The organism is Kocuria cellulosilytica, assembly GCF_040981245.1.
Classification (GTDB): domain Bacteria; phylum Actinomycetota; class Actinomycetes; order Actinomycetales; family Micrococcaceae; genus Kocuria; species Kocuria cellulosilytica.
On the sequence record NZ_JAVFWZ010000004.1, the window covers coordinates 55,911 to 169,202 of the forward strand.

101 protein-coding genes, 1 tRNA gene and 1 pseudogene (2 of these 103 running past the window's edge) are annotated in these 113,292 nt (G+C 74.9%); 68 read left to right on the plus strand and 35 right to left on the minus strand.

Features of this window, described 5'->3' with window-relative positions:
• Positions 1 to 402 carry the 3' portion of a mismatch-specific DNA-glycosylase gene (locus tag RCG67_RS07830; RefSeq protein WP_058872603.1) on the plus strand. The gene continues 207 nt to the left of window position 1, outside the view, so only the last 402 of its 609 coding nucleotides appear in the window; its start codon lies off the left edge, out of view; the stop codon is at positions 400 to 402.
• A gap of 18 nt (positions 403 to 420) precedes the next feature.
• Here RCG67_RS07830 and zupT read toward each other — a convergent pair whose 3' ends face one another.
• Positions 421 to 1,206 (minus strand): zinc transporter ZupT, encoded by a 786-nt coding sequence (gene zupT / locus RCG67_RS07835; RefSeq protein ID WP_368825611.1) that lies wholly within the window; start codon positions 1,204 to 1,206, stop codon positions 421 to 423.
• A 101-nt stretch (positions 1,207 to 1,307) separates the two neighbouring features.
• On the opposite strand from zupT, the gene RCG67_RS07840 reads away from it, so the two are divergent.
• A complete protein-coding gene (locus RCG67_RS07840; RefSeq protein WP_368825612.1) occupies positions 1,308 to 2,186 on the plus strand; it encodes an aminoglycoside phosphotransferase family protein in 879 nt (292 codons plus the stop codon).
• 25 nt (positions 2,187 to 2,211) lie between these two features.
• Here the strand turns inward: RCG67_RS07840 and RCG67_RS07845 are convergent, their stop codons facing one another.
• Both RCG67_RS07845 and RCG67_RS07850 read right to left on the minus strand, forming a co-directional pair.
• Positions 2,212 to 2,964 carry a YoaK family protein gene (locus RCG67_RS07845; RefSeq protein ID WP_368825613.1) on the minus strand — a complete coding sequence of 251 codons (753 nt, stop codon included), beginning with the start codon at positions 2,962 to 2,964 and terminating at the stop codon, positions 2,212 to 2,214.
• A 78-nt stretch (positions 2,965 to 3,042) separates the two neighbouring features.
• Positions 3,043 to 4,626 (minus strand): cation:proton antiporter domain-containing protein, encoded by a 1,584-nt coding sequence (locus RCG67_RS07850; protein WP_368825614.1) that lies wholly within the window; start codon positions 4,624 to 4,626, stop codon positions 3,043 to 3,045.
• A 179-nt stretch (positions 4,627 to 4,805) separates the two neighbouring features.
• On the opposite strand from RCG67_RS07850, the gene RCG67_RS07855 reads away from it, so the two are divergent.
• The 6 genes from RCG67_RS07855 to RCG67_RS07880 all read left to right on the plus strand — a co-directional run bounded on the left by RCG67_RS07855 (position 4,806) and on the right by RCG67_RS07880 (position 12,027).
• A complete protein-coding gene (locus RCG67_RS07855; RefSeq protein WP_368825615.1) occupies positions 4,806 to 6,197 on the plus strand; it encodes an MFS transporter in 1,392 nt (463 codons plus the stop codon).
• Complete coding sequence (locus RCG67_RS07860) at positions 6,194 to 7,300, plus strand: winged helix DNA-binding domain-containing protein (RefSeq protein ID WP_368825616.1); 1,107 nt, start codon at positions 6,194 to 6,196, stop codon at positions 7,298 to 7,300. The genes RCG67_RS07855 and RCG67_RS07860 overlap by 4 nt, the downstream gene beginning before the upstream one ends.
• 75 nt (positions 7,301 to 7,375) lie before the next feature.
• Complete coding sequence (locus RCG67_RS07865; protein WP_368825617.1) at positions 7,376 to 8,074, plus strand: maleylpyruvate isomerase family mycothiol-dependent enzyme; 699 nt, start codon at positions 7,376 to 7,378, stop codon at positions 8,072 to 8,074.
• Between the two features lie 11 nt (positions 8,075 to 8,085).
• Positions 8,086 to 8,493 (plus strand): glutaredoxin domain-containing protein, encoded by a 408-nt coding sequence (locus RCG67_RS07870; RefSeq protein WP_368825618.1) that lies wholly within the window; start codon positions 8,086 to 8,088, stop codon positions 8,491 to 8,493.
• 221 nt (positions 8,494 to 8,714) lie between these two features.
• Positions 8,715 to 10,628 carry a translational GTPase TypA gene (typA, locus tag RCG67_RS07875; protein WP_368825619.1) on the plus strand — a complete coding sequence of 638 codons (1,914 nt, stop codon included), beginning with the start codon at positions 8,715 to 8,717 and terminating at the stop codon, positions 10,626 to 10,628.
• Positions 10,629 to 10,665: 37 nt separating this feature from the next.
• On the plus strand, positions 10,666 to 12,027 hold the full coding sequence (locus RCG67_RS07880; protein WP_368825620.1) for a PIG-L family deacetylase: 1,362 nt from the start codon (positions 10,666 to 10,668) through the stop codon (positions 12,025 to 12,027).
• Positions 12,028 to 12,040: 13 nt separating this feature from the next.
• On the opposite strand, the gene RCG67_RS07885 is transcribed toward RCG67_RS07880, so the two are convergent.
• Positions 12,041 to 12,331, minus strand: a complete 291-nt coding sequence (locus RCG67_RS07885; protein ID WP_231738237.1) for a putative acetyltransferase — start codon at positions 12,329 to 12,331, stop codon at positions 12,041 to 12,043.
• Between the two features lie 70 nt (positions 12,332 to 12,401).
• On the opposite strand from RCG67_RS07885, the gene fdxA reads away from it, so the two are divergent.
• From fdxA to RCG67_RS07905, 4 genes are all read left to right on the plus strand, one after another.
• A complete protein-coding gene (fdxA, locus tag RCG67_RS07890) occupies positions 12,402 to 12,734 on the plus strand; it encodes a ferredoxin (protein ID WP_058872613.1) in 333 nt (110 codons plus the stop codon).
• Entirely contained in the window at positions 12,731 to 13,876 is a 1,146-nt protein-coding gene (gene dapC, locus RCG67_RS07895) for a succinyldiaminopimelate transaminase (protein ID WP_368825621.1), read from the plus strand. Before fdxA ends, dapC begins: the two co-directional genes overlap by 4 nt.
• A 164-nt stretch (positions 13,877 to 14,040) precedes the next feature.
• On the plus strand, positions 14,041 to 15,339 hold the full coding sequence (locus RCG67_RS07900; protein WP_058872614.1) for a citrate synthase: 1,299 nt from the start codon (positions 14,041 to 14,043) through the stop codon (positions 15,337 to 15,339).
• A gap of 97 nt (positions 15,340 to 15,436) precedes the next feature.
• Positions 15,437 to 15,802: an A1S_2505 family phage non-structural protein gene (locus RCG67_RS07905; RefSeq protein ID WP_368825622.1), complete on the plus strand. Its 366-nt coding sequence runs from the start codon at positions 15,437 to 15,439 to the stop codon at positions 15,800 to 15,802.
• 18 nt (positions 15,803 to 15,820) lie between these two features.
• Here RCG67_RS07905 and galE read toward each other — a convergent pair whose 3' ends face one another.
• The 3 genes from galE to dapD all read right to left on the minus strand — a co-directional run bounded on the left by galE (position 15,821) and on the right by dapD (position 18,903).
• On the minus strand, positions 15,821 to 16,843 hold the full coding sequence (gene galE, locus RCG67_RS07910; protein ID WP_368825623.1) for a UDP-glucose 4-epimerase GalE: 1,023 nt from the start codon (positions 16,841 to 16,843) through the stop codon (positions 15,821 to 15,823).
• Between the two features lie 35 nt (positions 16,844 to 16,878).
• On the minus strand, positions 16,879 to 17,802 hold the full coding sequence (locus tag RCG67_RS07915; RefSeq protein ID WP_368825624.1) for a hypothetical protein: 924 nt from the start codon (positions 17,800 to 17,802) through the stop codon (positions 16,879 to 16,881).
• A 135-nt stretch (positions 17,803 to 17,937) separates the two neighbouring features.
• Positions 17,938 to 18,903, minus strand: a complete 966-nt coding sequence (gene dapD / locus RCG67_RS07920) for a 2,3,4,5-tetrahydropyridine-2,6-dicarboxylate N-succinyltransferase (RefSeq protein WP_368825625.1) — start codon at positions 18,901 to 18,903, stop codon at positions 17,938 to 17,940.
• A 51-nt stretch (positions 18,904 to 18,954) separates the two neighbouring features.
• Here dapD and dapE point away from each other — a divergent pair, with 51 nt between their 5' ends.
• Complete coding sequence (gene dapE, locus RCG67_RS07925; RefSeq protein WP_368825626.1) at positions 18,955 to 20,064, plus strand: succinyl-diaminopimelate desuccinylase; 1,110 nt, start codon at positions 18,955 to 18,957, stop codon at positions 20,062 to 20,064.
• A 6-nt stretch (positions 20,065 to 20,070) separates the two neighbouring features.
• Here dapE and RCG67_RS07930 read toward each other — a convergent pair whose 3' ends face one another.
• From RCG67_RS07930 to RCG67_RS07945, 4 genes are all read right to left on the minus strand, one after another.
• Complete coding sequence (locus RCG67_RS07930; RefSeq protein WP_368825627.1) at positions 20,071 to 20,943, minus strand: amino acid ABC transporter permease; 873 nt, start codon at positions 20,941 to 20,943, stop codon at positions 20,071 to 20,073.
• Positions 20,943 to 21,629: an amino acid ABC transporter permease gene (locus RCG67_RS07935; protein ID WP_368825628.1), complete on the minus strand. Its 687-nt coding sequence runs from the start codon at positions 21,627 to 21,629 to the stop codon at positions 20,943 to 20,945. The genes RCG67_RS07930 and RCG67_RS07935 overlap by 1 nt, the downstream gene beginning before the upstream one ends.
• 134 nt (positions 21,630 to 21,763) lie before the next feature.
• Positions 21,764 to 22,618, minus strand: coding sequence for a glutamate ABC transporter substrate-binding protein (locus tag RCG67_RS07940; RefSeq protein ID WP_368825629.1), 855 nt, complete (start codon positions 22,616 to 22,618; stop codon positions 21,764 to 21,766).
• 55 nt (positions 22,619 to 22,673) lie between these two features.
• Positions 22,674 to 23,393, minus strand: coding sequence for an amino acid ABC transporter ATP-binding protein (locus tag RCG67_RS07945; RefSeq protein ID WP_438612655.1), 720 nt, complete (start codon positions 23,391 to 23,393; stop codon positions 22,674 to 22,676).
• A 218-nt stretch (positions 23,394 to 23,611) separates the two neighbouring features.
• On the opposite strand from RCG67_RS07945, the gene RCG67_RS07950 reads away from it, so the two are divergent.
• The 3 genes from RCG67_RS07950 (at position 23,612) to RCG67_RS07960 (ending at position 25,377) form a co-directional block, all read left to right on the plus strand.
• Positions 23,612 to 23,917: a DivIVA domain-containing protein gene (locus RCG67_RS07950; RefSeq protein ID WP_368825630.1), complete on the plus strand. Its 306-nt coding sequence runs from the start codon at positions 23,612 to 23,614 to the stop codon at positions 23,915 to 23,917.
• Positions 23,914 to 25,098, plus strand: a complete 1,185-nt coding sequence (locus RCG67_RS07955) for a putative hexosyltransferase (protein ID WP_368825631.1) — start codon at positions 23,914 to 23,916, stop codon at positions 25,096 to 25,098. Before RCG67_RS07950 ends, RCG67_RS07955 begins: the two co-directional genes overlap by 4 nt.
• 111 nt (positions 25,099 to 25,209) lie before the next feature.
• Positions 25,210 to 25,377 carry a DUF3117 domain-containing protein gene (locus RCG67_RS07960; protein WP_075872508.1) on the plus strand — a complete coding sequence of 56 codons (168 nt, stop codon included), beginning with the start codon at positions 25,210 to 25,212 and terminating at the stop codon, positions 25,375 to 25,377.
• 85 nt (positions 25,378 to 25,462) lie between these two features.
• Here RCG67_RS07960 and RCG67_RS07965 read toward each other — a convergent pair whose 3' ends face one another.
• Entirely contained in the window at positions 25,463 to 26,095 is a 633-nt protein-coding gene (locus tag RCG67_RS07965; protein ID WP_058874848.1) for an O-methyltransferase, read from the minus strand.
• 225 nt (positions 26,096 to 26,320) lie between these two features.
• On the opposite strand from RCG67_RS07965, the gene RCG67_RS07970 reads away from it, so the two are divergent.
• A complete protein-coding gene (locus RCG67_RS07970) occupies positions 26,321 to 26,992 on the plus strand; it encodes a hypothetical protein (RefSeq protein WP_368825632.1) in 672 nt (223 codons plus the stop codon).
• Between the two features lie 37 nt (positions 26,993 to 27,029).
• Entirely contained in the window at positions 27,030 to 27,383 is a 354-nt protein-coding gene (locus RCG67_RS07975; protein ID WP_368825633.1) for a twin-arginine translocase TatA/TatE family subunit, read from the plus strand.
• Between the two features lie 42 nt (positions 27,384 to 27,425).
• On the opposite strand, the gene RCG67_RS07980 is transcribed toward RCG67_RS07975, so the two are convergent.
• From RCG67_RS07980 to RCG67_RS07990, 3 genes are read right to left on the minus strand one after another with little or no spacing between them, the layout of a single operon-like run.
• A complete protein-coding gene (locus RCG67_RS07980; protein WP_368825634.1) occupies positions 27,426 to 28,613 on the minus strand; it encodes an Mrp/NBP35 family ATP-binding protein in 1,188 nt (395 codons plus the stop codon).
• On the minus strand, positions 28,606 to 29,247 hold the full coding sequence (locus RCG67_RS07985) for a DUF1003 domain-containing protein (RefSeq protein ID WP_368825635.1): 642 nt from the start codon (positions 29,245 to 29,247) through the stop codon (positions 28,606 to 28,608). Before RCG67_RS07985 ends, RCG67_RS07980 begins: the two co-directional genes overlap by 8 nt.
• Complete coding sequence (locus RCG67_RS07990; RefSeq protein ID WP_368825636.1) at positions 29,240 to 30,541, minus strand: magnesium transporter MgtE N-terminal domain-containing protein; 1,302 nt, start codon at positions 30,539 to 30,541, stop codon at positions 29,240 to 29,242. The genes RCG67_RS07985 and RCG67_RS07990 overlap by 8 nt, the downstream gene beginning before the upstream one ends.
• A gap of 94 nt (positions 30,542 to 30,635) precedes the next feature.
• On the opposite strand from RCG67_RS07990, the gene RCG67_RS07995 reads away from it, so the two are divergent.
• Positions 30,636 to 31,733, plus strand: a complete 1,098-nt coding sequence (locus RCG67_RS07995) for a general stress protein (protein ID WP_368825637.1) — start codon at positions 30,636 to 30,638, stop codon at positions 31,731 to 31,733.
• An 18-nt stretch (positions 31,734 to 31,751) separates the two neighbouring features.
• Here RCG67_RS07995 and RCG67_RS08000 read toward each other — a convergent pair whose 3' ends face one another.
• Positions 31,752 to 33,326 (minus strand): aminopeptidase P family protein, encoded by a 1,575-nt coding sequence (locus tag RCG67_RS08000; protein WP_368825638.1) that lies wholly within the window; start codon positions 33,324 to 33,326, stop codon positions 31,752 to 31,754.
• A gap of 82 nt (positions 33,327 to 33,408) precedes the next feature.
• On the opposite strand from RCG67_RS08000, the gene RCG67_RS08005 reads away from it, so the two are divergent.
• The 3 genes from RCG67_RS08005 to RCG67_RS08015 all read left to right on the plus strand — a co-directional run bounded on the left by RCG67_RS08005 (position 33,409) and on the right by RCG67_RS08015 (position 36,439).
• On the plus strand, positions 33,409 to 34,260 hold the full coding sequence (locus RCG67_RS08005) for a PHP domain-containing protein (RefSeq protein ID WP_368825639.1): 852 nt from the start codon (positions 33,409 to 33,411) through the stop codon (positions 34,258 to 34,260).
• A gap of 304 nt (positions 34,261 to 34,564) precedes the next feature.
• The gene (locus RCG67_RS08010) at positions 34,565 to 36,280 is read left to right on the plus strand and encodes a sodium:solute symporter family protein (RefSeq protein WP_368825640.1); all 1,716 of its coding nucleotides are present in this window, start codon (positions 34,565 to 34,567) and stop codon (positions 36,278 to 36,280) included.
• Positions 36,281 to 36,307: 27 nt separating this feature from the next.
• On the plus strand, positions 36,308 to 36,439 hold the full coding sequence (locus RCG67_RS08015; protein ID WP_368825641.1) for a putative transporter small subunit: 132 nt from the start codon (positions 36,308 to 36,310) through the stop codon (positions 36,437 to 36,439).
• Positions 36,440 to 36,521: 82 nt separating this feature from the next.
• Here RCG67_RS08015 and RCG67_RS08020 read toward each other — a convergent pair whose 3' ends face one another.
• The 5 genes from RCG67_RS08020 to RCG67_RS08040 all read right to left on the minus strand — a co-directional run bounded on the left by RCG67_RS08020 (position 36,522) and on the right by RCG67_RS08040 (position 41,770).
• Positions 36,522 to 37,379: a DNA-methyltransferase gene (locus RCG67_RS08020; protein ID WP_368825642.1), complete on the minus strand. Its 858-nt coding sequence runs from the start codon at positions 37,377 to 37,379 to the stop codon at positions 36,522 to 36,524.
• Positions 37,376 to 39,142 (minus strand): DEAD/DEAH box helicase, encoded by a 1,767-nt coding sequence (locus RCG67_RS08025; protein ID WP_438612650.1) that lies wholly within the window; start codon positions 39,140 to 39,142, stop codon positions 37,376 to 37,378. The genes RCG67_RS08020 and RCG67_RS08025 overlap by 4 nt, the downstream gene beginning before the upstream one ends.
• Before the next feature lie 345 nt (positions 39,143 to 39,487).
• Entirely contained in the window at positions 39,488 to 39,724 is a 237-nt protein-coding gene (locus RCG67_RS08030; protein ID WP_058874809.1) for a DUF3107 domain-containing protein, read from the minus strand.
• 52 nt (positions 39,725 to 39,776) lie between these two features.
• Positions 39,777 to 40,394 carry a TetR/AcrR family transcriptional regulator gene (locus RCG67_RS08035; protein WP_368825643.1) on the minus strand — a complete coding sequence of 206 codons (618 nt, stop codon included), beginning with the start codon at positions 40,392 to 40,394 and terminating at the stop codon, positions 39,777 to 39,779.
• Between the two features lie 50 nt (positions 40,395 to 40,444).
• Complete coding sequence (locus RCG67_RS08040) at positions 40,445 to 41,770, minus strand: glutamyl-tRNA reductase (RefSeq protein ID WP_368825644.1); 1,326 nt, start codon at positions 41,768 to 41,770, stop codon at positions 40,445 to 40,447.
• A gap of 148 nt (positions 41,771 to 41,918) precedes the next feature.
• Here RCG67_RS08040 and hemE point away from each other — a divergent pair, with 148 nt between their 5' ends.
• The 8 genes and pseudogenes from hemE (at position 41,919) to hemL (ending at position 50,976) form a co-directional block, all read left to right on the plus strand.
• On the plus strand, positions 41,919 to 43,124 hold the full coding sequence (gene hemE, locus RCG67_RS08045; protein ID WP_368825645.1) for a uroporphyrinogen decarboxylase: 1,206 nt from the start codon (positions 41,919 to 41,921) through the stop codon (positions 43,122 to 43,124).
• Complete coding sequence (gene hemG / locus RCG67_RS08050; protein WP_368825646.1) at positions 43,121 to 44,659, plus strand: protoporphyrinogen oxidase; 1,539 nt, start codon at positions 43,121 to 43,123, stop codon at positions 44,657 to 44,659. Before hemE ends, hemG begins: the two co-directional genes overlap by 4 nt.
• Before the next feature lie 3 nt (positions 44,660 to 44,662).
• On the plus strand, positions 44,663 to 45,415 hold the full coding sequence (gene hemQ, locus RCG67_RS08055) for a hydrogen peroxide-dependent heme synthase (RefSeq protein ID WP_368825647.1): 753 nt from the start codon (positions 44,663 to 44,665) through the stop codon (positions 45,413 to 45,415).
• The gene (locus RCG67_RS08060) at positions 45,412 to 46,620 is read left to right on the plus strand and encodes a ferrochelatase (RefSeq protein ID WP_368825648.1); all 1,209 of its coding nucleotides are present in this window, start codon (positions 45,412 to 45,414) and stop codon (positions 46,618 to 46,620) included. The genes hemQ and RCG67_RS08060 overlap by 4 nt, the downstream gene beginning before the upstream one ends.
• A complete protein-coding gene (gene hemC, locus RCG67_RS08065) occupies positions 46,617 to 47,570 on the plus strand; it encodes a hydroxymethylbilane synthase (protein ID WP_368825649.1) in 954 nt (317 codons plus the stop codon). Before RCG67_RS08060 ends, hemC begins: the two co-directional genes overlap by 4 nt.
• Before the next feature lie 104 nt (positions 47,571 to 47,674).
• A pseudogene (locus RCG67_RS08070) lies at positions 47,675 to 48,409 on the plus strand (uroporphyrinogen-III synthase); the annotation flags it as partial.
• A gap of 186 nt (positions 48,410 to 48,595) precedes the next feature.
• Positions 48,596 to 49,606: a porphobilinogen synthase gene (gene hemB, locus RCG67_RS08075; protein ID WP_368825836.1), complete on the plus strand. Its 1,011-nt coding sequence runs from the start codon at positions 48,596 to 48,598 to the stop codon at positions 49,604 to 49,606.
• 53 nt (positions 49,607 to 49,659) lie between these two features.
• Positions 49,660 to 50,976: a glutamate-1-semialdehyde 2,1-aminomutase gene (gene hemL / locus RCG67_RS08080; protein WP_368825650.1), complete on the plus strand. Its 1,317-nt coding sequence runs from the start codon at positions 49,660 to 49,662 to the stop codon at positions 50,974 to 50,976.
• A 30-nt stretch (positions 50,977 to 51,006) separates the two neighbouring features.
• Here the strand turns inward: hemL and RCG67_RS08085 are convergent, their stop codons facing one another.
• A complete protein-coding gene (locus RCG67_RS08085; RefSeq protein WP_082697153.1) occupies positions 51,007 to 51,861 on the minus strand; it encodes a 3'-5' exonuclease in 855 nt (284 codons plus the stop codon).
• A gap of 142 nt (positions 51,862 to 52,003) precedes the next feature.
• On the opposite strand from RCG67_RS08085, the gene RCG67_RS08090 reads away from it, so the two are divergent.
• Together RCG67_RS08090 and RCG67_RS08095 are read left to right on the plus strand one after the other, a co-directional pair.
• Positions 52,004 to 55,501: an ATP-dependent helicase gene (locus RCG67_RS08090; RefSeq protein ID WP_368825651.1), complete on the plus strand. Its 3,498-nt coding sequence runs from the start codon at positions 52,004 to 52,006 to the stop codon at positions 55,499 to 55,501.
• 50 nt (positions 55,502 to 55,551) lie between these two features.
• The gene (locus tag RCG67_RS08095) at positions 55,552 to 59,040 is read left to right on the plus strand and encodes an ATP-dependent helicase (protein WP_368825652.1); all 3,489 of its coding nucleotides are present in this window, start codon (positions 55,552 to 55,554) and stop codon (positions 59,038 to 59,040) included.
• Here the strand turns inward: RCG67_RS08095 and RCG67_RS08100 are convergent.
• Positions 59,016 to 60,356 (minus strand): phosphotransferase, encoded by a 1,341-nt coding sequence (locus tag RCG67_RS08100; RefSeq protein ID WP_368825653.1) that lies wholly within the window; start codon positions 60,354 to 60,356, stop codon positions 59,016 to 59,018. The two genes, RCG67_RS08095 and RCG67_RS08100, sit on opposite strands and share 25 nt — an antisense overlap.
• Before the next feature lie 105 nt (positions 60,357 to 60,461).
• On the opposite strand from RCG67_RS08100, the gene nudC reads away from it, so the two are divergent.
• Complete coding sequence (nudC, locus tag RCG67_RS08105) at positions 60,462 to 61,547, plus strand: NAD(+) diphosphatase (RefSeq protein WP_368825654.1); 1,086 nt, start codon at positions 60,462 to 60,464, stop codon at positions 61,545 to 61,547.
• Complete coding sequence (locus tag RCG67_RS08110) at positions 61,544 to 63,373, plus strand: ATP-dependent helicase (RefSeq protein WP_438612651.1); 1,830 nt, start codon at positions 61,544 to 61,546, stop codon at positions 63,371 to 63,373. Before nudC ends, RCG67_RS08110 begins: the two co-directional genes overlap by 4 nt.
• Here RCG67_RS08110 and RCG67_RS08115 read toward each other — a convergent pair.
• Positions 63,364 to 64,191, minus strand: a complete 828-nt coding sequence (locus tag RCG67_RS08115; protein ID WP_368825656.1) for a hypothetical protein — start codon at positions 64,189 to 64,191, stop codon at positions 63,364 to 63,366. The two genes, RCG67_RS08110 and RCG67_RS08115, sit on opposite strands and share 10 nt — an antisense overlap.
• Positions 64,192 to 64,352: 161 nt before the next feature.
• Between RCG67_RS08115 and RCG67_RS08120 the strand changes: the two genes are divergently transcribed.
• Positions 64,353 to 64,946, plus strand: a complete 594-nt coding sequence (locus RCG67_RS08120) for a M48 metallopeptidase family protein (RefSeq protein ID WP_368825657.1) — start codon at positions 64,353 to 64,355, stop codon at positions 64,944 to 64,946.
• Here RCG67_RS08120 and RCG67_RS08125 read toward each other — a convergent pair.
• A complete protein-coding gene (locus RCG67_RS08125; protein WP_368825658.1) occupies positions 64,922 to 66,364 on the minus strand; it encodes a zinc-dependent metalloprotease in 1,443 nt (480 codons plus the stop codon). The genes RCG67_RS08120 and RCG67_RS08125 overlap by 25 nt on opposite strands.
• Before the next feature lie 216 nt (positions 66,365 to 66,580).
• On the opposite strand from RCG67_RS08125, the gene RCG67_RS08130 reads away from it, so the two are divergent.
• The 3 genes from RCG67_RS08130 (at position 66,581) to RCG67_RS08140 (ending at position 70,940) form a co-directional block, all read left to right on the plus strand.
• Positions 66,581 to 67,660, plus strand: a complete 1,080-nt coding sequence (locus RCG67_RS08130) for a YlbL family protein (protein ID WP_368825659.1) — start codon at positions 66,581 to 66,583, stop codon at positions 67,658 to 67,660.
• Between the two features lie 157 nt (positions 67,661 to 67,817).
• Positions 67,818 to 70,817, plus strand: a complete 3,000-nt coding sequence (locus RCG67_RS08135) for a UPF0182 family membrane protein (protein ID WP_368825660.1) — start codon at positions 67,818 to 67,820, stop codon at positions 70,815 to 70,817.
• Positions 70,818 to 70,863: 46 nt separating this feature from the next.
• A tRNA-Met gene (locus tag RCG67_RS08140) sits at positions 70,864 to 70,940 on the plus strand.
• Between the two features lie 122 nt (positions 70,941 to 71,062).
• Here the strand turns inward: RCG67_RS08140 and RCG67_RS08145 are convergent.
• Positions 71,063 to 71,806 (minus strand): PspA/IM30 family protein, encoded by a 744-nt coding sequence (locus tag RCG67_RS08145; protein WP_368825661.1) that lies wholly within the window; start codon positions 71,804 to 71,806, stop codon positions 71,063 to 71,065.
• A gap of 142 nt (positions 71,807 to 71,948) precedes the next feature.
• Positions 71,949 to 74,018 (minus strand): TPM domain-containing protein, encoded by a 2,070-nt coding sequence (locus RCG67_RS08150; RefSeq protein ID WP_368825662.1) that lies wholly within the window; start codon positions 74,016 to 74,018, stop codon positions 71,949 to 71,951.
• Positions 74,019 to 74,288: 270 nt separating this feature from the next.
• Between RCG67_RS08150 and RCG67_RS08155 the strand changes: the two genes are divergently transcribed.
• Positions 74,289 to 75,752: a S1C family serine protease gene (locus tag RCG67_RS08155; protein ID WP_368825663.1), complete on the plus strand. Its 1,464-nt coding sequence runs from the start codon at positions 74,289 to 74,291 to the stop codon at positions 75,750 to 75,752.
• Between the two features lie 31 nt (positions 75,753 to 75,783).
• Here the strand turns inward: RCG67_RS08155 and RCG67_RS08160 are convergent, their stop codons facing one another.
• On the minus strand, positions 75,784 to 76,251 hold the full coding sequence (locus RCG67_RS08160) for a tRNA (cytidine(34)-2'-O)-methyltransferase (protein WP_368825664.1): 468 nt from the start codon (positions 76,249 to 76,251) through the stop codon (positions 75,784 to 75,786).
• 58 nt (positions 76,252 to 76,309) lie between these two features.
• Here RCG67_RS08160 and RCG67_RS08165 point away from each other — a divergent pair, with 58 nt between their 5' ends.
• The 10 genes from RCG67_RS08165 to secA all read left to right on the plus strand — a co-directional run bounded on the left by RCG67_RS08165 (position 76,310) and on the right by secA (position 89,141).
• Complete coding sequence (locus RCG67_RS08165) at positions 76,310 to 77,515, plus strand: cysteine desulfurase family protein (protein WP_368825665.1); 1,206 nt, start codon at positions 76,310 to 76,312, stop codon at positions 77,513 to 77,515.
• Positions 77,516 to 77,628: 113 nt separating this feature from the next.
• The gene (gene mnmA / locus RCG67_RS08170) at positions 77,629 to 78,825 is read left to right on the plus strand and encodes a tRNA 2-thiouridine(34) synthase MnmA (protein WP_368825666.1); all 1,197 of its coding nucleotides are present in this window, start codon (positions 77,629 to 77,631) and stop codon (positions 78,823 to 78,825) included.
• Positions 78,826 to 78,835: 10 nt separating this feature from the next.
• Positions 78,836 to 79,237 (plus strand): chorismate mutase, encoded by a 402-nt coding sequence (locus RCG67_RS08175; protein WP_058874791.1) that lies wholly within the window; start codon positions 78,836 to 78,838, stop codon positions 79,235 to 79,237.
• Positions 79,234 to 80,292 carry a uroporphyrinogen decarboxylase/cobalamine-independent methonine synthase family protein gene (locus RCG67_RS08180; protein WP_368825667.1) on the plus strand — a complete coding sequence of 353 codons (1,059 nt, stop codon included), beginning with the start codon at positions 79,234 to 79,236 and terminating at the stop codon, positions 80,290 to 80,292. The genes RCG67_RS08175 and RCG67_RS08180 overlap by 4 nt, the downstream gene beginning before the upstream one ends.
• Positions 80,293 to 80,452: 160 nt before the next feature.
• Positions 80,453 to 81,136 carry an MtrAB system response regulator MtrA gene (gene mtrA / locus RCG67_RS08185; RefSeq protein ID WP_058874789.1) on the plus strand — a complete coding sequence of 228 codons (684 nt, stop codon included), beginning with the start codon at positions 80,453 to 80,455 and terminating at the stop codon, positions 81,134 to 81,136.
• Positions 81,133 to 82,887: an MtrAB system histidine kinase MtrB gene (gene mtrB / locus RCG67_RS08190; protein ID WP_368825668.1), complete on the plus strand. Its 1,755-nt coding sequence runs from the start codon at positions 81,133 to 81,135 to the stop codon at positions 82,885 to 82,887. Before mtrA ends, mtrB begins: the two co-directional genes overlap by 4 nt.
• A complete protein-coding gene (locus RCG67_RS08195) occupies positions 82,884 to 84,578 on the plus strand; it encodes an LpqB family beta-propeller domain-containing protein (protein ID WP_368825669.1) in 1,695 nt (564 codons plus the stop codon). The genes mtrB and RCG67_RS08195 overlap by 4 nt, the downstream gene beginning before the upstream one ends.
• 96 nt (positions 84,579 to 84,674) lie before the next feature.
• Positions 84,675 to 85,457 carry a ComF family protein gene (locus RCG67_RS08200; protein WP_368825670.1) on the plus strand — a complete coding sequence of 261 codons (783 nt, stop codon included), beginning with the start codon at positions 84,675 to 84,677 and terminating at the stop codon, positions 85,455 to 85,457.
• Positions 85,458 to 85,559: 102 nt separating this feature from the next.
• Positions 85,560 to 86,246, plus strand: coding sequence for a ribosome hibernation-promoting factor, HPF/YfiA family (gene hpf / locus RCG67_RS08205; RefSeq protein ID WP_368825671.1), 687 nt, complete (start codon positions 85,560 to 85,562; stop codon positions 86,244 to 86,246).
• Positions 86,247 to 86,435: 189 nt separating this feature from the next.
• Positions 86,436 to 89,141, plus strand: coding sequence for a preprotein translocase subunit SecA (gene secA / locus RCG67_RS08210; protein ID WP_368825672.1), 2,706 nt, complete (start codon positions 86,436 to 86,438; stop codon positions 89,139 to 89,141).
• A 21-nt stretch (positions 89,142 to 89,162) separates the two neighbouring features.
• On the opposite strand, the gene RCG67_RS08215 is transcribed toward secA, so the two are convergent.
• Together RCG67_RS08215 and RCG67_RS08220 are read right to left on the minus strand one after the other, a co-directional pair.
• A complete protein-coding gene (locus RCG67_RS08215; protein ID WP_368825673.1) occupies positions 89,163 to 89,684 on the minus strand; it encodes an Rv3235 family protein in 522 nt (173 codons plus the stop codon).
• Positions 89,685 to 89,788: 104 nt separating this feature from the next.
• The gene (locus RCG67_RS08220; RefSeq protein WP_368825674.1) at positions 89,789 to 90,529 is read right to left on the minus strand and encodes a LysM peptidoglycan-binding domain-containing protein; all 741 of its coding nucleotides are present in this window, start codon (positions 90,527 to 90,529) and stop codon (positions 89,789 to 89,791) included.
• Positions 90,530 to 90,736: 207 nt separating this feature from the next.
• On the opposite strand from RCG67_RS08220, the gene RCG67_RS08225 reads away from it, so the two are divergent.
• Positions 90,737 to 91,300: a hypothetical protein gene (locus RCG67_RS08225; RefSeq protein WP_368825675.1), complete on the plus strand. Its 564-nt coding sequence runs from the start codon at positions 90,737 to 90,739 to the stop codon at positions 91,298 to 91,300.
• 27 nt (positions 91,301 to 91,327) lie between these two features.
• On the opposite strand, the gene RCG67_RS08230 is transcribed toward RCG67_RS08225, so the two are convergent.
• Positions 91,328 to 91,543, minus strand: a complete 216-nt coding sequence (locus tag RCG67_RS08230) for a helix-turn-helix domain-containing protein (protein WP_058874782.1) — start codon at positions 91,541 to 91,543, stop codon at positions 91,328 to 91,330.
• Positions 91,544 to 91,779: 236 nt separating this feature from the next.
• On the opposite strand from RCG67_RS08230, the gene RCG67_RS08235 reads away from it, so the two are divergent.
• The 3 genes from RCG67_RS08235 to RCG67_RS08245 all read left to right on the plus strand — a co-directional run bounded on the left by RCG67_RS08235 (position 91,780) and on the right by RCG67_RS08245 (position 95,388).
• On the plus strand, positions 91,780 to 92,433 hold the full coding sequence (locus tag RCG67_RS08235) for an SAF domain-containing protein (protein ID WP_368825676.1): 654 nt from the start codon (positions 91,780 to 91,782) through the stop codon (positions 92,431 to 92,433).
• A gap of 482 nt (positions 92,434 to 92,915) precedes the next feature.
• A complete protein-coding gene (locus RCG67_RS17630; RefSeq protein ID WP_438612656.1) occupies positions 92,916 to 93,785 on the plus strand; it encodes a CpaE/TadZ family protein in 870 nt (289 codons plus the stop codon).
• A 49-nt stretch (positions 93,786 to 93,834) separates the two neighbouring features.
• Entirely contained in the window at positions 93,835 to 95,388 is a 1,554-nt protein-coding gene (locus RCG67_RS08245) for a sensor histidine kinase (RefSeq protein ID WP_368825678.1), read from the plus strand.
• A gap of 66 nt (positions 95,389 to 95,454) precedes the next feature.
• On the opposite strand, the gene RCG67_RS08250 is transcribed toward RCG67_RS08245, so the two are convergent.
• Positions 95,455 to 95,703, minus strand: coding sequence for a WhiB family transcriptional regulator (locus RCG67_RS08250; protein ID WP_017833636.1), 249 nt, complete (start codon positions 95,701 to 95,703; stop codon positions 95,455 to 95,457).
• A gap of 317 nt (positions 95,704 to 96,020) precedes the next feature.
• Here RCG67_RS08250 and RCG67_RS08255 point away from each other — a divergent pair, with 317 nt between their 5' ends.
• From RCG67_RS08255 to RCG67_RS08280, 6 genes are all read left to right on the plus strand, one after another.
• Positions 96,021 to 96,419: a hypothetical protein gene (locus RCG67_RS08255; protein WP_368825679.1), complete on the plus strand. Its 399-nt coding sequence runs from the start codon at positions 96,021 to 96,023 to the stop codon at positions 96,417 to 96,419.
• Positions 96,420 to 96,566: 147 nt separating this feature from the next.
• Positions 96,567 to 97,745 carry a glycosyltransferase family 4 protein gene (locus RCG67_RS08260; RefSeq protein WP_368825680.1) on the plus strand — a complete coding sequence of 393 codons (1,179 nt, stop codon included), beginning with the start codon at positions 96,567 to 96,569 and terminating at the stop codon, positions 97,743 to 97,745.
• A gap of 103 nt (positions 97,746 to 97,848) precedes the next feature.
• Positions 97,849 to 99,036 carry a UDP-galactopyranose mutase gene (gene glf, locus RCG67_RS08265; protein WP_058874776.1) on the plus strand — a complete coding sequence of 396 codons (1,188 nt, stop codon included), beginning with the start codon at positions 97,849 to 97,851 and terminating at the stop codon, positions 99,034 to 99,036.
• Complete coding sequence (locus RCG67_RS08270) at positions 99,033 to 101,036, plus strand: glycosyltransferase (protein WP_368825681.1); 2,004 nt, start codon at positions 99,033 to 99,035, stop codon at positions 101,034 to 101,036. Before glf ends, RCG67_RS08270 begins: the two co-directional genes overlap by 4 nt.
• Complete coding sequence (locus tag RCG67_RS08275) at positions 101,036 to 101,896, plus strand: ABC transporter permease (RefSeq protein WP_298583652.1); 861 nt, start codon at positions 101,036 to 101,038, stop codon at positions 101,894 to 101,896. The genes RCG67_RS08270 and RCG67_RS08275 overlap by 1 nt, the downstream gene beginning before the upstream one ends.
• A gap of 2 nt (positions 101,897 to 101,898) precedes the next feature.
• Positions 101,899 to 102,660, plus strand: a complete 762-nt coding sequence (locus tag RCG67_RS08280) for an ABC transporter ATP-binding protein (protein ID WP_058874773.1) — start codon at positions 101,899 to 101,901, stop codon at positions 102,658 to 102,660.
• Positions 102,661 to 102,806: 146 nt separating this feature from the next.
• Here the strand turns inward: RCG67_RS08280 and RCG67_RS08285 are convergent, their stop codons facing one another.
• Positions 102,807 to 104,879 carry a DUF6541 family protein gene (locus RCG67_RS08285; RefSeq protein WP_368825682.1) on the minus strand — a complete coding sequence of 691 codons (2,073 nt, stop codon included), beginning with the start codon at positions 104,877 to 104,879 and terminating at the stop codon, positions 102,807 to 102,809.
• A gap of 145 nt (positions 104,880 to 105,024) precedes the next feature.
• Here RCG67_RS08285 and RCG67_RS08290 point away from each other — a divergent pair, with 145 nt between their 5' ends.
• Both RCG67_RS08290 and RCG67_RS08295 read left to right on the plus strand, forming a co-directional pair.
• Complete coding sequence (locus RCG67_RS08290; protein ID WP_368825683.1) at positions 105,025 to 105,690, plus strand: glycosyltransferase family 2 protein; 666 nt, start codon at positions 105,025 to 105,027, stop codon at positions 105,688 to 105,690.
• Between the two features lie 51 nt (positions 105,691 to 105,741).
• Positions 105,742 to 106,158 (plus strand): DUF2304 domain-containing protein, encoded by a 417-nt coding sequence (locus RCG67_RS08295; RefSeq protein ID WP_368825684.1) that lies wholly within the window; start codon positions 105,742 to 105,744, stop codon positions 106,156 to 106,158.
• Between the two features lie 16 nt (positions 106,159 to 106,174).
• Here RCG67_RS08295 and RCG67_RS08300 read toward each other — a convergent pair whose 3' ends face one another.
• The gene (locus RCG67_RS08300; RefSeq protein WP_368825685.1) at positions 106,175 to 107,155 is read right to left on the minus strand and encodes a glycerophosphodiester phosphodiesterase family protein; all 981 of its coding nucleotides are present in this window, start codon (positions 107,153 to 107,155) and stop codon (positions 106,175 to 106,177) included.
• Positions 107,156 to 107,531: 376 nt separating this feature from the next.
• On the opposite strand from RCG67_RS08300, the gene RCG67_RS08305 reads away from it, so the two are divergent.
• The 7 genes from RCG67_RS08305 to RCG67_RS08335 all read left to right on the plus strand — a co-directional run bounded on the left by RCG67_RS08305 (position 107,532) and on the right by RCG67_RS08335 (position 112,259).
• Entirely contained in the window at positions 107,532 to 108,794 is a 1,263-nt protein-coding gene (locus RCG67_RS08305) for a TadA family conjugal transfer-associated ATPase (RefSeq protein ID WP_368825686.1), read from the plus strand.
• Positions 108,791 to 109,648, plus strand: coding sequence for a type II secretion system F family protein (locus tag RCG67_RS08310; protein WP_368825687.1), 858 nt, complete (start codon positions 108,791 to 108,793; stop codon positions 109,646 to 109,648). Before RCG67_RS08305 ends, RCG67_RS08310 begins: the two co-directional genes overlap by 4 nt.
• A complete protein-coding gene (locus RCG67_RS08315) occupies positions 109,645 to 110,589 on the plus strand; it encodes a type II secretion system F family protein (protein ID WP_368825688.1) in 945 nt (314 codons plus the stop codon). The genes RCG67_RS08310 and RCG67_RS08315 overlap by 4 nt, the downstream gene beginning before the upstream one ends.
• 51 nt (positions 110,590 to 110,640) lie before the next feature.
• Positions 110,641 to 110,865 carry a hypothetical protein gene (locus RCG67_RS08320; RefSeq protein WP_368825689.1) on the plus strand — a complete coding sequence of 75 codons (225 nt, stop codon included), beginning with the start codon at positions 110,641 to 110,643 and terminating at the stop codon, positions 110,863 to 110,865.
• A 2-nt stretch (positions 110,866 to 110,867) separates the two neighbouring features.
• Positions 110,868 to 111,275 (plus strand): TadE family protein, encoded by a 408-nt coding sequence (locus RCG67_RS08325; RefSeq protein WP_058874765.1) that lies wholly within the window; start codon positions 110,868 to 110,870, stop codon positions 111,273 to 111,275.
• 133 nt (positions 111,276 to 111,408) lie between these two features.
• Positions 111,409 to 111,792 carry a hypothetical protein gene (locus RCG67_RS08330; RefSeq protein WP_368825690.1) on the plus strand — a complete coding sequence of 128 codons (384 nt, stop codon included), beginning with the start codon at positions 111,409 to 111,411 and terminating at the stop codon, positions 111,790 to 111,792.
• A complete protein-coding gene (locus RCG67_RS08335; RefSeq protein ID WP_368825691.1) occupies positions 111,789 to 112,259 on the plus strand; it encodes a pilus assembly protein TadG-related protein in 471 nt (156 codons plus the stop codon). The genes RCG67_RS08330 and RCG67_RS08335 overlap by 4 nt, the downstream gene beginning before the upstream one ends.
• Before the next feature lie 104 nt (positions 112,260 to 112,363).
• Here RCG67_RS08335 and RCG67_RS08340 read toward each other — a convergent pair whose 3' ends face one another.
• A protein-coding gene (locus RCG67_RS08340) for a glucose-1-phosphate adenylyltransferase family protein (protein WP_368825692.1) crosses the window boundary here: on the minus strand, positions 112,364 to 113,292 show its 3' portion. The gene runs 235 nt beyond the window's last position; 929 of the gene's 1,164 nt are visible here — the last part of the coding sequence; its start codon lies beyond the right edge, outside the window; it ends in the stop codon at positions 112,364 to 112,366.

Consider the following 113,292-nt stretch of genomic DNA (forward strand, 5'->3'; position numbering starts at 1 on the left):
ACCGGCCGGCTCGTGGACTGCTCGGCCGGGATGCGCGCGGAGGACCGGCAGCACGTGCTGGACCGGGGCCTCGGCATCACGAACCTGGTGCGCCGGGCCACGGCCCGGGCCGACGAGCTGGACCCCGCCGAGTTCGTGGCCGGCCGGCAGCGGCTGGCCGAGCTGGTGGCCGAGCTGCGCCCCGCCGTCGTCGCGGTCGCCGGCGTCACCGCCTACCGGCACGCCTTCGCGGAGCCGAGGGCCGCGCTCGGGCGCCAGGACCGGGACCTGGCGGGGGCGCAGCTCTGGGCGCTGCCGAGCCCCAGCGGGCTCAACGCCCACGCGTCCCGGGCGGGCCTGGCCGCCGCGTTCGCCGAGGCGGGACGGGCGGCGGGCCTCCTGCCCGCCCGGCCGCTCCCGTGACCGGCCGCGGCGGGCGCCTCAGACGAAGAGGAGCAGGCTCACGGCCATGACCGCCATCCCGGCCACCAGCCCGTAGACCGACAGGTGGTGCTCGCCGTACTCCTGGGCCGTGGGCAGCAGCTTGTCCAGGGAGATGAAGACCATGATCCCGGCCACGCCCGCGAACACGACGCCGAAGACGACGTCGTCGAGGAACGGCCGCAGGACGAGGTACCCGAGCACCCCGCCGACCGGTTCCGCGAGGCCCGAGAGGAACGCCCAGCGGAACGCCCTCCGGCGGCTGCCCGTGGCGTGGTAGATCGGCACCGCCACGGAGATCCCCTCGGGGATGTTGTGCAGGGCGATGGCCACCACCACCGGGATCGCCACGGACGGCTCCTGCATGGCCACCACGAAGGTCGCGAAGCCCTCGGGGAAGTTGTGGATCGCGATCGCCACCGCGGTCATCGTGCCCATCCGCATGAGCCGGCGCTGTCGTCCGGCGTCGTCGTGCGGGTACTCGTGCGGATTGGCCCGGGCGGGCACGAGCCGGTCGATCACCGCGATCAGGGCGATGCCCCCGAAGAACCCGCCCGCCGTGGCCCACGCCCCGGAGCGCTCCCCGAGCTCCGCGACCAGGGCGACCTGGGCCTTGACGAAGATCTCGATCATGGACACGTAGATCATCACGCCGGCCGAGAAGCCGAGGCTCACCGCCAGGAACTTCGCGTCCGTGCGCCGGGTGACCAGGGACAGGAAGGCGCCCGCCCCGGTGGCCAGACCCGCGAACAGCGTCAGGCCGAAGGCGAACAGCAGCGCGTTCACGGGCGGGTCGACTCCGTTCCTGACCGGGGTGGGGCGCTCGCAGTCTAGCGAACGGGACGGGCGCCCCCGGCCGCGGCCCGGCGGTGGGCCAGAATGGCCGGATGACGACCTCCACGGGAAGCGCCGCGGGAGCGCAGGGCCGCCCGCCGGCCCTCCTCGCCGACCGGTACACGGCCGCGTGGGAGCTGGTCCCCGACGGGCCCGCGCGGGACGACGACGGGGCCCTGGCCCTGCCGGTGCGCACCCGCGCCGGGGAACCGGCCGTGCTGCGGCTCGCCCCGCCGCGGCCCGGCGCCGAGCACGAGCACCTGGCCCTGCGGGTGTGGGCCGGCCGCGGGGCCGTGCGGCTGCTCCGGGCGGAGCCGGCGGACCGGGCGCTGCTGCTCGAGCGCACCGCCGACCGGGACCTGCACGCGCTGCCGGTCCTGGAGGCCTGCCGCGTGCTCGGCGAGCTGACCCGCGTCCTCGCCCGGCCGCCGCGGCCCCCGTTCCCGCGCCTGTCGGGGACGGCCCGGCGGTGGCAGGCGGAGCTGGCGGAGGCGGCGGAGCTGGACGCCCGGTTCCCGCGCCGCTTCCGCCTGCAGGCCGTCAAGAGCCTCGAGCGGCTCCGGCGCGACGACCTGGACGCGGCGCTCGTGCACCAGGACCTGCACTACGGGACCGTGCGGGCGTCGGCGCGCGCCCCGTGGCTGGCCACCGGGGCCGACGCGGTGGTCGGGACCCCGGAGTTCGCGCTGGTCCCCGCGCTGTGGCACCGCGCGGAGGAGGCCGGCCACGGCGGGGCGCTGGCCGCGGCCCTGGCGGACCGGATGGAGGCCCTCGTCCTGGCGGCCGGCGCCGACGAGGAGCGGCTCCGGGCGTGGACGCTCGTCCGGTGCACGGTGGCGGCCCGGGACGAGGTCCTCCGCCCCACCGGCGCCGCGCACCGGGAGATCAGCCGGCTGGTCCAGCTGTGCAAGGCCGTGCAGCGGGGCGCGTGAGCCGACCGATCCCCGGCCCGGCGGCTCAGGCGGCGGGGGAGCGGCGGAAGCCCAGGTCCGCGGCGAGCGGGCGCCATGCCGCCAGGAGCAGGGCGAGCGCGGTGGGCACGAGGACCGGGAAGCCCATCGCCAGGTAGCCCAGGGCCCCGAGCACCCCGCCGGCGAAGAAGAGCCCCACGAGCGCGGCCAGCAGCCTGAGCTTCCCGGCGTCGCCCGTCACCGGGTCCGCGCCCTCGAGCCGGTTGCGGTAGAGGAACTTGCCGAGCTCGATGCCGATGTCCGTGACCATGCCCGTCACGTGGGTGGTGCGGATCGTGGCGCCCGAGATCTTGGTGATCACCGCGTTCTGCAGCCCCATGGTGAAGGCGAGCACCGGGACGAACAGCAGGTCCCGGTGCTCCCAGGTCAGGCTCTCCGCCAGCAGGCCGAAGCCGAGCATGAGCAGGCCCTCCAGCAGCAGGACGTTGGCGTAGCGGCTGTGCAGCCCGCGGCGCCGCGCCCAGTTGAACATCAGAGCGCAGCACGCGGCCCCGCCCGTGAACGCGGCCACGGCCAGCGCGCCGAGCGCCACGAGCCGCAGGTCGCCCAGCACGAGGTGGTCGGCCACCATCGCGGTGAGCCCCGTCATGTGGGAGGTGTACACGGCCACGGCCACGAAGCCCACGGAGTTGAGCACCCCGGCCACCAGCGCGAGCAGGTAGGCGAGGTGCCGGTTGAGGGCGGGGGTGCGGCGGGGTCCCGCGACGTTGAGCAGATAGCGGTCGATCCGGGCCCTCATGCCGCGAGCCTAGCCCGCCGCACCGGGGGCGGGCCGCCGCACGGGCCGGGTCACGGGGCGGGCCCGGGCGCCCGGCGGTCAGTCGGAGCGGTTGCCGAGCGCCTCGACGGTCTCCGCGGCCAGGGCGAGGCCGGCACCGCTGTAGAGGTTGAAGACCGTGCGGACCCCGTGCCCGCGCAGCTCCTGCACCTCGTCGTCGTACTGCGCCACGGCGGCCACGGCCCCCGCGAAACCGGACTCCGTGAGCTGGCGCAGGGCCACGAGGTTGGAGCCGTGGAAGGGCATGGCCAGCACCGCGATCCGCACGTGGCCGGTCGCGATCACCCGCTCCCAGAACTCCTGGTCGGTCGCGTCGGCCTCCTGGACGTCGAAGCCCTGCGCCTGCAGCCGCGCCACGCGGTCCGTGGCGTTCTCGATGCCCACCACGGCGAATCCGTGCTCGTCGGCGAGCTCCCGGTAGGCCGCCTGCCCCACCCGGCCCATGCCGAGCACCAGGACCTCGGCGTGGCCGATGTCGATGGGGCGGTCCTCCGGGTGCAGCTTCTCGTCGGGGTGCTCCGGCAGCCGCCGGGCGAGGACGCTGGTCAGGGAGGAGCCGCGCCGGTTGACCAGGGCCGAGACCACGAAGCTCAGGGCGACCGCCACGGAGAGCATCACCAGCCAGTCCTCGTCGAACATCCCGGCCGAGACCCCGATGGCCCCCACGATCAGGGCGAACTCGGAGTGGTTGCCCAGGGCCAGGCCCGTCCGCAGCGACGTGCGACGGCGCAGCCCGAACCCCCAGAGCAGGAGCACGAACAGCATCGCCTGGACCGGGAGGAGGCCCAGCAGCAGCGCGCCCATGGTGACCATCTCCAGGGTCGGCATCCCGTGGAAGCCGATCGAGACGAAGAAGGCGACCAGCAGGAGGTCCTTGAGGGTGAACAGGGTGCGGGACAGCTCCCCGGCGTTGGCGTGGGAGGCCAGGAGCATGCCGACCAGCAGCGCCCCGAGATCTCCCTTGAGGCCCACCGAGGAGAAGGCGATGTAGCCGGGCACCAGGGCCATGACGATCCCGAACAGGGCCTGCAGCTCCCCGTGCCCGATCCGGTCCCAGATCCGGCGGAACAGCCACGCCGCCGGGAGCAGCAGCAGCAGGGCCGCGGCCCACGGGCTCGGCGGGTGCTCGCTCGTGACCGTGATGAACGCGACGGCGGCGATGTCCTGGATGATGAGGATGCCGATCGCCACGCGCCCGTAGAGGGACGTGGTCTCGCTGCGCTCCTCGAGCACCTTGAACACCAGCACGGTGCTGGAGAAGGACAGGGCGAACCCGGCCAGCAGCAGCGCGCGGAGGTTCTCGCCCGGCAGCTGCAGTCCCACCAGCATGAGCACGCCCAGGAACCCCGCTCCGAGGGCCGTGCTGAGGACCATGTGGATCCCGGCGGTCCCCCAGATCTCCTTGCGCAGCAGCGACCGGGCGTCGAGCTTGAGCCCGATGCCGAACAGCATGAGGGTCACCCCGACGTCGGCCAGCTGGTCGAGCTCGGGGAGCCGCTCCACGCCCAGGCCGTTGAGCACGAAGCCCGCGGCCAGGAAGCCCACCAGGGGCGGCAGCCGGACCAGGACCGCCAGGGCGCCGGCGCCGAAGGCGACGACCAGGTACACGGCGACCGTTGTCACAGCAGGCTCCCTCGCCGGGCCGGTGGGTGGGGACCTCTCCAGTCTAGGGGCGCGCAGTCCAGGGGCGCGGCGGAGCCCGGGCGGGGCCGGGACGGCATGCGCCGGTCCGCCCCGCGCCGCCCGGTCCGCGGAGCGCCTACAGTGGTCGCAGCACGGGGCGGCGAGGGAAGGACCGGAGCATGCAGGAGAGCGAGCGGACCGGCGACGCCGGGTCCGTGCTGACGCGGTCCCAGCGGCTGGACCGGCTGCCCTTCACCACCGAGCACCGGAAGCTGCTCGTGGGCTCCGGCGTCGGCTGGGCCCTGGACGCCATGGACGTGGGCCTCATCTCGTTCGTGATGGCCGCGCTCGCCCAGGAGTGGGGCCTGGGCTCCGGGGAGCTGTCCCTGCTCGCCTCGATCGGCTTCGTGGGCATGGCCGTGGGCGCCAGCCTCGGCGGGCTGCTGGCCGACCGGCTCGGCCGGCGCCAGGTCTTCGCCCTGACCCTGCTGGTCTACGGCCTGGCCACCGGCGCCTCCGCGCTCGTCGGCTCCCTCGCCGCGCTCGTGGTCCTGCGCTTCGTGGTGGGCCTCGGCCTCGGCGCCGAGCTGCCCGTCGCCTCGACCCTCGTCTCCGAGTACGCCCCCCGCCGGATCCGCGGCCGCGTGGTGGTGGTCCTCGAGTCCTTCTGGGCCGTCGGCTGGGTCCTCGCCGCGCTCGTCGGCTACTTCGTGGTGCCCTCCTCCCCGGACGGCTGGCGCTGGGCGCTGGTCGTGGGCCTCGTCCCGGCCCTCTACGCCGTGGTCGTGCGCCGGGCCCTGCCGGAGTCCGTGCGCTTCCTCGAGCACCGGGGCCGGACGGACGAGGCGGAGGCCGCGGTGCGCGCGTTCGAGGGCGCCCGGCCCCTGGGCCGCTCCCGGGCCGAGACCGCGGAGCAGGCCCGGGCCGCCGAGCAGTCCCCGCCGGTCCGCGTCACGGGGCGGGCCGGGATCTGGAGCCGGGCGCTGCGGAGGCGAACGGCGGCGCTGTGGACCGTCTGGTTCTGCATCAACTTCGCCTACTACGGGGCGTTCACCTGGCTGCCCACGCTCCTGCTCCAGCAGGGCCTCACCCTGACGACGTCCTTCGGCTACGTCCTGGTCATCACCCTCGCCCAGCTCCCCGGCTACGCCGCGGCCGCCTGGCTCATCGAGGTCTGGGGCCGGCGGATCACCCTGGCCGTGTTCCTCGGGGGCTCCGCGCTGAGCGCCGTGCTGTTCGGGATCGTGTCGATGGGCAGCATCGTGCTCCCGTGGCAGGTGGTCGGCTCCGGCATGGCCCTGTCCTTCTTCAACCTGGGCGCGTGGGGCGCGCTCTACGCGATCGGCCCGGAGCTCTACCCCACCGCGCTGCGCGGGACGGGGACCGGGGCGGCGGCCGCCTTCGGCCGGATCGCCTCGATCCTGGCGCCTCTGGCCGTGCCGGTGCTCCTCGCGCTGGGCGGGGAGGACTACGACGTGGTCACCGTCTTCGCCGTGTTCGGCGCCGCCTTCCTCGTGGCCGCGCTCTCCGCGTTCGCGCTGCCCGAGCAGCGGGGACGGGCCCTGCAGTGACCGCCCCGGCCGTCCTGACCGACCGCGAGATCGGCCTCGCGCGGCTCGCGGCCCACGGGCTCGTGCGGCCCGAGGACCTGGCGCCCGAGGACGTGGTGCGCGCCCTCGGGGCTGTCCAGGCGCAGGACCTGCCCGGCGCCCTGATCTCGGTCGGCCTGCGGCGGGCCGGCGGGTCCGCCGGCCTGCGCCAGGCCTTCGACGACGGCCGGATCGTGCGCACCTGGCCGATGCGCGGGACCCTGCACCTGGTGCCCGCCGAGGAGCTGCGGGACTGGCTGGCGGTGCTGGGTCCCCGCACCGTCGCCTCGACGGCCGCCCGCCGCCGCGCCCTGGGCATCGACGAGCGGCTGGACGCGGCCCGGGAGGCCGCGCTCGCCGCGCTGCGCCACGGCCCGCAGCCCCGCGAGCGCCTGCACGCCGCGTGGGAGGAGGCCGGGCTGCTGGGGGAGCCGGGCCGGGGCTACCACCTGATGCTCGCCCTGCACCTGGACGCGACCCTGTGCATGGGCCCGCTGGGCGCGGACGCGCGGGACCAGCTCGTGGTCCCCGTGGCGGACTGGATCCCGGCGGCGGGGGAGGGGACGGCCGGGCCCGGGGCGGGCGCCGGCGGCACCCCGCCCGTCGTCGCGCGCTGGGTCCGCCGGTACCTGCGCGGCCACGGCCCGGCCTCCGTGGCGGACGCCGCCCGGTGGGCGGCCCTGCCGCGCTCCGCGGTGCGCGAGGCGCTGGCCGGCCTGGACGGCGTCGTGGCCGTGCACGACCGCGCCGGGCGCGAGCTGTGGTGCGCCCCCGAGGTGCTGGACGGACCCGCCCCCGGCGACCGGCGGGCCGCCGGGGTCTTCCTGCTGCCGCCCTTCGACGAGTTCGTCCTGGGCTACGGGGACCGGTCCCACGTGCTGGCCCCGGACCGGGCGAGCAGCATCGTCCCCGGCGGCAACGGCGTCTTCAAGCCCACCGTCGTGGCCGGCGGGCGGATCGTGGGGACCTGGGGGCGCGCCCGCCGCGCCGGGGGGCCCGCGCTCGTGCTCGACCCGTTCGAGGAGCTCTCGCCCGCGCGCCGCCGGGCCGCCGAACGGGCCTTCGCACGGCTGCCGGCGCTCTGAGCCGAGACGAACCCGGTATGGGTCCTGCGGGCCGGGAGGTGGTCCGGCTCACCCGGCCCTCGGTAGGGTGAGGCCATGATCAATCCCGCCCGCCTGCACTCGGACCTCTCCCGCCTCGGCCGCGAGACCGAGATGTTCCTGGCCACCGCCGCGTCCCTGTCCGACGACGAGCTGGCAGCCCCCTCGCTGTGCGACGGGTGGCGCCGCGCCGACGTCGTCGCCCACCTCGCCTCCAACGGGCGCGCGCTCGTCAACCTCGTCGACTGGGCCGTCACCGGACAGGAGCAGGCCCCCTACGCGTCCACGGAGGCCCGCAACCAGGAGATCGCCGAGCTGGCGGACCTGCCCCGGGAGGAGCTGCTCGAGCGGGCGCGCGAGTCCGCGGCCTACTTCGCCGAGCAGTCCCAGCGGCTGGCGGGGGAGCTCGCGGTCGAGGAGGTGCACCTGCACGGCAAGCAGATCCCCGCGACCTCCATCGTGGCGCTGCGCATCGCCGAGGTCGTCGTCCACCACCACGACCTCGACACCGCCTGGACCATCGAGGAGGCCGATCCCGACTCGCTGCTCAACGCCCTCGAGGCGGCGGTGCGCACCATGCGGGCCAAGGGGGCTCCCGGCATGACGCTGGTGACCGAGGAGCGCGACGAGTGGGTGATCGGCGACGGCGCCCTGCGCGTGGAGTCCGACCGGGAGGGCCTGCTCGGGTGGCTGGCCCGCGGCGACGACGAGAACGTCGAGGCCGACGGCCCGCTGCCGGTGCTGCCCTCCTGGTGAGCGGAGGCTCCGTGCGCAGCTGGTGGCTCGCGGTGCTGGTCCTGCTGGTGACCGGCGCCGCCGTGGCCGTCCGGCTCGGGCGCGGAGAACCGGGCGAGGCGGGGATCGTCCTGCTCGCCGGGGCCGCGGGCGTGGCGGTGTGCTCCCCGCTGGTGTTCCCGCGCCGGGGCGACGCCCCGGACGCCGTGACCGTGTACTACCGTCCCGGCTGCGGGTACTGCCTGCGCCTGCGCGCCTCGCTCGGCTCCCTCGCCCGGCGCGCGCGCTGGGTCGACATCTGGGCGGACCCGGACGCCGCCGCCTACGTCCGCTCCGTCAACGGGGGCGACGCCACCGTGCCGACCGTCGTGCTCGACGGCGTCCCGCACACCAATCCGTCCCCCGCGACGGTCCGGGCGGCGCTGGAGCGCCGGGCCTGAGCGCGCCGCCGGGCGCCGCACCGCACCGGGGGACGGCGGGTCGGCGGGGTCACAGCCGCCCGGGGTGCCGCCCGGGCGGTCCCGCGGGGTAGAATGGTCGACGGCCCGCTGTGCGGGCGCTCCCGCCCGGGTCCCTCCGGGTGCGCGGCGGCGCCCCGGCCGCACCCATCGGGAGGGCTGCACCTCCCCCCGCATCTCCACCCGAAGAGAGACCCACGCGTATGCCTGTCACCTCCACCACCGCCCAGCGCGCCGACCTCCGCAACGTGGCCATCGTGGCCCACGTCGACCACGGCAAGACCACCATCGTGGACGCGATGCTCCAGCAGACGCACGCGTTCTCCTCCCACGGTGAGGTCGAGGAGCGCGTGATGGACTCCGGTGACCTGGAGCGCGAGAAGGGGATCACGATCCTCGCCAAGAACACCACGGTGTTCTACGACGGTCCCTCCGCCGAGGGGGAGACCATCACCATCAACGTCATCGACACCCCCGGCCACGCCGACTTCGGCGGCGAGGTCGAGCGCGGGCTGTCCATGGTCGACGGCGTCGTGCTGCTCGTGGACGCCTCCGAGGGCCCGCTGCCGCAGACCCGCTTCGTGCTGCGCAAGGCCCTCGAGGCCAAGCTGCCCGTGATCCTCGTGGTCAACAAGGTCGACCGCCCGGACGCCCGGATCGAGGAGGTCGTGCACGAGTCCATGGACCTGCTGCTGGGCCTGGCCTCGGACATCTCCGAGGACGAGCCGGACCTCGACCTGGACGCCGTCCTGGACGTGCCCGTGGTCTACGCCGCGGGTCGTGACGGCCGGGCCTCCCTCACGCAGCCCGAGAACGGCGGCCTGCCGGACAACGAGGACCTCGAGCCGCTGTTCGCGACGATCATCAAGCACGTCCCCGCGCCCTCCTACGACCCCGAGGGCGTGCTCCAGGCGCACGTCACCAACCTGGACGCCTCCCCGTTCCTGGGCCGCCTCGCCCTGCTGCGCATCTTCAACGGCACCCTCCGGAAGGGCCAGACCGTGGCCTGGGCGCGGGCGACCGGCGAGCTCAAGAACGTGCGGATCTCCGAGCTGCTGGCCACCAAGGGCCTGGACCGCGTCCCCGCCGAGTCCGCCGGCCCCGGTGAGATCGTGGCCGTGGCCGGGATCGAGGACATCACCATCGGCGAGACCCTCACCGACCCGGAGAACCCGCAGCCCCTGCCCCTGATCACCGTGGACGACCCGGCGATCTCCATGACCATCGGGATCAACACCTCCCCGCTGGCCGGCCGCGCCAAGGGCACCAAGGTCACCGCCCGCCAGGTCAAGGACCGCCTCGACAAGGAGCTCGTCGGCAACGTCTCGCTCAAGGTGCTCCCCACCCAGCGCCCCGACGCCTGGGAGGTGCAGGGCCGCGGCGAGCTGGCCCTGGCGATCCTCGTGGAGCAGATGCGCCGCGAGGGCTTCGAGCTGACCGCCGGCAAGCCCCAGGTCGTGACGAAGACCGTCGACGGCAAGGTGCACGAGCCCTACGAGCACATGACCATCGACGTGCCGGACGAGTTCCTCGGCGCCGTGACCCAGCTGATGGCCGGGCGCAAGGGCCGCATGGAGGCCATGGCCAACCACGGCACCGGCTGGGTGCGGATGGAGTTCAAGGTCCCCGCCCGCGGCCTCATCGGCTTCCGCACCAGGTTCCTCACGGAGACCCGCGGCGCCGGCATCGCGTCCTCCTACGCCGACGGCTACGAGCCGTGGGCCGGGGACATCGAGTACCGCACCAACGGCTCGATGATCGCCGACCGCGCCGGCGTGGTCACCCCGTTCGCCATGATCAACCTGCAGGAGCGCGGCTCCTTCTTCGTGGAGCCCACCTCCGAGGTCTACGAGGGCATGATCGTGGGCGAGAACTCCCGCGCCGACGACATGGACGTGAACATCACGAAGGAGAAGAAGCTCACCAACATGCGGGCGGCCTCCTCCGACACCTTCGAGAACCTCACACCCCCGCGCAAGCTGACCCTCGAGGAGTCCCTCGAGTTCGCCCGCGAGGACGAGTGCGTGGAGGTCACCCCGGACGCGATCCGCATCCGCAAGGTGATCCTCGACGCCAACGAGCGGATGAAGGCCAACCGGGCCCGGGCCCGCGCCTGATCCCGGCCCGCAGCAGCACCGTGCAGCAGGCCCGGCCGTGACCCGGCAGCCCGTCCCGTACTACCCCGAGCAGGGCGCCCTCGTGCGCGAGGACGCCCTGCTGGGGCTGCTGCCCCCGGGCCTGCGCCCGGAGGACGCCCGGCTGCTGTTCGTGCACGCCCACCCCGACGACGAGTCCATCGCCACCGGGGCCACCATGGGCCGGTACGCGCAGCTGGGCGCGCAGGTCGTGCTGCTCACCATGACCCGCGGCGAGCGCGGCGAGGTCATCCCCGAGCCGCTGCACGCGCTCGAGGTGGGCCGCGCCGGGTGCTCCGACGACGGCACGGCCCTGGGCCGCTACCGCGTCGGCGAGCTCCACGACGCCGCGGCCCGCCTGGGCGTGGCCGACCGCTTCTTCGCGGGGGAGCCCCCCGCCCTCGACCCGGCCGTGGGCTTCGCCGGCGGCACCGGCCACTACCACGACTCGGGCATGTCCTGGGGCGCCGACGGGCGGGCCGCCCCCGCCGAGGACTCCTCGCCGCACAGCCTCACCGCGGCCGCCGTCGACGAGGCCGCCGCGCACGTCGCGGCGGCGGTCCGGGCCGTGCGCCCGCACGTGCTCGTGACCTACGACGACGACGGCGGCTACGGCCACCCCGACCACGTCCGGACCTCCGCCGTCGCCCGGCGCGGCGCCGAGCTCGCCGCCCGCCCGGGGACGGACGCCGACGGGGCGGCCGCCGAGCCCTGGCGCACCCCCCTCGTGTGGGCGGTCGAGGGCGAGGCCCGCCCCGACGACCCGCGGCCGCAGGCCGCGGTGCACGGCTCCGCCGAGCGCAAGCGGGCGGCCATGGCCGCCCATGCCACCCAGCTGGTGCTGGCGGAGGACGGTGCGCGCTTCGCCCTCTCCAACGGGGTGTGGCAGCCCTTCAGCGCCCTGGAGACCTACCGGCTGGTCGCCGGGGACCCGGACGCGGTCGTCCCGGGGGACGAGCAGGAGGCGCCCGGGCACGCCCCGGCCTCCGTGCTCTCGGCCCTCGTGACGTCCGTGGCGGCCGGAGCGGTGGCCGCGTCCGTGGCCACCGTGCTGCACAGCGCCGTCTGGTACTCGGACGCCGGGTGGTGGCTGCCCTGGGGTCTGCTCTTCGCGACCGCCCTGCTGCTCAGCGTGTCCCTGTGGGTCGGCACCGCCACCCGCCGCGTGTGGGCCGCCGCCGTGCCGGGGCTGATCGGCTACCTCGTCTCCTGGCTCTTCGCCTACGGCGGGGACGGCTCCGTGATCGTGGTGACGGACCCCGGCACGCCCGTGGGCCTGCTCGGCCTCGCGTGGTTCGTCCTGGTGTTCGCGGTGACCCTGCTCTCCGTTCTCGTCACGGCCCGCTGGCTGCGCACCCGGCGGCCGGCCCGCCCCGCCTGAGCCCCGGTGCTGCTCAGTCCCGCCGCGGCCGCCGCCGCGGCGGGGCCGGCGGGACCACCCGGGCCGCGCGCACCGCGCCGGCGCCGATCAGCACGTCCCCGCGGCGGGTCCGGACCGTGACGGACTCCTCGTCCGCCGCCAGCAGCTCGCCCAGGGCGTCGGTGAGCGGCAGCCCGGAGGCGTCGTCGGCCGGAAGCGCGTAGCGCACGCTCACCCGCGCACCGGGAGCCAGTCCGGCGAGCAGGGCCAGCGCCGAGGACGACGTCCCGGCCGGTGATGTTGAGCCGGATGTCGGATGCTCCATGGCTGTCATCCTAGCCAGGACGCCGTGGCTAGACTGGTCGGAGCAACCCAGGAGAAAGGTTCGAACCGCCGTGACCTACGTCATCGCCCAGCCCTGTGTCGACGTGAAGGACAAGGCCTGCGTCGAGGAGTGCCCCGTCGACTGCATCTACGAGGGGGAGCGCTCGCTCTACATCCACCCCGACGAGTGCGTCGACTGCGGCGCGTGCGAGCCCGTGTGCCCCGTCGAGGCCATCTACTACGAGGACGACACCCCGGACGAGTGGGCCGACTACTACAAGGCGAACGTCGAGTTCTTCGACGACCTCGGCTCGCCCGGCGGCGCCGCGAAGCTCGGCAACACGCACACCGATCACCCCATGATCGCGGCCCTGCCCCCGCAGAACCAGGACGTCGCCCTGTGACGCAGGCGGACCGGTCCTTCGGCCTCGCCCTGCCCGACTACCCGTGGGACACGATGGCGCCGTACCGGGCCGTCGCCGCGGAGCACCCGGACGGGGTCGTGGACCTGTCCATCGGCACGCCCGTGGACCCCACGCCGCTGGTCGTCCAGGACGCGCTGGCCGCGGCCGCCGACGCCCACGGCTATCCGACCACGCACGGCACCCCCGCCCTGCGCGAGGCCGTCGTCGCCTGGTACGCCCGACGACGCGGCGTGCCCGGCCTGGACCCCGCCGCCGTCATGCCCACGGTCGGCTCCAAGGAGCTGGTCGCCTGGCTCCCGCTGCTGCTGGGCCTGCGCGCCGGTGACGTCCTCGTGCGCCCCACGGTGGCCTACCCCACCTACGACATCGGCGCGGAGCTGGCGGGCGCCGAGGCCGTGGCGGCGGACGACCTCGACGAGCTCGGCGGAGACGTGCGCTCCCGCGTGCGCATGGTGTGGCTGAACTCGCCCGCCAACCCCACCGGCATCGTCCGGGACGCGGAGTCGATGCGCCGTGCGGTCGACCAGGCGCGCGCCCTCGGGGCCGTGGTCGCCTCCGACGAGTGCTACGCCGAGCTCGGCTGGGGGACCTGGGACGTGCAGCAGGGGGGCACCCCGGTGCCCTCGGTGCTCGATCCCCGGGTCAGCGGCGGGGACCACTCCCTGCTGCTGTCCGCGTACTCGCTGTCGAAGCAGTCGAACGCGGCCGGCTACCGGGCCGCGTTCCTCGCCGGAGACGCCCGGCTCATGGCGGGCCTGGTCAACTCGCGCAAGCACGCCGGGATGATCGTGCCCGCCCCGATCCAGGAGGCCATGCGCGTCGCCCTGGGGGACGTCGCCCACGTCACCGCTCAGAAGGCGCTCTACCGGTCCCGCCGGGAGCGGCTCGTGCCCGCCGCCGAGGCCTTCGGGCTGCGCGTCGAGCACTCGGAGGCCGGGCTCTACCTGTGGTGCACGGCCGGGGAGGACACCTGGACCACGGTGCAGCGCTTCGCCGAGCGGGGCGTCGTGGTGGGTCCCGGGGTCTTCTACGGGACGGCCGGCGAGGGCTACGTGCGCCTCGCCCTCACCGCCGACGACGAGCGCATCGACGCCGCCGTGGAGCGGCTCGGCGCCGCCTGACACGGTTCCCGGCGGCTCCGGGATTGGTCCCGGTGCGGACGGAGCAGGTAGGTTGGACCCTGACGATCGCTGTGTCCGACGACACGGCCGTGCTGCGCCACCGGCGGCGCCCGGCACGGCGACCACGGGCACCGGACACCGACATCCACTCGCGGAGGACGAACATGACTGAGTCTGCACAGAAGACCGGGACGGCCCGGCTCGACTACGGGAACGGCAGCCCGCTCGAGCTGCCCATCCAGGAGGCCACCGAGGGCAACCGCGGGTACGCGATCACGAACATGCTCAAGGAGACGGGCAACGTCGCCTTCGACCCCGGGTTCATGAACACCGCCAACGCCCGCTCCGCGATCACCTACATCGACGGCAACAACGGCATCCTCCGGTACCGGGGCTACCCGATCGAGGAGCTGGCCCAGCACTCGAGCTTCATCGAGACCGCCTACCTCCTGGTCTACGGCGAGCTCCCCTCGCCGGCGGAGCTCGCGGAGTTCGACACCCGGATCCGCCGCCACACCATGGTCCACGAGGACCTCAAGAGCTTCTTCAACGGCTTCCCGCGCAACGCCCACCCCATGCCCGTGCTGTCCTCGGCGGTCTCGGCGCTGTCCACGTTCTACGCGGACTCCCTGGACCCCTTCGACCAGGAGCAGGTGGAGATCTCCACCATCCGGCTGCTCGCGAAGGTGCCCACGCTGGCCGCCTACGCCTTCAAGAAGTCCAAGGGCGAGCCCATGCTCTACCCGCAGAACGACCTCAACTACACGGAGAACTTCCTCCGGATGTGCTTCGGCGTGCCGGCCGAGGACTACGAGATCGACCCGACGATGGCGAAGGCCCTCGACGTGCTGCTCATGCTGCACGCCGACCACGAGCAGAACTGCTCCACCTCGACCGTCCGGCTCGTGGGCTCCTCCCACGCCAACATGTTCGCCTCGGTCTCCGCCGGCATCAACGCGCTCTACGGCCCGCTGCACGGCGGGGCCAACGAGGCCGTGCTCGCCATGCTGAACCGGATCCAGAAGGAGGGCGTCAAGCCCGAGGACTTCATGGAGCAGGTCAAGAACAAGGAGTCCGGCGCGCGGCTCATGGGCTTCGGCCACCGGGTCTACAAGAACTACGACCCGCGGGCCCGGATCGTGAAGGACTACGCCCACGACATCCTCGAGAAGCTCGGCGGCAACGACCAGCAGCTCGAGATCGCCATGCGGCTCGAGGAGAAGGCCCTCGCCGACGACTACTTCGTGGAGCGCAAGCTCTACCCCAACGTCGACTTCTACACGGGCCTCATCTACAAGGCGATGGGCTTCCCGGAGAAGATGTTCACCGTGCTCTTCGCGATCGGCCGGCTCCCCGGCTGGATCGCCCAGTGGCGGGAGATGATCGAGGACCCCGAGACCAAGATCGGCCGCCCGCGCCAGCTCTACGTGGGCGAGGGCGAGCGGCACTACCCGCAGCGCTGAGCCGACCCGCTCCCGGCACGGACGCCGGGCCCGTCCCCTCCGGGGGCACGGGCCCGGCGTCCGTCGTTCCGGGGTCCGCACCGGTACCGTGGGGGCCATGGACGAGCAGCGGCGCACCCCCGACCGGATCACCGAGCTCGGCCCGGACGACGTCTTCGTCTTCGGCTCCAACGCCCGCGGCGCCCACGGCGCGGGGGCGGCGCGCACGGCCGTCGAGCGCTTCGGCGCCGTCATGGGGCAGGGGCACGGCCTGCAGGGACGCTCGTACGCGATCGACAGCATGAGCGGGTTCGCCGAGCTGGAGCGGGAGGCCGCGGCGTTCGTGGCCTTCGCCCGGGAGCACCCGGAGCTGACGTTCTGGCTCACCCGGGTGGGCACCGGCATCGCCGGCCACGACGAGCGGCGGGTGGCCGCCCTGTTCGCCGACGCCCCGGCCAACGTGGTCCGGCCCCGGGGCTGGTGAGCCCCGGGGCCCGGGGGCTCAGGCGCCCGCGGCGTAGCCCTCGGGATTGCTCCGCTGCCAGTTCCAGTGGTCCCGGCACATCGTGTCGAGGTCCCGGTCGGCGGACCAGCCCAGCTCGGCCAGGGCCGTGGACGGATCGGCGTAGGACACCGCGGCGTCGCCGGGTCGCCGGGCCACCACCTCGTAGGGGACGCTGCGCCCGGAGGCCCGCTCGAAGGCGGCGTGCACCTCGAACACCGAGTAGCCCCGGCCCGTGCCCAGGTTCCACGTGTGCACCCCGCCGTGCCGGGCGAGGTGGTCGAGGGCCCTGAGGTGCCCGTCGGCGAGGTCCACCACGTGAATGTAGTCGCGCACACCCGTCCCGTCCGCGGTCGGGTAGTCCGCGCCGAAGACCCGCAGCTTCTCGCGCCGGCCCACGGCCACCTGCGCGATGAACGGCAGCAGGTTGTTCGGCACGCCCGTGGGGTCCTCGCCGATCCGGCCGGACTCGTGGGCGCCGACCGGGTTGAAGTAGCGCAGCAGGGCCACGCTCCAGGACGGGTCCGCCGCGGCGAGGTCCACGAGCATGTCCTCGATGTGCTCCTTGGTCCGCCCGTACGGGTTCTGCGCGTCCATGGGCTGCTTCTCGGTCAGCGGCATCTCCTCGGGGGCGCCGTAGACCGTGGCCGACGAGGAGAACACGATGGACCGGCAGCCGTGGGCCTCCATGGCGTCCAGCAGGTTGAGGGTGCCGGCCACGTTGGTGCGGTAGTACCAGAGGGGCTTCTCCGCCGACTCGCCGACGGCCTTGAGCCCCGCGAAGTGGATCACGGCCTCCGGGCGGTGCTCCGCGAACAGCGCGCCGAGTGCCGCGGGATCCAGGAGGTCCACCTCGGCGAACGCCTCCACGGACCGTCCCGCGAGGTCCTCGACGCGCTCCAGCGAGGTCCGCGAGGAGTTCGCGAGGTTGTCCAGCACGACGACGTCGTGCCCCGCCTCCAGCAGGGCGAGGACGGTGTGCGAGCCGATGTAGCCGGTTCCCCCGGTCACGAGAATCTTCATGGTCCCAGCGTATCGGCCGGGCGGCGGAGGGGCGATCAGCGGCTCGCGAGGACCAGCACGACGTCACCGGCGGGCGGAGCGCCCCCGGGGTGCGCCTCCTCGGCGGCCACCCAGCCCGGGGCGGGCGCGAAGCGGGTGGTGCGCTGGTCCGCCCGCACCCAGCTGCGCCCGTCGAAGGACACCTCCGCGACGCCCAGCGCGTCCGCCTGCGCGACCGCCCAGTGGGCCACCGCCCAGCCGGCCGGCTTCCCGGGCGCGGGCACGACCACCCGGTCCCCGTCCGTCCGGGGCGCCGGGGCCGCCGCCCCGAACGCGTCGCCGAGCGCGGCGGCCGCCCGGCGCGGGTCCCCGGAGCCCTCGGGGTCGCCGAGCACGCAGTTGAGGGAGCCCTCGGTGGCCCCGGTCAGGCTGTCGGCGAAGGCCCGGGCCAGGCCCTCGTGCCGGGCGTACGCCTCCGGGTGCGCGGAGCGCTGGACCGCCTGGGCGGCGTCGGTGACGGACATCGTCGTGTAGTCGAGCTCCGCGAGGCCGTCGTAGAAGGCCGCCGTGGCGTAGGCCGGGTCCATGATCTGCTCGACGGTTCCCCAGCCCTGGGAGGGGCGCTGCTGGAAGAGCCCCACGGAGTCCCGGTCCCCGTAGTCGATGTTGACCAGCTGCGACTCCTGCATCGCGGTGGCCAGGGCCACGACCGCCGCGTACGGGTCGGTGCCGCGCGCCACGGCCTCCGCGGTGACCAGCGCGGCGTTGGCCGACTGCTCCGCGGAGAGGGTGTGCCGCTGCCGCTGCCCGTCCCCGTCCGTGCTCGAGACCACGCACCGCGGCTCCCCGGCGGAGGGCCGGCCGGCGCGCAGCTCGACGGCCACCAGGATCCCCGCGGCGAGCAGGGCGCCGACGATCAGGAGGACGAACAGCGGCAGCCGGAGCGAGCCGCTGCGGCGGCCGGGGGCGGGGGAGGACACGGGCGCTCCTGGGCGGACGGGGAGACGGGCGGGACGGCGGAGGAGGGGGCGGGGACGGGCGACGCCGCGCCCGGACGGGTCGTGCCCGTCCGTGCGCGGCGTCGGGGTCCGGCGGCGGGTCGGGACCCGCGGCGCTCAGTTGGCGTGCAGCGCCGCGTTGAGCTCCACGGTCCCGCCGGCCCGCGGCAGCACCTCGACCGCGCCGGTGAGGGAGTTGCGGCGGAACAGCAGGTTGGGCACGCCGGAGAGCTCGGAGGCCTTGGCCGTGGACCGCTCGCCGTCGGCGTGCACGCTCACGCGGGTGCCGGCGGTGACGTAGAGGCCGGCCTCGACCACGCAGTCGTCGCCGAGGGAGATGCCCACACCGGAGTTGGCGCCGAGCAGCACGCGCTCGCCCACGGTGATCCGCTCCTTGCCGCCGCCGGAGAGCGTGCCCATGATGGAGGCGCCGCCGCCGAGGTCCGTGGCGTCGCCCACGACCACCCCGGCGCTGATCCGGCCCTCGACCATGGACTGGCCGAGGGTGCCGGCGTTGAAGTTGACGAAGCCCTCGTGCATCACCGTGGTGCCCTCGGCGAGGTGGGCGCCGAGCCGGATCCGGTTGGCGTCGCCGATCCGCACGCCCGTGGGCACCACGTAGTCGACCATCCGCGGGAACTTGTCCACGCTGTGCACGGTCACGTGCCCGCCCGAGGCCTTCATCCGGAGCAGCGCGTGGGTCAGCTCCTCGGCGAGCACGGGCCCGCGGTCCGTCCAGGCGACGTTGGCGAGCAGGCCGAACACGCCGTCGAGGTTCACGGTGTTGGGGCGCGCGAGGCGGTGGGAGAGCAGGTGCAGGCGCAGGTACGCGTCGGCGGCGTCGGCGGGGGCGGTGTCGAGGTCGATCACGGTCTCGACGATCTCGCTGCGGACGTTGCGGTCGGGGTCGGCGGTGGCCGCGAGCCGCAGGTCGGCGTCGAGGGAGGTGTCGACCGCGTCGGAGAGGGACGGGGCGGGGTACCAGACGTCGAGGACGGTGCCCTCCTTGGGGCCCGAGGCCACGACGGTGGCCAGGCCGAGACCGGAGGCGGGACGAGAGGTGGAAGCAGTCATGGCCTCCATCCTACGGGGGACGCCGGTCCCGGGCCGACCGGCGTCGACGGCCGCCCCGTTATGCTGGCAGCCATGATCGCACCGGAGCTCGACCTCGCCGCGGACCCCGCCGACCTCACGGCCGACCTCATCGACATCGCCTCCGTCTCGGGCGCGGAGGGCCCCCTCGCCGACGCCGTGGAGGCCGCGCTGCGGCGCCTGCCGCACCTCACGGTGCACCGGGACGGGGACGCCGTGGTGGCGCGCACCGGACTGGGCCGCGCCGAGCGGGTGGTGCTCGCCGGCCACCTCGACACCGTGCCCCTGCCGACCGTGCCCGGTGCCCGGGGGACCGTCCCGTCCACGTGGACGGGGACCGGCCGCTCGCGGGTGCTCCACGGCCGGGGCGCGACCGACATGAAGGGCGGGGTCGCCGTCCAGCTCTGCCTGGCCGCGGCCCTGACGGCCCCGAACCGGGACGTCAGCTACGTGTTCTACGACCACGAGGAGGTCGAGGCCGCCGCCAGCGGGCTGGGCCGGCTCCAGCGCCACGCGCCCGAGCTGCTCGAGGCGGACTTCGCGGTGCTCCTCGAGCCCACCGACGGCACCGTGGAGGGCGGGTGCAACGGCACGATGCGCTTCCGCATCACCACGAGGGGCCGCGCGGCCCACTCGGGCCGGTCCTGGATCGGGGAGAACGCGATCCACAAGCAGGCCGACGTCCTCGCCCGACTGGCGGCCTACGAGCCGCGGACCGTGGCGGTCGAGGGGCTCGAGTACCGGGAGGGGCTCAACGCGATCCGGATCGGCGGGGGCGTGGCCGGCAACGTGGTCCCGGACACCGCGCACGTGGAGATCAACTACCGCTTCGCCCCGGACAAGAGCCCCGAGGACGCCGTGGCGCACGTGCAGGAGGTCTTCGCCGGCCACGAGCTCGAGCTCACGGACCTCTCCCCGGCGGCGCGGCCGGGCCTGGACCGTCCCGCGGCGGCCGCGTTCGTGGCCGCCGTGGGCCAGGAGCCCAAGCCCAAGTACGGCTGGACCGACGTGGCCCGCTTCTCGCAGATGGGCGTGCCCGCCGTGAACTTCGGCCCGGGCGACGCCCTGCTGGCCCACACCGACGACGAGCACGTGAGCGCCGAGGCCGTCCAGGAGTGCTACCGGGCCCTCGAGGCCTGGCTCACGGCCTGAGCGGGCTCAGGCCGTGGCCTCCTCGGCCGCCAGGGGCCCCTCGGCCGCCTTGGTCGCACCGCCCGTGCGGAAGCTGAGGAAGCGGGAGAGCCACGCGGCCAGCAAGGTCAGCAGGTAGTTGATGAGCACGAAGACCAGCGCCACCACGAACAGGGTCTGCAGGATGTTGCCGTCGCCGGCGCCCAGCCGCCGGCCGCTCGCGAGCAGCTCCGGGTAGGTGATGATGTAGCCGAGGGCGGTGTCCTTGAGGATCACCACGAACTGGCTGACCATCGAGGGCAGCATCGCCGTCAGGGCCTGCGGGAGCTCGATGATCCGCAGGGACCGGGACGGCGTGAGCCCGATGACGAGGCCGGCCTCCCGCTGGCCCTTGGGCAGCTGGTGGACGCCGGAGCGGATGAGCTCGGCGATCACGGCGCCGTTGTAGAACATCAGCCCGAGGACCACGGCCCAGAACGGCACGTCGGACGGCTCCACCAGACCGGCCCGGCCGATCCCCAGGTAGAAGAAGATCATCATCACCAGCACGGGCACGGCCCGGAAGAACTCGACCACCACGGTGCAGACGAAGCGCACCGGGGCCAGCTGGGAGAGCCGGCCGAGGCCGAAGACCAGGCCGAAGGCGATCGAGAGCACCACCGCCAGCAGCGCGGCCCGCAGGGTGTCCCACAGGCCCGGGAGCAGGAAGTTCTCCCACGTGCGCGCCGAGAGCAGGGGCGTCCACTTCGCGGCGTCGAGCTGGCCCTGCTCCGCGAGCTCGCCGAGCACCACCCAGGCCAGGGCCGCCGCGAGCAGCACGCCCACCACGTTGAGCGCCGCGCTGACCCGCCGGCCGCGGGGTCCTTGGACGTCGAAGAGGACGTTCTGGGTCTTGGCCATCAGCGCTTCACCGCCAGTTTCCGGGAGGCCCAGGTGGTGAGCAGGCCCACCGGGACCACGATGAGGACGAAGCCGAGGGCCACCACCAGGAAGATCGCGATGATCACGTCCGGGCGGAACTCGATCATCGTCTTCATGAGGGAGGAGATCTCGGTCACGGACGCCGCGGCGGCCACCGTGGTGTTCTTGGTCAGGGCGATCAGGGTGTTGCCGAGCGGGGTGATCGCTCCGCGCAGCGCCTGCGGGAAGATGATCAGCCGCGCCGCCGGCAGGAAGCTGAGCCCGATGGCCCGGGCGGCCTCCGCCTGGCCGGCCGGCACGGTGTTGACCCCGGAGCGGATGGCCTCGCAGACGAACGCCGCGTGGTACAGGCTCAGGCCCAGGACCGCCCAGTTGAAGAAGTTCTGGTCGAAGTCCGACGAGAGGCTGATCCCCAGCTGGCTCCACACGCCCAGGACCAGGAACACGAGGATGATCGTCAGCGGGGTGTTGCGGAACAGGTTCACGTAGCCCGTGCCCAGCAGCCGCAGCGAGGCGATGGGGGAGATGCGCATCAGGGCGACGAGGGCGCCCAGGACCGCCGAGCCCAGCGCGGCGAAGAAGGTCAGCCGGAGGTTGACCCAGAAGGCCGCGAGGACGTCGTACTGCTCGAAGAGGCTGACGAAGTCGGTCAGGTAGTCGGACACGGGAGCTCCCGGGGCTGGGGCTGGTGCTGGGTCACGCGGCTGCCCTTCGTCGTGGATCGGTCGTGCGCTCTGCTGCCGGACCGGGACCCGCGGCCGGCCGGGCGCCGGCCGGCCGCGGGGTCACACGGGTCCCGTCACTCGCCGCAGGGCTCGGGCTCCGGCGGGTTGAGCTCCTCGTTGTACGAGTAGTCGGCCCCCTCCGTGTTGGCGGTGACGGCCTCCTCCCAGGCCCCTTCCTCGATCATCTTGGTGATGGCCTCGTTGACGGCCTCGCACTGGTCGGAGCCCTGGGGCAGGCCCACGCCGTAGCGCTCCTCCGAGAAGGTGTTGCCCACCACCTTGAACTTGCCCTGGTTGGCGTCCGTCGAGGCGAGGCCCGCGAGGATGATGTCGTCGGTGGTCACCGCGTCGACCTGGCCGGACTCGAGGAAGGTCACGCACTCGGCGTAGCCGCCCTGCTCCACGAGGTTCACGCCGGGGACCTCCTCCTGGACGTTGACCGCGGAGGTCGAGCCCGTCACCGAGCACAGGTTCTTGCCGTCGAGGTCGGCGGGGCCCTGGATGCTGTCGTCGTCGGCCCGGACCAGCAGGTCCTGGCCGGCCACGAAGTAGGGCCCCGCGAAGTCCACGGTCTGGTCGCGCTCGTCGGTGATCGAGTACGTCGCGAAGATCATGTCCACCTGGTCGTTCGCGAGCATGTTCTCGCGGTTGGCGGAGGGGGACTCGACCCACTCGATCTGGTCCTCGGCGTAGCCGAGCTCGCCGGCGACGTACTCGGCGACGTCGACGTCGAAGCCCGTGTACTCGCTGCCGTCGCGGAAGCCGAGCCCCGGCTGGTCGTACTTGATGCCGATCCGCACGGACTCGCCCGAGCCGCCGCCCTCGCCGCCCGTGCCGGACCCGCCCTCGTCGCCACCTCCGCACGCGGTGAGGGTCAGGGCCGCGGTCGCGGCCATCGCGGCCAGTCCGAGGGGCTTGCTGCTGCGCATGGTGTGCTCCTTGCTGTGGGAGTGGTGGCGTCGGGTCGGAGGGACGGGTGGACGGTCAGTGGCCCAGGATCTTGCCGAGGAAGTCCTGGGCGCGCTCGGAGCGCGGGTTCGTGAAGAACTCCTCCGGGGTGTTCTCCTCGACGATCATGCCGTCGGCCATGAACACCACGCGGTCGGCGGCCTTCCGGGCGAAGCCCATCTCGTGGGTCACCACGATCATCGTCATGCCCTGCTTGGCGAGGGCGACCATGGTGTCGAGGACCTCGTTGATCATCTCGGGGTCGAGGGCGGAGGTGGGCTCGTCGAAGAGCATGACCTTCGGCTCCATGGCCAGGGCACGGGCGATGGCCACGCGCTGCTGCTGGCCGCCGGAGAGCTGGGCCGGCAGCTTCTCGGCCTGGTTGGCGACGCCCACGCGGGTCAGCAGCTCCATGGCCTGCTTCTTCGCCTCCGCGGCCGACTTCCCGCGGACCCTGACGGGGCCCAGGGTCACGTTCTGCAGGACCGACTTGTGGGCGAACAGGTTGAAGGACTGGAACACCATGCCGACGTCGGCGCGCAGCTTCGCGAGGGCCTTGCCCTCCTCGGGCAGCGGCTTGCCGTCGATGAGGATCTCGCCGTCGTCGATGCTCTCGAGCCGGTTGATGGCCCGGCACAGGGTCGACTTCCCGGAGCCCGAGGGACCGATCACGACCACCACCTCGCCGCGCTTCACCTCCAGGTCGATGTCCCGGAGCACGTGCAGCTCCCCGAAGTGCTTGTTCACGCGGGACATGCGGACCAGGACCTCGGCCGTCCCCGGGGAGGAGGAGGCCGGTGCGGCGGCCGGTGGAGTGGCGTGTGACATACCGGAAAGATATCCCAGATCAGGTCCGTGTGATGTCGGACACGTTGCAAACGTGCAAATTGGGTACTCATCCGTAGAAATGTTGCGCCGCCCGCCGCCGGACGGCCCTCCGCACCGGTCCGCCGGCCGGCGCTTAGCCTGGGGGCATGACCGAAATCCTCATGGGGCTGACCGGGCTCGTGCTGCTGCTCACCGTAGTGGGCGTCGTGGTCCTCGGCCGGGACCGGCTCTCCGACCGGGTCGCGCCGGCCCGGGACGGGATCGACGCCGGCCGCGCCCCCGCCGCGCCGCTCGTGCTGCCCGAGCACCCGACGGCGGAGGACGTCGGGCGGATCGCGTTCTCCGTCCGGCGCCGCGGCTACGACCCCGCCGAGGTCCACGCCGTGCTCGCCCACCTCGCGGACCGGCTGCCGCCGGAGGACCCGCCGTCCCGCCCGGTGCCGGGGGCGTGAGCTCCCGCCTCGCCGCGGCCCCCTGGTGGGCGCAGGCCCTGCTGGTCTGGGCGGCCTCCCGGATCTGGGCCTGGGCCGTGTTCAGCACCGTGGGCCGGCAGCAGGGCCCCGGCCCGTGGGGGGACGGGGCCCTGGGCTACCTCGCGTTCACCGGCACCTGGGACTCGGACTGGTACGAGCGCATCGCCCGGGAGGGCTACCCCGACACCCTGCCCCGGGACGGCGGCGGCCGGGTCCAGGAGAACGCCTGGGCCTTCTACCCGGTCTACCCGCTGCTCGTCCGCACCGTCTCCGCGGTCACCGGCACGGGCTGGGACGTGACCGCCTCGGCCGTGTCCCTGGCGGCGAGCCTCGGCGCCGCCCTGCTCGTCCACCGGCTGTTCCTCCGGCTCGCCCCGCCCGCCACCGCCCTGTGGGGTCTCGCGTTCGTCGCGTTCAACCCGGTGGCCCCGGTGCTGCAGGTCCCGTACGCCGAGTCGCTGCACCTGCTGCTGCTCGCGGGCGCGCTGCTGCTGGTGGGGCGGGGCCGGCACCTCGCGGCCGCCCCCGTGGTGCTCGTCATGTGCCTGACCCGCCCGGCCGGGGTCCCCTTCGCCGCGGCCCTCGGGATCACATGGCTCGTGCGCTCCGTGCGCCGGCACCGGACGGGGGAGCTGCGCCGCGCCGTGGACGCCGTCGACGGCCTCTTCGCGCTCGCGCTCCTCGCGTGCGGCGCGGCCCTCGCCTGGCCGGCGATCGCGTGGGCCGTCACGGGCGAGCCGACCGCGTACACCGACACGGAGACGGCGTGGCGGGGCGGGGGGCTGGAGCCCGTCGTGCCGTGGTTCGACGCCGCCGCCGGGCTGTTCGGCCCCGTGCTGGGGCTCGCCGCGCCCCTGCTGCTGGTCGCGGGCGGGACCGTGCTGCTGCGCACCCGCGTGGTGCGGGAGCGGCTGGACCTGCTCACACGGGTGTGGCTGGCCGCCTACGCCGTCTACCTGCTCCTGTTCCTGCATCCCCAGACCAGCACCTTCCGGCTGCTGCTGCCGCTGTTCCCGCTCGCCCTGCCGCTGGCGGCGGTCTCGGACTCGCGCGCCTACCGGGTGGCCTGCGTGCTCTCCGGCGCGGTGCTCCAGCTCGTCTGGGTCGGCTGGCTGTGGCACTGGAAGCAGCTGCCCGGCGGCGGGGACTACCCGCCCTGAGCCCCGGCCGGCCGCGCCGACGCGCGCTCCCGGGCGCCGGGGCGGTCCGGGGCCACGGCGGCGGCTCGGATAGGATGGGAGCCACACCAATCGAGGAAGAGGAGTTCCCACATGGCGGCCATGAAGCCGAGAACCGGTGACGGACCGATGGAGGTCACCAAGGAGGGGCGCAGCCTCATCATGCGGGTGCCGCTCGAGGGCGGCGGCCGGCTGGTGGTCGAGCTGAAGCCCGGCGAGGCCGCGGAGCTCAAGGAGTGCCTGGCCGGCGTCACGGAGTGACCCACGGCGGGGACGGCGAGGGGCCCGGCACCACGCGGTGCCGGGCCCCTCGCCGTCCCCGGTGCCCTCCGCCGGCGGCGCCGGGTCAGCGGCGGACGGCCAGCAGCAGGCCCGAACCGGTCGTCAGCAGGGCGGTGCTGAAGCGCTCGTCCTCCCGGAACAGCCGGTGCACGGCCCGCATCGTCCGGGTGTTCTCCTCCCGGTTGGCCGGCTGCGCGACCTTGTCCTGGGACAGGGCGTCGTTGACCACGAGCATCCCGCCGGGGCGGAGCAGCCGGACCGCCTCCTCCGCGTAGTCCAGGGTCCCCTCGGCGTCGCCGTCGAGGAAGACCAGGTCGTAGGCGCCGGCGCTCAGCCGGGGCATCACGAGGGACGCGCGGCCGGGGATGGTGCGGGTCCGGCTCGTCGGGACCCCGGCCTCCCGGAACGTGTCGCGGGCCGCGCGCAGCGCCCGGATGTCGGTGTCGATGGTGGTCAGCACGGACGTCCCGGGCAGCCCGCGCAGCAGGGCGAGACCGGACACCCCGGCCCCCGTGCCGACCTCGACCACGGTGGCGGGCCGGGCCGCCGCCGCGAGCACGGTCAGGGCCGCGGCCGTCCCCGGGGTGACCGGGGGGATGCGCAGGGCGAGGGAGCGCTCCCGGGCGCGGTAGGCGAGCTCGTCCTCGGCGGCGAACGCCTCGGCGTACGACCAGCTCGTCGTCTTGTCCGCGCCCATGGTCCGCCCTTCGTCGCTGTAGTGGATGCGCGCCATCCTACCGGCTGAGGCCCTCCGCCCGGCCACCGTCCAGTCGGCATCCAGCTTCCCCGTCGATCATGGAGTCGTCCGCGGACCCGTCCGCCGGCCCGTCCACCGCACCGGCCGCGGCGCCGGTCCGGACCACGGAGCCGCCCGGGCCGGGCCGTCCCGGCCGCCGCCCGCACCGCCGCACGAGGAGGACCGATGCCCCGCCCGGAGCGCACCGCGCCGGCCCGCCGCAGCAGCGCGGTCCCCGTGCTCGCGGCCACCCTGAGCGCGGTGCTCACCCTCGTCCTGGGCTCCGGCTACGCGGTCGGGCGCACCGCCCTGGCCGAGACCCCGGACGGCGGCGAGGACCGGGTCCCGGTCTCGGCCTGGCACGGCACGCACGGGGTGCTCAACGCGGACGAGGTCTCCGCGGACGGGCTGCGCGCCGAGGGGTGGACGCTGCCCACGCTGGCCTCGGACGGGTACCGGGTGGTCTCGATGACCCGGGGCGCGCTGGCCGGGCACCCGCTCGTGGTGATCAGGCTGCACCGCGGGGAGGACGAGGTCGTCGTGGTCGAGCAGCGCGGACGGGTCGACCGGGAGAACCCCATGGACGGGCTCACCGGGCTGCCCGTGAGCGCGGAGGGCCTCGAGCCCGTGGCCGTGGAGGGCGTGCCGCTGTGGGTGGACGCCGGACCGCCGTGGCGGGCGGTCGTCGTGGGGGACGCGGTCGTCTACACGGTCACCGGGGACTCCGGCCCCTCCGCGATGGCCCGCACCGTCGGCCTCGTCGTGGCCGACGAGCGCGGGCGTGTCGTGGAGCCGGCGGAGGGCAGGCCCGGCGTCCTCGAGACGGTCGCCGCGGGCCTGCGCGAGATATTCGGCTGAACGGCCACCGGCCCGCCGACTGGTAAAATCTCTTCCTGTGCTCGGCATCAACGGCGGCGAAGCGATCATCCTGGTGCTCCTGGCCCTGTTCATCATCGGGCCGGAGCGGCTGCCGGAGTACGCGGAGAAGCTCAAGGAGCTCGTCAAGGCCGCGAAGCGGTACGCGACCGGCGCCACCGAGGAGCTCAGGGAGACCCTGGGACCGGAGATCGCCGACGTCGACTGGCGCAAGCTCGACCCGCGCCAGTACGATCCCCGCACCATCGTGCGCCAGGCCCTGCTGGAGGACGACGAGCCGGCGGAGCCCGCCGCGCCGCGGCCCCGCCCCGGGCCGGTGCTGACCCGGCTGGCCCCGGGCGAACGGGCGCCCTTCGACACCGAGGCCACCTGAGCCGGACGCCGCGGTCCGCCCGCGCGGACCGCGGCCGGCGCGTCAGCGCGGACCGAGGCCCAGCGGGCGCCCGGCGAGCCCGCGCGGGCGCGTGCCCAGCGCGTCGGCGACCGAGCGGAGCGCGACCGCGGCGGGCGATCCCGGCGCCGACCACACGACCGGACGGCCCGCGTCCCCGCCCTCGCGCAGGGCGACGTCGAGGGGCACGGCGCCCAGCAGCGGCACGTCGTACCCCAGCCGGCGGGTCAGGGAGTCCGAGATCCGGGTGCCGCCGCCGGCGCCGAAGAGCTCGAGCACGCTGCCGTCCGGCATCGGCATCCCCGCCATGTTCTCGATCACCCCCGCCACCTTCTGACCGGTCTGCACCGCGAGGGCCCCGGAGCGCTCGGCGACCTCGACGGCCGCCTGCTGGGGCGTGGAGACCACGAGCACCTCCGCCGAGGGCAGCAGCTGCGCCACGGAGATCGCGATGTCGCCCGTGCCCGGGGGGAGGTCGAGGAAGAGGTGGTCGAGGTCCCCGAAGTGCACGTCCGTGAGGAACTGCTCGACGGCGCGGTGGAGCATCGGCCCGCGCCAGGCCACGGGCTGGTCCGGGTCCACGAACATCCCGATCGAGATGACCTTGAGCACCCCGGCGCGCCCGGAGTCCTCCCGCGCCGCGCCGGGGACCTCCACGACCGGGGGCAGGATCATGTCCCCGACCTGCGTGGGCGCCCGGTCGATGCCCAGCAGCCCGGGGACGGAGAAGCCGTGCACGTCCGCGTCCACGATGCCCACCGAGCGGCCCTGCGCGGCGAGCGCCGCGGCGAGGTTGACGGTGACCGTCGACTTGCCGACCCCGCCCTTGCCGCTGGTCACGGCGTGCACCCGGGTCAGGGAGGAGGGGTCGTTGAAGGGCACGGTCCGGGTGTGGCCCACCCTCTCCTTGAGGGCGGTGCGCTGCTCGGGCGTCATCACCCCGATCTGCACGTCCACGGAGCGCACCCCGGCCACGGTCCCCACGGCGTCCCGGACGTCCTGCTCGATGGTGGAGCGGAGGGGGCAGCCGCTGATCGTCAGCAGCACGTGCACGGCGGCGCGGCCGGCGTCGTCGAGCGCGGCGGAGCGGATCATCCCGAGCTCGGTCACGGGCCGGCGCAGCTCGGGGTCGAGCACCCGGTCCAGCGCCGCGCGCAGCGCGGGGTCGAGGGCCTCGGGGGCGAGGACGTCGTCGGGGCGGGGCTCAGGCACGGGGGATTCCTCGGGTCTCTGGGGCGGTGGGGCGGTCGGGGGTCCTGCTCCGGCGGCGGGCGGGCCGCCGCGGCGGGGTCCCCGTCTCCTCGGCGTCCGGGGCGTCGTCCTGGGACTCGAGGATCTCCTCGAGCACCGAGCGCAGCTCCGAGCGCACGAAGTCGCGGGTGGCGACGTCCCGCAGCGCGATCCGCAGGGAGGCGATCTCCCGGGTCAGGTACTCGGTGTCGGCGAGGTTCTGCTGCGCCCGGCGGCGGTCCTCCTCCTGGGTCACCCGGTCCCGGTCGTCCTGGCGGTTCTGCGCCAGCAGCAGCAGGGGCGCGGCGTAGGAGGCCTGCAGGGAGAGCATGAGCGTGAGCAGCGTGAAGTTCAGGGCCCGGGGGTCGAACTGGGCCGACTCGGGAGCCAGGGTGTTCCAGGCGAGCCAGACGACCACGAAGACCGACATCCAGAACAGGAACTGCGGGGTGCCCATGAAGCGGGCGAAGCCCTCGGTCATCCGCCCGAAGGCGTCGGGGTTCGGCCGGAACCGGTCCAGCAGCCCGGGCCGGTGCTCGCGCGGCTGGTCGAGGGCGTTGCCGCGGGCGCCGGCACGGGGGCTGACGCGGGGGCGCCGGGGCTCGCGCTCACTCATACCGCTTGCCCACCTTCCGGATCGGGGTGCCGTCGTCGGCGGTGCGCCAGTCGTCGGGCAGCAGGGCGTCGAGGACGTCGTCGATCGTGATCGCCCCGACCACCCGGTCGTGGTCGTTGACGACCGGGATGATGGTCAGGTCGTAGGTCGCGAGCTCGCGGGCGACGTCCTGCAGGGAGGCGAGGTCGGAGACCGGCTCGAGGGAGCGGTCGATGAGGTTGCCCACGGCCTCGGGCGGGGGATAGCGCAGGAGCTTCTGGGTGTGCACCATGCCCAGGTACTTGCCGGTGGGCGTCTCCAGGGGCGGGCGGGAGACGATCACGGCCGCCGCGACGGCGGGGCTGAGCTCCTCCTGGCGGATGTGCGCGAGCGCCTCGGCGACCGTGGCCTCCGGCGGCAGGATGATCGGCACGGGGGTCATGAGGGAGCCGGCCGTGCCCTCCTCGTACTCCAGCAGGCGCCGGACGTCCTCGGCGTCCTCGGGCTGCATGAGCGCGAGCAGCGCCTCGGCCTGGGTCTCGGGCAGCTCGTTGAGCAGGTCGGCGGCGTCGTCGGGCTCCATCTCCTCGAGCACCGTGGCCGCGCGGTCCGGCTCCATGTTGGTGAGGATGTAGACCTGGTCCTCCTCCGGGAGCTCCTCGAGGACGTCGGCGAGCCGGTCGTCCTGCAGCTCGTGGGCGATCTCGAGCATGCGCTTGGCCGACATGTCGTGGAGCTCGTCGGCGAGGTCGGCGGGCTGCTGCTCCTCGTGGGAGGCGACCCACTGGGTGGCCGGCTGGTGGCCCGCGGCGGAGGGGTCCCCCGCGTCCTCCCAGTCGATGATCAGGGTCTCGTTGCGCCGGCGCATCAGGCCCCCGCCCGTGCCGGTGCGGCGGACGAAGAGCTGGGTGATCAGCCAGTCCCCGGTGTTGCGGCGTCGCTCCATGGCCATGTCCTCGACCGTGGCCGAGCCGGAGCCGTCGCGCAGCACCACGGTGCGGTCGAAGACCTCGCCGACGGCCAGGGTCTCCGCTCCGCGCTGCTCGAAGCGGCGCAGGTTCACGAGCCCCGTGCTGATGATCTTCTCCGCGTCGATGCTGGTCACGCGGGTCATGGGCACGAACACCCGCTTCTTGCCGAGGACCTCCACCACGAGGCCGACCACGAGGGGGCGGCGGGAGGAGCGGCCGTACCGGGAGCTGCCGCGCATGAGCACCACGACGTCGCGCAGCCGGCCCAGACGGTCGCCCAGGGGGTCGAACACGTCGAGGCCGATCAGGCGCGCGATGAAGATCTTGTCGATGTGGCTGCTCACCGTACAAGACTACCCACCGGGTCCACGGGGCCGGGCCCGGGCGCAGGGCGGGGCGGGGCGCGGACCGGCGGGCGGATGGGGAAGAATGGGGGGCATGAGCTCGCCACGGTCCCTGCCCTCCGCCAGCCCCGCCGCCCGCGGTCTGCCCCGCGGGGAGGTGATCGGGCGCTACGGCACGTACGCCGACGCCCAGAAGGCGGTGGACCACCTCGCGGACGAGCAGTTCGAGGTGGACCGGATCGCGATCGTCGGCAACGACCTGAAGTCCGTGGAGCAGGTCACCGGCCGGCTCAGCTACCCGAAGGTCGCGGGCCAGGGCGCGCTCAACGGCATGGTCTTCGGGGCCTTCCTCGGGATGATCCTCTCGCTGCTGGGCGGGGAGCAATGGCTGTCCACGCTGCTGGTGTCGGTGCTGATGGGCGGGGCCTTCTGGATGCTGCTGGCCACCATCACCTACGCGATGCAGCGCGGGAAGCGGGACTTCACCTCGACCAACCAGATCGTCGCCACCTCCTACGACGTCGTGGCGGCCCCCGAGGTGGCCCAGCGCGCCCAGCAGGTGCTGCGGGGGCTCCGGGGGCTGCAGGGCCCGCCCCGGACGGCGACCGGGCCGCGACCCGGTCCGCAGCAGGGTCCGCCGCCGGCCCAGCACCAGGGCCCGCCCCCGGCCCAGCACCCGGGGCCGTCCTCGGCCGGGGCCCCGTGGCAGCGGCCTCCGTACGGCGCCCCCGCGGAACGGGCTCCCGGCCCTGAGGGCCCCGTCCCGGCCGGCCGGGGCGAGCAGGCCGCCGCGCCCGGACCCTCCGCGACGTTCCAGGACCTGCCCGACGGCCGCCCCCAGTACGGCATCCGGCTCCCCGCCGGGCAGGCGCCCGGAGGACAGGACGCCGGGCCGGTGCCCGGAGGACAGGACGCCGGGCAGGGTCCGGCCGCGCCGGTGTCCGCCGGGCCGGAGCCCGGTGCGCAGGACGCGGGGCGCGGTGCCCCCGGGCGGGCTCCCGCCGGGCCGCGGTCCGGCGGACAGGAGTCCCGTGGGCAGGACGCCGCCGGGCAGGACGCCGCCGGGCAGGAGCCCCGCGGGCAGGACGCCGCCGAGCAGGAGTCCCGCCGGCAGGACGCCGCCGGGGGCGAGCCGCCCGCCGGGGGCGAGCCGCCCGCCGGCGGGAGCACGTCCGCCGGCGCCCCGCGCTGACGGGCGCCGGCGGGAGGCTCAGCTCGGGTCCACGCCCTCCCGGGCGTGCCACAGCCCGGTCATCCACGCCTCGACCTCGTCCGGGGTGCGGGGCAGCCCGGAGGAGAGGTTGACGTTGCCGTCCTCGGTGATCAGGACGTCGTCCTCGATCCGCACGCCGATCCCGCGGTACTCCTCGGGCACCGCGAGGTCCTCCGCCTTGAAGTAGAGGCCCGGCTCGATGGTGAACACCATGCCCGGCTCGATGACCCCGTCCACGTAGAGCTCCCGCTTGGCCTGCGCGCAGTCGTGCACGTCGAGGCCCAGGTGGTGGCTCGTGCCGTGGGGCATCCACCGCCGGTGGTGCTGGCCCTCCGCGGAGAGCGAGACCTCGGCGGGCACGGGCAGCAGCCCCCAGCTCTCCAGCCGCCGGGCCAGGACCTCCATGGCCGCGGCGTGCACGTCCCGGAACCGGTTGCCGGGCACCGCGGCGTCGAACGCGGCGTCGGCGGCGTCGAGGACCGCCTGGTAGATCCGCCGCTGGACCTCGGTGTAGCGGCCGTTCACGGGCAGGGTGCGGGTGATGTCCGCGGTGTAGAGGGAGTCGGCCTCCACCCCCGCGTCCACGAGGATCAGCTCCCCCGGGATGACGCGGCCGGTGTTGCGGATCCAGTGCAGGACCGTGGCGTTGTTGCCGCACGCCGCGATGGTGTCGTAGCCGAGGTCGTTGCCGTCCGTGCGGGCGCGGGCGAAGAAGGCGCCCTCGACCATGCGCTCGCCGCGGTGGCGGTGGCCCGCGGCCGCGGGCAGCACGTGCACGATGTCGGTGAAGCCGGCGATGGTCGCGTCCACGGCCTCGCGCAGCTGGCCGATCTCGTGCTCGTCCTTGACGAGGCGCAGCTCCGAGAGCGCCTCGGCGAGCTCGCCGTCGAGGGCGTCCGAGGACTCGAGGTCCACCCCGGTGTTGATCCGGGAGGTGTCGACCAGGGCGTCGACGTTCAGGTCCACCTCCCGCACGAGCCGGATCCGCAGGCCGCCCAGCGCGGTGGGCCCGGCGTTCTTGGTGACCGCGTCCTCGAGGCCCCCGAGGTCGCGGGTGCGCAGCCCGCAGGCGGTCCCGAGCTCCTCGAGGGTGGGCCGGGGGCCGACCCAGAACTCGCCGTTCTTGGCGTCGGCGTAGAACTCCTTCGAGTCCCGGCCGGCCATGGGGTGGAAGTACAGGGTGGCCTCGTGGTGGCCGCCGTCGTCACCCGCGCCCTCCTCGACGGGCTCGAGGACCAGCACGGCGTCGGGCTCGTGGTCCACGCCCAGACCCGTGAGGTGCGCGAACGCGGAGTGCGGGCGGAAGCGGTAGTCGGTGTCGTTGGAGCGGACCTTGAGCGGCCCGGCGGGAAGCACGAGCCGCTCGCCGGGGAACCGCTCGGAGATCCGCCGCCGCCGCTGCGCGGCGAAGTCCGCGACCGGGGCCCGTTCCGCCTCGGCGGGCTCCGCCTCGGCCCACTGGGACGCCATGAACTGCTGGAAGGCGGCGGAGTCGGGGCGCTGGGACCGGTTCTCGACCCGGTCCGAGAGCGGCTGCGCGCCGTCCTGGGGTGTCGTGCTGTGCTCTGTCATGATTCCTTTCCTCGCGTCGTCCGTCTCATCGTGCCACGGGAGGCGGCGGGCCGTCCGGCCCGCGGCCGGTATCGTGGAGCGGGTGAAGATCGACCTGCACACGCACTCGTCCGACTCCGACGGCACGGAGAGCCCGGCGGACGTCGCCCGTGCGGCGCACGCGGCGGGCCTGGACGTGTTCGCCCTCACCGACCACGACACCACGTCCGGGTGGCGGGCGGCCGGGGACGCCGCCGTGGCCCTGGGGGTCGCCTTCGTCCCGGGCATGGAGATCTCCTGCACCACCGGTGACGGGATCTCGGTACACCTGCTGAGCTACCTGCACGACCCGGAGGAGCCGGGGCTGCTCGCCGAGGTCGAGTCCTCCCGCTGCTCCCGGCGCACGCGGGCCGAGCGCATGGTCGAGCTGCTGTCCGAGGACTACCCGATCGACTGGGACGTGGTCCTGGAGCACGTGCACGAGGGGGCGACCGTGGGCCGCCCGCACATCGCCGACGCCCTCGTCACCGTGGGCGTCGTGGAGAACCGCACCGCGGCCTTCGCCTCGGTGCTGCACAGCCGCTCCCGCTACTACGTCCCCCACTACGCCCCGGACCCGGTGCACGCGGTCCGCCTCGTGCGGGCCGCGGGCGGCGTCCCGGTGTTCGCCCACCCGCTCGCCGCGGCCCGCGGCCGGGTGGTCGGCCCGGAGGTCTTCGAGGCCATGATCGACGCCGGTCTCGGCGGGCTCGAGGTCGCGCACCGGGACAACCCCGACGACGCGCGGGCCCGCCTGGTCCGGATGGCCTCCGAGCACGACCTGGTGGTCACGGGCTCCAGCGACTACCACGGCGCCGGCAAGCCGAACCGGCTGGGCGAGAACCTGACGTCCGTCCAGTCGCTCGTGCGGATCGAGGAGCAGGCCGTCTCCGGCGTGGCCGTGCGCTACCCCTGAGCGTTCCGCCGCCCCTGCTTCTACCACCCGGCGGCCGCCGCCACGCCCTGCTCGACCCTCCGGAGGCGGTGAGATCGCTCACGTCGGGCTCTGGGCCCCGAGGACCGTCCTGCCCCGTCACGACGGGCCGGAACGGCCGATCCGGGGGCCGCCGCCGCCCCCGGCCGGCCGTCGGCCGTGTGTTACGTTCGCCCAGGCCGCTCCCGGACGTGCGTCGACGCAGCAACGCCCCCCGCGCGGCACCCTCCCGATCAGCCGGCGGCCGGCGCCCCGCAGTGCCCTCCGCCCCGACGAAAGGACCTGCATGCCGCCCGCCGACATCGAACCGCCCTTCGGGCTCCTCCTGACCCTCGGTCTCCTCGTGCTCTTCTACGGGGGGACCTTTCTCATGTCCGTGCGCATCGGGCACCGGAAGGAGAACGCGGACAGCTACATGACGGCCGGTCACGGGGTCGGCTTCGGCGTCTCCGCGGCGTCCATGACCGCGACCTGGATCTGGGCGTCCTCGATGTACGCCTCGGTCACCTCCGGCTACACCTACGGGATCTCCGGGCCCATCCACTACGGGCTGTGGGGCGCGCTGATGATCCTGTTCATCTACCCGTTCGGCCGCCGGATCCGCAAGGTCGCCCCGCACGCCCACACCCTGGCCGAGGTCATGTACGCCCGGCACGGGCGCTCCAGCCAGCTCATGCTCGCCGGCTCCAACGTGGTGGGCAGCGTCATCAGCCTCATGTCCAACTTCATCGCCGGCGGCGCGCTCATCTCGATGCTCTCGCCGTTCAGCTTCGTGCAGGGCGTCGTCGTCATCGCCGTCGGCGTGCTCCTGTACACGCTGTGGTCCGGGTTCCGGGCCTCGGTGCTCACCGACTTCGCCCAGGTCGTGGCCATGCTCGGCGCGGTCGTGATCATCGTCCCCGCGCTCTTCTTCCTCCTGGGCGGGCCGTCCCTGTTCACCGAGGGCGCCCGGAACCTGACGCCCGAGCAGGGCACCTTCTTCTCCGGCGACGCCTTCCTCAACCAGGGCGCGCCCTACATCGCGGCCGTGCTGGCGTACGCCATCGGCAACCAGACCATCGCCCAGCGGCTCTTCGCCGTGCGCGAGGACCTCATCCGGCCGACCTTCGTCACCGCGACCATCGGCTACGGCGCGACCATCATCGGCATCGGCATGATCGGCGTGCTCGCCCTCTACGCCGGGCTCGAGCCCGTCGGCGGGGACACCAACAACCTGCTGCCGCAGATCGCGGCCGGCTACCTGCCGGGCATCCTGCTGGCGGTGTTCTTCGTCATGGTCATCGGCTCGCTCTCCTCGACCGCCGACTCCGACCTCTCCGCCCTGTCCTCGATCACCATGGCGGACATCTACGGCCAGGGCGTGCGCAGCCGGGGCCGGAAGGCCGACCCGCGGACCATGCTGCTCGTCGGCCGGCTGACCATGCTCGTCGCCACGGCCGTGGCCGTCGTGTTCGCGAGCCTGCAGCTGAACATCCTCGACCTGCTCGTGTTCGTGGGGGCCCTCTGGGGCGCGCTGGTCTTCCCCGTCATCGCGAGCTTCTACTGGGGCAAGGTCACGAACCGGGCGTTCACCGTCTCGGTGCTCGCCGCGCTGGCCGTGTTCCTGCCCGTGCGCTTCGGGGCCGTCCCCGGCACGGGCCTGCTGCCGCTGCTCGTCGAGGTCCTGGCCGTCGTGGGCGTGGGCGTGGTCCTGGGCCTGATGGTCTTCGGGTTCCTCGGCACCCGCCCGGCCCTCGTCGTCGGCCTGGTGGGCTCCCTCGCCTCCGCGCCGTTCGTGCTGGGCTTCCTGCGCGACTACGAGGCCCTCACGGGCTCCCTCGTCGCCTACGCGGTGAGCACGGTGGTGTGCTGGGCGATGTCCGTGCGCCACCGCGACGACTTCGACTTCGCCTCGATCCGGCGGCGCACCGGCGACTTCACCGACGACCCCGCCGAGGACCTCACCGACGAGTCCACCGAGAGCCCGGCCGAGCAGGCGCTCACCGCCCGCGGCGCGCTCTGACTTCCCGACGACCCCGAAAGGACGCCCATGTCCCCGATCGCCCTCACCGTCTACGTCCTCGTCTGGCCCCTCCTGGTGGCCGGCACCCTGGCCGTGATCTGCACCGCCTTCGGCAAGGAGGCTGCCGCGGCCAGGCGCGAGGGGAACGACCTCGTCTGAGCCGCTCCCCGCGCACCACGGCGTCGGGCCCGGACCGCCTCGTGCGGTCCGGGCCCGACGCCGTCACCGGGGGTGTCCGTGCTCAGTCCCACACGGTCGCCCCCGGCAGGCGGGCGCGCATGACCTCGATCGCCTCCGGGTTCCGGTCCACGCACACGAACCGCCGTCCCAGCTGCCCGGCGGCCGCGCCGAGCGTTCCGGAGCCGGCGAAGAAGTCCAGCACCCAGTCCCCGCGGGCGGAGCTGGCGGCGACCATCCGCCGCACGAGGCCCACCGGCTTCTGCGTGGGATAGCCGGTCTTCTCCCGGCCGGTGGGGGAGACGATGGTGTGCCACCACACGTCCGTCGGCAGCTTGCCCAGGCGGACCTTCTCGGGGGTCACCAGGCCGGGGGCCATGTACGGCTCCCGGTCCACCTCGGCGCTGTCGAACAGGTACCGCTCGGGGTCCTTCACGTACACCAGGACGTTGTCGTGCTTGGCGGGCCAGCGGCGCCGGGAGCGCCCGCCGTAGTCGTAGGCCCAGATGATCTCGTTCAGGAAGGACTCGCGCCCGAAGATCGCGTCCAGCATGACCTTGGCGTAGTGCACCTCCCGGTAGTCCAGGTGCAGGTACAGCGTCCCGTCGTCCGCGAGCACCCGCCAGGCCTCCCGCAGGCGGGGCTCCAGGAACCCCCAGTAGTCGGCGAACGCGTCGTCGTAGCTGCGCAGGGCCCCCAGCACGGTCGTGTAGGAGCGGCCGGCGAAGCCGGTGCGGTCTCCCGCGCCGGCGGAGGCCGGGGTCACGGTGGACTCCCGCCGGCGCTGGGTGCGGCCCGTGTTGAAGGGCGGGTCCACGTAGATCATGCGGAAGGCCCCGCCGGGCAGCCGCCGCAGGAGATCCAGGTTCTCCGCGGCGACCACCGCGTCGGGGCCCTCGGCGTCGAAGGCGAAGGGGCTCACTCGGCGGCGGTGCCGCTCTGCTCCTGCCGGGCCCCGCCGGCACCGCGGCGGCGCCGGCGGCGGCGGGTGGTGCCGTCCGGGGTGCGCTCCACCGAGGTCTCCCGGGGCGCCTCGCGGGTCCTCTCCCGGGCCGTCTCCCGCGGGGCGGCGGGCGAGGCGGCGTCGTCCCGGCGGCCGCGGCCCGCACCACGGCCCTCGCCGCGGCCGGCACCGCGGTTCTCGCCACGGCCCTCGCCGCGGCCGGCACCGCGGTTCTCGCCGCGGCCCTCGCCGCGGCCGGCACCGCGGTTCTCGCCGCGGCCCTCGCCGCGCCGGGCGCCGCCGCGCTCGCGCGAGCGGCCGTCCCGGCCGTCGCCGCGCGGGCCGCTCTTGCGCCCGCCGGGCTCGCCGAGGTCCTCGAGCACCTCGGCGCCGAGCCCCTCGTGGGTGCGCTTGGACCGGGGGAGCCGGCCCTTGGTGCCCTTCGGGATGCTCAGCTCCTCGTACAGGTGCTCGGACGAGGAGTAGGTCTCGCGGGGCTCGGGGATGCCGAGCTCCAGGGCCTTGTCGATCAGCCGCCAGCGCGGGACGTCGTCCCAGTCCACGAACGTCACGGCCGTGCCCTTGTTGCCGGCGCGGCCGGTGCGCCCGGTCCGGTGCAGGTACGTCTTCTCGTCCTCGGGGCACTGGAAGTTGATGACGTGGGTGACGTCCTCGACGTCGATGCCGCGCGCGGCGACGTCCGTGGCCACGAGCACGTCGACCTTGTTGTTGCGGAACGCGCGCAGCGCCTGCTCGCGCGCGCCCTGGCCCAGGTCCCCGTGCAGCGGGGCGGCGGCGAAGCCGCGGCCGATCAGCTCGTCCGCGAGCTTGGCCGCGGCCCGCTTGGTCTTGGTGAACACGATGGTGCGGCCCCGGCCCTCGGCCTGCAGGATCCGTGCCACGACCTCGTCCTTGTCGAGGTGGTGCGCCCGGTAGACCACCTGGCGGATGTCCTTCTTGGTGGCGCCCTCGTCGGGCGCGGCGGCCCGGATGTGCATGGGCTTGGTCATGTAGCGGCGGGCCATGGCCACCACGGGCCCGGGCATCGTCGCGGAGAAGAGCATGGTCTGGCGGACCTCGGGCACGGCCGAGAGCAGCTTCTCGACGTCGGGCAGGAAGCCGAGGTCGAGCATCTCGTCGGCCTCGTCCAGCACCACGGCCCGCACGGCGGAGAGGTCGAGGTGGCGCTGCCGGTTGAGGTCGATGAGCCGGCCGGGGGTGCCGACCACGACCTCGACGCCCGCCTGGAGCTCCTCGATCTGGGGCTCGTAGGCGCGGCCGCCGTAGATGGTCGCCACCCGGGCGTTGCGGGTCCGCGCGGCGGTCGCCAGGTCGTGGCCGACCTGGACGGCGAGCTCGCGCGTGGGCACCACGATGAGCGCCTGCGGGGCGCCGGGCTTCTTCAGCTGGTCCCACCCTGCGTCGCCGCGGCCCACGACGCGCTGGACCACGGGGATGCCGAAGCCGAGGGTCTTGCCCGTGCCGGTCTTGGCCTGGCCGATGATGTCCTGGCCGGACAGCGCCACGGGCAGGGTCATGGCCTGGATGGGGAAGGGGTGGACGATGCCCTCGGCGGCGAGGGAGTCCACGATGTCCTGGCGCACGCCGAACTCGGCGAAGTCCTGGGGCAGCGGCTCGGGGTGCTCGGTGGTCTCGACGACCACCTCGGGGGTGCCCTCGAGGGCGGCGTCGTCGCCGGGCGCGGCGGCGGCCGGTGCGGTGTCGGTGATGTGGTCGGTCACGGTCGGGTTCCTTCGTTCGGGCACGCCCGGCCGGGGGAGGGGACCGGGGTCCGGGCCTCCGGGCCGCCGTGCTGGCGGCCGCCGGGGGCGTGCGTTGGGTGGAAGCCGATCGTGAGCGTGCGCCGCCTCGACCGGGCGGGCCACGGGTTCGTGGCGCCCGGATCCGGTCCTGCGCGGGGCCGCCGTCAGGGGCCTGTCCGCGGGGAGCGGGGGCGATGAGGTGTCTGTCGTTCGTGGGATCGCGGGTACGACCGGTCATCCAGTGCGCTTAACAGTGTAGCCCGACGACCGCGCACCCTCCGTGCGGTCGCCGGGCCGGGTCCGCCGTGGCCGGCGGACGAGGTCTCAGTCGTCCTTCGTGAAGGGCATGAAGCCCACGGGCCGCTTCTGCTCGGCGCCGACGGCGGCGTAGCCGATGGCGCCGCCGGGAACGACCGTCACGTTGCCCTTCGTGTCGGTCAGGGTCAGCGGGGACCCGGCGGAGACGGCGGCGGTGATCAGCTCCACGGCCTCCGGCGCCTCGAGGGCGGACTCGACGACGATCTCCCGGGCGACGTGCTGAACACCGATCTTGATTTCCATGGTTCCTCCTGGACGGGGCTGCGGGATGCGTCCCGGTCAGTCTAGGAGGGCGCTACTGCCAGTCCTCGTCGATGATCGAGATTCCGCCCCAAGCTAAACGGAAGATCTGGCGCTGGGCCTCCGCCCGCCCGCCGGTGCCGGGGTTGCGGATCCAGTGCACCGCGGCGGTCTGCGCCATGCCGGTGAGGGAGCGCGAGACGAGCACCGCGTGCGGGTGGCTCAGCCCCGCGTTGGGCCCGAGGACCCCGGCGATCGAGTCGGCCACGGCCAGGTGGAAGTTCTCGAAGCGCTCCGCGACCTCCGGGTCCGCCAGCAGGTCCGACTCGAAGATCAGCCGGTGGGCCTCCGGGTTGTCCTCCACGAAGCCGAAGTAGACGTCCAGCATGAACTCCACCCGTTCGCGGTTGACGTCGCTGGCCTGCAGCGCCGAGACGAGGCCGAGGGAGAGCTCCTGCAGGTAGTGGTCCACGAGGGCGAGGTAGAGCTCGCGCTTGCCGGGGAAGTGCTGGTAGAGCACGGGCTTGCTCACCCGGGCGGCGTCGGCGATGTCGTCCATGGACGAGCCGTGGTAGCCGTTCGAGGAGAACACGGTCAGCGCCGTCTCGAGCAGCTGCCGCCGGCGGGCCTCGCGCGGAAGGCGCGCGGGGCGGCCTCTCCTGGTCTCAGTCATGAACCGTTCCTCCTCAACCGGCCGGCGGCGCCGGCCGAACGACTGCCGGCCTACCCCGCGGCCTGGGGGCGGCGGGTGATCTCCGGCGGCGCCGCGGCGGCCGGGGGCTCGGCCCGCTCCGCGGCGGGCGCGGGGACCTCGATCCCGTAGAGCGCCTCGAGGCCGGTGATGTACTCGTCCTGCCGGCCCTGCGCGGCGAGCTCGCGCGCGCGGACGGTGGGGGTGTGCAGGAGCGAGCGCACCATGCGGCGCATCGCGAGCTCGATCTGCTCCTGCGCGGCCGTGCACCCGTGGTGGGCGGTGACCTTCTCCAGCTCCGCGTCCAGGACGGCCATGGTGTGCTTGCGCAGGGCGACGATCGCGGCGTCCATGTCGCGGGCGTCCTGGCTCGCGGCGAACTCCTGGGCGGCGCGCTCGACGATCCCGCTCGCGGCCTCGACGGACTCCCGGGTCTCCTCCGGGGCGGCCACGCGCACCGACTCCAGGGTGATGAGCTCGACGCCGGGCAGGTCCGCCACGGCGGGGTCGAAGTCCCGGGTGAGGGCGAGGTCGACCACGGTGCGGGACCCGGCCGGGAACGCGGCGGCGCCCATGGGGGCGGAGCCGCCGCTGCAGCCGATGACGACGTCGGCGCGCTCCAGGGCCGCGTCCAGCTCCTCGGTCCCCACCGGCGTGCCGCCGCGGTTCTCCGTGAACTGCCCGGCCCGTCCGGACGCCGAGTACACCTCGATGTCGGCGCAGCCGCGGTCGCGGAGGGCGGCCATGGTCGCCCCCGCGTAGGCGCCCGTGCCGAAGACCAGGGCCCGCCGCGACGTCCAGGTGCCGGCCGTGACGTCGTCGGCGAGGTCCAGGGCCACGGAGACGATGGAGCGGCCGCGCTCGCCGAGGGCGGTCTGCGTGCCCACCTTGCGGGCGGTGCGGGCGGCCGCCTCGAACAGCCGCAGGAGCTTGCCGGAGACCGTCCCGGCCTGCTGGGCGTCGTTGAGGGCGCGGCGGACCTGCCCGGTGATCTCGCGCTCGCCCACCACGGCGGACTCCAGGCCGGAGACCACCGTGAAGAGGTGGCGCGCGGCACCGGAGTCGGTGAAGGCCCGCAGGGAGCCGGCCACGAACTCGGGGTCGAGCCCGGCGCGGGAGCCGATCTGCTCGGCGAGGTCGGCCAGCACCCGGTCCAGCGCCGCCCCCGAGGAGGTGCCCGGCACGTCCTCGAGCTCGCCGTAGATCTCGAGCCGGTTGCACGTCGAGAGGGTCACGGAGCCCCGGAGGGCCCCGCCGCGGACCATCTCCTCGGACAGCCCGAGCGCACCGGTGCTGAGACGCGCAACGGTGTTCAGATCGACGTTCTGGTGGGAGGCGACGAGTGCGAAGAGGACCACAGTGCATTCATACTAGACGGTCACCGCGGATCCGCGCCTCGGTGACGTCCGAGAGAACGCTCACGTCCGCCCCGCCCGCCCGTCCCGGGCCCCCGGTGACGCTGCGTCGGTAAACGACGTCGGTGTTCCTTGGCACAATGGGAGCACTATGCCTACCACCCCTGAGACGGCGAGCACGCCGGACACGTCGACCGCAGCCGATCCCGGGCACCCCACGGGCGGCATCCACCCCTCGACGGCGTTCCGGCGCCTCACCGGATCCCTCGGGGCGCTGCCGCAGGGCCATCCGCTGCGCTCCGCCGGCACGCTGGACGCCCCGCTGCTGCAGGCCCTCACGGGGCGCGCGCCGGACCGCCGCCCGGTGTGGTTCATGCGGCAGGCGGGCCGGTCGCTGCCGGAGTACCGGTCCCTGCGCCAGGGCACCGCGATGCTCGACGCCTGCCTGGACCCCGCGATGGCCGCGGAGATCACGCTCCAGCCGGTGCGCCGGCACGACGTCGACGCCGCGATCTTCTTCTCCGACATCGTCGTGCCCATGCGCGTGGCCGGCGTGGACGTCGAGATCGTCCCGGGCCGCGGGCCCGTGCTGGAGCGCCCCGTGCGCACGGCCGCCGACGTCGCGGCCCTGCCCGAGCTCGCCGAGGGGGCCCTCGACCCGATCCGCGAGGCCGTCGCCCGCACGGTCGCGGAGCTCGGCGCGACCCCGCTCATCGGCTTCGCGGGGGCGCCGTTCACCGTGGCCGCCTACATGGTCGAGGGCGGGCCCTCCCGCGACCACCTGCTGCCGCGCACCATGATGCACGCCGACCCGGCGGCGTGGCGGGCGCTCGCGGAGTGGGCGGCCCGGACCTCCGGGGCGTTCCTGCGCGCGCAGGTCGAGGCCGGCGCCTCGGCCGTGCAGCTCTTCGACTCGTGGGCGGGGTCCCTGTCCCTGGCCGACTACACCGCGCACGTCCTGGAGCACTCGGCGGCCGCGCTGAGCGCCGTCGAGGACCTCGCCGTGCCCCGCGTCCACTTCGGCACGGGCACGGGCGAGCTCCTCGTCGCGATGCGGGACGCCGGCGCGGACGCGGTGGGCGTGGACTACCGGATCCCCCTGGCGGAGGCCGGCCGCCGGCTCGGCGGGACCACGGTGCTGCAGGGCAACATCGACCCGGCCCTGCTCGCCGCGCCCTGGCCCGTGCTCGCCGAGCACGTGCGCGAGGTGCTGCGCGGCGGGGCCTCCGCCCCGGGGCACGTCGTCAACCTGGGCCACGGCGTCCCGCCGGGGACCGACCCGCAGGTGCTGACCGACCTCGTCTCCTTCGTCCACGACCAGCCGCTGGAGCAGTCCCCGGGCGGTGGCCGGCCGTGAGCGCGGAGCCGGACGGCACGCCCGCCCGACGGACCCCGCCCCGCTCCGCCCTCGTGGTGGGCGGCGGCGTCTCCGGGCTCGTGGCCGCACGCGACCTCGCCGCCCGCGGGCTGCGCGTGACGCTGGTGGAGGCCGAGGACCACCTCGGCGGAGCCGTCGGCGCCCACCAGGTGGCGGGCCTCGTGCTGGACTCGGGCGCCGAGTCCTTCGCGACCCGCTCCCGGGCGGTCCCGGACCTGCTGGAGGAGCTCGGGCTCGGCGAGCGCGTGGTGCACCCCAACCGCTCCGGCTCGTGGCTGTTCCTGCCGGAGGGCGCCGTGCCCGCGCCCGACTCCGGGATCCTGGGCATCCCGGCGGACCCCACCGCCCCCCGGCTGCGGGCGGCGCTCGGCCGGGCCGGCATGCTGCGCGCCGGCCTCGACCGCAGGCTGCCCGCGTTCGTCGGCATGACCGAGCGCTCCCTCGGCGGCCTCGTCCGGGCCCGGATGGGGGAGCGGGTGGTCGACCGGCTCGTCGCGCCCTTCGCCACGGGCGTGCACTCCGCCCATCCCGACGACCTCGACGTCGACGCCGTGGCCCCCGGGCTGCGCCGGGCCCTGCGCGAGCACGGCTCCCTCGGCGCCGCGGCCGCGGCCCTGCGCCGCGCCGCGCCCGCGGGGGCCAACGTGGCCGGGCTGCGCGGCGGCATGAACGCCCTGTCCGAGACGCTCGTGCACGACCTCGAGCGGGCGGGCGTGAAGCTCGTCACCGGCTACGACGTCATCGCCCTGGACCGCGACCCCCGGCGCGAGGGCTGGATGGTCATCCAGCGCCAGCCGCGCCACGGGCACAAGACCGCCGTGGCACGGGGCGAGCTGCTCGTGCTGGCCACCGACGGCACGACCGCCGTCCGGCTCCTCGCCGGCCACGAGGAGGACCTCCAGCGCTTCGCCCCCGAGCCGGGACCCCAGGTGGCCCTGGCCACGCTCGTGGTCGACGAGCCGCGCCTCGACGGCGCCCCCCGGGGCACCGGCCTGCTCGTGAGCGAGGACGCCCGCGGCGTGCGCGCCAAGGCCCTCACGCACGCGAGCGCCAAGTGGAACTGGGTCCGGGAGGCCGCCGGTCCCGGCCGGCACGTGCTGCGGCTCTCCTACGGCCGCGCCCAGACCGACGCCACCGCCGTGCCCCCGGAGGTGGCCCTGCCGGACGACCAGCTCATCCGGCTGGCCCTCTCCGACGCCTCGACCCTCCTGGGGATGCCCCTGCGGCCGGGCCAGCTCGCCGGCGCGGACATCGTGCGCTGGCGCTCCGCGCTGCCCCGCGCCGGCGTCGGGCACGCCCGGCGCGTCGCCGAGTTCCGGCGGGCGCTCGCGGTGCTGCCCGACGCCGTCGCGGTCGGCGGGTGGCTCGCGGGCACGGGCCTCGCCTCCGTCGTCGCCGACACCCGATCCCAGGTCCGCGCCCTGCTCGCCGAGGCGGGCGTCCCGGACACCGCCGCGCCGGCCGCCTCCGAGCCGGCCCGGACCCCACCGACCAGCACCCGACGAAAGGACTGAGCCTTGTCCCACGACACCAGCTCCCACGAGAACGGCGACCGTCCGGCCGCCCGGCCCGAGCCGACGCAGGACGGGGGCGCGGAGCAGCTGCACTGGGCCGTCTGGTCCGTGTTCGCCCGTCACGCCGACGGCGCCGGGTCCCGGACGGCCGGCGACGACGCCTCGGCGGCCGCCGAGTTCGACGGCGTGGTCGAGCAGCTGGCGGCGGAGGGCGTGACGCTGCGCGGCGCCTACGACGTCTCGGGGATGCGCGAGGACGCCGACGTCCTGACGTGGCTGCACGGCGACGACCCCCAGGTGCTCCAGTCCGCGGTCCGCCGGCTCCGCCGCACGGAGCTGCTGGCCGGCACCGCGCAGGCCTGGAACGCGATGGGCGTCCACCGGGACGCCGAGTTCACCCGGAACCACTCGCCGTCCTTCGCCCGCGGCCTCGCCCCCGAGGACTGGGTCTGCGTCTACCCGTTCGTGCGCTCCTACGAGTGGTACTACATGAACGCCCAGCGCCGCGCCGAGATGCTGCGCAACCACGGCATGGCGGCGCGCGACTACCCGCAGGTGCTCGCGAACACCATCGCGTGCTTCGGGCTCAACGACTACGAGTGGCTGCTCGCGCTCGAGGCCCCCGAGCTGGTGGACCTCGTCGACGTCATGCGGGCCTTCCGCAACACGGAGGCACGGCTGCACGTGCGCGAGGAGACGCCGTTCTACACGGGGCGCCGGGTCCGCTCCGAGGAGCTCGCGGAGGTGCTCCGTTGAGCGCCGAGAACGCCCTGTCACGGGCCCGGGCGCACGCGCCCGAGCAGTACGACGCCGTGGTCCTGTCGTCCTTCGGCGGCCCGGAGGGGCAGGACGACGTCCTGCCGTTCCTGCGCAACGTCACGCGGGGCCGCGGCATCCCCGACGAGCGGCTCGAGGAGGTCGCCACCCACTACCGGGCCAACGGCGGCGTGAGCCCCATCAACGCCCAGAACCGCGCGCTGCGCGCCGCCCTCGAGGCCGAGCTGCTCGGCCGGGGCCTGAGCGTGCCCGTGCTGTGGGCCAACCGCAACTGGGCGCCCTACGTGGCGGACGTCGTGCGGGAGTGCCACGCCCGCGGGATGCGCCGGCTCCTGGTGCTCGCCACCAGCGCCTACTCCAGCTACTCCGGCTGCCGGCAGTACCGCGAGGACTACGGGGTGGCGCTCGAGGAGCTCGGCCTCACGGAGGAGATGCAGGTGGACAAGGTCCACCAGTACTACGACTCGGAGGGCTTCGTGCAGCCCTTCGTCGAGGGCCTCCGGGAGGGCCTCGCGCAGGTCCGCGGGCAGCTGGGCGCCGAGGGCGGCAGGATCGCGGTCCTGTTCTGCACGCACTCCATCCCGACCACCGACGCCGAGGCGTCCGGGCCGGCGCGGATGGACTTCGAGGAGAACTCCGCCTACGTGGCCCAGCACCTGGCCGTCGCCCGGACCGTGCTCGAGCGCGTGGGGCCGGAGGAGCTGGGGGACCACACCTGGGACCTCGTCTACCAGTCCCGCTCCGGGCCCCCGCAGGTGCCGTGGCTCGAGCCGGACGTCAACGACGCGCTCGAGGAGGTCGCCGGGCGCGGGGTCGCCGGCGTGGTGCTCGTGCCGCTGGGCTTCGTCTCCGACCACATGGAGGTCAAGTGGGACCTCGACACCGAGGCCCTGGAGACCTGCGAGCGCCTCGGCCTGCCGGCGGTGCGCACCCCCACCGCGGGCACCCACCCGGAGTTCGTGGCCGGGCTCGCGGACCTCGTGGAGCAGCGCGTCGCCGGACGCGCCGCCCCGCCGCGGGTCTCCGCCTGCGCCTCGGCCACGTGGTTCGACGACTGCGCCCCGGACTGCTGCGTCAAGGTGCTGCGCGGCGCCGCCGGACCTCGTCCGACCATCGCCCAGCGCCCCCACGGAGAGCCCCTCCCGGTCGACCTCGACGAGGCCGGGGAGGTGCGGTGGGCATGACGGCCGCGGCACAGGGGCTCCCGTCGTTCCGGGTCGGGACCCGCGGCTCCCGGCTCGCGCTCACGCAGACCGGCACGGCGGCCCGCGCCGTCGCGGCGGCCGGCGGGCTGGAGCCGGAGCTCGTCACCATCCGCACCGAGGGCGACGTCCTCACCGGACCCCTGTCCCAGATGGGCGGCACCGGTGTCTTCGCCACGGCCCTGCGGGCCGCGCTGCTCGCCGGCTCCGTGGACCTGGCCGTGCACTCCCTCAAGGACCTGCCCACCGCGCCCGTTCCCGGCCTCGAGGTCGCCGCGGTGCCGGAGCGGGAGGACCCCCGGGACGCCCTGTGCGCCCGCGACGGGCTGACCCTGACCGGTCTGCCTGCCGGGGCCACGGTCGGCACCGGCTCCCCGCGCCGCGCGGCGCAGCTGCGCGCGGCGCGCCCGGACCTCGAGATCGTCGACATCCGCGGCAACGTGGGCACCCGGCTGGGACGGGTGGCCCCCGGCGACCTCGACGCCGTGGTGCTCGCCGCCTCCGGGCTGCGGCGGCTCGGGCTGGAGGACGCGATCACCGAGCTGATCGACCCGTCCGTCATGCTCCCCGCTCCCGGGCAGGGGGCCCTCGCCCTGGAGTGCCGCACCGAGGACGCCTCGGGGGACACTCCGCTCGCCGCCGCCCTCGCCGCGGTGGACCACCTGGAGACCCGCCTCGCCGTGACCGCGGAACGGGCGCTGCTGACCCGGCTCGAGGCCGGCTGCGCGGCCCCCGTGGGCACCTTCGCGCGGATCGAGGACGGCGTGCTCGTGCTCGACGTCGTCGTGGCCGACCCGGACGGCAGCCGGGTCATGCGCCGCAGCGGCCGCACCGCGGAGCGCGGCGTGGACGCCGCCCGGGCGCTCGGCTTCCGGCTGGGCGACGAGCTGCTCGCCGACGGCGCCGGCCGGCTGGCCCGGTTGACGCTCTGAGACCCGTGCCGCACCCCGGCCCCGCCGACCGTTCCGCCGACCCCGCCGCCCTGCGCGGGGCCAGGGTCGTCGTGACCCGCTCCGCGGACCGGGCCCGGAAGCTCGTGGCGCTGCTGCACGGGCACGGCGCCCGGGTCCGGCTCGCCCCGCTGCTCGAGGCGACCCTGCCCCGGGACACCCGTCCCGTCGCCGCCCTGCTGGACCGGGCGGCCGACCCGGGGGCCGCCGCCGGGTCCTGGCTGGTGGTCACCTCGGTCACCACCGTCCGGGCGCTGCGTGCGGTCGCCGGGGAGCCGACCGGTGCGGGGCTCGGCGACCGGGTCGCGGCGGCACGGGAGGCCGGCCTGCGCGTGGCCGCGGTGGGGGACGCCACGGCCGCGGCCCTCACGGCGGCCGGGCTGCCGCCGGACCTCGTGCCCGGCACCGCCCACTCGGCCGCCGGGCTGCTCGCCGACTGGCCGCCGGAGCCGGCTCCCGGCACCGTCCTGCTGCCGCTCTCCGCCCGGGCGCGGCCCGTGCTCGAGACCGGCCTGACCGGGCGGGGGTACCGGGTCCTGACGGCCACGGCCTACGAGACCGTGCCCTGGCCGGCCGCCGCGCCCCTCGTGCGGTCGGCCCCGGACCAGGACGTCGAGGAGCTGCACCGGTCGGACCTGCTGGCGGCCCTGGCCGCGGGCGAGGCCGACGCCGTGGTGCTCACGGCGCCGTCCCACCTGGCCGAGCTCGTCGGCGACGACCCCGCCGTCCTGGCGGGCACCGTCCTCGTGGCCATCGGCGAGCCCACCCGCCGCGCCGCCGCCGACCTCGGACTGCCCTCCGTGGCCGCGGCCCTGCCCACCCCCGAGGGGATCCGCGACGCCCTCGCCCGGGCCCTCGCGGACCGGGCGCCCGCCGCCCGCCCCGCCCCGCGGACCGCCCGCACCGCTCCACCGGCCCCGCACCCGGCCGCGCCGGCACCGGCCGCGCCGGACTCCGCGGCGCCGCCGACACCGACACCGATCCCGACGACCGAGGAGACGAACTCCGTGACCCACCGAACCCCGCGCTACGACCTGGTCTCCCGCCCCCGCCGCCTGCGCACCACCCCCGCCGTGCGCCGCCTCGCCGCGCAGACCAGGGTCCACCCGTCCGACCTCATCCTCCCCGTGTTCGTCCGGGAGGGTCTCACCGAGCCGGCCCCGCTCGGCTCCATGCCGGGGGTCGTCCAGCACTCCCCGGACTCCCTCCGGCGCGCCGCCGCGGAGGCGGCGGCCAAGGGCCTCGGCGGGTTCATGGTCTTCGGCGTGCCCGCCGAGCGGGACCCCGAGGGCAGCGCCGGGTGCGACCCCGAGGGGATCCTGAACCGGGCGCTGCGGGCCGTCCGCGCCGAGGTCGGCGACGACCTCGTGGTCATGGCCGACCTGTGCCTCGACGAGTTCACCGATCACGGCCACTGCGGCGTCCTCGCCGAGGACGGGACCGTGGACAACGACGCGACCCTGGAGATCTACGGCCGCATGGCCGTGGCCCAGGCCGAGGCCGGTGCCCACGTGCTCGGTCCCTCCGGGATGATGGACGGCCAGGTCGGCGTGATCCGGTCGGCCCTCGACGAGTCCGGGCACTCCGACGTCGCCGTGCTGGCCTACTCCGCGAAGTACTCCTCCGCGTTCTACGGTCCGTTCCGCGAGGCCGTGGACTCCCAGCTCCAGGGCGACCGCCGCACCTACCAGATGGACCCCGCCAACCGCCGGGAGGCGCTGCACGAGCTGCAGCTGGACCTGGACGAGGGCGCCGACATGGTCATGGTCAAACCGGCCATGAGCTACCTCGACATCCTCCGCGACGTGGCCGAGGTCTCCCCGGTGCCCGTGGCCGCGTACCAGATCTCCGGCGAGTACGCCATGATCGAGGCCGCCGCCGCCAACGGCTGGATCGACCGGAGGGCGGCGGTCCAGGAGTCCGTGCTGTCCATCCGCCGCGCGGGCGCCGACTCCGTGCTCACCTACTTCGCCGTCGAGCTCGCGGACTGGTTCCGCGACGAGAACGGCCTCTCCTGACCCCCACCGTCCCCCGAGCCGGCAGCCCCGGCGGAAGGAAGCAGACAGAACCCATGAGCGTTTCCCAGGAACTCTTCGACCGCGCGCGCAAGGTCATGCCCGGCGGGGTCAACTCCCCCGTGCGGGCCTTCGCGTCCGTGGGCGGGACCCCGCCCTTCATTACCGCGGCCAAGGGCCCGTACCTCACCGACGCCGACGGCCGCGAGTACGTCGACCTCGTCAGCTCGTGGGGGCCCGCCCTCGTCGGGCACTCCCACCCGGCCGTCATCGAGGCCGTGCACGAGGCCGTGGAGCGCGGCCTGTCCTTCGGGGCGACCACGCGCGGCGAGACCGAGCTGGCCGAGCTCGTGGTCGAGCGGGTCGGCGCGATCGACGAGCTGCGCATGGTCTCGACCGGCACGGAGGCGGCCATGACCGCGATCCGCCTGGCGCGCGGCGTGACCGGCCGGGACCTCGTCGTGAAGTTCGCCGGGTGTTACCACGGGCACGTGGACTCCCTGCTGTCCGAGGCGGGATCCGGCGTCGCGACCCTCGCCCTGCCGGGCTCCGCCGGGGTCACCGCGGCCACCGCGGCCGAGACCCTGGTGCTGCCCTACAACGACCTCGCCGCCGTGGAGGAGGCCTTCGCCGCGCACCCGGGCCGGATCGCCGCCGTCATCACCGAGGGCGCGCCCGCCAACATGGGCGTGGTCACCCCCGGCGAGGGCTTCAACGCGGGGCTGCGCCGGATCACCCGGGAGCACGGCGCCCTGATGGTCTTCGACGAGGTCCTGACCGGGTTCCGCGTGCACGAGGCCGGCTACTGGGGCCTCACCGCCGCCGGCGAGGACGGCTGGGAGCCCGACCTGTTCATGTTCGGCAAGGTCATCGGCGGCGGCCTGCCGGTCGCCGGGGTGGGCGGACGGGCCGCGGTCATGAACCACCTGGCGCCCCTGGGCCCCGTCTACCAGGCCGGCACCCTGTCGGGGAACCCGGTGGCGATGGCGGCGGGGGCGGCGACCCTGCGCACCGCGGACCGGATCGCCTACCAGACCGTCGACCGGCGCTCGGCGCAGCTCCAGGACGCGGTGCGCGCCGCGCTGACGGAGGCCGGGGTGGACCACTCGATCCAGTCGGCCGGCAGCCTGTTCTCGGTCGCCTTCGGCACCTCCGCCACCGGCGTGCACGACTACGCGCAGGCCAGGGCGCAGGAGACCTTCCGCTACCCGGCGTTCTTCCACGCGATGCTCGACCAGGGCGTCTACCTGCCGCCGTCGGTGTTCGAGGCGTGGTTCCTCTCCGCCGCGCACGACGACGCCGCGATGGACCGGATCGTCTCCGCCCTGCCGGCCGCGGCCCGCGCGGCCGCCGAGGCCCGGCCCGCCGCCTGACCCGGGGCCGCGCCGCCGTCCCGGGAGCGCTCAGGCGTCCTCGGGACGGCGGAACGGCCAGGCGCCGTCCACCACGGCGTCCGGCCGGGTCCTGCGGAAGTACTCCTGCAGGCTCGCGGCCTGCTCGGCGGCCCACCCGACCTGATCGGCGTGCAGCGCGGCCGCGGGGCGCACCAGCTCGGGGAAGCGGCGGGCCATCAGCACCGCGAGCCGCTCCGTGGCGAGCGAGTCCGCCGCGGAGGTGTGCGCCGCGGTGAGCTCGACGCCGTACTCCTCGCACAGCGCCCCGAGGGTGCGCTTGCCGCGCCGGTACCGGTGCACCTGCTTGTTGAGCACGTAGGGGTCCAGCACCGGGAAGGGCCGCGGCACCTCGATCCCGTGGCGCCGGCCCTCGTGGGCGAGGACCGTGAAGTCGTACGAGGCGTTGAACACCAGCACGGGCGTGCCCGCGGCGAAGAGGGCGTCCAGGACGCCGGCGATCTCCGCGACCACCTCCGCGGCGGGCCGCCCCTCGGCGCGGGCCCGCTCGGTGCTCACCCCGTGCACGGCCGCGGCCTCCTCGGGGATCTCCACCCCCGGGTCCGCCAGCCACTCCCACTCGTCCGTCACGGCCCCCTCGGCGTCGGTGCGCACCACGGACGCCGTGACGATGCGTGCCGTGTGCGGGTCGCGGCCGGTCGTCTCGAGGTCGAACGAGGCGCGGGGGCCCTCCGTCCACGCGGCGGGCTCCTCCCCGGCGCCCGGGGGCGCCCCGAGGTCGAAGAGCACGTCCTGCTCCGCGGCGTCGTCCGCCGCGGGAGGATCGGCCCGCGGCGCGCGCAGCGGGGCGGCGTCGAACAGGGGGAGCTGGTCGGTGGGGCCGGCGGGGCCTGAGGGCGAGGACATGGCTCCCACGGTACCGGCCCCCTCCGACCCGGGACGCGCCACCGCTGCGGGGCGCCGTGCCGCCGGGGACCGGTGCGGGCCCTCCGGCGCGCACGGGAGCGGCGGGCTTAGACCGTCGGAGTCCCGTGATGGGATGGGATCCATGCGGCACACCGAGGACAGCACCCCCGCCACGAGCTCCGCCGTGCCCGGAGCCGTGCGCTGGAACCTGGTGCCCCCGAACGGCTCCGCGCCGGAGCGCACCGCGTGGCGGCCCGGCCCCGAGCAGGAGGAGATCGCCGCGCTGCCGGCCGGGTGCGGCCCCCGGCTCGTGCTGGGCGGTCCCGGGACCGGGCGGACCCGCGTGCTCGTGGAACTGGCGGCGCGCCGGATCGGCCACGGCCTCGACCCGGACCGGCTGCTCGTGCTCACGCCGTCCCGGCTCGCGGCCGCCCGGCTGCGGGACGACCTCACGGCCGCGGTCGCCGCGACCATGAGCTCCCCGCCCGTGCGGGCCTGGCAGTCCTACGCCTTCGACCTCCTCCGGCGGGCGCAGAACGAGGGGCTGCTCCCGGGCGTCGCGCACGGCCCCAAGCTGCTGTCCGGCCCGGAGCAGGACGTGCTCATCGGCGAGCTCATGGCCGGGCACGCCGCCGGCCTCGGGGCCGCCGTCGTGTGGCCCCCCGACCTCCGGGAGGCCCTGGGCACCCGCGGCTTCCGCCAGGAGGTGCGCGAGCTCTTCGACCGGATGTCCGAGTACGACCTCGCCCCCGACGACCTCCGCGCCCTCGCCCGGCGCCTGGAGCGCCCGGACTGGGCGGCGGCCGCCACGGTGCGCGCCGAGTACCTGGCCGTGCGCCGGCTGCGGATGCCGGAGTCCTACGACCCCGCCGTCCTCGTGACCGAGGCCGCGCGGGTCCTCGAGGAGCAGCCGGAGTTCCTGCGGGCCGAGCAGGAGCGGCTCGAGCTCGTGCTCGTGGACGACCTGCACGAGGCGACGCCCTCGATCCACCGGCTGCTCGCGGTGCTGTGCCGGGGACGGGACACCGTCATGACCGTCTGCACGGACACCGTGGTCCAGGGCTTCCGCGGGGCCCGGCCCGACCTCCTGCGCACCCTCGACGACCGCCTCGCCGATCCCGCACGGCTTCTCCGGCGGCACTCCCTGGGCACGAGCCGGCGGATGCCTGCGGCCGTCGCGGAGGTCTGGCAGCGCGTGGCCGAGCGGATCCCCGCCGTCGCCGGGGCCCGGCACCCCCGCACCCTCCTGCCCCCCGAGAACGCCGCGGACGCCGCGAACACACCGGACGCCGCGAACACACCGGACGCGACGAACACACCGGACGCCACGGACGCCCCGGCCACCACGCACGCCCCGGGCGCCAGCGCGGAGCACGCCCCGGCCGGCGGCCCGGGGGCCGGCGCGGGAGCCGGTGCGCCGCAGGGCGAGGTCATCACGGTGGTGCTCCCCTCGCCGCTGCACGAGGCCCGCTGGATCGCGCACCAGGTCCTCGAGCGCCACCTCGTGCACGAGGTCCCGCTGGCGGACATGGCCGTGGTCGTGCGCAACGGCCGCTACCTGGAGGGCCTCGAGCGCCAGCTCTCCGCCCTCGGCGTGCCCGTCAGCACCTCCGCGGCGGAGACGCCGGTCCGGGACGAGCCGGCGGTGCGCCCCCTGCTGGGCGCCCTGCGCATCGTGACCGAGGCGGCCGGGGCGGCGGGGGACCGCGGGGCGGACGGGCACTTCGGCGCCCTCACCGTCCAGGCGGCCGTCGACCTCCTGACCTCGCGGATCGGCGGCGCCTCCCCGATGGACGTCCGCCGGCTGCGCCAGCGGCTCCGGGCGGAGGAGCTCGCCGCGGGCGGGGTCCGCACCAGCGACGACCTGCTCGTGGAGGCCCTCGTGGCCCCCGGGGCGCTCGAGGCCTCCGGGGTGCGCTCCGTGCCGGCCCGCAGGATCTCCCGGATGCTCTCGGCCGGGACCGGCGCCCTCCAGGAGGAGGGCGCCACGGCGGAGACCGTCCTCTGGGCCCTGTGGGAGGCGGCCGGGGTCGCCGAGTCCTGGCGGCGCCGCGCGCTGGAGGGCGGCCCGGCGGGGGAGCGGGCCGACCGCGACCTCGACGCCGTGGTGGGCCTGTTCGAGTCGGCCGAGCGGTACGTCGACCACCTGCCCGGCGCGAGCCCCGCACAGTTCCTGGACTACATCGACAACCAGGACCTGCCCATGGACACCCTGGCCGCCCGCGCCCCGACCGACGAGACGGTGGAGATCATGACCCCGGCCACGGCCGCGGGCCGGCAGTGGCCGGTGGTGTTCGTGGCCGGCGTGCAGGAGGGCGTGTGGCCCAACACCCGTCTCCGCGGGCAGCTGCTGGGCGCGGACCTGCTCACGGACGCGCTCGACCTCGGCGTCGAGCAGGCCGCACGCGTCACCCCGGTGACCCGGATGCGGGAGGTCCGCCACGACGAGCTGCGCTCCTTCTCCGCCGCGGTCTCCCGCAGCTGCGGAACGCTCGTGGTCACGGCGGCCTCGGGCGAGGACGAGCAGCCCTCGGAGTTCCTGGACCTCGTCGACCCGCCGGGATCCCGGGACGGGGACGGCACCCGGGTCGTCGTGGACGCCCCGCGGCCCATGACGCTGCGCGCCCTCGTGGCCGAGCTGCGGCAGTGGGTCCAGCTGCACGAGGAGGACCCGGTCCGCTCCGAGGCCGCGGCCCGGCTGCTCCACCGCATCGCCTCCTCCCCGCGCCCGGTGCCGGGCGCCCATCCCGACACCTGGTGGGGCGCGGCGGAACTCTCCAGCACGGCGCCCGTCTTCGACGACGGCGTCCCCGTGCCCGTCTCCCCGTCCCGGATCGAGACCATCCACCGGTCCCCGCTCGACTGGTTCGTGGCGGCCTCGCGGGCCGAGGCCGCCACCGACCTCAGCCGCAGCCTCGGCTCGCTCGTGCACGCCATCGCCGAGGAGCTGCCGGAGGCGGCGGGCTCCGAGCTCGTCGCCGAGCTCGAGCGCCGGTGGCCCACGCTGGGCCTGCCGGACACCTGGGAGTCCGCGGTCCAGCTCGAGCGGGCCCGGCAGATGCTGCGCAAGTTCGCCCAGTACGTCCTGGAGGCCCGCAGCAAACACGGCCGCCGGCTGGCCTCCGTGGAGGGCGCCTTCAGCGTGCTCGTCCAGGGGCGGGCGCGCGACGCCCTGCTCCGGGGCCGCGTGGACCGCCTGGAGCTCGACGAGCAGGGCCGCTACGTCGTCGTCGACCTCAAGACCGGACGGAACCAGCCGGCCGGGGCGAAGATCGCCGAGCACCCGCAGCTGGCGGCCTACCAGGTGGCGCTGACGGCGGGGGCGGGCACGGCCATGGTCGCCGGGGCGGACGAGGCCGTCCTCGAGCTGCCCGGCGGCACCGTGACGGAGCTCTCCGGCGGCGCCCTGCTCGTCCAGCTCGGCACCCGGGCCAAGTCCCCCTCCGTGCAGCAGCAGGACCCCCTCGACCCGGACGCCACGTGGGCTCGGGAGCTGATCACCCGGGCCGCGGAGCTCGTGGCCGGGGAGCGGTTCACCGCCCGCCACGACCAGGCCGAGGGCGCCTTCAACGGGCACGGGTGCAAGCTGCCGCAGATCTGCCCGCTGTGCGCCGAGGGTCGGCAGGTGAGCGAGCCGTGAGGACGGACCCCGGACCCCTCCCACCCGGACAGCAGGAGACGACAGCGACCATGACCGACGCCCCCGGCGACCGCACCCCGCCCGGCACGGCCGAGCACCCCTACGGCGGCGTCGAGCCCCGGTACAGCCCCGAGGAGCTCGCCGAGCTTCTCGGCGGCAACCGGCCCACGGCGCAGCAGTCCGCGGTGATCTCCGCCCCGCTCACGCCCCGGCTGGTCGTCGCGGGCGCGGGCTCGGGCAAGACCGCCACCATGGTCGACCGCGTGGTCTGGCTCGTGGCCAACGGCGTGGTCGCCCCGGACCAGGTCCTCGGCGTGACGTTCACCCGCAAGGCCGCCGGCGAACTGGGGGAGCGCATGCGCTCCCGGCTCGCCCGGCTGCGCGCCCAGGGGCTCGTCGCCCCCGTGGGCGCCGAGGAGGACGACCTCCCGGCCGCGCCCCAGGACCCCACCGTCAGCACCTACCACTCCTACGCCAACACGCTCGTGCGCAACTACGGGCTGCGGATCGGGATCGAGCCGGACACCACGCTGCTGGGCCAGGCCCGGACCTGGCAGATCGCCGCGCAGACCGTGGAGGCCTGGACCGGGGAGCTGCTGGAGACCATGCCCGCGAAGTCGACGATGGTCGGCGCCGTCCTCGACCTCGCCTCGGCGTGCGCGGAGCACCTCGTGGACCCGGCGGACGTGGAGCGCTTCGCGTCGCAGCTGCTCGGCGCGCTGGCCACCACGCCCCCGGGACGCCGGAAGAAGACCCTGGGCGCCCAGCTGAAGAAGGTCGAGGACAACCAGCGCACCGCGTGGGTCCTCGCCGAGCTCGTGGCCGACTTCTCCCGGCGCAAGCACGAGGCCCAGGCCATGGACTTCGGCGACCTGCTCTCCGCGGCGGCCCGGCTGGCGGAGCAGGACCCGGCCGCCCGCCGGACCGAGCGGGAGCGGCACCGGGTGGTGCTGCTCGACGAGTTCCAGGACACCTCGCACGCCCAGCTGCGGCTCTTCGCCGCCCTGTTCGGCCGGGGTCACTCCGTGATGGCCGTGGGCGACCCCCAGCAGTCGATCTACGGCTTCCGCGGGGCGTCCTCCGGGCAGCTGTTCGGCTTCTACGACTCCTTCCCGGTCGCCCCCGGCCAGGACGGGGAGCCCAGCTTCCTCACCACGGCGTGGCGCAACGACGCGAGCATCCTCGACGTCGCCAACACCATCGCCGCGCCCCTGCGGACCCTGCCGCCGTGGGCGCGCAGCCGGTCCTCCCTCGCCGTGCCCGAGCTGACCCCGCGGCCCGGAGCGGGCACCGGGCGGGTGCGGATCAGCCGGTGGGCGACCGACGTCGAGGAGGCCGTCGCGCTCGCGGAGCGGGTCCGGACCTGCCGGGAGCAGCACCGCGGCGAGCCGGAGGACCAGATGCCCACCATGGCGGTGCTCTGCCGCAAGCGCTCCCAGATCGAGCCCGTGCGCCGGGAGCTCGCCGCCCGGGGCATCCCCTACGAGGTCGTGGGCCTGGGCGGGCTGCTCAGCACGCCGGAGGTCTCCGACGTCGTCGCGACCCTCCGGGTGCTGGACGACCCCGGCCGCTCCGACGCCCTCGTGCGGCTGCTCGCGGGCGCCCGCTGGCGGATCGGCACCCGGGACCTCATGGCCCTCGCCGACTGGGCCTCGCACCTGGAACGGCGCCGTACGGAGGCCGCGCGAGCCGGCCGGGCCGAGGACCTCGAGAGCCCGGTGACCGCGGAGGAGACCCAGGAGGACGCCCTCGTCGAGCCCGATCTCTCCGACCACGCGTCGCTGATCGAGGCCCTCGAGACCCTCCCGCGGCCCGACTGGTCCTCCGCGCACGGCCGCCGCCTGTCCGGGACGGCGCGGGAACGCCTGACCAGGCTGCGGGCGGAGCTGGAGCACCTGCGCTCCTTCCTCTCCGACGACCTGCCCAGCCTGCTCCACGAGGTCGAGACGGTCCTCGGCCTCGACGTCGAGGTCGCCGCGCACCCGCACCGCGCCGTCCACCAGGCGCGGCGCAACCTGGACGCCTTCCACGAGGCGGCACAGTCCTTCACCGCGTTCTCCGCGACCAGCGACGTCTCGGCCTTCCTCGCGTGGCTCGACGTCACGCTCGCGGAGGAGAACGGGCTCGAGCCCGGCCCGGACAGCACACGGCACGACGCCGTGCAGCTCGTCACGGTGCACGCCTCCAAGGGCCTCGAGTGGGACCACGTCTACGTCCCGGGCCTCAACGCGGGGAACTTCCCGACCGACAAGCCCTCCCGCTGGACCCTCGACACCGGCACCCTGGCCTGGCCGCTGCGCGGTGACGCCCGATTCCTGCCGCAGTGGGCCGTGGACACGACCGACCTGAAGGCCCTCGAGGAGTCCCACACGGAGTACCTGGAGCTCGCCGCCCAGCACGCCGAGGACGAGGAGCGCCGGCTCGCCTACGTGGCCGTGACCCGGGCCCGGGAGGTGCTGGAACTGTCCTGCACCGCCTTCCGGGGCACGGCCGCGAAGAGCCAGGGGCCCTCCGCGTTCGTCGCGGAGCTGGCGCCGCTGACCGAGGGCCCCGAGCCGTCCGTCCGGCTCGGCCCCTGGGCCGAGGTGCCCGAGGGGGCGCGCAACCCGGCGGCGGCCACCGTGCTGAGCGCTCCGTGGCCGTACGACCCGCTGGAGGGCCCCGAGGTCACCGAGACCGTGACGGACGAGAGCGGGCACAGCTCCGTGCGCGTGAGCCCGCCCCCGCACCTCGGCCGCCGGGCCGTGCTCGAACGGGCCGCACGCGCGGTGCGGGAGCGCGGGTTCGAGGACACCGCGGACCTCGACGTCGAGGACCTGCTCGGCGTCGCGGCCCGGGACGGGCTCGCGCCCGACCCGCGCCGGTGGTCGGAGGAGGCGAAGATCCTGCTGGCCCGGCACGAGGACGCCCGGACGGAGCGGTCCGTCCCCATGCCGTCCCACGTCTCGGCGTCGACCCTCGTGGCGCTCGCGCGCGACCCGCTCGAGGTCGTGTCGGGCCTGCGCCGGCCCATGCCGCGCCGGCCCGGGACCGCGGCGCGGCGGGGCACCACCTTCCACGCCTGGATCGAGCAGTACTACGGCAGCTCGGCGATCTTCGACGCCGGGGAGCTGCCCGGGACCGCCGACGACTACGTCGACGCGGCCTACGACCTCCCCGAGCTCACCGCGACGTTCCGGTCGAGCCCGTGGGCGGACCGGCAGCCGTACGCGGTGGAGTTCCCCCTCGAGACCCCGGTCGCCGGGATCACGGTGCGGGGCAGGGTGGACGCCGTCTTCCGCAACGGCGACGGCACGTGGGAGCTGGTCGACTGGAAGACGGGGCGGGCACCGGCCGGGCGGGAGCTGCGGGAGCGGTCGGCGCAGCTGGCCGTGTACCGGCTCGCGTGGTCCCGGCTGCGGGACGTCCCGCTCGAGGAGGTCACCGCCGCCTTCTACTACGTGGCCGAGGACCAGGTGGTCCGCCCGCACGACCTCGCCGGGGCCGAGGAGCTCGAGGCGGTGGTCCGGGAGGCCTACGACGTGGTGCTGCGACCCTGAGCGGGGCCCTCCGTGCCCTCTCGCCGCGTGCGGCCGGGGAGAGGTCCGGGCGCACCGGCCGGGGCGGGGCCCTCGGGAGCACCCGCCCGGTGGGAGCCCTCGGTGCCGTCCACCGGACGGGGGCTGTCGGGGCCGCTCGCCGGACGAGGGCTGTCGGGGTCGTTCGCCGGACGGGAACCCTGGGGGCCGCCTGCCGGTCGAGGGCTCTCGGGGCCGCTCGCCGGTCGGGACCTCTCGGTGCCTCCGGCCGGCCGGGGGCGCTGGTCCCCGTTCGGCACGGAGGGCTCCGCCGGGTGCTCCGGGGCACCGGCACCCTGTGCCGGGTCCGGGAGCCGGGCGACGTCCTGCTCGAGGGTGGCGAGCATCTGCTCCGCATCGGCCACCAGGTCGTCCGCGCCGCGGTCCACGGCGCGCACCAGCCACTGGGCGAGAGCGAGCTCCGCGTCCAGCCGGGCGCGGTCCAGCAGGTGCGGGTCCGGCTCCCGGTCGGGCGCCTGGAAGGACGTGCGGCGGCAGGCCGCGGCGTAGGCCCCGAGCACGCCCTCGGCGAGGCGGGCGTCGCGTGCCGCGAGGAGCCACGCGAAGTCCTCGGCGGGATCGCCCACGTGCAGATCGGTCCACCCGGTCACCCCGCGCACCCGCCCGCGGGAGATCACGAGGTCGTCCTCCTGCAGGTCGCCGTGGACCACGCGGGGCTCGAACCGCCACACGTCGCGGTCCTCCAGGACCCCTTCCCACCGGTGCAGCAGGGCGGCCGGCACGCGCTGCGTCGCGGCCGCCCGGCGCAGCTCCGCGACCCGGCGCAGCCGGCACTGCTCGGCGGTGTAGCCGGGCAGGTCCGCGTCCAGGACCAGGGCGGGCGGCAGGGCGTGGATCGCGGCCAGCAGCCGCCCGAGCTGCACGGTGAGCGTGGGGGGCGGGTCGGCGCTGGGCACGTGCCGGTGGTGCTCCGGGTCCGGCTCCGCGGCCATGCGGGCCAGCGCGTCGATGTCCAGGGGGGCGCCCTCGATGTGGGAGTGCACGAAGGCGTGCAGGTCGCCGTGGGCCACGGAGCCCGCGGCGGTGGGGACCAGGAAAGGGAGGCGGGACCGGACGGCCGGGGTGAAGGAGCGGAGCACCAGGTGCTCGGTCTCCAGGCGCACGCTCGCCTCGGGACTCAGCGGGGAGCGCACCCGCCAGCGCCGGCCGGCCGCGTCGACCACCACGGCGGACCGGAAGTCGGCGTCGTCGTCGGGGGAGGGTCCCACGGCCACGGGCGCGAGTCCGGGGACGCCTGCGGCGGCGACGGCGGCCAGGTGCTCGAGGGACGTGCTCACGGCGTCCACCCTACAAGAGGCCCGGCGTGGAGGACGGCCGCCGTGCCCGTCCCCACCCGCCCGGGCCGGGGACCCCGGGTCCGGGCGGGTCGCTACAGTGGAGACGTGCCCGCCTCCAGCCTCCCCGAGCCCGTCCCCGGCTCCCGCCCCGTGCCCGCCCCCGAGCGTCTCTCGCCGGCCCGTCTGCCGTTCGCGGCGACGGCCTTCGACCGCGACGCCGTCGACCGCGAGCTCCAGGACGTGCGCGTGCTCGCCGCCCAGGACCCCGCCACGCTCGTGCTCGTGCTCGCCGGCGGGCTCGCCCCCGTCGCCGGCGGCGCCCTCGTCCTGGTGCCCGCGGCCGAGCTCCCCGCCGTGCCCCACGACCCGCGCCGGCCGGAGGTCTACCTGGGCCGGCTGCCCGGTGCCGACGGCGCCCGCGGCCCCCGGGTGCTGCTGCGGGCCGTCGCCGCCCCCGAGCCCGGGGGCGAGGACGCGGCGGCCGAGCCTTTCGCGGTGCCCGAACCGCTCGTGGCGGCCGTCGCCGAGTTCGCCGCCGCCCGGTGCGCGGGGGAGCTGCGCTGGGCCGGCCTGCGCGAGCTGGGCCCGGTGCTCCCGGCGGCGGACACCTCGCTGCTCGTCACCGCCCAGTCCGTGGGCCTGTGGCACCGGGACCACCCCCGGTGCCCCCAGTGCGGGGAGCCCACCGAGGTGATCCGCTCCGGGTGGGCCCGGCAGTGCCGCAACGACGACTCCCTGCACTTCCCGCGCACCGACCCCGCGATCATCGTGGCGGTGAGCGACGGCCACCCCGATCCCGAGCGGGAACGGCTGCTGCTGGGCCGCTCCGCGCTCTGGAAGGGCAACCGGTTCTCGACGCTCGCCGGGTTCGTGGAGCCGGGGGAGTCCCTCGAGCAGGCCGTGGTCCGCGAGGTCGCCGAGGAGGCGGGCCTGACCGTGGGGGACGTGCAGTACCTGGGCTCCCAGCCCTGGCCGTTCCCGCGCTCCCTGATGCTCGGCTGCCGGGCGGTGGTGCGCTCCGGCGCGGCCGTCCCGGACGGCCAGGAGATCCTGGAGCTGCGCTGGTTCACCCGGGCGCAGCTGCGGGACGCGGCACGCACCGGGTCGGTGACCCTCCCTGGACGGGTCTCGATCGCGCACGCGCTCATCGCGCACTGGCTCGGCGAGGACCTGCCGGAGACCGCGTGGTGAGCGCGGGCGAGGCCGCCACGGAGGTGGAGTCGACCCTGGAGGAGCGCATCCTCGCCGGCCTGGACCCCGAGCAGCGGGAGGTCGCGACCACGCTCCGCGGACCCGTGTGCGTGCTCGCGGGCGCCGGCACGGGCAAGACCCGGGCCATCACCCACCGGATCGCCTACGGCATCGCCACGGGGGTCTACACCCCGCAGAAGGTCCTGGCCCTGACCTTCACGGCCCGCGCCGCCAACGAGATGCGCAACCGGCTGCGCGGCCTGGGGGCCGCCGGGGTGCAGACGCGGACGTTCCACGCCGCCGCCCTGCGCCAGTTGCAGTACTTCTGGCCCCAGGCCGTGGGTGGGCCCCTGCCCGGGCTCGTCGAGCACAAGGCGCGGCTGATCACGGAGGCCGCGCAGAACATGCGCCTGTCCACGGACCGTGCGGCCGTGCGGGACCTCGCCGGCGAGATCGAGTGGGCCAAGGTCTCGATGCTGACCCCCGACACCTACCCGGCCCGGGCCGCCGGGCGGGACATGCCCCTGAACTACGACGTGCGCACGGTCCAGCGCCTGTACCAGTCCTACGAGGAGCTCAAGACCGACCGGCACCTCATCGACTTCGAGGACGTCCTGCTGCTCACGGTGGCCGTGCTCGAGGAGGACGAGCGCGTCGCCGCGACCGTGCGCGAGCAGTACCGCCACTTCGTCGTCGACGAGTACCAGGACGTCTCCCCGCTCCAGCAGCGCCTGCTCGACGCCTGGCTCGGGGGCCGGGACGACCTCTGCGTGGTGGGTGACGCCTCCCAGACGATCTACTCCTTCACCGGTGCGACCTCCCGGCACCTGCTCGAGTTCCCGGCCCGGCACCCGCAGGCCCGGGTCATCGAGCTCGTGCGCGACTACCGCTCCACCCCGCAGGTCGTGGAGACGGCCAACCGCCTGCTCGCCGCCCGCCGGCCGGAGCGGGGCGCGACCCCCGGCGCGTGGGCCACCCCGCTGCGCCTCGTGGCCCAGCGCCCGGACGGGCCGCCCCCGTCCTGGAACGAGTACGCGGACGACGAGGCCGAGGCGGCCGGGACCGCGGCGCGCATCCAGGACCTGATCGACGACGGGGTGCCCGCCGCCGAGATCGCCGTGCTGTTCCGCACCAACGGGCAGTCGCAGGCCTTCGAGACCGCCCTCGCGGAGGCGGGCATCGGCTTCCAGCTGCGCGGCACGGAGCGGTTCTTCAACCGCCCGGAGGTCAAGCAGGCCGTGGTCCAGCTGCGCACGGCGGCGCGGGCGGCCGAGGCCACGGACGAGCCGACGCGCCTGGTGCGCGACATTCTCTCCTCCCTGGGCTACTCGGACCGGGCGCCCCGCTCCACGGGGGCGGTGCGCGAACGGTGGGAGTCCCTGGCGGCGCTCGTCTCCCTCGCGGACCGGATGGCGGCGGAGGCCGCGGCCCGCGAGGAGCAGTTCGTCCTGCCCGCGTTCGCCGCGGAGCTCGAGCGGCGCATGGCCCAGCAGGACGCCCCCGTGATGAACGGGGTGACCCTGGCGTCCCTGCACTCGGCCAAGGGCCTGGAGTGGGACGCCGTCTTCCTGGCGGGCCTCAGCGAGGGCCTGATGCCCATCGGCTTCGCCGAGACCGCGGACGAGGTCGACGAGGAGCGCCGGCTGCTCTACGTGGGCATCACGCGGGCCCGGGAGCACCTGGTGCTCTCCTGGACCCTCTCCCGCACCCCGGGCGGCCGGCCCACGCGCCGGGCCTCACGCTTCCTCGACACCCTGCGCGGCACGGACACGGCCCGCGCGCCCCAGCGCCGGGCCCGCCCGCGCGGCGCCCGCGCTCACTCCTGAGCGAGACCGCACAGGCACCGGCTCCGGTCCAGCCGCGGCCGGGACACGGCCTCCGGCCACGGCGGGGCGAAGAGCGCCGCGCGCCGGTCGCCGGCCCGCTCCCCGGCCGGGAGGAGCCGCCCGCGCCCGTCGCACAGCGAGTCCAGGGCCACCCGGAGCACCTCGACGGCCAGGCGGACCGCGACGGCCTCCGCGTGGGCCGGCGCCGCCCACGCGGCGAGGACGGCGTCCGGACCGCGGGGCACCGGGCCGGGCTCCCGGCCGTCGAGCGTGGCCCGCACGCAGTCCGGGCACGGCCGGTGCGCCCAGGGCACGGTGGGCCAGCGCAGCAGGACGCCGCCGGCACGGTGCAGCGACACGAGCGGGTGCCGGGGATCGATCCCCGGCCACGCCTCCGGCTCCTCCGCGCCGGGCACGGCACGGCCGGCCGGGGGAGCGGCCGGGTGCTCGAGGCTGTGCACCACGACGGTGCCCGGCAGCAGGGCACCGGGGAACAGCTCGGGCGCGCTCACCGGCGCGCACCGGGGATCGAGCTCGCGCAGCCTCCGGCGCAGGGCCGCCTCGCGGGGGCGGCCGACGTCCGCGGGCCGGTACGCGCCGGTCCCGAGATCGCCGGTCGTCACGGGCGCGGAGTCGTTGACGTTGAGCCCGAGCACGCCGCAGCGCAGCAGGCGCACGGCCAGCGCCGCCGCGAGACCGTCCAGGCCCAGGAGCAGGACGTGCACCTCGTCCGGGCGGGGGCCCTCGAGGCACGACGCGCGCGGGCCCGGGTCCTGCTGGTGAGCCCGGGACGGGCCGGGGAACGGGGTGGTGGGCACGGGACGCCTTCCGGGACGCGCGGACGGGACGCCCCCACTGTGACCCGCGGCGGGCCCGCGGCGCGCCCGCCGGCGGGCCGTCCACAGTCCACGCCGGCGGACCGTGCACAGTCCACGGGCGGCGTTTCGCGGCCCGCGCCCGTGACGTGTTCAATGGCCCCATGCCCGTACCGTCGCAGCCCGAGGTCGTCGTGCGCCGCTCCGCCCGCCGGCGCAAGACCGTGTCCGCCCACTGGAGCGAGGACACGGTGGTGCTCTCGGTCCCCCAGACGGCCACCCGGCGGGAGATCGAGCACTGGACCCGGGAACTGGTGCCCCGGGTCGTGGAGCGCCGGCGCCGCGAGGCGGCCAAGGGCGCCGACCGGCGCTCCGACGACCGTCTCCTGCAGCGCGCCCAGGAGCTGTCGCGGCGCCACCTCGACGGCCGCGCCCGGCCCTCGGACGTGCGCTGGTCAGGACGGCAGCAGTCCCGGTGGGGCTCCGCGACGCCCGCCACCGGCGTCATCCGGATCTCGGCGCAGCTCCAGGAGGCCCCGGAGTGGGTGCTCGACTTCGTGCTGGTGCACGAGCTCGCGCACCTGCTCGAGGCCGACCACAGCCCCCGGTTCCGGGAGCTGGAGGCCCGGTACCCCCTCGCCGAGAGGGCCAGGGCCTTCCTGGACGGCGCGGCGTGGGCGCACCGGCGCACGGAGGGCGCCGCGGAGGGCGCCGCGGAGGGCGCCGCGGAGGATCAGCGGGAGCCGTCCCCGTCCTGAGGCCCGTCGCCCTCGGGCCGCCCGGGGCCGCCGTCCGCACCGGGAGCACCGTCCGCGCCGGGCCCCTCGTAGCCGCCCGAGAGCAGCCGCTGGAGCGCGGCGTCGACCTCGTCCTCGGACGCGGTGAGCAGCCCGCGGCGCTCGGTGAAGCCCGCGGGGTCGTCCAGGTCCTCGTCGGTGGGCAGCAGCTCCGCCGCGTCCCACAGCCCGTCCCGGTCCTGCACGCCGCGGCGCTCGCCGACGTACTGCCAGAACTCGGCGGCCTCGCGCAGCCGGCGCGGGCGCAGCTCCAGCCCCACGAGGGAGCCGAATGCGTGCTCGGCGGGCCCGCCGGAGGCCCGGCGCCGCCGGACGGTCTCGGACAGGGCCTCGGCGGACGGCAGGTTCGCGGTCGCGGCGACGGTCACCACGTGCACCCAGCCCTCCACGAGGGCGAGCACGGTCTCGAGCCGCTTGAGCGTGACCTCCTGGTCGGGGGTCTGCTGCGGGGCGAAGATCCCGGAGGACAGGGCCTCCTGCATGCTCGACGGGTCCATCGGGTCGATCTCCCGCGCGGCCTCCTCGATGCGGGCCATGTCGATGTGGATCCCCGCGGAGAAGCGCTTGACGAGGTCCAGCACGTGCTGGCGCAGCCACGGGTTCGCCGCGAACAGGCGGACGTGGGCGGCCTCGCGCACGGCGACGTAGAGCATGATCTCCTGCGCCGGGATGTCCAGGCCCTCGCCGAAGTCCCTGATGCTGGCCGGCAGCAGCCCGGACCGGCCCTCCGCGAGCGGCAGCCCGATGTCGGTGGAGCACAGCACCTCGCGGGACAGTCCGCCGATGGCCTGGCCCAGCTGGATCCCGAACAGCATGCCGCCCGCGCCGGCGAGCATGCCTGAGGCCCCGCCCATCATGGCCGAGAGCTCGGGGGGCAGCTGCTGGGTGAGGGCGTCGGTGAGCGCCTTGGTCACGGACTCCGCGACCGGACCCGTCATGTCCTTCCAGGTCTCCTGGGTGGCCTCGATCCACTCCGCGCGGGACCACGCCCGGGGCAGGATCGAGGGCTGGCCGAACTCGGTGTGGTCGGCCAGCCACAGCTCGGCGAGGCGCATCGCGTCCTCCACCGCGCCGCGCTGGGCGGGGGTCACGGAGGGGTCGCCGCCCTCGGCGGCGATCCGCCGGGCGTGGTCGTGGGCGAGCTTCCAGTTGACCGGGCCCTCGGACGCCCCCGCGCCCATCATGGACTGGATCTGCTGGAACATCATGGACATCGCCTGGGGGTCCACCGGCACGCCGGCGCGCTGGAGGTCCTCGGGGCTCATCCCGCTCTGCCCCATGAGACGCTCGAGCATCTCCTGGAAGGGGTCCTTGGGGCCGTCGCCGGAGTCGTCCCCGGGAGTGTTCCCGGGGCGGTCGTGGGGAGGCTGGGGAGTCATGGGTCCACCGTTCTTCGGTCGGGTCGGGGATCGGGCGGCACGGGCACGCCCGACGTCACTGCTCCCAGCGTAGCGAGCACCGGACGGGGCCGACCATGAGCCAACTCCCAGTTCGCTGGAAGCTCAGGGCAGGGTCCCGCGCGATAAGCTGGACCGTCCGGACCGGGCGGCCCCGCGGCCCCCGGTCCTCCCGACGACGACCGCCGAGGACCGCCCGTGACCGCATCCCCCCGCCCGCTCCGAGCCCAGCGCCGCCGAGGCCTCGAGTCCTGGGCGCTGCTGGGGTCCGCGGGGCTGCTGCTGGCCGGGACGGTGCTGCCCGCGCCGTTCGTGATCGAGGCGCCGGGCCCCACGTTCAACACGGTGGGGGAGCACGACGGCCGGCAGCTGCTGGGCGTCTCCGGCGCCCCGACGTATCCGAGCGAGTCCGTCCTGGACCTGACCACGGTCTACGTCACCGGCGGACCCGACAAGAGCGTCAACGTGCTCACCGTCCTCGGGTCCTGGCTTGACCCGTCCGCGTCCGTCGTGCCGGCCGACACCCTCTATCCCCGGGACGTCACCGACGAGGAGGCCGCCCAGTACAGCATGGCGGCGATGAGCACCTCGCAGGAGGACTCGGTCGCGGCGGCGCTGACGCACCTGGGCGAGGACTTCGACACGCGGCTCTCGGTGCAGGGGACCGTGCCGGGCGGCCCGGCGGAGGGGGTGCTCGAGCACGGCGACGTCCTGCGCGGCGTGGACGGTGACCCCGTCACCTCCCTGCCGTCCCTGAAGTCGGCCCTCGACGCGGCGGGAGAGCGGGGCGTCACCCTGCAGGTCGAGCGCTCCGGGTCCCCGCGCGAGGTCGAGGTGGACACCGTGCGCGACGAGGCGTCCGGGAACTGGCAGCTCGGCGTGTACCTCCTGCCCGCCTACGACTTCCCGATCGACGTGGCCTTCGAGCTGGACGAGGTCGGCGGGCCCAGCGCCGGGCTGATGCTCGCCCTGGGGATCGTCGACGAGCTGACCCCGGGGTCGATCGCCGGGGACCGGCACGTGGCCGGCACCGGCACCATCACCCCGGACGGGGAGGTGGGGCCCATCGGTGGCATCCGGCAGAAGCTCGAGGGGGCCGCGGCGGCCGGGGCAGAGGTCTTCCTCGCCCCCGAGGGCAACTGCGCCGAGGCGCAGGGCCACGTCCCGGAGGGCCTGACGGTCGTGTCCGTGCGCACCCTCGACGACGCCGTGGCCGCGGCCGAGGCCGCCGGGGACGGCGGGGACCTCTCGGCGCTGCCGTCGTGCGCGGCCCGATGACGGCCGCCGCGTGCACGATTGCACCCCCGAGAAGCCCGCGGGCAGAATGGACGGGGTGCCCCGGCGACCCGCCGGCGGCGTTCCTCCCCGACGCACCCCGCACCCCACGACTTCACGCACCACACCTGACGAACGACGCCGATTGCAGAGGTAACCAGTGACCGCCGGACCAACAGCCCCCCGACCACCGAGGCAGCAGCCAGCAGGACAGCGGCGGAAACGGGGTGCGCTGTGGCCGACGGTCGTGGTCGTCCTGGTCCTCGTGGCCGCCTTCGTGGGACTGACGCAGCTCTACACGGACGTCCTGTGGTACGACCAGCTGGGCTACCTCAGCGTCTTCGTCACGGAGAACGTCACGAAGATCGTGATCTTCGTGATCGCGGCCGTGCTCGTGGCGGCGCTGATGTTCGCCAGCCTCTTCCTCGCCTACCGGCACCGGCCGATCACGGCCGAGTCCATCGTGGACGACAACCTGCGCCGCTACCAGGAGGCCCTGGAGCCGGTCCGCAAGATCGTCATGGTGGTCGTCCCCGTGCTCTTCGGGCTCTTCGCGGCGAGCACGGCGATGACCCAGTGGGACACGGTGCTGCTGTTCCTCAACCAGGAGCCGTTCGGCCAGGAGGACCCGCAGTTCGGCCTCGACCTCGGCTTCTACGTCTTCACCCTCCCGTTCCTGCGCTTCCTCATCGGCTTCCTCGTCTCGGCGATCCTGCTCGCCGGTGTGGCGGGGATCCTGATGCACTACGTCTACGGCGGCATCCGGATCACCGAGCGGGGGCTCAGCACCACCCGCGCCTCGCGCGTGCACCTGGGGGTGCTGGCCGCGCTGTTCCTGCTGCTCCAGGCCGCGAACTTCTGGCTGGACCGGTACTCCACGCTGCAGTCCTCGTCCGGGTCGTGGACGGGCGCGCTGTACACCGACGTCAACGCCGTGATCCCCACCAAGGCGATCCTCGCGGCGGCCGCCCTGATCGTGGCGATCCTGTTCGTGGTGGCCTCGTTCATCGGCCGCTGGCGGCTGCCGGTCATCGGCACCGCCATGCTGCTCGTGGTCGCGGTGGTGGCCGGCGGGATCTACCCATGGATCGTCCAGCGCTTCCAGGTCACGCCCACGGAGCAGGCGCTGGAGAACCAGTACATCCAGCGCAACATCGACCTCACCCGCTCGGCCTACGGGCTGGACTCGGCCGAGGTCATGCCGTACGACGCCACCACGGAGACCGAGCAGGGCGCCCTGCGCCAGGACACCGAGACGACCTCGAACATCCGCCTGCTGGACCCGAACGTGGTCTCCGCCGCGTTCTCCCAGCTGCAGCAGTTCCGCCCCTACTACCAGTTCCCGGACACCCTCAACGTGGACCGCTACGAGATCGACGGCGAGATCCAGGACACCGTGATCGCCACGCGTGAGCTGAACCCCGACCAGAACCAGGGGTGGTTCAACCAGCACGTGGTCTACACCCACGGCTACGGCGTGGTCGCCGCCTACGGCAACCGGGTCGAGGTCGACGGCAAGCCGCAGTTCATGCAGGCCGGCATCCCGTCCCGGGGCGTGATCTCGGACGACTACGAGCCGCGCATCTACTTCGGGGAGAACTCCCCGATGTACTCCATCGTCGGCGGCGCGGAGGGCGACGAGCCCCTCGAGCTCGACCGCCCGCAGACGGCCGGCGACCAGGAGGGGGACGCCAAGACGACGTTCGCCGGCGACGGCGGGCCCAGCATCGGCAACTTCTTCAACCGCCTGGCCTACTCGATCAAGTTCCAGTCCTCGGACATGCTCCTCTCGGACGCCGTGCGCCCGGAGTCGCAGATCCTCTACGACCGGGACCCGCGCGAGCGCATCGAGAAGGTCGCCCCGTACCTCACCGTCGACGGCGCCCCGTACCCGGCCATCATCGACGGCCAGGTGCAGTGGATCGTGGACGCCTACACCACCTCGGACGCCTACCCGTACTCGACGCCGTCGGTGCTCCAGGAGGCCACCCAGGACACGCAGACCGCCCAGGGGGCGGCGGCGACCCTGCCCCCGGAGCGGGTCAACTACATCCGCAACTCGGTCAAGGCCACGGTCAACGCCTACGACGGCACCGTGAACCTGTACGCGTGGGACGACCAGGACCCGGTGCTGAAGGCGTGGCAGAACGTCTTCCCGAACACGCTCCAGCCGTACTCCGAGATGTCCGCGGAGCTCATGGCGCACGTGCGCTACCCGCAGGACATGTTCAAGGTCCAGCGGGAGCTGCTCAACCGCTACCACGTCACCGACGCGAACAGCTTCTACGCCAGCGACGACGTCTGGTCCGTGCCCAACGACCCGACCCAGGACACCGACGTGGCCCTGCCCCCGTACTACCTCTCGATGCGGATGCCCGGTGAGGACGAGGCCAACTTCTCGCTCACCACCTCCTTCATCCCGCAGCAGTCGGAGACGGGCAACACGCGCAACGTGATGTACGGGTACCTGTCCGCCAACTCCGACGCCGGGACCGGCGAGGACGGGGTCAAGAGCGACGAGTACGGCACGCTGCGCCTGCTCGAGCTGCCGCGGTCCTCCGTGGTGCCCGGACCGGGCCAGGCGCAGAACCTCTTCAACTCGGACACGGACGTCTCGACCGAGCTGAACCTGCTCCGCCAGGGCGCCTCCGAGGTCATCAACGGCAACCTGCTCACCCTGCCGGCGGGCGGCGGCATGCTCTACGTCCAGCCCGTCTACGTCCAGTCCTCGGGCGACGCCGCGTACCCGACGCTGCGGCGCGTGCTCGTCGGCTTCGGCGAGGAGGTGGGCTTCGCGCCCACCCTCGAGGAGGCTCTCGACGAGGTCTTCCAGGGCGACTCCGGCGCCCAGACGTCCTCCGGCGCGGGCGTGGACGACGCCGAGGCCGGGAGCCCCGACGGGGACGGCGAGGGCGGGGCGGGAGCCCCGGCCGGCGGCGGCAGCCTCGAGGACGCCCTCGGCGACGCCAACCAGGCGATCCAGGAGTCCGAGGAGGCCCTGCAGGAGGGCGACTGGACCTCCTACGGGGAGGCCCAGCAGCGGCTCCAGGACGCCATCGAGCGGGCGCTCGAGGCGGACGGCGTCGTCGCGCCCGAGGCCGAGGGGGCCCTGGCCCCCGAGGAACCGGCCGGGGAGCCGGCGGAGCAGCCCGCCGGGTAGCCGATTTGCGGGTCCGCCCCGCGGCACGTATAGTCATACATGTCGCCGCGGGGTGGAGCAGTTCGGTAGCTCGCTGGGCTCATAACCCAGAGGTCGCAAGTTCAAATCTTGCCCCCGCAACCAGAGAAGGCCCCCGGACCACCACGGTCCGGGGGCCTTCGCCGTGCCCGGGCTCCCGGGCCGGAAGGAGCCCCCACGGCCGCGGCCGTGGGGGCTCCGTGCGCGCTCCCGGTGCGGGACTCCCGTCAGACCTCTTCGGAGGAGACGATCCGCTCGGCGTTGCGGGACTTCAGGGCCGCGAGGCGGGCCTCGATCTCCGACTGCTGGCCGAGGGACTCGAGGGACTCGAACTGCGCGTCCAGGGAGGACGCGGCGAGCTCCTGCTGGCCCAGCACGCGGGCCTCCTCGCGCCGGATCTTGTCCTCGAACCGCGACACCTCGCTCGTCGGGTCGAGCACGTCGAAGGCCTTCAGCGCGTCCTGGACCTGCGACTGCGCCTGCACCGTCTTCTGCCGGGCGTTGAGCTCGTCCCGCTTGTTGGACAGCTCCTGCAGCTTGCCCCGCATCCTGTTGAGCCCGTCCTTGAGCTTCTCCACGACCTCGGTCTGGGACTGGATCTGCGGCTCGGCGCCGCGGGCCTCCGTCTCGTACTGGATCTGTCGCTGGAGGGCGACCTTGGCGAGGTTGTCGAACTTCTGGGCCTCGGCGGCCTTGCCGGCCCCGCGGTACTCCTCGGCCCGGTTCGAGGCGGCCAGGGCCTTGTTGCCCCACTCCTGGGCCTCGCGCACGTCCTCCGCGTGGTCCTGCTCGAGCAGGCGCAGGCTGCCGATGGTCTGCGCGACGGCGGCCTCGGCCTCCCGGATGTTCTCGGTGTAGTCGCGCACCATCTGGTCCAGCATGAGCTGCGGGTCCTCGGCGGCGTCGATCATGGCGTTGATGTTGGCCTTCGCGAGCTGGGCGATGCGGCCGAAGATGGACTGCTTGATCATGGTTCCTTCTCTCCTGTGGTGCTTCCCGGGAGGACCTCCCGGGACGGTGGGCGGGACAGGGATCGTGGGGCGGACAGGTGGACGGGTCGGGGAGCGGCGGACCGTGCCGGGGCGGCCGGCGGTCGGCGGCCGGGTTCCGGGGTCAGAAGCTGCCCCCGATGCCGCCGCCGAAGCCGCCCCCGCCGCCGCCGAAGCCGCCCCCGCCGCCGCCGAAGCCGCCGCCGAAGCTGCCGCCGAAGCCGCCGCCCCCGCCGCCGAAACCGCCTCCGCCGCCGTTGAGGATCGAGCCGAGGAGGATGCCTCCCAGCATCGCGCCGCCCAGGCCGCTGTTGGAGCGGCCGCGGTGGCCGCCCATCCCCACGGGCGCGCCGAAACCGCCGTAGGAGAAGGAGTCGACGTCCCGCTGGGCGATGTACTGGGCCTCGCCGGCGAGCCGGACGGCCTCGTTGGCGTAGGTCAGCGCCTCGGAGGGGTCCGACCTCCGGGCCTGCTGGGCGGCCTCGAGGCAGCGCTCGGCCTCCGCGAGGCGGGTGCGCGCCTCGGGGCCGACCCCGCCGCGGCGGGCCCAGATGTACTCGCTCGCCGAGCTCAGCTGGGCCTGCGCGGACACGAGGGTGTGCGCGAGGGTCTCCCGCGCGGAGCGGTCCCGGTCGTTCTGGGAGCGCACCGAGGCGAGCCCCTTGTCGAGCTCGTCCTTGGCCACCGCGAGGCGCCGGCTCAGGCCGAGGGGATCGATCCGTCCCGCGCCCATCTGCTCCTCGACGGTCCGCAGGACGGCACTGACGCCGGCCACCGCGCCCGCGAGCTCCGGGTTGGAGCCGCGCCGGACGAGGGCGTCCGCCTCGGCGACGTCGCGCTGGGCGATGGTCACGGCGTCCTTGAGGGACTCCTCGGCGTGGGCGAGCTCGGTGGCCGCGTGCTCCACGGCGTCGAGCAGCCCGCCGGCCTGTCCCGCCCCCTCCTCGGCGGCGCGGATGTCCAGCACGGCGTCGCTCGTGCGGCCCGCGGCGAGGTCGGTGCGGGCCTCCTCGAGGGCGGTGTCCACGAAGTCGAGCCGGTCCCGGGCCTGGTCGATGTTGTCCCGGACCGGGGCGACGGCCGTCTCGTTGTAGTGGGCGGTCAGCTCCCGCAGCCGGGCGTCGGCCGTGGCGACGCGGGGGCGCACCGCCTCCGCGTGGCGCCGGACGTCCTCGAGGGCCTGCGGGGCGCGGGACTCCAGCCGGCGCAGCGCGCTGAAGGCCTCCTGGTGCTCCTGGAGGGGGCGCTGGGCGTCCTGGGAGCGGGCGATGATCTCGCCGAGCCAGGCCCGCTGCTGCTCCTCGGTGTCCGGGATGTGGTCCTCGAGCTGCTGCTGGAGGGCGAACGAGGCCTGCATGTGCTTCTTGGCGTCCTGGACGGCGCGGCGGAACGGCTCGACCTGCTCGTCCCCGTACTGCAGCTGGGCGAAGGCCAGCTCCTGCTCGGAGTGCTGGATGGCGTTGTCGGTGGCCACGAGGAGCTCGCCGGCCCGCTTGCGGAGCTCCGGCACCGGGACCTCCGGCGGGCGGGCGGGTCCCGCCGGGCCCCGGCCACCGGGCCCGCCGTGCGGGGCGGACTCCTGCTGCCGGCGCTTCTTGTTGCGGGCGGCCATGCCGTAGACGGCGAGCCCGCCCAGGCCGAGCGCTCCGAGGCCGAGCAGGCCGAAGCCCGCGCCGCCGCCGTCGGAGCTGTCCGCGGCCCCGGCGGGGGCGCCGGCGAGCTCCGCCTCGATGCCCTCGACCGCGCCCTCGACCGCGCCGTCCCAGTCGTCGGCCGCGAGCGCCGGCGTGATGTACTGCCGGTTGATGCGCTCCTGCTGCTCGGTGCTCAGGGGCCCGGTCGAGTACGCGGAGAACCGCTGCTGCCGGTCCTCCGTGGCCACGACCAGCACCGCGTCCGAGCTGCCGAGGTCGTTGACCGCGGCGAACTCCTGCAGCCACGCGTCGGGGTCCGAGGGGTCGGTGAAGGAGTCGACGAACACCGCGGTCAGGGTGATGCCCTCCTGGGTGGCGAGCTCGCGCACGTCGGCGGCCAGCGCCGAGGGGTCCTCCAGGACCCCGGCCTCGTCGACGATCCGCTCGCCCGGGGGCACGTCCACGGGCGGCTGGGCGGCGGCCGCCCCGGCGGGCGCGAGCAGGGCGAGCGTCAGACCGCAGCCGGCGACGGTCCGGCGGGCAATGGGGCGCCAGTGCATGATCTCCCTCACGTGGTCGGTGCTCCCGATTCTAGGACGGGGGCGCCCCGGCGGGCGGAACGGCACCGGGCCTACGCGCAGGGCGAAACCGGAAGGCGGCTGATGACCTCCCGGCGGGCACGGGGCGCACCCACGGCCGGCGTCCGGGAAGCGGTCAGTGCTCTCAGCGTCGTCTCAGTGCGGACATGGATACTGGGGAGCAGAGCCGCCCGCGCCGCCCCGTCCGCTCCGGGGCCGCCGGGCCCGTCCGTTCCCAGGAGGAGACCGCCCATGTCCGAGCCCCGCGACCCCCGTTCCGGTGCCGACCCGCAGCTCACCCAGCCCCTGCCCCCGGTCACCGGCCGCCCGGCCCACGACCCGTGGGCCGGGGCCGAGCAGGACGCGCCCCCGGTCTACGGGGCGCGCGACGGGCGGGACGCCGGTCCCTTCCCGGGCGCGTGGCAGGGCGCCGGGGACCCCTCCGGCCGGCAGCCGTGGGGGAACGCCGGCGGCAACGGCGACGGTGGTCGGGACGGCCGGCGGCGCCGCTTCTCGGGGGGCTCACTGGTCACGGGCATGGTCCTGGCCGCGCTGGTCGGGGCGGGGGCGGCCGTGGGGACGGACGCCCTCCTGGACGACGGCGGCACGGTGCCGGCCGCGGGCGGGTCGACGACCAGCTCGATCATCGTCAACGACCAGGACGAGGTGAACGCGGTGACCGCGGCCGCGGTGAAGGCCTCCCCGTCCGTGGTCACGATCTCCGCGTCCGGCGGCGGCCAGAACGGCTCCGGCTCCGGGGTGATCATCGACGACGTGGGGCACGTCCTCACCAACACGCACGTGGTGACCCTCGACGGCACCACGAGCAGCCCCGCCATCGAGGTGCAGCTCGACGACGGCCGGGTGCTGCCGGCCGAGGTGGTCGGCACCGACCCGCTGTCCGACCTCGCGGTCCTCAAGGTCGACGCCCCGGGGCTGACCCCGGCCACCCTGGGCTCCCTGGACGACGTGAACGTGGGCGACACGGCCATCGCCATCGGGGCGCCGCTGGGCCTCGCGGGCACGGTCACCGACGGGATCGTCTCCACCCTCGACCGCACCATCACGGTGGCCTCCTCCGCCGCGCCGAACACACCGCCCGAGGGGGAGAGCGAGGAGCGCGGCAACGGCAACGACTTCTTCTTCGACCTCCCCGACGAGAACGGCGGCCCCGGCGGCCGCTCCCAGGGCTCCTCGCCGTCGGTGTACCTCAACGTGATCCAGACCGACGCCGCCATCAACCCCGGCAACTCGGGCGGGCCGCTGATCGGCACGGACGGCGAGGTCATCGGGATCAACGTGGCCATCGCCTCGGCCGGCTCCGGCACGGAGGCCGGCAACATCGGCGTGGGCTTCTCGATCCCGGTGGACACCGCGAAGCGGGTGGCCGAGGAGATCATCAACAACGGCCGGGCCACGCACGGCTACCTCGGCACCAGCGTGAGCCCCGCTCCGGGCGGGGGCGGCCGGAGCCAGGCCTTCTCCGACGGCGCCGCGGTGCAGCAGGTCGTGCCCGGCTCACCGGCCGACGACGCCGGGCTGGAGGTGGACGACGTCATCACACGGTTCAACGGCCACCGCATCCAGGACGCGAGCTCCCTGACGGCGGCCGTGCGCGAGCTGCCCGCCGGGGGCACCGGGTCGATGACGTTCGTGCGGGACGGCGAGGAGCGCACGGTCGAGGTGACGGTCGGGGACGCCGCCGATCAGCGGTGAGCGGCCCGGGCGCGGGCCCCGGCCCGGCCGCTCAGCCGGCGGCGCCCGCGAAGCCCAGCTGGCGCCAGGCCTCGTAGACGGCGATGGACGCCGAGTTCGCCAGGTTCAGCGACCGGCGGGCCGGCAGCATGGGGATGCGGACCCGCGCGGTGACGTGCGGGTCCGTCTTCACCGCCGCGGGCAGGCCCACCGACTCGGGCCCGAACAGCAGCACGTCGCCGGGACGGTAGGCCACGTCGGTGTGCGCCAGCTCCCCGTCCGTGGTGAAGGCGAACACCCGCTCCGGGGCCAGGGCCGCCCACGCGGCCTCCAGGTCCGGGTGGACGGTCAGCACGGCGAGGTCGTGGTAGTCGAGGCCGGCCCGGCGCAGGTGCGCGGAGCCGAAGTCGAAGCCCAGGGGCTCCACCAGGTGCAGCTCGGCCCCGGTGACCGCGGCCAGACGGATCGCGTTGCCGGTGTTGCCCGGGATTTCGGGGGTGTGGAAGAGGATGCGGAGCATGCCCGCCAGTCTACGGACGCCGGCCCGGCGACCGTCCCGGCGTCCTAGACTGGACGGCGTGCCGCACCGTCCCGTCTACCTCGACCACGCCGCCACCGCGCCCCTCCGGTCCTCCGCGCTCGCCGCGGTCACCGAGCAGCTGGCCCGCGGCGGCAATCCCTCCTCGCTGCACCGGGCCGGGCGGTCGGCGCGCACGGTCGTCGAGCAGGCCCGCGACGACGTCGCCGCGGCCCTCGGCGCGGACCCCGTCGAGGTGATCTTCACCTCCGGGGGCACCGAGGCCGACAACCTGGCCGTGCAGGGCCTGTACCGGCACCGCCGGGCGGCCGACCCGCGGCGCCGGCGGATCCTCGTCTCCTCGGTGGAGCACGCCGCGGTCGCCGAGACCGTGGAGTGGCTGGCCGAGCACGAGGGCGCCGAGCCCGTGCTCCTCCCCGTCGACGCCGCCGGCCGGGTGGATCCGGCCGCGGTGCGCGAGGAGCTGGCCCGGGACCCCGGCGCCGCCGCGCTGCTGACCGTGATGTGGGCGAACAACGAGGTGGGCACCGTCCAGCCCGTCGCCGAGCTCGCCGCGCTCGCCGAGGAGTTCGGGGTCCCCTTCCACTGCGACGCCGTGCAGGCCTTCGGCTCCCTGCCCGTCGACGCGCACCTGCCCGGGCTCACCACGCTGGCCGTCTCGGCCCACAAGCTGGGCGGTCCCGTGGGCGCCGGGGCCCTCGTGGCCGGGCGCACCGTGGGGCTGGCACCCGTCCAGCACGGGGGCGGCCAGGAGCGCACGGTGCGCTCGGGCACCCTCGACGCCGCCGCGCTCGCCGGGTTCGGCGTGGCGGCGCGGGAGGCCGCCGCGGAGCGGCAGGCCGAGGCGGAGCGGCTCGCCGGGCTGCGCGACCGGCTGGTGGCGGGCGTGCGCCGGATCGTGCCGGACGCCGTCCTGCGCGGGCCCGAGGACCCGGAGCACGCGGGGACCCGGCTGCCCGGCAACGCCCACTTCACCTTCCCCGGCTGCGAGGGCGACTCCCTGCTGTTCCTGCTGGACGCCGCCGGGATCGCCTCCTCCACCGGCTCGGCGTGCCACGCGGGGGTGCCCCGCGCATCGTCCGTGCTGCTGGCCATGGGCCTGGACGAGGCCACCGCGCGCGGCGCGCAGCGCTTCAGCCTGGGCCGCACCAGCACCGCCGCCGACGTCGACGCCCTGCTCGCCGCCCTGCCCGAGGTGCACCGGCGGGCGCTGCTCGCCGGGCTCTCCGGGGCGGCACCGGCCTGAGCCCGGCCCGCCGGGGACCGGGGAGGCCCGCCCGCCGCCGCGGGGAATACCGGCCCGCCGCGCCCCGTTGACGACACGGACCCCGAACCCCGACCCCTGGAGACGATCTCACCGTGCGAGTACTGGCAGCCATGAGCGGCGGCGTCGACTCGGCCGTGGCGGCGGCCCGCGCCGTCGACGCCGGCCACGACGTGACGGGCGTCCACCTCGCGCTCTCCCGCACGCCCGGGACCCTGCGCACCGGCTCCCGGGGCTGCTGCACGATCGAGGACTCCCGGGACGCGTGGCGCGCCGCCGACGTCCTCGGCATCCCGTACTACGTGTGGGACTTCTCCGAGCGGTTCCAGGCCGACGTCGTCGACGACTTCGTGGCGGAGTACGCGGCCGGGCGCACGCCCAACCCGTGCCTGCGCTGCAACGAGAAGATCAAGTTCGCGGCCCTCCTGGAGAAGGCCCTCGCCCTCGGCTTCGACGCGGTGTGCACCGGCCACTACGCGAAGGTGGTCGAGGACCCCGACGGCCGCCGGGAGCTGCACCGCGCCGCGGACTGGGCGAAGGACCAGTCCTACGTCCTCGGCGTGCTCACCGCCGAGCAGCTCGAGCACGTGCTGCTCCCGCTGGCCGAGACCCCGTCCAAGGCCGAGGTGCGGGCCGAGGCGGCCCGCCGCGGGCTGTCCGTGGCGAGCAAGCCCGACTCCCACGACATCTGCTTCATCCCCGACGGCGACACCCGCGGCTGGCTCGCGGAGCGGATCGAGATGACCGAGGGCGAGATCAAGGACGTGGCGGGCCACGTGGTCGGCACCCACCCCGGCGCCAACGCGTTCACCGTGGGCCAGCGCAAGGGCCTCCGGATCGGCACCCCGGCCCCCGACGGCAAGCCGCGCTTCGTCCTGGAGATCCGGCCGAGGACCAACGAGGTCGTCGTGGGCCCCCAGGAGATGCTGGCGGTCGACGAGCTGCGCGGGATCCGCCCCTCCTGGGCCGGGGCGCCCGTGCCCGAGGCCGCGCCGCTGCTGCGCCCCGGGACCGCGGCCGGGACGGCGTCGGCCCCGTTCCCCGTCCTCGCCCAGGTCCGGGCGCACGGGGACCCCGTCCCGGCGCGGGCCCGCCTCGAGCTCGTCGAGGGGCCCGGCGGGGACCCGGTGCCGGAGCTCGTGGTCCGCCTCGAGGAGCCGATGCGCGGCGTGGCCCCCGGCCAGTCGGTCGTGCTCTACCAGGGCACCCGGGTCCTCGGCCAGGCCACGGTGGACCGCGCCCACTCGCTGGCCCGCCCCGACGTCGTCGGCCGGGCCGATCCCGCCCGATAGACTGGCCGGCATGAGCGCACCGCACCCCCACGCCTCCGCCGACGTCCGGGCCCACCAGGACTTCGACGCCCACGCGTCCTCGCTGCAGGGCCGGGCCGACCCCCGCGTGCTCGCCGAGCTGCGGTCCATCCGCGGCACCATCGACAACATCGACGCGGCGCTGGTGCACCTGCTCGCCGAGCGGTTCAAGGCCACCCAGCGCGTCGGCGTCCTCAAGGCCACCCACGGCCTGCCCGCCGGCGACCCGGACCGCGAGTCGGCCCAGATCGAGCGTCTCCGGGCGCTCGCGGCCTCCGCGCAGCTCGACCCCGAGTTCGCGGAGAAGTTCCTGAACTTCATCATCAGCGAGGTCATCCGCCACCACGTGGCCCTCTCCGAGGACCACCGGCGGGAGGACGACGACCCCTCGTGACGCAGCACGCCACAGCCCCCTCCCGGCGCACCGACCCCGACGTCCCCGGCGTCGTGGGCACGGCCCTCGGCGCGATGCCGGGCACGGACGTCGTCGAGTCCGTCACGCTGCTGCGCGGGGAGCTCGGGGCGCCCCACATCTCCTTCCTGCCCCTCCTGCCGGCCCGGGGCGCGGCCGCCGATCCCGTCGCCCGCACGGCCGCGGTGCTCGACGGGCTCCACGCGGACCGGCAGCCGCACGGGCTGCGCGTGTCCGGGGTCCCCGGCAAGGACTCCCGGGCGGCCCGGGCGCTGCTGGCCGGGGACGTCAACGTGCTCGCCGACGTGATCGGCGCCGAGAGCGGTCCCGACGACGCACCGGTCAAGACACAGCTGGTCGGCCCGCTCAGCCTGGCCGCCCGGCTCCACCTGCACGCGGGGGAGCGGGCGCTCAAGGACCACGGCGCCCGCCGCGACCTCGCGGACTCCCTGGCCTCGGGCGTGCTCGAGCACGTCCGGGCCGTGCGTGCCGCGGCCCCCGGCCGGGACGTCCTCGTCCAGCTGGACGAGCCCGAGCTCGCCCGGGTGCTCGCGGGCAGCCTGCCGACGATGAGCGGCTACCGGACCCTGCGGGCGGTCCCCGCGGCGGAGGCGCGGACGTCGCTGACGGCCGTGGTCGAGGCCTGCCGGGAGGCCGGCGCCGCCGCCGTCGCCCTGCGGCTGCCCCCCGGGACCGATCCCCGGCTGGCCCGGGAGACCGGAGCGGACGCCGTGCACGTGCCGGCCCCCGCCGGCACGGCGCACGAGTGGGAGCCGCTCGCCGCGCTCGTCGAGGAGGGCCTGCAGCTGTGGCTCGGGCTCGTCCCCGTGCCCCCGGGCCGGACCGGGGCCCGGGCCCTGGCGACGGACGTGTGGTCCGTGTGGCGGGACCTCGGCCTGCCGGCCGCCGCCCTCGACCGGGTCCGGATCACCCCGCGCGAGGAGCTCGACGCGCTGGGTCCCGCCGAGCTGCGCGACGTCCTCGCCCGGGTCACCGGGACCGCCGCGGCGCTGGCCCGGACCGCCGCCGAGGCCTGAGCCCGTCCACCGGCCGGGCCGACACACTCCGCGCCGAGGTGCGGGGCGGGCCGCGATCGGCCACAATGCAGGTGGACCCCGGTCCACCACCACGCCCCGGACGTCCGGGCCACGGAGGTCCCCGCCCCCTGCGGGGCCGCCCCACACCACCGGAGAGGCGATGAACGCGCGAATACTGGTCGTCGACGACGACGCCGCCCTGTCGGAGATGATCGGGATCGTCCTGACCGCGGAGGGCTTCGAGCCCGTCTTCTGCTACGACGGTGCCACCGCCGTGGACACCTTCCGGGCCGTGCGCCCGGACCTGCTGCTCCTCGACCTCATGCTCCCGGGCAAGGACGGCATCCAGGTCTGCCGCGAGATCCGCACGATCTCCGACGTCCCGGTCGTCATGCTCACCGCCAAGTCGGACACCGTCGACGTGGTCCGCGGGCTGGAGGCCGGGGCCGACGACTACGTGCCCAAGCCGTTCAAGCCCGCCGAGCTCGTGGCCCGGGTCAAGGCCCGGCTGCGCCCGGTCGAGCGCGCCAACTCGCAGGAGCTGCGGATCGGCGACCTGACCATCGACGTGAGCGGGCACAGCGTGCACCGGGGGGACCACGAGATCAGCCTCACGCCCCTCGAGTTCGACCTGCTCACCGCCCTGGCGCGCGCACCGCACCAGGTGTTCTCGCGGGAGATGCTGCTCCGCGACGTCTGGGGCTACCAGCACGCCGCCGACACGCGGCTCGTCAACGTCCACGTGCAGCGGCTGCGCTCCAAGATCGAGCGGGACCCGGAGAGCCCCGAGATCGTGGTGACCGTGCGCGGCGTCGGCTACAAGGCGGGCACGTCCGCCCGATGACCCCGCCGGACGCCGCCTCCTCCCGGCGCAGCGGGCCGGCCCGCGCCGCGGCCCGCCGGCTGCGGCTGGGCCGGCTCCTCCTGGCCCGCCGCTGGCGGCAGTCCCTGCAGTTCCGAGCCATCGCGGTGTCCCTGTCCCTGACCGCCCTGGCCTTCTTCGTCACCGGCAGCTTCCTCTCGCACCAGATCGCGGACCGGCTCTTCACCGAGCGCCTGGACCAGGTCCTCGCCTCGGCCACCGCGGACTTCGAGCAGGTGCAGGACAGCTTCGACGCCTCGGACGCCTCCGACCGCGACGAGCTGCAGGCGCTGGTCGCCTCGACCCTCGGCTCGCTCTCGGTCGACGGCGCGGAGACCGAGCGCTGGATCCTGCTCCCGATGGACTTCACGAGCGGGCAGACCCTCATCCCGGCCCAGAGCCAGAGCCCGTGGATGACCTCGAGCACCGTGCCCGCGGAGCTGCAGGATCGGCTCGCGGAGCAGGACGGCGTGTTCTGGCAGCCCGCCTCCGTCCGGATGACGGAGAACGGGGAGGAGGCCCCCGTCATCGTCGTGGGCACCGTGGTGGACCTCTACCAGAACAGCCGCTACGGGCTCTACCTCGTCTACGACTTCTCCGAGCCGCAGCGCACCCTGGACGCGATGCACGCGGTGCTGCTGCTGTCGGTGGTCGTCCTGCTCCTGCTCGTGGGCGCGATCGTCTGGTACGTCACCCGCGAGGTCGTCCGTCCCGTGTCCACCACCGCCCGCGTGGCCGAGCAGCTCGCCGACGGGGACCTCGGCGTGCGGATGCCCGTCAGCGGCTCGCACGAGGTCGCCCGCCTCGCCCGGTCCTTCAACCGCATGGCGGACAGCCTGCAGGAGCAGATCACCCAGCTCGAGCAGCTGTCCTCGATGCAGCAGACCTTCGTCTCGGACGTCTCCCACGAGCTTCGCACCCCGCTGACCACGGTGCGGATGGCGGCCGAGGTGCTCTTCAACGCCCGTGAGGACTTCGACCCCGTCAACCGGCGCTCCGCCGAGCTGCTCCACCACCAGGTGGACCGCTTCGACGCCCTGCTGGCCGACCTGCTGGAGATCTCGCGCTTCGACGCCGGCGCCGCCCGGCTTGAGGTGGCCAGCGTCGAGCTGTTCTCCGTCGTGCACGACGTCGTGGAGGCCGCGGCCCCGCTCGCCGTCTCCTCCGGCTCCACGGTGCGGGTGCGCTCGGAGCTGTCCCGCTGCACCGTCCAGGGGGACCAGCGGCGGATCGAGCGGATCCTGCGGAACCTCGTGGTCAACGCCCTCGAGCACGGGGAGGGCCGGCCCGTCGACGTCGTCGTCGGGGCCTCCGAGGTTGCCGCGGCCGTGGCGGTGCGCGACCACGGCATCGGGATGACCGAGGAGGAGGCGGCCAAGGCGTTCAATCGCTTCTGGCGCGCGGACCCGGCCCGCGCCCGCACCACGGGCGGTACGGGGCTCGGCCTCGCGATCGCCACCGAGGACACGCGGCTGCACGGCGGCCGGCTCGACGTGTGGGGCGCGCCGGGGGAGGGCGCGTGCTTCCGGCTCACCCTGCCCCGGACCCGCGCCCGGCGGCTCGGTCCCGACGACGACAGCCCGCTGGGCCTGCCGCCCGACGCCGACGCGTACCCGGAGACGGCGGCGGTGACCCGGACGGGGTCCCTGGCGCTGGCCTCCGCGGCCCCGCCGGAGCAGCTGCCCCCCGCCGCCGCGGCGCAGCCGGCCGACGTCGAGGAGGACCGGACATGAGCAGGACCGGGAGGCCGGCCCGCACGGCCGCACTCGCCCTGGCCGCGGCCGTGGCCCTCGGCGGCTGCGGAGCCATTCCCCGGACGGGGCCCGTGCACCGGCACGCCGAGCCGACCCGGACCGCGGCCCAGCCCACCTACGACGTCGAGCCGGCCGGCCCCCGCGACGGGGCGACCCCGGAGCAGATCGTGCGGGGCTTCCTCGCGGCCGGGACCGGCGTGGCCGACGACTACTCCGTGGCCCGGGAGTACCTCACCCCGGACCTCGCCGGCACCTGGCACCCGGACGCGCGCACCATCGTGCACCGCGGCGACGCCTCGATCGTGCCCCGGCTCGAGGACGACGAGTACCGCGTGAACCTCGAGGTGGAGAGCGTGGTGGACGGCTCCGGCGTGATCGAGCGCAAGCCGGCGGGGGCCACGGAGGTGCTCGACTTCGACGTGGCCCAGGTGGACGGCCAGTGGCGGATCTCCGACGCCCCGGACGCCACGGCGCTCACCCGGCCCGACTTCGAGGACGTCTTCGAGCCCCACCACCTGTACTTCGCGGACGAGGACCTGTCCAACGTGGTGGTCGACCCCCGGTGGTTCCCGGACCGGGTGCCGGTGTCCACGTCCATCGTGCGCAACCTGCTCGGCGGGCCCGCGCCGTACCTGCGGGGCGCCGTGACCTCGGCGTTCCCGGCGGGGACCACGCTCGCGGGCTCGGCGGTGCCCGTGCGGGAGGGCACCGCCACGGTGGAGCTCAGCGTGCCCGACTTCGACCCGGCGAACATCGAGATCAACCGCCGGATGCACGACCAGCTCTCGCTGAGCCTCAGGTCGCTCACCGCGGTGAACGACGTGGAGCTGCTCGTCGAGGGGGCGCCCGTGGAGCTCGGCGCGGGGTGGACCGACACCGCACCGGTCCAGGACGTCACCGTCCCGGCCCGGCAGGTGGGGCTGCGCGACGGCGAGCTCGTGTTCTACCAGGGCGGCCAGACCGAGGTCGTGGACGGGATCCCCGCGCTGGACGACCACTTCCCGTCCAGCCCCGCGATGGACGCCGCGGCCGAGCACTTCGCGTTCGTGGACACGGGCACCGGCGCCCTGGTGACCGTGGCCCGGGACGAGGAGCCCGTGGAGCGCTTCAGCGGCACCGGCCTGACCCGCCCGAGCTTCGACGAGCACGGGTGGGTGTGGACCGGGGACTCCGCCGGCACCGTCCGGGCCGTGCGCACCGGCGCGGACGCCGGGGACCCGCGGCGCGTCGAGGCCTCGTGGCTGTCGGCGCGGACCGTCACCTCGCTGCGGATCTCGCGCGGGGGCACGCGCGCGCTCGTCGTCACCGAGGACGACGGCGTCTCCCAGATCTGGCTCTCCGGCGTGGTGCGCGAGCCGGACGGGACGCCGCGCCGGCTCAACGAGCCGTACCGGGTGGCCGCCGACGTCGACGCGGACGCGGCCCTGTGGCTCAGCGACCGGGAGTTCGTCGCGGCCCCGCTGGGCGGCACGGGGTCCGTCCGGCCCCGCGTCTACGACGTGTCCGGGCGCTTCCGCGAGCTGCCCGCCCTGGTGGGCCTCACCGGACTGAGCGGGGGCAACGGCACGTCCTCCGTCTACGCCGTGGCCGGCGGCACCCTGCACATGCTCACCGGCAACGCGTGGGCGCCGCAGAGCGAGGACGTGCTGGACACGGCGTTCGCCGGCTGAGGCCCCCGCCCGGGACGGTCCCCCGTCCACAGCGCCGGCCGTCCGGACGGGAGCCGCCCCCGGTCCCGGGCGGCGGGCCCCGGCCAGGATGGGGGCATGCCCGCGAACCCGCTCTCCGCCCGCGCCCTCGACCGGGCGGCCGCACGGGTCCTCGACCGCCTGGCCGAGGCCGCCGAGGTGCTGCTGCCCGTGGAGTGCGCCGTGTGCCGCGCCCCGGGCGCCGCCCTGTGCCGCGGCTGCCGCCTGCTGCTGCGCCGGTCCTGCGCCCGGCCCTTCGAGGCGTCCTCGGCCGCGCCGCTGCTGGATCCGCCGCTGCCGGTCGTGGCCGCCGGGCGCTACGCCCACGGGCTCGCCACGTGCGTGCTCGCCCTCAAGAACACCGGCCGCACCGACCTGGTCCCCGTGCTCGCCGCCTGCCTGGCCACGGCCCTGCACCGCGCCGCCCGGGACTGGCCGCCCGGGCCCGTGCTCCTGGTCCCGGTGCCGACCAGCCCGGCGGCCCTGCGGCGCCGCTGGTTCGACCCCGTGCGGCTGCTGCTGGAGGACTGCTCCCGCCGCGGCGTGCTCCCCGCCGGTGCGGTCGTGGACCGCGGGCTGCGGCACCGCGGGAGCGGGACCCTGCTGCCCGGACCGGCGCAGAAGCGGCTGGGCGCGGCGGGCCGGCGGGACCGCCCCACCGGGTCCATGCGGGCCGCGGCGGCGCCCGGCGCCCGGTGCGTCGTCGTCGACGACGTGCTGACCACGGGCGCGACCCTCGGGGAGGCGGCCCGCGCGCTGCGCGCCGGCGGGGCCGAGGTGGTCGGTGCGGTGGTGCTCGCGGCCGTGCGCTCCCCGGCGGTTCCGCTCACCGCTGATCCGGACCCGGCCGGGGCCTGGTGAATATCCCGTGTGATTCAACTAACGTTGAGCCACGGGACGCACCGATCCTCCCGGGTGGGCGGCCCCATCCGCCCACGTCACCCCCGAGATTTGGAGGGCATCATGGAACTGAACGTCATGGGGCGCAACGTCGCCGTACCGGAGCGGTTCAAGGAGTACGCCGCCGAGAAGGTCGTCAAGTTCGAGGAGCTGGGCGAGAAGGTCCAGCGCATTGATGTCAAGGTCACCAAGGACCACGCGCTGCCCGGCCACCAGGGCATGGGCGTGGAGATCACCGTCTCCGGCCGCGGTCCCGTGCTGCGGGCCGAGGCCCGCGGCGACGACAAGTTCGCCGCTTTCGACGAGGCGTACAGCAAGCTCCTGGAGCGCCTGCGCCGGGCGCGCGACCGCCGGAAGGTGCACCGCGGCGCCCACCGCCCCACGGCCGTCCACGAGGCCACCGGCACCCTGCCCGTGGTGCCGAGCTCCGGACCCATCTACTCCACCGCCGAGGAGCTCGCGACCGCCGAGCAGGAGGCGTTCGACCAGAGCGTGAGCCTCACCGACGCGGTCACCCCCGTCGAGATCCGGCGCAAGCGGTTCCCTGCCTCCGAGCTGAGCGTCGACGAGGCCGTCGACCACATGGAGCTCGTCGGCCACGACTTCTACCTGTTCCTCGACAAGGAGACCGGGGAGCCCTCCGCGGTCTACCGCCGCAAGGGCTGGAGCTACGGCGTGATCAGCCTCAGCGACAACGGCGAGGCGTCCGAGGAGAGCGTCCGGGCGTACCAGACCGAGCCCGCCCGCTGAGCACGCACCGCTGAGCGCGGGACCCGCCGGCCGGGTGCCGGCCGGGTCCCGCCCCGGAAGAGCCCGGTGGTTGCGGCCACCGGGCTCCGCCGTGCCCGAGGACCGGGGCCCGCTCGCGTAGACTGGAGCAGGTGCCGGATACCCCCCATCAGTCCCAGCACGGCAGTCGAACACGAGGAGCGTGTGCACGTGGCGTCATTCCTGGAGAAAGTCCTCAGGACCGGAGACAAGAAGGTCCTGACGAGGCTGCGGTCCTACACGACCGCCATCAACAGCCTCGAGGACGGTTTCCGGGAGCTCAGCGACGCGGAGCTGCGGGCCGAGACGGACGCCTTCCGCGCCCGCGTCGCCGACGGCGAGTCCCTGGACCGGCTGCTGCCCGAGGCCTTCGCCGTGGTCCGGGAGGCCGCCTCGCGCACCCTGGGCCAGCGCCACTACGACGTCCAGCTCATGGGCGGCGCCGCCCTGCACCTCGGGAACATCGCCGAGATGAAGACCGGTGAGGGCAAGACCCTCGTCGCCACGGCCCCCGCCTACCTCAACGCCCTCTCCGGCAAGGGCGTCCACGTCGTCACCGTGAACGACTACCTGGCGGAGTACCAGGCCAACCTGATGGGGCGCGTCTACCGGTTCCTGGGCATGGAGACCGGCGTGGTGCTGGCCAACCAGGACCCGGCGACCCGGCGGCAGCAGTACGTCGCCGACATCACGTACGGCACGAACAACGAGTTCGGCTTCGACTACCTCCGCGACAACATGGCGTGGAGCCCCGACGAGCTCGTCCAGCGGGGCCACAGCTTCGCGATCGTCGACGAGGTGGACTCCATCCTGATCGACGAGGCCCGCACCCCGCTCATCATCTCCGGGCCCGCCTCGGGGGAGGCCAACCGGTGGTACACCGAGTTCGGCCGTCTCGTGCAGCGGCTCCAGGCGGGCACCGACTACGAGGTGGACGAGAAGAAGCGCACCGTCGGCGTGCTGGAGTCCGGGATCGAGAAGGTCGAGGACTGGCTCGGCATCGACAACCTCTACGAGGCCCAGAACACCCCGCTGATCGGGTTCCTGAACAACGCCATCAAGGCCAAGGAGCTCTTCCGCGCCAACAAGGACTACGTGGTGCTCAAGGGCGAGGTGATGATCGTCGACGAGCACACCGGGCGCATCCTCGCCGGCCGCCGCTACAACGAGGGCATGCACCAGGCCATCGAGGCGAAGGAGGGCGTCGAGATCAAGGCCGAGAACCAGACGCTCGCCACGGTCACCCTGCAGAACTACTTCCGCCTCTACGACAAGCTCGCGGGCATGACGGGAACCGCCGAGACCGAGGCCGCGGAGTTCATGAACACCTACGGGCTGGGCGTCGTGTCCATCGAGACGCACCGGCCCCTCGCCCGCATCGACCGCCCCGACCTCGTCTACAAGAACGAGGTCGCGAAGTTCGCCGCGGTGGTCAAGGACATCGAGGAGCGGCACGCGAAGGGCCAGCCGGTCCTCGTGGGCACCGTGTCGGTCGAGAAGAGCGAGTACCTCTCGAAGCTGCTCGCCCAGCGCGGCGTCCGCCACGAGGTGCTCAACGCGAAGAACCACGCGCGGGAGGCCGCGATCGTCGCGCAGGCCGGCCGCAAGGGCGCGGTCACCGTGGCCACCAACATGGCCGGCCGCGGCACCGACATCATGCTCGGCGGCAACGCCGAGTTCAACGCCGTGGACCGGATGCGGGAGAAGGGCCTGGACCCGCAGCGGGACGCGGAGGAGTACGAGCGGGTGTGGCCGGAGGTGGTGGCCGCGTGCGAGGAGGAGACGAGGACGGAGCACCAGGAGGTCGTGGCCGTCGGCGGTCTCTACGTCCTGGGCACCGAGCGCCACGAGTCGCGGCGCATCGACAACCAGCTGCGCGGGCGCTCCGGGCGCCAGGGGGACCCGGGCGAGTCCCGCTTCTACCTCTCCCTCGCGGACGACCTCATGCGGCTGTTCAACGCCGGGGCCGCCCAGCGGCTCATGGCGGGGGCGCCGGACGACACCGCCCTGGAGCACAAGATCGTCTCCCGCGCCATCGCCTCGGCGCAGAGCCAGGTCGAGGGGCGCAACGCCGAGCAGCGCAAGAACGTCCTCAAGTACGACGACGTCCTGAACCGTCAGCGCGAGGCGGTCTACCGCGACCGGCGCCGGGTGCTCGAGGGCGACGACCTCCAGGAGCAGATCGCCCAGTTCGTCGACGAGGTCGTCAGCTCCACGGTCGAGGACCGCACGGCCGTCGGCCACCCCGAGGACTGGGACCTCGACGGGCTGTGGGAGGCCCTGCGCACGATCTACCCCGTGACCCTCACGGTCGACGAGGTCGTCGAGGAGGCCGGGGGCCGCACCCGGCTCACGGCGGAGTTCCTGCGCGAGCAGATCCTCTCCGACGCCCGTCTCGTCTACGACCAGCGGGAGGAGGAGGTCGGCGCGGAGGCGATGCGCAACCTGGAGCGGCGCGTGCTGCTGTCGGTCATCGGGCGCAAGTGGCCCGAGCACCTCTACGAGATGGACTACCTCAAGGAGGGCATCGGCCTGCGCGCCATGGCGCAGCGCGACCCCCTCGTGGAGTACCAGCGGGAGGGCTACGCGATGTTCCAGGAGATGATGGGCGCGATCCGCGAGGAGACGGTCTCGACGCTGTACCGGATGGAGATCCGGCGCCAGCGCGTGGGCGCCGACGGCGGCCCCGTGGACCTGCAGATCCCGCGTCAGCCCAGCTTCCTGCAGTACACCGCGCCCGCCGAGACGGGTGGGACGCAGACCCGCACGGAGCCGGTCGCGGCCGGCGGCGGGGAGGACGAGGCGGACACGTCCCGCAACCGGGCGGGGCGGCGCGCCCGGGCCCGGGCCGCCAGCGCGGAGGCCTCCGAGGGCTGAGCGGGGCGCCGCGGCGGAGGCTCAGCCGACCTCGAGCTCGGTGACGCTCCAGCCCCGCCCCAGGCGCTCCACGCGCATGGCCACGGCCCGGCTGCGCCGCGGCTCGACCAGCACGAGGGCCACCTCGTAGACCCCGTGGTCCACCCGGCAGACCCGGCACCTGCGCACGTGCGGATTGCGGTGCAGCTCCTGCAGCGCGGCCTTGTCCTCGAACTGCTCCTGCAGCAGCCGGAGCATGTCGGCGCGCTGCTGGAAGCGCTGCACGATCTCCGGGGTGGTCCAGCGGCTCAGCTGCGCCGCCGGCCGGCTCCCGCCCAGCACCTCCACGGCCGCCTGGCCGATCGACCGGGCCAGCGCCGTGACCCGGCCCAGCTCGTCGGCGGTGTCGCGGCCCAGCACGCGGGTGGCGCCCCACGTGTAGCCGCCCGGGGCCGTGGGCGGCGCCGGCCGCGCCCGGCGGGCCGGTGGGCCGGCTGCCGGGCGTCCGGACGCGGGCACGACCGGCCGGGCCATCGGATCGGAACCGGCGGCGGGTGCGTTCATGGCGGGCCTCCTGGGAGCGGTGCTGTGGTCCTGCGGTGCTGTGGTCCTGCGGTGCGTCGGTGGTCGGGCGGTCCCGGGCCGAGCCGGGCCGGGGCGCGGGCGGGTCAGGGTCCTCCGGCGCCGGGCACCAGGAGCCGCTGGCCGGGCAGGAGCCGGTGCGGCCCGTCCACGAGCACGTGCCGGTTCAGCTCGTACCAGCGGGGCCACGCGCGGGCGATCTGCTCGTCGGTGGCCTCCGGCCCCAGCTGGGCGGCCGTGAGGGACCACAGCGTGTCCCCGCGCAGGACCGTGACGGCGCCGTCCACCGTGCGCTCCGCCGCCACGGGCCGGCGACCGCAGGGCTCCGGTGCCGCCGGGGGAGCGGGAACGGGCTCCGCCCCGGGCTCGGCGTCGGGGCCGGGTCCCGGTGCCGGGGCGGGGGCCGGCGTGCCCGGGGCCTCCTGGGCGGCTGCCCCGGCGTCCCAGAACGGGGAGGGCGTGTCGTCGGCGAGCGCGCCCGGGGCCGCGAGCAGCTGCAGGCCCAGGGCTGCGGCCGCCGCACGGCGCAGCAGGGCGGGGGAGCACCGCCGGCAGACCCCGGCGAGGCGTTCCCAGCGGCGGCGACCGGCCAGCACCGAGAGCACCGCGAGGGCGGCGGCGAGGGTCCAGGCCACCACCACGGCGCAGCCGAGCGCGGCCGCCGCCAGGCCGATCAGCGCCTCCGTGTCCGGGCCTCCGGAGGGACGGCCGGCGCCGCCGGTCAGCGCCGCGCCGCAGGCCGCGGTGGCCAGGCCCAGGACGGGGATCGCGAGCACCGACCACAGCGGAGCGGCGGTGGGGCGTGCGGGTCGTGGCGTGCCGGCCATGTCGTCCCCCGATGACAGGTGTTTGGTGGCATTTGATGGTGTTTGATGCCGTTTGACGTCCTGAGGCATTGGTAGCACCGGGGGCGGCCGGTGTAAAGGTCTGCGTCCGGCGCGGTGGACATGGCGTTCCTTGACCGGTCCGGGGCGGGCACCTAGGTTGAGGCCCTGCGCGGCCGGACGGACCGGACGCCGGAAGGGGGCGCTGCCGTGCGCTGGGAGCAGCTGTTCGCGGACATGGAGTCGCAGCTGGCCTCCGCGCACCAGCTGGGACTGGAGGAGGAGGCCGCCGAGCAGGCCCGCGCGGAGTACTCCCGGGTGCGCCTGGCGGACCGGCTGCGGCTGCGGCAGGGCGAGCCCGTCCGGGCCCTGCTCGCGGGGGCCGTGCCCGTCGAGGGCCGGGTGGGCACGGTGGGCGCCGGGTGGGTCGCGCTCGAGGACCGGGGGACCCAGCACCTCGTGCCGCTGGGCGCCGCCCTGTGGTGGGAGTCCCTCGGCCGGGGGTGGACGCCCGGTGCGGACCCGGTGGCGCTGCGGCTCGGACTGGGGCACGCGCTGCGCGCCCTGGCGCGGGCCCGGGCCGGGGTGCGGGTCCGGCTCTCCGGCGGAGGCCCGCTCGGCGAGCTCGAGGGGACGGTCGACCGGGTGGGCTCGGACTTCTTCGACCTGGCCCTGCACCCCGACGACGACTACCGGAGGCGGGGCAGCGTGACCGCGCTGCGCGCCGTCCCGTTCCCCGCGCTGGTCTGCGTCTCCTCGCTCAGCGCGCGGTGAGGCCGCCGCGGGAGTCCTCCCGGCGGATCAGTCCGCAGCGCCCGAGCGCACCGCCTCGGCGGTGCGCTCGTACCCCCGTGCGATGTACTCCTCCAGCTTGGCGGTCTCGACACGCCACTGGCCGCGTCCGCCCACCTGGATGGCAGGCAGCTCTCCGCTGCGCACGAGAGCCCTCGCCTGCGCCGCCGAGATGTTGAGGATCTCGGCGACGTCCGCCAAGGTCAGGAAGCGCTGCTGCGCCATCTCCCGCCTCCTTGCTCGTGGTTGCTCTCCCGTTCCAGTCTGCCACCGAACGGGCGGGACGGCCGCCCGTCCACATGCGGCGGACCACGACGGGGATCGGCCACGGGGCCGTCCCGCCACGATCCTGTCCCCAGTTGTGCACCGGACCGTTCCCGCGGCCCCACGCCCGCGGGCACAATGTGGGCGACGAGCGCGGTCCCCACGGCCGTGCCGAGCATCGAGAGAGGCGGTCGCCGATGAGCGGCACGGTCAGGGGCACGGACGCCCCGTCGGCCCGGTTCCGGAGACCGACCTGGCGGGACCCCCGGCTGCTCACCGGGCTGCTGCTCGTGCTGCTCTCCGTCGCCGGGGTGACCGCCGTGGTCTCCGCCACGAACCGGACGGACCCCTATCTCGCGGCGGCCCGGGACATCGAGGTCGGGCAGGAGGTGACCGGGGAGGACGTCGTGGCCGTCGACGTCCGGCTGCAGGACGCGGCGGACCTGTACGTCCCGGCGGGCGACGCCCCGGGCCCGGGCACCGTCGCCACGCAGCGGATCCCGGCGGGCCAGCTGCTGCCGGGCACCGCCCTGGGCGCCGCGGACCGGCTGGACCGCAAGCCGGTCGCCGTGCCGGTGGAGCACCCGCTGCCCCAGGACGCCGGGGCGGGTACGCGCGTGGACGTCTGGGTCGCCGCACAGAAGCCCTCGGGCCGCGGCCACGAACCGGCCCGCCTGCTGCTGCCCGCCGCCGAGATCGCCGGGGTGCAGGCGGAGGAGACCGCTCTCGGCGCGGGCCGCGGCACCGTGGTGCACGTGCTGGTCGAGGAGGACCCGATGGAGGAGCTCGTGGACGCGCTCGGCAACGACGCCCGGGTCACGCTCGTGTGGAACCCCGCGGGCGGCCGGTGATGGCCCTGCCGGTCATGGCCCTCGGGGTCTCGACGTGGCCTCTCGTCGACGGGATCGAACGGCTGCACGGGCCGGTCACGGTGGTGCGCCGCTGCCTCGACCTCACGGAGCTGCTGGCCGCGGCGCGCGCCGGGCTCGGCCGGGCCGCGCTCGTCGCGGAGGGCGCCGAGGACCTCACGGCCAGCCTGCTGGAGCAGATCCGGCTCGGCGGCGCGGCGCTGCTGGTGCTGGAGGGCCACGACCACCGCCGCCTCGCCGGGCTGGGTGCCGTGGTCGTCCCGGAGCACGCGGACCCGGAGGACGCCGCACGCCTCGTCGAAGAGGCCGTCGCGGCCGCGGCGGGCGCGCCGAGCGCCGTCGGCTACGCCGACGTCGTCGCGGCGGGCCGCGCGGACGCCGCGGCCGGCGCGGACCCGCGGCCCGGGGCGGACTCCGACGACGAGGTGCCGTCCGGCCCCCGGGGCGGGGGTCGGATCGTGGCGGTGTGGGGGCCCACCGGAGCGCCGGGCCGGACCACGGTGGCCGTCAACCTCGCCGCCGAGCTGGCTCTCCTCGGGCAGGACACGGCGCTCGTGGACGCGGACACCTACGGCCCGTCCGTGGCCGCGGCCCTCGGGATGCTGGACGAGGCCGCGGGCCTGGCCCAGGCGTGCCGCCTGGCCGACCAGGGGCGGCTCGACGGCGCGGCCCTGCGCCGGACGGCCGCCGACGTGGCCGTCGCCGGGCGCACCGTCCGGGTGCTCACGGGCCTGACCCGCCAGGACCGCTGGCCGGAGCTGCGCTCGAGCGCCGTCGCTGCGGTGCTCGAGCGCTCGGCCCAGGAGTTCGGCACCACGGTCGTGGACTGCGGCTTCGCGCTCGAGGCCGACGAGGAGCTCACGGTCGACACCATGGCTCCTCGCCGGCACGCCGCGGCCCTCACGGTCCTGGAGCGCGCGGACGTGGTGGTCGCGGTGGGCGCCGCGGACACCATCGGCGTGCCGCGGCTGGTCAAGGGCCTGCCGGACGTCGCCGCGGCCGCGCCCGGGGCCCGCCTCGTCGTCGTCGTCAACAAGCTGCGCCGCTCGGCGGCGGGACGCTCCCCCGAGCTGGGGATCCGTGAGGCCTGGGCGCGCTTCGGCTCCGGCCCGGCGCTCGAGCAGTTCGTGCCGTGGGACCCGGAGACCCTCGACGAGGCGCTGCTGGCGGGGGCCGTCCTGGCGGAGACCGCGGCCGGGTCGTCCGCGCGGGCCGCGTTCCGCACGCTGGCCGGCCGGGTGCTCGCCGGCGCCGGGGCGCCGGCGGCGGACGGGAGCCCGCCCGTGCACGGTACTAGGCTGGGCGGCAGGATCGGGGCCTGGCTGCGGCGCTGATCGCGGGGGCGCCGTCCGGGCTCCCCCAGCCGCGACCACGGGAGGCGATGTGGCGTTCACGGAACCGCTCAGGAACACCAAGGACTTCGGCCCCGGGGACTACGAGTGGCTGCACCTGCTCGTGGGGGACTGGCAGCTCATCTCCGACCTCGCCTTCGGCGACCTCGTCCTCAGCTTCCCGGCCGACTACATCCCGGCCGCGGGCAGCGGCAACGGCCGCGGGATGCCCGCTCCCGGCAGCCCGTTCCGGGTGCTCGCCCACGTGCGGCCCGCGACGGGCCCCACGGTCTTCCACCAGGACCTGGTCGGCGAGCTGCTGCCCGACGAGCTGAGCGGGCCCCTGCGGGCCGCCTGGGTGGGCCGGCGGATCGAGCGGGTGCGCCCTGCCGGGGACGGGACCGGCGTCCCGGAGCCGATCCGGGTGGTGCCGCTGGTGCGCAAGGGGCGCACGCTCGCCCTGCTGAGCCTGCACGCAGGCCGGGCCGGGGGGCCGGTGGCCTCACGGCAGGAGGTCGTCTACCGCGAGACCGCCGACGCGCTGCTGCGGATGGCCAACGAGGGCCTCTGGCCGGACTTCTCCGCCCCGACCGGATCCCGCCGGGGCGCGCCCCGGGTGGGCGACGGGGCGATCCGGCTCGACGCCGAGGACCGAGTGACCTACGTCTCGCCCAACGCGGAGTCGGCGCTGCGCCGGCTGGGGATCGACGGCGAGCTGCTCGGGGAGCGGCTCATGGACCTCGTGCCCCCCGTGCTGGTCCCGGGGGCGGACGCGGACGAGACCCTGGCCCCCGTGCTCAGCGGGCGGACGGCGTGGCGCACCGAGGTGGAGGGCGCCCGCGTGAGCGTGAACTTCCGCTCCGTCCCGCTGCGGGACCGCTCCGGCCGGCTCGGCGCGGTGCTGCTCTGCCGGGACGTCACCGAGCTGCGCCGCCGGGACCTGGAGCTCGTGTCGAAGGACGCGACCGTCCGGGAGATCCACCACCGCGTCAAGAACAACCTGCAGACGGTCTCCGCGCTGCTGCGCCTGCAGGCCCGGCGGATGACGACGGACGAGGCGCGGCACGGGCTCGAGCAGGCCATGCGCCGGGTCGCGACCATCGCGATGGTGCACGAGACGCTCTCGCAGGGGTTCACGCAGAACGTGGACTTCGACGAGCTCGTCGCCCGCCAGTTCCGGCTCGCGGCGGAGGTGGCGTCCCCCGAGCAGACGGTGCACACCCGGATGATCGGCGAGTTCGGCGAGCTGCCGACCCGCCTGGCCACCCCGCTGGCGCTCGTGATCAACGAGCTCGTCACCAACGCCGTGGAGCACGGCCTCGCCGGCCGGACCGGCACGGTGACCCTGGAGGCGTCCCGCGTGCAGGACGAGGACGGCGCCGGTCAGCTGCTGGAGGTCGTGGTGAGCGACGACGGCGCCGGGATGGGCGACGTCGTGATCGAGGAGTCCGGGGCCGGCGCCTTCCGCAGGGCGGGCGCCGGCGAGGGACTGGGGATGCAGATCGTGCGCACCCTCGTGGCGGGCGAGCTGGGGGGCTGGATCCGCTGGGTTCCCCGGCAGGGCGGGGGCACCGAGGTCACGGTGTGCGCCCGGCTCGACGACTAGGCCGGTCCGGGAAGCGGCGAGGACCGGGACCCCGCGGGGTCCCGGTCCTCGGTGCGGACGGAGCGCTCAGGAGGCGCGGCGGGCGCGCGCGGCGCGGCGCTTGAGGGCGCGGCGCTCGTCCTCGCTCATCCCGCCCCAGACGCCGGCGTCCTGGCCGGACTCGAGGGCCCACTGGAGACACGTGTCCATCACCGGGCAGCTGCGGCACACGGCCTTGGCCTCCTCGATCTGGAGGAGAGCAGGTCCGGTGTTGCCCACGGGGAAGAACAGCTCGGGATCCTTCTCCAGGCATGCTGCGCGGCTACGCCAATCCATGGTCAGCGATCGCTCCTTTCAAGGGCGGGTCCCGTCGGCGCAGGGCAGAACGATCCTGCGGCAGCGGCGTCCGGGACAAGAGAAAAGGCCCATTCGCACGGGCCTTGTGAAGAACTGACGTCCACTTTCCCACGCCGGAGGGGTGCGGACAAGGGTTTGCGGGCCGCGTCACACCCCGTTCGGTGAGTCGTTGCTCACAGCGCGCCCCGCACGGACGGCCCCGGGGCCCGGCCGGCGCCCCGCCCCGGCGGCCGGCGGACTAGGGTGGCGGGGAGCGCCGCCGCCCGCGCCCGCCGCACCGCCGGAAGGAGAACCCCATGCCCGCCCCCTCCCAGGCGGCCCGGCCGCCCGCGGTCGCCGTCCTGACCGGCGTGGTCCTGCTCGAGGCCCTGGTCCTCGCGGGGGCCGGGCTGCGCCTCGTCTGGACGCTCCTGTTCGGCGACCCTCTCACCACGGGCGGGACGGTGTTCCTCGCGGCGGTGTTCCTCGGGGGCGCCCTGTGGCTGCTGCGCGTCGGCCGGGGCCTGTGGCGCGGCTTCCGGTGGCCCCGCGCAGCGGCGCTCGTGGTCCAGCTCTTCCTCCTGGTGCTCGCCTACCCCCTGCTCCGGTCGGGGCAGTGGGGGCCCGGGCTCGCGACGGCCGCCCCGGCCGTCGTCGTGCTCGTCCTGCTCTTCCGCCCGGGCGTGCTCGCGTGGACGAGCCGCACCGTCCGGTAGCGGGCCCGCCGGATCCGTCCGCCGCCGCCCGGTGGCGCGCCCGCCCGGGACCGCCGGCCGGGACCAGTACAGTTGAACCGCCCGCGCCCGTCGACGTCGTGCCCGGCCCCGTCCCCTCCCGTCGAGCAGCTCCGAACAGGTGGTCCCGTGACTCCCCGTCGCATCGTCATCGTCAGCCGCATCTTCGCCCCCGAGCCCGCCGCCGCGTCCTTCCGGCTGCGGGCCCTGGCCCGTGGGCTGACCGAGGCCGGGGCGCAGGTCACGGTCCTCACCACGCGCCCGCCCGCCGGGTCCGTGATCGAGCCGGAGCCCTACCCGGTGCGCCGGTGGCCCGTGCTGCGCGACCGGTTCGACTACGTGCGCGGCATCGTCCAGTACCTCAGCTTCGACGTTCCCGTCCTCTTCCGGCTGCTCGCCACCCGCGCCGACCTCGTGGTCAGCGAGCCGCCCCCCACCACGGGCATGGCCGTGCTCGTGTCCTCGTTCCTGCGGGGCCGGCCCTACGTCTGGTACGCCCCCGACATCTGGACCACCGCCGCCGAGAAGATGGACGTCGCCGCACCGGTGAAGCGGGCCATGCGCGTCATGGAGACCCTCGCGGCCCGGCGGGCCGCCGGCGTGCTCACCGTCTCCGAGGCCATGGGCCGCGAGCTGCAGTCCGTCACCGGCGTGGCCTGGGAGAAGGTGCTCGTGGCGGAGAACGGCATCGACACCGACGTCTTCCGCCCCGACGGGCCCGTGGCCGAGCCCGGCGCGCCCTACTTCGTCTACGCCGGGTCGATGTCGGAGTGGCAGGGCGCCGACGTGTTCGTCCGCGCCATGCCGCGGGTCCTCGAGGCCCACCCCGGCGCCCAGCTGCGCTTCTTCGGGCGCGGCTCCGACATCGACCGGGTGCAGGAGATCGCTGAGCGGCTCGCGCCCGGCAGCGTGCTCTTCGAGGGGCTGCGCCCCGCCGCCGAGACCGCGGAGTGGACGCGGGGCGCGGTCGCCGCCCTGGGCGCGGTGCTCCCCGGCATCGGCTACGACTTCACCAAGCCGACCAAGATCTACGCCGCCGCGGCCTGCGGGACGCCGGTCGTCTACGCGGGCGCGGGGGTCGCCGCCGAGCTCGTGGCGGACCACGGCCTCGGGGCGGCCGTCGACCACGACGCCGACGCGGTGGCCGAGGCCATGATCGCCGCCCTCGACCGCCGGCTCGACCCGGAGCGGGCCGAGGAGAACGACCGGGAGCGCCGCCGGCGCGCCGCGTGGGCGGCCGAGAACGCGTCCCTGGCGGCCTCCGGCCGCATCGCCGCCGAGTGGCTGCTCCAGGGCTTCCCGGACTGATCAGGTACTTTGGTACGCAGCGCACGCCCGGCGCGCTCGTGCCGCCCCCCACCGGCCGGACGCCGTCCGGGCCCACCAGGACACCAACCTCAGGAGTTTGCCCGTGAACGCAGATCTCGTCGTCGTAGGCTCCGGCCTGTTCGGCCTGACCGTGGCCGAGAGGGCCGCCAACGAGCTGGGCCTCGACGTGGCCATCATCGACCGGCGGTCCCACATCGGGGGCAACGCCTACACGGAGAACGAGCCGCAGACCGGGATCGAGGTGCACCGCTACGGCGCCCACCTGTTCCACACCTCCAACGAGCGGGTCTGGGACTACGTGAACCGGTTCACCGACTTCACGGACTACGTGCACCGCGTGTACACGAGGCACCACGACGAGGTCTTCCCGATGCCGATCAACCTCGGCACCATCAACCAGTTCTTCCGCGCGGCGTACTCGCCCGCCGAGGCGCGGGCGCTGATCCAGGAGCAGGCCGGGGAGCTCGCCGGGACGGACCCGCAGAACCTCAACGACAAGGGCATCCAGCTGATCGGCCGGCCGCTCTACGAGGCGTTCATCAAGCACTACACGGGCAAGCAGTGGCAGACGGACCCCAAGGACCTGCCGGCCTCGATCATCAACCGGCTCCCCGTCCGCTACACCTACGACAACCGGTACTTCAACGACAAGTACGAGGGCCTGCCCGTGGACGGCTACACGGCGTGGCTCGAGCGCATGGCGGACCACCCTCGGATCGACGTCCGGCTGGACACCGACTTCTTCGACGACGGCCACGACTACTCCCGGTCCGCCGTCTCCGGGCAGGTCCCGGTCGTCTACACCGGGCCCGTGGACCGCTACTTCGACTACGCCGAGGGCGACCTCTCGTGGCGGACCATCGACCTCGAGCAGGAGGTCCTGCCGATCGAGGACTTCCAGGGCGCCCCGGTGATCAACTACCCGGATCCCGACGTGGCCTTCACCCGGATCCTGGAGTTCCGCCACTTCTACCCGCAGCGCGACTACACCACGGACGCCACGGTGATCATGCGCGAGTTCTCCCGGTTCGCGGAGAAGGGCGACGAGCCGTACTACCCGGTCAACACCGCGGTGGACCGCGAGAAGCTGCTGAAGTACCGCGATCTCGCCCGCGGCGAGGACAACGTCCTCTTCGGCGGCCGGCTCGGCACGTACAAGTACCTGGACATGCACATGGCCATCGGGGCCGCGCTGTCCATGGTCGACAACAAGCTCAAGCCCCACTTCACCGGCGGGGCCACCATCGAGAGCGGGGGAGTGGACGCGTGACCGCGACGACCCAGGACATCGACCGGACCGACACCGGGGGCACCGCCCACCGGGTGCTGCAGGAGCTCGTCTTCCCGACGAGCGAGCGCTTCTCCACCCAGCCGCTCTACCTGGACTCCCGGGCCGACACGGGCACCGCCGTCCAGCAGGAGGACACGAAGGAGCAGCGGCCCCAGATCGTGGTCAACGTGGCCTCCGACGCCGCCGCCGGCAACGGCGTGGCGATCCTCGGGCGCTCGTCGGTGCGTGTGCCGGCCCGCACCACGGTGTCCTTCGCCACCTACTTCAACGCGTTCCCGGCCAGCTACTGGCGGCACAACACCCACCTGCGGGAGGTCGTGCTGCGGGTGCGCACCACCGGGCGCGGCACGGTGAACGTGCACAGCTCCAACGCGCGCGGCGAGTCCGTGCCCGTGTCGGTGCACGAGGTCTCCGGCGCCGACCGGCTGACCGAGGTCGTGCTGCCCCTCAAGGCCTTCGCCGACGGCGGGTGGTACTGGTTCGACGCCGCCGCGGGGGACCAGGAGCTCGAGGTGCAGGGCGCGCAGTGGCTGGGCGACGGCACGGGCACCGCGGAGGGCTCCGTGACCCTCCAGATCACGACCATGAACAAGCCCTCCTACTGCCTCACCAACGCCCGTCTGCTCGACGAGCAGCGGGACAGCCTGCCGCAGGTCGCGCAGGTCGTGATCGTGGACCAGGGCAACCAGAAGGTCGTCGACGAGCCGGGCTTCGACGAGGTCCGGGCGCGCTTCGGCGACCGCCTGCGGGTCATCGACCAGGGCAACCTGGGCGGGGCCGGCGGCTTCGCCCGCGGCATGTACGAGGCCGTGCGCGCCGACAGCACCTACGTGCTGCTCATGGACGACGACGTCGAGATCGAGCCGGAGGCCGTGCGCCGGATCAGCGTGTTCGCCGACTTCTGCAAGCGGCCCACCCTGGTCGGCGGGCACATGATCGACCTGCTCAACCCGACGAAGATCCACAACTTCGGCGAGGCCATGGACCCGTACAGCTTCCAGTACGGCCCCGCGGGGGAGGGCGTGGAGATCGGCCACGACTTCCGGCACAGCAACCTGCGGAGCACGGCCTGGATGCACCGCCGCATCGAGGTGGACTACAACGCCTGGTGGATGTGCTTGATCCCCACCCAGGTCGTGCGCGAGATCGGCCTGGCGCTGCCCGTCTTCATCAAGTGGGACGACGTCGAGTACGGCATCCGCGCCAAGGCGGCCGGCTACCGGACCGTGTCCCTGCCCGGCGTGGCCGTGTGGCACCTGGCCTGGGCGGACAAGGACGACACCATCAGCTGGCAGGCGTACTTCCACAAGCGCAACCAGCTCGTGGCCGCGCTGCTGCACTCCCCGTTCGACCGCGGCGGCGAGGTGCTCGGCCGCAACGGGATCAAGGACCTGCGGCACCTGCTGTCGATGCAGTACTTCGCGGAGGAGGCCCGGGTCCTGGCCCTGCGGGACGTCCTGGACGGGCCCGAGACCCTGCACGAGCTGCTGCCCCAGCGCATCCGCGACGTGCGCCGGATGATGACCCAGCACTCGGACGCCGTCTACCAGCCGGACCTCGACGCGTACCCGGCCGTGGCCTCGGCCAAGCCGCTGCGCACGCGGCGGCTCTCGGCCCCGCACGGGCTGAAGGTCCTCACCTCGGCGACGACGGCCGTGGTGCGCCACCTCGCCGTGCGCCCGCAGGAGCAGGCCGAGCAGCACCCGCAGGTGCACCTTCCCTACCAGGACGCACGGTGGTGGCGGCTCGCCCGCTACGACAGCGTCCTGGTCTCCGCCTCGGACGGCACCGGCTACACCTGGTACAAGCGCTCGCCCCGCGAGGCCCGCGCCCTGATGGCCGAGTCGCTGCGGCTGCACGCCCAGCTGGCCCTGCGCTGGCCGGAGCTCTCCCGCCGCTACCGCGCCGCCCTGCAGGAGGTCACCTCCATGGAGGCCTGGGAGGCGACCTTCCGCGAGCACTCGGAGATCGGCGCCTGATGCCGGCGGCCACGGTCGTCCGGCGGCCGTCCCCCGGGACGGGGCTGCCGGCGGTGTTCCGGCAGCGCTACCTGCTGAAGCTGCTGGTCGACAAGGAGCTGCAGATCCGCTACCGGGGCACCGTCCTCGGCCTGCTATGGTCCTACGTCAAGCCGGGGATCCAGTTCGTCGTCTTCTACGTGGCCCTGGGCATTTTCCTGGGCCTGGAGCGGGGGATGGAGAACTACGCCGTGTACCTGTTCTCCGGGATCATCCTGATCAACTTCTTCTCGGAGTCCTTCGGCAACGCGGCGCGTTCGATCGTGGCCAACGCGAGCCTCATCAAGAAGATCTACCTGCCCCGGCAGATGTTCCCGGTCGCGTCCGTGTGGGTCGCCGCGGTGCACCTGATGCCCCAGCTGGTCGTCATGCTCCTCGCGGCCCTGATCGTCGGCTGGTCGCCCACGTGGATCTCCCTGCTGGCCGTGCCCGCGGCGCTGCTGATCGTGGGCCTGCTGGGGGCCGGGCTGGGCATGCTCTTCGGCGCGGCCAACGTGTTCTTCCGCGACGCCGAGAACTTCGTGGACCTGATCGTCATGGTCTCCACGTGGTCCGCCCCGGTGCTCTACGCCTGGACGATGGTCCGCGACGTGCTGGGCCCGGTGTGGTTCGCCGGGTTCATGCTCAACCCCCTGACCGTGGCCGTGGAGCTCTCGCACGCGGCGTTCTGGCTGCCGACCACCACCCCCGGTGCCCACGAGGTGCCGCCCCACCTGTTCTCCCTCTGGACGCCGGTGGCCCTGCTCGTGGTCACGGTGATCATGGTCCTGGGCGACCTGATGTTCCGCCGCCTCGAGGGCCGATTCGCGCAGGAGCTGTGACGATGAGCACCGATCCCACCGCGCCCGCGCCCGCCGTGGTCGCCCGGCACCTGGCCAAGGAGTTCTCCCTGCGCCACGCCCGCTCCCTCAAGGAGACGGTGATGTGGCTCGCGCGGGGACGGCGCCAGGACATCTCCAACCGGTTCCGCGCCCTGGAGGACCTCAGCCTCAGCATCCGGCCCGGCGAGAGCGTGGCGCTCGTGGGGCTCAACGGCTCCGGGAAGTCCACGTTCCTCAAGCTGGTCTCCGGCGTGATGAGCCCCGACGGGGGATCGCTGGAGGTCAACGGGCGGGTGGCCGGGCTGATCGAGGTCGGCGCCGGCTTCCACCCCGACCTCACCGGCCGCGACAACGTCTACCTCAACGGCGCGATCCTCGGCATGAGCAAGGAGGACATCGACCGGAAGTTCGACCGGATCGTGGCGTTCTCCGAGATCGAGCAGTTCATCGACACCGAGGTGAAGTTCTACTCCTCCGGCATGTACCTGCGCCTGGCCTTCGCCGTGGCGGTGTTCACCGACCCGGACATCTTCATCATCGACGAGATCCTCTCCGTGGGGGACGAGCCCTTCCAGCGCAAGAGCCTGGGCCGGGTCAAGGAGCTCTCGGCGGAGGGCAAGACGCTGCTGGTCGTCAGCCACGACTTCGACGTGGTCCGCAAGGTCTGCGACCGCGGGGTGTGGATCGAGCACGGCCGGGTGCGCAGCGACGGGCCCATCGACGAGGTGATCGAGCAGTTCCGCGCCGCGGAGAACGCCGGCTGACGCCTCCCGCCCGCACGGACGACGGGCCGCCCCGCTCCTGCCGGAGCCGGGCGGCCCGTCGTCCGTCACCGGTCCGGAGCTCGCCGCGGGAGCGGAGCCCGCCGCGGGAGCGGGACTCGCCGGCAGGTCGGGGACCGCGCGGGCTTTCAGGGGCCGTCGCAGCCGACGACCTCGTAGAGCGCCGCCTCGCCCTCCTGCCCGACCAGCGCGAGACCGGGCGCGGCCTGCGGGTCGACGGCGTTGATGCCGGAGTAGTCGCGGGCCTGCTGTGCCTCCGGGATGATGAACTGCGTGCCGAAGTCCAGGACCCACTGCACGTCCAGCTCCTCCGCGGCCGCGCAGGCCGGGCTGCCCGGGACGGCGTCGCCGATCCCCGCCGCGATCGCGTGCAGGTCCGGGTCCAGCGCCCGCAGCTCGGTGGCGGGCTGCTCGACGTGGTACTGCGTCACGGCCCGGTCCGCGACCGCGTAGGCCAGCGAGCCGCCGTTCCACGGGTTCACGGCGATGACGTCCCCCGGCTCGGTGAGCTCGTCCAGCTCCTGCAGCAGCTCGTACTCGTCCCGGTCGACGATGCTCTCCGGGCCCTCCCACGCGTAGTACTGCTTGCCCCACCGGGTCGCCTGGGTGAGGGACTCGACCTGGGAGTACGGCACCGCGAGAGCCAGCAGCACGAGCGCCGCGACGGGAGGGGCGGCGCGGCCGGCCCGGGGCCGGCCGGTGAACGAGGCCAGGGCCCGGAGCCCGGCGGCCAGGCCCTCGGCCACGTGGGCGGCGCCGAGGGCGATGAGCGGCACGGCCGTCAGCGGGAGCGTGGCCGCGAGCCGGTAGGAGTCGGTGTACCACCCGCCCACGAGCCACTGCCGGGCCGGGCTCTCCTCGCCGGCGGCGGCCACGGCGTAGAGGTAGACGAGGACCAGGTGGGCGAGCACCAGCCAGCGCAGCCTCCGCCGGGCGACGGCCGCGTAGATCCCCGCGCCGGTGAGCAGCACGAGCACCCAGGGCACGTCCTCCCGGCCGTTGGCGCCGAAGAGCAGGGCCTCGCCGACGGCCCGGGCCAGGGTGGTGGACGGCTCCCACACGAAGGACGTGGTCAGCACGTTCCACATCAGCAGCCACGCGGCGACCGCGAGCGCGGCGACCGCCACGAGCACGAGCGCGGGACCGCGGCGCCGGGCGCCGGCGGCGGCCCGCAGTCCGAGCCACCACGCCGTGGCCGCCACGGGCACCGCGACCACGAGCAGGGCCAGGAACGCGTTGGGCTGGGAGACGAAGAGCGCGCCCAGGGTGACCACGAGGCTCGCGGCCAGGCGCACCCGGCCGGCCGCGTCCGGGGTGGCCTCCGTCCGGTCCGCGGTCACCCCGGGGCCGAGCAGCCGCACGAGCAGGCCGAGGGACACGGGGGCGATCGCCAGGGCGAGGATGTTGGGGAAGAGCGGCCCCCAGGCCATCAGGCCCAGCGGGAAGACGCTGAAGCCGGCGGCGGCCGTCCCGGCGAGGACGGCCGCCACGGCGGACGGGCCGACGAGGCAGCGGGCCAGGAAGATGCACGAGGCCGGCCAGACGAGACCCGCCACCGCGAGCAGGGTCAGGTTGTGGGCCACGAGGACGCTGTCGCCGGTGAGGGGCACCACGAGGGACGCCAGCTGGTGCCACGCCGCGGGGTACAGGGCGATCGCGCTGTCCGGGCTCACCATCCGGTTCAGCGTCAGGGTCGAGCCGCTGCCTGTCTCCACGACGTAGCGGATGGCGTTGAGGTGGAAGATGTTGTCCCAGCGCTGGGCCATCGCCTCCGGGACGCCGATCACGGACGTCAGCCGGCGCAGGAGCAGGACCGCGCCGATCGCCAGTCCGGCGGCCGCGCCGGCCGGGAACAGCCAGCGGCGCCCGTCGTCGTCGTGCGCCTCCCGGCCGCCCGGCTCCGTGCCGGCGGAGTGCGAGCCGGGCACGTGCCCGCCCCGGGGGACCAGCCGCCCCACCAGCCAGGCCAGCGCCGTCAGCACCAGGGCGGCCGGCACCTGGGACAGGGCGCCGTAGGGGACGCCCGCCAGGTCCAGGAGCACGCCCGTGAGCCCGACGACGGCGACGCTGAACGCCGGTGCCGTCAGCAGGATCCTGCCCCCGCGCTGCCCGAAGGCCCACAGCAGGGCCAGCCCGGGCAGCCACAGGAACGCCAGCAGGACCAGGAACGCCGGGAGGTGCGGCCACCAGTCCGTCAGCACGTCGGTCCTGCGGGGCTCGGCCTGGCAGCGGGCACGGTCTCGTCCTCACGGTTGGGGGGGAAAGGGTCGGGACGATCATAGCGGCCGGCCCCCGCCCGCTTCCGCCCTGACCGGCGCGTCCGGCCCGCTGTGCGAGAATGTCCGGGTGAGTCGTTCGTGGATCGTCATGCCCGTGTACAACGAGGCGGCCGTCGTGGGAGAGGTGCTGAAGGAGCTCCGCAGGACCTTCCCGCACGTCGTCTGCGTCGACGACGGATCCTCCGACGACTCCGCCCGGATCTGCGCCGAGGCCGGCGCCGTCGTCGTCCAGCACCCCATCAACCTGGGGCAGGGCGCGGCGCTGCAGACCGGGTTCGAGTACGCCCTGCAGGACCCCGGGATGGACTGCGTGGTCACGTTCGACTCCGACGGCCAGCACCGCGTGATCGACGCGTGGGACATGGTCGAGCGGATCCGCTCGGGCGAGGCCGAGGTGGTGCTGGGCTCCCGCTTCCTCGACCGGCGCACCCGGATCTCCCCGCTCAAGCGGGTCGTGCTGCGCACCGCGGCGTTCTTCTCGAAGCTGTCCACGGGCATGGACCTCTCCGACGCCCACAACGGGCTGCGCGCCATCGACCGGGGCACCCTGTCCCGGATCCGGCTGACCCAGAACCGGATGGCGCACGCCTCCGAGATCGTCAACCAGCTCGCCGACATCCGGCCCGCCTGGGTCGAGCACCCCGTCGAGATCATCTACACGGACTACTCGAAGTCCAAGGGGCAGTCGCTGCTCAACGGCGTGAACATCCTCGCCGAGCTGTTCGTGAAGTAGCCCGCACCCCGTCCGCCACCAGTTCGCACGATCGAAGGGAAGAGCCGTCCGATGATCTACGCCGTCCAGATCCTGCTGGTCCTGGCCGTGGGCTACGGCGCGCTCGCCCTGATCCGCGGCGGGGCCAACGCCAAGCACCAGGCGATCCGCCGGGTGGTGGGTCTCGCCTTCTTCGTCTTCGCGGCGCTGTCCATCTTCTTCCCCGACCTGCTGACGGGCGTCGCCCACTTCTTCGGGATCGGGCGCGGCACGGACCTCGTCCTGTACGGCTTCGTGGTGATCTTCATGATCACCCAGGCCACCTCCGCGCTGCGCAACCGGCAGCAGGAGGTCAACGTGACCCGGCTGGCCCGGCACATCGCCGTGACCGAGGCCGAGCGGCCGTGGGCGCCGGCCCCGGAGCACGACCAGCGCGCCTCGGTGCGGACCTTCGCGGAGACCTCCCCGGCGGAGCGGCCCGCCGGCTGAGCGCTCCCGGCGCGGCTCAGGACTCCCGGAGCACCCGGGACAGCAGGTCCGGCCGGTCCGTCATCACGCCGTCCACGCCCCACGCCAGCAGCCGGCGCATGTCGTCCTCCCGGTCGATCGTCCACACGTCCACGCGCAGACCTGCCTGCTGGGCGGCCCGTAGCAGCCCGGGCGTCAGCACGCGCAGGCCCAGCAGCGTGTCGGGCGGCTGCAGGCCCTGGAACGGGAGGCCGGGAAGCCCGTGCCGGCCCCGGAACGGGAGGGCGGGAAGCCCGTGCCGGCCCAGCAGGCACAGCAGCCGGAAGACCGCGAACTCCGTGACGGCGGCCGCCGTGGGGACCGCCCCGCCCGAGACCTGCCGGAAGCGGCGGATCGAGGCCGTGCGGTTCGTCGCGACGAGGGTGCGCCCCTGGGCGCCCGCCGCCCGGATGGTCCGCCAGACGATCTCCTCGGCGCCGGGACGGTTGCCCTTCAGCTCGATCGCCACCCGGTGCTCGGGGAACGCCTCGTAGACCTCCGCGAGCGTGGGCACGTGCACCCCGCGCCCCCGCCACGGGAAGGTCGTGCCGTCGGGGGTGAACGCGTGCCCGGCGTCCAGGCGCCGCAGCTGCGCCGTGGACAGCAGCGCGACGGCTCCGGTCCCGTCCGTCGTGCGGTCCACCGTGAGGTCGTGCATCAGCACGGCCGTGCCGTCGGCGGAGGCCTGCACGTCGAGCTCCAGCACGACGTCCCCGAGGGCCGCGGCCGCCCGGAACGCCTCGAGGGTGTTCTCCGGTGCCACCTCGGCGCCGCCCCGGTGGGCGAAGGCGGTCGGCCAGTCCCGGGGCACGGGAGCCGCAGGACCCGGGGACGGGGCCGCCAGGTGCCGGCCCAGGGCCGCGCCGACCCCGCTGGTGAGCAGGTTGCCGGTGAACGGGACGGCCGCGCGCAGCAGCGCCCGCGCCCGGACGGCGACGTCGGGGCGGGTGCCGTCCTGCTGGGGGGTCACATGGGTCACGGCGGTCCTCGCGATCGGCGGCGGTCCCCGCGGCACGGGCCCCGCCGGGGCAGCGGACACCGGGTGCGGAGGCGTCCTCGCCCGCCCACACTACGGCCCGCGGCCACCCCGTGCACGCCGCCACCACGGGCACGGCGGCGCGGGCGGCCCGGACGCGGGCGAGCGGCGCCGCGCAGCAGATTTCATGCACGCGCATACTGTGACGGACCGTGTGTTTCCGGACGGGAACAACGTCGCAGGTCAGCGGAAGCTGTCCACAGGCCACCGGAACGGGGTTGTGGGGACGACGGCGGCCCGGCCTATGTTCCTGTGCATGCGCTCCGTGGGGGAGCGCGGCCGGCGCGGATCACGCGGCGGGCGACGCGCAGGGGGACCGATGACGGCACTGCTCTCCGAGGACGCGCTCGGGCTGGTCGAGGCCGAAGTGCGCGAGCTCATCCGGCGCCGGGGCCTGGACCCGGTGCTGGAGCTGGAGCGGACCCGGGAGCTGGTGGACGCCGCCGTGCGGGACTACGACCAGCGGTCGGCGCGCGGGGTGCTGCCGGCACTGGCCGACCTGGACGCCGCGCGCCGGGTCCTGCTGGACCTGGTCGCCGGGTTCGGCCCGTTGCAGCCGCTGCTCGACGACCCGCGGATCGAGGAGATCTGGATCAACGGCCCGGCGGAGGTCTACGCCGCCCGCGGCGGGGAGTCCGAGCTGACGAGCCTGGTGCTGACCGAGGCGCAGATCCGCAATCTCGTGGAGCGCATGCTCAAGTCCTCCGGCCGCCGCCTGGACCTGTCCTCCCCGTTCGTGGACGCGGCGCTGCCGGACGGGTCCCGGCTGCACGTGGTCATCCCGGACGTGACGCGCCGGCACTGGGCCGTGAACATCAGGAAGTTCGTGGCGCGGGCACGGCGGCTGGACGACCTCGTGGAGCTGGGCTCGCTGCCGCCGCGCGCGGCCCGGTTCCTCGACGCGGCCGTGGCCAGCGGGCTCAACATCCTGGTCTCGGGCGCCACGCAGGCCGGCAAGACCACGCTGCTCAACTGTCTGTGCGCCTCGATCGGACCGCGGGAGCGGGTGGTGACGGTCGAGGAGATCTTCGAGCTGCAGGTCCCGCTGCGCGACGTCGTGGGCATGCAGTGCCGTCAGCCCAACCTGGAGGGCACGGGCGAGATCCCGCTGCGCCGGCTCGTGAAGGAGGCCCTGCGGATGCGCCCGGACCGGCTCGTGGTCGGCGAGGTGCGCGAGGCCGAGAGCCTGGACATGCTCATCGCGCTCAACAGCGGCCTGCCGGGGATGTGCAGCCTGCACGCGAACTCGGCCCGGGACGCCGTGACGAAGATCTGCACCCTGCCGCTGCTGGCGGGGGAGAACATCAGCACCGGCTTCGTGGTGCCCACGGTGGCCTCGTGCTTCGACCTCGTGGTGCACTGCCACCGCGACCGGCACGGCCGGCGCCGGGTGAGCGAGATCCTCGCGATCGGCAACCGGGTCGAGAACGGCGTGATCGAGACCTACCCCGTCTTCGCCGAGGCCGACGGCGCCCTGCTGGCGGTGGCCGCCGAGGCGCCCGCCGCGTGGAAGTTCGAGCGGGCCGGGCACCGGGTGAGCGAGCTGCTGGCGGACGACGGCCCGGGCGGGGCGGCGCGGTGAGCGCGGCGCTGGGGGTGCTGCTGGGGGCGGGCTTCTTCCTGCTCTGGTGGTCCTGCTGGGCCGAGGACGCGCCGCGCCCGGCCCGTGCGCGCCGCCCCGGCCGGACGCAGGAGCTGCTGCTGCGCGCGGACCTGGCCCGGGTCGGCCCGGCGGTGCTGCTGGCCGCCTGTGCCGCGGCCGGGACGCTGGGCGGCCTGCTCGTCGCCGCGGTCACCGGCGCGGCCGTCCTCGGCCTGTGCGCCGCCCTCCTGGGGGCCTGGGTCCCCGTGGCGGTGGTCCAGCACCGGGCCCGGAGCCGTGCGGCCGCCCTGCGGGAGGTGTGGCCCGACGTCGTCGACCACCTGCGCTCGGCGATCCGGGCGGGGATGTCCCTGCCCGAGGCACTGATCCAGCTGCAGTACCGCGGGCCGGAGCCGGTGCGCCCGGCCTTCGCCCGGTTCGCCGCCGACTACCGCGCGTCCGGCCAGCTGCAGGGTGCGCTCACCCTGCTCAAGGACCGGCTGGCCGATCCCGTGGCCGACAACATCGTCGAGGCCCTGCGGGTCACCCGGGAGGTCGGCGGGACCGACCTCGGCCGTCTCCTCGGAACGCTGTCGGAGTTCCTCCGGGAGAACGCCCGCACCCGCGGCGAGCTGGAAGCCCGCCAGTCCTGGACGGTCAACGCCGCCCGCCTCGCGGTGGCCGCGCCCTGGATCGTCCTGGCGCTGATGGCCACCCAGCCGGCCGCCATCCGGGCCTACGACACCCCGGCCGGCGCCCTCGTGCTGCTCGGCGGGCTGGTCGTGTCCGTGACCGCCTACCGCCTCATGCTGCGGATCGGGGCCCTGCCCGAGCCCGCCCGGGTGCTGCGGTGAGTGTCTCCCCCGCCCTGCTGGTGCTCCTCGGCCTGGTGCACGCCGCCGGGCTGTGGCTGGTGCTCACCGGGGCCCGGGTGACCGGCGGGCCGTCCTTCGCGACCCGGATCTCCCCGCAGCTGCGCTCGGTGGAGGTCGAGTCGGCGCTGCTCGCCCGCCCCGGGGACCGCGCGGTCCGGGCCCCGGGCCGGGCCGCGGCGGGACTGGAGCCGCTCGTGCGGGCTCTGGCCCGGCGCGTGTTCCGGCACGCCGGCCCGTCGGCGGCACTGGAGAGCCGGCTGGTGCGGGCGGGGTCCACCACCACGGTGGCGGACTTCCGCGCCGAGCAGCTCCTGTTCGCGACCGGGGGCCTGCTGGTCGGGGTCCTGCTCGGCGTGGCCGGTGCGGCCCGCTGGGGCACGGGCCCCGGCGGGGTGCTGCTGGCCGTCGGGGCCGCGGCGGCCGCCGGCCACCTCCTGCGCGGGCACCTGCTGAGCCGGCGGATCCGCGTGCGTGAGACCCGGATGCTGGCCGAGTTCCCCGCCGTGGCCGAGCTGATGGCGCTGTCGGTGGGGGCGGGGGAGAGCGCCGTGGGTTCGCTGGAGCGGGTGTGCCGGGTGGCCGAGGGGGAGCTCACCGCCGAGTTCCGCGCGGTGCTCGCGCAGACCCGGTCCGGCGCCGGGCTCGTGCACGCCCTCCAGGACTTCTCCGCACGCACCCCGGTGGCACCGATCGGGCGGTTCGTGGACGGCATCGTCGTGGCCATCGAACGCGGCACGCCCCTGGCGGACGTGCTGCGCGCCCAGGCCCAGGACGTGCGGGACAACGACAAGCGGGAGCTGATGGAGGCGGCCGGGCGCAAGGAGATCGCCATGATGGTCCCCCTGGTGTTCTTCGTGCTCCCGCTGACGGTCGTCTTCGCCGTGTACCCCGGTCTCGCCGTTCTCGAGCTCGGCTTCTGAGCTCTCAGCCGGGCGGCCGGAGAGCGGCCGCCCCCCAGGAAAGGACACCCCATGACCCACCTCCACCGGCTCGCCGCCCTGCTCGGCGTCCTCGACCCGGCACTGTCCGCGCTGCGCGAGCGGCTCTCCGCCGACGACCCGGACCGCGGCGACGTCCCCGGCTGGGTGATGCTGACCCTCATGTCGGCGGTGCTCGTGGCCGGCCTGCTGCTCGTCGCGCAGCCGGCCCTGGAGGGACTCTTCCAGGACGCGATGGCCCGCGTGAGCCAGAACTGAGCATGGGCGGGATCCGTGCCCGGGCGGACACCGGGCCCCCGGAGACGGACCGGGGCAGCGCGGTGGTCGAGTACGTGATGGTGGCCGGCCTCGTCGCGATGATCTTCGCGGCCACGCTGCAGCTCGCGCTGGCCCTGCACGTGCGCAACACGCTGGTCGACGCCGCCGCGGCCGGCGCCCGGTACGGCACCCTGGCCGACCGCTCGCCCGAGGACGGGGTCGAGCGGACCCGCCGGATCGTCTCCGGCGCCCTGGGGCCCCGGTACGCCCAGGACGTCGCGGCCGCCCCCGTGACGACGGGCGAGCTGCGGACCCTGGAGATCACGGTGGTCTCCCCGCTGCCGGTGATCGCGCTGTTCGGCCCGCCCGACTCCCTGGAGGTGCGCGGCCATGCCGTGCTCGGGGACTGAGGCGGTCGGGAGGACCGCGGTCGCCGGGGCGGCTGCGGCGCCCGGGACGGGACGGACCACCGGGCGGGCCCGTGCGCCCGGCGCGGCGGACGGGCCCGGGAGCCCCGGGGGGAGCGACGAGGGCAGCGCGGTCGTGGAGTTCGTCGCGCTGGGCACGCTGCTGCTCGTGCCCGTGATCTACTTCGTGCTCGCCGTGGCCCAGGTCCAGGCCGGGGCCTTCGCGGTCGTGGCCGCCGCGCAGCAGGCCTCCCAGGTGCTGGCCCGGGCCGAGCCCGGGGAGCTCTCGGACGCCGGGCTGACGGCGGCGGCGCAGCTGGCGGCCACGGACCAGGGCTTCGCCCCCGACCGGCTGGGGATGCGGCTCGAGTGCTCCGACGGCGCCTGCGGGACGCCGGGGGCAGTGGCCACGGTGCACGCCACCCTGGAGGTCCCGCTGCCGCTGGTGCCCGGGTTCACGGACCTGGACGTCGCCGTGCTGACGTCCTCGGCGACGGTCGTGCTGGGGCGCTACGGATGAGCGGGCGGACGGCGCCCCCGGGCGGGAGCCGGGACGACGAGGACGACGGCCAGGTCACCATCCTGGTCATCGGCTTCGCGGTCGTGCTGCTCCTGCTGACGGTCGTGGTCATGGGCGTCACCGCGGTCTACGTGGGGGAGCGCAAGCTCCAGGTGCTGGCCGACAACGCCGCGCTCGCCGCGGCGGACACGTTCGTGGCCCTGCGCCCGGGGGAGGGCGGGGCCCCGCCGGCGACGGTCCTGGACGACGACGCCGTGGCGGGGGCCGCGGCGGCCTACCTGGACACGGTCCGGGCCGGGGCGGACACCCCGGGCCTGGTCCTGGCCGCACCCACCGGGAGCCCCGACGGGCGGACCGCGGAGGTGACCCTGTCCGCCGTCGTCCACCCGCCGGTCGTCAACCTGCTGGTGCCCGACGGCATCCCGATCACCGCCACGAGCGAGGCGCGCGCCCAGCTGGGGCGGTAGCAGCGTCCCCCGGTGCCGAACGCACCGGTTCCGCCCGTGAGGCCCGCAGGAACGGCCGGACCTCGGGCGGAACCGGTGCGTCCGGCGGCACGGGGCGGGCGCGGTCAGTAGCCGGCCGGGAGAACGGCGGAGCGGTCGAACTCCTCCGTGCCGCGCACCGTCCCGTCCTCGCCGATCAGCGTCACGCCCTTCTCGGAGCCGCGGCGGCCGGCGCCGGTGATGTCGGCGCCCACGTCGGCCACCACGTTCTCGAGGGTCACCCCGGCACCCACCCGGACGCCGTCCAGCAGCACCGAGCCGCGCACCGTGGCGCCCTCCTCCACGACGACGCCGGGCCCGAGCACCGAGCGCTCCACGGCGCCGCGCACGACCGCGCCCGCGGCGACCATGGACCGGCGCAGCTCGGCGCTGCCGGCGATCCGGGCGGGCACCCGCTGCGGCTGGGCCGAGAGGATCGGCCAGCCGGGGTCGTCGAGGATGACGCCCTCGCCGTCGAGCATCTGCAGGTGGGCCGTCCAGTAGGACTGCAGGGTGCCCAGGTCCATCCAGTACCCGTCCAGGCGGTGCTCCACCACGGTGCGGTGCGCCACGAACCACGGGACCAGGTCGTTGCCGTAGTCCTCGAGCCGGCCCTCCTGCTCGTGCAGGACGTCCAGGGCCTCCAGCAGCTTCTGCGCGTCGTAGAGGAACATCTCGCCGGCGACCAGCCGCCCGCGGGGCGTCTCGGGCTTGTAGTCGAAGCCGGTGACGCGCCCGTCGTCGCCGGTCTGCACCACGCCGTAGCGGGAGGGGTCCTCGTCGACGAGCGTGGTGACCACGGTGAGATCGGCGTCCCGCGCCAGGTGGGTGTCGATCACGTCGAGGAAGTTGAGCGTGTAGAGGTGGTCGGCGCTGAGCACGAGGACCAGGTCCGGGGCGAAGTCGCGGATCAGGTCCTTCTGCCGGTAGAGGGAGTCCGCGTTGCCCTCGGCGAAGCCCTCGCCCTCGGTCCCCTCGTACGGGGGCAGGACCTGGAGGCCGCCGTGGGTCCGGT

Excerpts from the sequence above, each read along its gene's own strand:
- RCG67_RS08335 (WP_368825691.1), top strand. The coding sequence starts at position 111,789 with ATGAGCGGGCGGACGGCGCCCCCGGGCGGGAGCCGGGACGACGAGGAC.
- RCG67_RS07905 (WP_368825622.1), top strand. The coding sequence starts at position 15,437 with ATGGACGAGCAGCGGCGCACCCCCGACCGGATCACCGAGCTCGGCCCG.
- RCG67_RS08230 (WP_058874782.1), bottom strand. The coding sequence starts at position 91,543 with ATGGCGCAGCAGCGCTTCCTGACCTTGGCGGACGTCGCCGAGATCCTC.
- RCG67_RS07985 (WP_368825635.1), bottom strand. The coding sequence starts at position 29,247 with ATGAGTGAGCGCGAGCCCCGGCGCCCCCGCGTCAGCCCCCGTGCCGGC.
- RCG67_RS08320 (WP_368825689.1), top strand. The coding sequence starts at position 110,641 with ATGACCCACCTCCACCGGCTCGCCGCCCTGCTCGGCGTCCTCGACCCG.
- RCG67_RS08215 (WP_368825673.1), bottom strand. The coding sequence starts at position 89,684 with ATGAACGCACCCGCCGCCGGTTCCGATCCGATGGCCCGGCCGGTCGTG.
- RCG67_RS08035 (WP_368825643.1), bottom strand. The coding sequence starts at position 40,394 with ATGACTGAGACCAGGAGAGGCCGCCCCGCGCGCCTTCCGCGCGAGGCC.
- RCG67_RS08255 (WP_368825679.1), top strand. The coding sequence starts at position 96,021 with ATGCCCGCCCCCTCCCAGGCGGCCCGGCCGCCCGCGGTCGCCGTCCTG.
- RCG67_RS08250 (WP_017833636.1), bottom strand. The coding sequence starts at position 95,703 with ATGGATTGGCGTAGCCGCGCAGCATGCCTGGAGAAGGATCCCGAGCTG.
- RCG67_RS08125 (WP_368825658.1), bottom strand. The coding sequence starts at position 66,364 with ATGACTCCCCAGCCTCCCCACGACCGCCCCGGGAACACTCCCGGGGAC.
- RCG67_RS08195 (WP_368825669.1), top strand. The coding sequence starts at position 82,884 with ATGAGCAGGACCGGGAGGCCGGCCCGCACGGCCGCACTCGCCCTGGCC.
- RCG67_RS08095 (WP_368825652.1), top strand. The coding sequence starts at position 55,552 with ATGACCGACGCCCCCGGCGACCGCACCCCGCCCGGCACGGCCGAGCAC.
- RCG67_RS08200 (WP_368825670.1), top strand. The coding sequence starts at position 84,675 with ATGCCCGCGAACCCGCTCTCCGCCCGCGCCCTCGACCGGGCGGCCGCA.
- typA (WP_368825619.1), top strand. The coding sequence starts at position 8,715 with ATGCCTGTCACCTCCACCACCGCCCAGCGCGCCGACCTCCGCAACGTG.
- RCG67_RS08145 (WP_368825661.1), bottom strand. The coding sequence starts at position 71,806 with ATGATCAAGCAGTCCATCTTCGGCCGCATCGCCCAGCTCGCGAAGGCC.
- hemC (WP_368825649.1), top strand. The coding sequence starts at position 46,617 with ATGACGGCCGCGGCACAGGGGCTCCCGTCGTTCCGGGTCGGGACCCGC.
- RCG67_RS08275 (WP_298583652.1), top strand. The coding sequence starts at position 101,036 with ATGCCGGCGGCCACGGTCGTCCGGCGGCCGTCCCCCGGGACGGGGCTG.
- RCG67_RS08120 (WP_368825657.1), top strand. The coding sequence starts at position 64,353 with ATGCCCGTACCGTCGCAGCCCGAGGTCGTCGTGCGCCGCTCCGCCCGC.
- RCG67_RS08175 (WP_058874791.1), top strand. The coding sequence starts at position 78,836 with ATGAGCGCACCGCACCCCCACGCCTCCGCCGACGTCCGGGCCCACCAG.
- RCG67_RS07945 (WP_438612655.1), bottom strand. The coding sequence starts at position 23,393 with ATGTCCCGCGTGAACAAGCACTTCGGGGAGCTGCACGTGCTCCGGGAC.
- dapD (WP_368825625.1), bottom strand. The coding sequence starts at position 18,903 with ATGGAGGCCATGACTGCTTCCACCTCTCGTCCCGCCTCCGGTCTCGGC.
- RCG67_RS08150 (WP_368825662.1), bottom strand. The coding sequence starts at position 74,018 with ATGCACTGGCGCCCCATTGCCCGCCGGACCGTCGCCGGCTGCGGTCTG.
- mtrB (WP_368825668.1), top strand. The coding sequence starts at position 81,133 with ATGACCCCGCCGGACGCCGCCTCCTCCCGGCGCAGCGGGCCGGCCCGC.
- RCG67_RS08220 (WP_368825674.1), bottom strand. The coding sequence starts at position 90,529 with ATGGCCGGCACGCCACGACCCGCACGCCCCACCGCCGCTCCGCTGTGG.
- RCG67_RS07845 (WP_368825613.1), bottom strand. The coding sequence starts at position 2,964 with ATGAGGGCCCGGATCGACCGCTATCTGCTCAACGTCGCGGGACCCCGC.
- RCG67_RS07970 (WP_368825632.1), top strand. The coding sequence starts at position 26,321 with ATGCCCCGCCCGGAGCGCACCGCGCCGGCCCGCCGCAGCAGCGCGGTC.
- RCG67_RS08015 (WP_368825641.1), top strand. The coding sequence starts at position 36,308 with ATGTCCCCGATCGCCCTCACCGTCTACGTCCTCGTCTGGCCCCTCCTG.
- RCG67_RS07950 (WP_368825630.1), top strand. The coding sequence starts at position 23,612 with ATGACCGAAATCCTCATGGGGCTGACCGGGCTCGTGCTGCTGCTCACC.
- RCG67_RS08235 (WP_368825676.1), top strand. The coding sequence starts at position 91,780 with ATGAGCGGCACGGTCAGGGGCACGGACGCCCCGTCGGCCCGGTTCCGG.
- RCG67_RS08000 (WP_368825638.1), bottom strand. The coding sequence starts at position 33,326 with ATGACAGAGCACAGCACGACACCCCAGGACGGCGCGCAGCCGCTCTCG.
- RCG67_RS08305 (WP_368825686.1), top strand. The coding sequence starts at position 107,532 with ATGACGGCACTGCTCTCCGAGGACGCGCTCGGGCTGGTCGAGGCCGAA.
- hemE (WP_368825645.1), top strand. The coding sequence starts at position 41,919 with ATGCCTACCACCCCTGAGACGGCGAGCACGCCGGACACGTCGACCGCA.
- RCG67_RS07960 (WP_075872508.1), top strand. The coding sequence starts at position 25,210 with ATGGCGGCCATGAAGCCGAGAACCGGTGACGGACCGATGGAGGTCACC.
- RCG67_RS07900 (WP_058872614.1), top strand. The coding sequence starts at position 14,041 with ATGACTGAGTCTGCACAGAAGACCGGGACGGCCCGGCTCGACTACGGG.
- RCG67_RS07940 (WP_368825629.1), bottom strand. The coding sequence starts at position 22,618 with ATGCGCAGCAGCAAGCCCCTCGGACTGGCCGCGATGGCCGCGACCGCG.
- hpf (WP_368825671.1), top strand. The coding sequence starts at position 85,560 with ATGGAACTGAACGTCATGGGGCGCAACGTCGCCGTACCGGAGCGGTTC.
- RCG67_RS08010 (WP_368825640.1), top strand. The coding sequence starts at position 34,565 with ATGCCGCCCGCCGACATCGAACCGCCCTTCGGGCTCCTCCTGACCCTC.
- RCG67_RS08160 (WP_368825664.1), bottom strand. The coding sequence starts at position 76,251 with ATGCTCCGCATCCTCTTCCACACCCCCGAAATCCCGGGCAACACCGGC.
- RCG67_RS07865 (WP_368825617.1), top strand. The coding sequence starts at position 7,376 with ATGATCAATCCCGCCCGCCTGCACTCGGACCTCTCCCGCCTCGGCCGC.
- RCG67_RS07965 (WP_058874848.1), bottom strand. The coding sequence starts at position 26,095 with ATGGGCGCGGACAAGACGACGAGCTGGTCGTACGCCGAGGCGTTCGCC.
- RCG67_RS08085 (WP_082697153.1), bottom strand. The coding sequence starts at position 51,861 with ATGTCCTCGCCCTCAGGCCCCGCCGGCCCCACCGACCAGCTCCCCCTG.
- RCG67_RS08090 (WP_368825651.1), top strand. The coding sequence starts at position 52,004 with ATGCGGCACACCGAGGACAGCACCCCCGCCACGAGCTCCGCCGTGCCC.
- hemL (WP_368825650.1), top strand. The coding sequence starts at position 49,660 with ATGAGCGTTTCCCAGGAACTCTTCGACCGCGCGCGCAAGGTCATGCCC.
- mtrA (WP_058874789.1), top strand. The coding sequence starts at position 80,453 with ATGAACGCGCGAATACTGGTCGTCGACGACGACGCCGCCCTGTCGGAG.
- galE (WP_368825623.1), bottom strand. The coding sequence starts at position 16,843 with ATGAAGATTCTCGTGACCGGGGGAACCGGCTACATCGGCTCGCACACC.
- RCG67_RS08155 (WP_368825663.1), top strand. The coding sequence starts at position 74,289 with ATGTCCGAGCCCCGCGACCCCCGTTCCGGTGCCGACCCGCAGCTCACC.
- RCG67_RS08030 (WP_058874809.1), bottom strand. The coding sequence starts at position 39,724 with ATGGAAATCAAGATCGGTGTTCAGCACGTCGCCCGGGAGATCGTCGTC.
- dapE (WP_368825626.1), top strand. The coding sequence starts at position 18,955 with ATGCTGGCAGCCATGATCGCACCGGAGCTCGACCTCGCCGCGGACCCC.
- RCG67_RS08280 (WP_058874773.1), top strand. The coding sequence starts at position 101,899 with ATGAGCACCGATCCCACCGCGCCCGCGCCCGCCGTGGTCGCCCGGCAC.
- RCG67_RS07930 (WP_368825627.1), bottom strand. The coding sequence starts at position 20,943 with ATGGCCAAGACCCAGAACGTCCTCTTCGACGTCCAAGGACCCCGCGGC.
- RCG67_RS07885 (WP_231738237.1), bottom strand. The coding sequence starts at position 12,331 with ATGGAGCATCCGACATCCGGCTCAACATCACCGGCCGGGACGTCGTCC.
- RCG67_RS07855 (WP_368825615.1), top strand. The coding sequence starts at position 4,806 with ATGCAGGAGAGCGAGCGGACCGGCGACGCCGGGTCCGTGCTGACGCGG.
- RCG67_RS08295 (WP_368825684.1), top strand. The coding sequence starts at position 105,742 with ATGATCTACGCCGTCCAGATCCTGCTGGTCCTGGCCGTGGGCTACGGC.
- RCG67_RS07995 (WP_368825637.1), top strand. The coding sequence starts at position 30,636 with ATGAGCTCGCCACGGTCCCTGCCCTCCGCCAGCCCCGCCGCCCGCGGT.
- RCG67_RS07840 (WP_368825612.1), top strand. The coding sequence starts at position 1,308 with ATGACGACCTCCACGGGAAGCGCCGCGGGAGCGCAGGGCCGCCCGCCG.
- RCG67_RS08325 (WP_058874765.1), top strand. The coding sequence starts at position 110,868 with ATGGGCGGGATCCGTGCCCGGGCGGACACCGGGCCCCCGGAGACGGAC.